We start from the raw sequence: 113,830 nt of genomic DNA, 5'->3' as shown, positions 1-113,830 counted from the left end.
GGATCGCCTTGGGGAGCGCGAGCGTCGCGGCGGACGCGCCCTGGATGTCGATCGTGAAAACCTGGTTGAGACCGCCGTGCCGGATCGCGGCGGCGAACTCACGGGCCGGCAGCGCGATGTGCTGCGGCTTCTCGCCGTGGCCGTAAAGCACGGCGGGCACCAAACCGGCCCGGCGCGTGCGGCGGGCACCACCCTTGCCGAACTCGGTGCGGGGCTCGGCGCTGATCTTTACCTCGGACACGGGGAAACTCCTGAAACTCTTCGAATCGGGCTGCGTCTAAGTCGGCGGGCTGCGGCAGTGCTGATCGGCCACCGGAAGGTGCTGGAGGCCGTCGTCGGCGCTGCCGGGCAAGGGGGCGCGCTGGGCACAGGCCCGGAGCACCGCGTCGATCACGGTGCCCCCGAAATGGCTGCGAACCTCAGCAGACCGCGGGGCACCCTCGCCGTGGCAACCGCACTATCTTACCCACAGCCTGAGCGCACTCCTCAGCGGGTCCGGTCCGCTGCGGCAGTCCGTGCGAACTTCACCCGAGAGAGGTTTCAGCTGAGGCCACCGAACAGCGTGGTCACGGAGCCGTCGTCGAAGACCTCACGGATCGCCCGGGCCAGCAGCGGAGCGATGGACAACACAGTGATCTTGTCGAGCCGCTTCTCCGGCGGCAGCGGCAGTGTGTTCGTCACCACCAGCTCGCTGATCCGGCTGTTCTTGAGCCGCTCGGTGGCCGGGTCGGACAGCAGCGCGTGGGTCGAGGCCACGATCACGTCGGCCGCGCCCTCGTCCCAGAGGATGTCGGCCGCCTTGGTGATCGTGCCGCCGGTGTCGATCATGTCGTCGACGATCAGGCAGACCCGGCCCTCGACCTCGCCGACCACCCGGTTGGCCACGACCTGGTTGGGCTTGAGCGGGTCGCGGGTCTTGTGGATGAAGGCCAGCGGGCAGCCGCCCAGCCGGTCGGTCCACCGCTCGGCCACCCGCACCCGGCCCGAGTCGGGCGCGACCACGGTCATCGGCCGGCCCGCGTACTTCTTCTGCACGTGCTCGGCCAGGATGTCCATCGCGAACAGGTGGTCGACCGGCCCGTCGAAGAAGCCCTGGATCTGCGCGGTGTGCAGGTCGACCGTCAGGATCCGGTTGGCGCCGGCCGTCTTGAGCAGGTCAGCGACCAGGCGGGCCGAGATCGGCTCGCGGCCGCGGTGCTTCTTGTCCTGCCGCGAGTACGGGTAGAACGGCAGAACCACGGTGATCCGCTTGGCCGAGCCGCGCTTCAGCGCGTCGATCATGATCAGGGTCTCCATGACCCAGCGGTTGACGCCCTCGGTCATCGACTGCACGACGAACGCGTCCGAGCCACGGACCGAGTCCTTGAACCGGACGAAGATCTCTCCGTTGGCGAACTCGTACGAATCGGCGGGGGTCGGCGCGACGCCGAGCACCTGGCCGATCTCGTCCGCCAGCTCCGGGAAACCACGTCCGGAGAAAAGCATCAGACTCTTACGGTTCTCCGCGACGATGCTGCCCATCGGCTCGCTACTCCCGTTGGATCGAGGGGGTGGGGATGATTCGAGTGAAGTATCCCCCGGGGCCACCGAAGCGCCACGTTACGCGGGCACCGGGTGGGATGCCTCACCCCCAGCAGATCACTCCTGGTCAGAACGGGTTCACCCGGCCGCCACCGCACCACCGAGCGCACCTGGATCATCACCGTTCGAGCGCGCCGGTGGGCCGTCCTGTCGGATTACCGCCACCGGCTGGTGTACCCCCAGCTTCCCGCAGTTACCGCGCGGCCGCATGGCGTTCGCTTTTTGCCCAGGAACCGTCCGGACTTTGCACAGCGACGGCCCGGGCGGATGCCGCCCGGGCCGTACATCACATCGCTGTCCTGGTTATTCGGCTTCGGAGATCTCGCCCTCCGGGGCCTTGGCCGCCTCGAAGCGCTCGGCCGCCTCGGCCGACACCGTGCCGGCCCGGCGGCGCGCCACCCAGCCCTCCACGTTGCGCTGAGGCGCCCGGGTCACGGCCAGCGCGCCCGCCGGCACCGTGCCCGAGATCGCGCTGCCGGCCGCCACGTACGCACCCGGCTCGATCGTGGCCGGAGCGATCAGCACCGTGTCGGAGCCGACGAACGCGGCCTCACCCACGGTCGTGTGGCTCTTGTTGACGCCGTCGTAGTTGGCGAAGATCGTGCCCGCGCCGATGTTGGACTTGGCCCCGATCGTGGCATCGCCCACATACGACAGGTGCGGCACCTTGGCGCCGTCGCCCAGCTCGGCGTTCTTGGTCTCGACGAAGCCGCCGACCTTGGCCTTGCGGCCGAGCTTGGTGCCCGGGCGCAGGAACGAGAACGGGCCGACAGTGGCCTCGTCGCCGATCCGGGCCCCGATCGAGTGGGTGCGCAGGACCACCGCGCCCGCGCCCACTGTCGTGTCGATCAGCGTCGTGTCCGGGCCCACGATGGCACCGGCGGCCACGCTGGTCGCACCCAGCAGCTGCGAGTTCTGGTCGATCTCGGCGTCCGGCTCCAGGGTCACCGTCACGTCGATCCAGGTCGTCGACGGGTCGAGGATCGACACCCCGCGGCGCATCCAGGCCTCGTTCACCCGGTCGCGCAGCAGCGCGCGCAGCCTGGCCAGCTCGGCCCGGTCGTTGCAGCCCAGCGTCTCCTGCGCGTCCGGCGCCACGAAGACGCCGACCGGGTCGCCGGCCGAGGCGAGCAGGCCGAAGACGTCGGTGAGGTACTCCTCGCCCTGGTCGTTGTCGGTGGACAGCTTGGAGAGCGCCTCGCGCAGCGACGCCACGTCGAACGCGTAGATGCCCGCGTTGATCTCGCGGATCGCCTTGACCTCGGCCGACGCGTCGCGCTCCTCGACGATGCGCTCGAGGTTGCCGGCGGCGTCACGCACGATGCGGCCCAGGCCGGCCGGGTCGGGCACCTCGGCCGCCAGCACTGTCGCGCCGCGGCCGCCGGCCTCGTGGGCCGCGATCAGGTCGTTCACGGTCTCGGGGCGCAGCAGCGGCACGTCGCCGTTGAGCACCACGACCGTGCCGGCCGCCTCGGGCACGGCCTCGAGCGCGATGCGCACCGCGTGACCGGTGCCGTTCTGCTCGGCCTGCAGCACCGGCACGGCGCTCGGGGCGATCTCGGTGAGGTGCGCCTTGACCTGGTCGGCCTTGTGGCCGACGACGACGATCACCTGCTCGGCGCCGGCCGGCTCGGCGGCGGCCAGCACGTGCCCGACCAGCGTGCGGCCGAGCATCGGGTGCAGCACCTTGGGCGTCGCGGACTTCATCCGCTTGCCTTCACCGGCGGCGAGAACGACGACGGTACGACGAGGGGACTGGCTCACGCGGTACTCCATTGCTCGCAGTAGAGAGATGTACGCAGAGAGGCGGCGCCGACACAGCCGCAGACGAACTGCTCCCGGAAGAGGATTCGAACCCCTATAAACGGCACCAAAAGCCGCGGTCCTACCATTAGACGATCCGGGACCATTCGGACTTTTCCCACAGGGGATCCATCCACCGGTCACATCTTAGCGGCATGCCCGCGATGCTCACCCGCCGCAATCCCGACACCCCATCCGACCACCCTTGACCGGACTGAAGGCTGCCCGTCCAACCACCCCGCCGCCACCCTTGACCGGACTAAAGGCTGGCAGGATGGCCGGGTGACGGATCCCATCGACGACGAGCGCCCTCGCACCCGCCGCCAGCGGCCACCCGCGGCCCCCCGGGTCCGCATGTCGGCCGCGCAGCGGCGGGAGCAGCTGATCGCGATCGGCCGCCAGCTGTTCGCCGAGCGCGGCTTCGACGCGACCAGCGTGGAAGAGGTCGCGGCCCGGGCCAAGGTCTCCAAGCCGGTGGTCTACGAGCACTTCGGCGGCAAGGAAGGGCTCTACGCGGTGGTCGTCGACCGCGAGGTCCGCGCGCTGCTCGACCGCATCGCGGCCGCGCTGACCGCCGGCCACCCGCGTGAGCTGCTCGAGCAGGCGGCGCTGGCCCTGCTGGACTACATCGAGGACGAGCCGCACGGCTTCCGGGTGCTGGTGCGCGAGTCGCCGGTGCTGGCGCCGGCCGGCACCTTCTCCAGTGTGATGAACGACGTGGCCCACCAGGTGGAGCACATCCTGGGCGACGAGTTCCGCAGCCGCGGCCTCGACCCGAAGTTCGCCGAGCTCTACTCGCAGGCGCTGGTGGGCATGGTGGCGCTGGTCGGCCAGTGGTGGCGCGAGGCCCGTAAGCCCAAGAAGGAGATGGTCGCGGCCCACCTGGTCAACCTGGCCTGGAACGGCCTGTCCAACCTCGAGCCGAAACCGAGCCTGATCACCCGCAAGGTGAAATGAGAAAGGCCCGCCGGATCCGGCGGGCCTTTCTGCGCTGCGCGATCAGGCGGTGCGGCCCTCGCGGACCTGGCGCGGGGCGCCGGCCTTGCCGGGCGCCGCGACCTTGCTGTAGAGGCCGGCCGTGATGAGGATGACGCCGACGAGGTACGTGACCACGACCGTGGACATCGTGAAGCCGAAGAAGTTGGCGTCGGTGCGGTTGGTGGCCAGCTCGTAGCTGCCGATCACCAGCAGCGTCCAGCCGACGTACTTGTCGGCCTCGACGTCGAGGTTACGGCCGATCACGCTGGTGGCCAGGATGATGGCGCCGAAGATCAGCGAGAGGATCGACCACAGCAGGTTGGTGCCCTGGCCGAGGGCCCGCTCGGCGTTGTCACCGGTGAAGCTCTCGCCCGAGGTCTGGATGAACCCGACGATCGCGAACACCACGAGGTACGCGCCGACCAGGAGGCCGAGCGCGCGGTACAGCGGCCGCAGCGGGTGGTTTACCGGGGTGTGCGCCATGGTGTCCGTCTCCAAGGTCAGGTGTTGTACACGCCGATTCTCGCGTATCCCGGTCAAGCGGCGCAGGCACACCCCCCGGATCAGTTACCGGGCACCTGCTCCGCGAGCTCCAGCCAGGCCTCCTCGACCGCGGCGCGTTCCTCTTGTACCGATTTGAGCTGCGCGTCCAACTCTACGATCTTGCCGTAGTCGCTGCCGTGCTGAGCCAGACTTTCGTTGATCTTGAGCACGCGCTCGTCGAGCTTGGCCAGCTGCCGTTCCAGCTTGGCCAGATCTTTGCGAGCCTGGCGCACCTCGGCCGCGGAGAGGCCACTCGCGCTTTCCGCGCTTTTCGGTGGTACGCCGGGTGAGGCGGCCGCCGAGGGGCCGAGCCTCGACGCGGCGCGCTCCAGGTATTCGTCGATGCCGCCGGGCAGGTGCACCAGACGGCCGTCGCCGAACATCCCGTACGCCGTGTCGGTGACCCGCTCGACCAGGTAGCGGTCGTGGCTGGCCACGATCATCGTGCCCGGCCAGGAGTCGAGCAGATCTTCCAGCGCGGCCAGGGTGTCGGTGTCGAGGTCGTTGGTGGGCTCGTCGAGCAGCAGCACGTTCGGCTCGGTGGCGAGCAGGCGCAGCAGCTGGAGCCGCCGCCGCTCACCGCCGGAGAGGTCGCTGACCGGCGTCCAGATGCGCTTGTCGGTGAAGCCGAACACCTCGGCCAGCTGACCGGCCGACAGCTCCCGGTCGCCCAGCTTGACCCGCTTGGCCACCTCTTCGACCGCCTCGAGCAGGCGCAGGTGCCCCGGCAGTTCCTTGAGCTCCTGCGACAGGAAGGCCGCCCGCACGGTCGAGCCGGTGACCAGGCGCCCGCCGTCCGGCTTGGTCACCCCGGCCAGCAGCCGCAGCAGCGTGGTCTTGCCGGCGCCGTTGGCGCCCAGGATCGCGAACCGATCGCCCGGCCCGACCTGCCAGGTGAGGCCCTTGAAGATCGGCTTGGGGCCGGCGTTGAGGGTCACGTCCTCGATGTCGTAGACCTGCTTGCCGAGCCGGCTGGTGGCCAGTTTCTGCAGGCTCACGGTGTCGCGCACCGGCGGCACGTCGGCGATCAGCGCGTTCGCGGCGTCGATGCGGAACTGCGGCTTGGACGTACGCGCCGGCGGGCCCCGCCGCAGCCAGGCGATCTCCTTGCGCAGCAGGTTCTGCCGCCTCGCCTCGATGACGGCGGCGACCCGCTGGCGCTCGGCCCGCGCGAGGGTCCAGGCCGCGTAGCCGCCCTCGTACGTGTGCACCTCTTCGTCGACGACCTCCCAGGTCGCCGTGCAGACGGCGTCGAGGAACCAGCGGTCGTGGGTGACCACGACGAGGGCGCCGCGGTGGCTCGTCAGGAGGTAGCGCGCGAGCCAGTCGACACCGGCCACGTCGAGGTGGTTGGTGGGCTCGTCGAGGATCAGCAGGTCGTTCTCGCGCACGAGCAGCGCGGCCAGCGCGACCCGGCGGCGCTCGCCACCGGACATCGGGCCGACCGGCGTGTCGAGCCCGAGATAGCCCATGCCGAGGCCGTCGAGGATGGCCCGCACCCCCGCGTCGCCGGCCCACTCGTGCTCGGCCCCCATGCCCTCGGACAGCCAGGCGGTGCCGAGCACGACGTCGCGCACGGTCGCCTCGGCGTCGAGGGCGAAGGTCTGCGGAAGGGTCGCGACCCGCAGGTCGCGCCGGTGGGTGACCCGGCCGGAGTCGGGCTCCTCGCTCTTGGCGAGCATGCGGAGAAGTGTCGACTTGCCGGCCCCGTTGAGGCCGACGATGCCGACGCGGGCGTCGTCGTCGAGGCCGAGAGAGACGTCGGTGAGCAGCTGACCGGCGGCGCCGTAGCCCTTGGAGACCCGGTCGAGGTTGATGATGTTTGCCACGATGCGGTCTAGGTTACCCGCGCGCCCGGCATCGGCCCCCGCGCGGTGACCGCCTCCCGGCACACCCCCGCCGCGTTGATCCCGGCCGCGACCTGAGCCGCGTGCCCCGCGTCGGTGGCCAGGAAGACGCAGGTCGGCCCCGACCCGGAGACCAGCCCGGCGACCGCGCCGGCCCGCTGCCCCGCCTCGAGCACCGCGGCCAGCTCGGGCCGCAGGGCCAGGGCGGCCGGCTGGAGGTCGTTGCCGAGCGCGGCCCCGAGCACGGCCGGATCACGCTGGCGCAGCGCGGTCATCAGCTCGTCCGGATCACCCAGCGCCTTCGGCGGGAAGGAGCTGTCACGCAGCTCGTCGAGCTTGCGGTAGACGGCCGGCGTGGAGAGCCCTCCGTCGGCGATGGCGACGACCCAGTGCCAGGTGGTGGGCCGGGCCAGGATCGGGCTGACGGCCTCGCCGTGCCCGGTGCCCAGGGCCGTGCCCCCGTGCAGCAGGAAAGGGATGTCGGAGCCGAGGGTGGCCCCCACATCGGCCAACTCGTCCCGGGACAGCCCGGTCCCCCACAGCAGATCACAGGCGATCAGCGTGGCCGCCGCGTCGGCGCTGCCCCCCGCGAGCCCACCGGCCAGCGGAATGCTCTTGCGCAGATGCAGCCGCGCGTACGCCGGCATCCGCGTCCGCGCTGCGAGAGCCTTGGCCGCCCGGATGATCAGGTTGCTCTCGTCGAGCTCCAGCGTGCCGGTCCCCTCGCCCTCCATAGTGAGGGTGAGAGTGTCACCGGCCCGTGCCGTCAGCTCATCGAACAGGCTGATCGCGTGATAGACGGTGTTCAGCTCGTGAAAGCCGTCCGCCCGCAGCGGACCGACCCCGAGATGAAGATTGATCTTCGCAGGAACCCGCACCCGCACCGGCCCGTGATGCCGGCGAGGCTCGTCATCGTCCGGTCCCCATGCCTCAGTCACGGAGTAATTTCCCGAATGGGCAGCTTGATCTCGAACGGCATGGTGAGCTCCAGCTCGGTGTCCGAATCAGCGGCCAACTCATACCGGCCGTCGACGAGGTCATAGGCGTACACGTGAACCGGATCCTGCTCGATGCGCCAGAAATGCGAGACGCCGGCAGCGGCGTATTCCGAAGGCTTTTCGAATCGATCCCGCCGCTTCGTGCCGGGCGAAACGACCTCGACCGCGATGGCGACCTGCTCGGGAAGGAAAAAATGGTTGATCGTCGGGACAGGTGGCCGGAGCAACAGGACGTCCGGTTCAAGACTGTCCCGCAGACCGACAGCGACGCCGACTGCTGTGCCCGGTATGAACATGTCGTCCGGAGCGTTCTGCCGGAACCACATCCACAGCAGGTTGCCGATGGTCTGGTGACCGAAGGTCGGGGAGGGGACCACGATCATGACTCCATCGCGAAGCTCGACGCGGGGGGCGTCGTCCGGCAGGGCAAGGACGTCCTCGAGGTAGTGATTGGCCAAACGCTGCCTGATGGGATCGGGCGACCACATGACGTGACCCGTCGGCTCCGCGCTCATGAGTCCACCTCCTTGGCCTGTGCGCCGGTCGGGCTGAGCTTACCGCCGGAGGGCGACTGTTTTGCCGCCCCGGCGATCGCGGCGAACTGCTCGACGGTCAGCGACTCGCCGCGGGCCTGCGGGCTGATTCCGGCCGCCACCAGCAGCTTCTCGGCCCGGTCGGCGCCGCCCGCCCAGCCCGACAGTGCGGCCCGCAAGGTCTTGCGCCGCTGGGCGAAAGCCGCGTCGACGACAGCGAAGACCGCCGATCGATCGATGTCACCCGCAGGTGTGCGCGCGCTGAAGGCGACCAGCCCGGAATCCACATTGGGCACCGGCCAGAACACCGCCGGCGGCACCTTGCCGGCCGACCGGGCCTCGGCGTACCAGGCCAGCTTGACGGACGGAACCCCGTACACCTTGGAACCCGGACCGGCGACGAGCCGATCGGCGACCTCCTTCTGCACCATGACCAGACCTCCGCGCAGTGTCGGCAGCTCGGCGAGCAGATGCAGCACCACGGGAACGGCCACGTTGTAGGGCAGATTGGCCACGAGCATCGTCGGCGCCGGCTCGAAACTCGCCGCCCGCACGTGCAGCGCGTCGGCGTTGTGCACGGTCAGGTGCGCGTCCGGGACGGTCTCCGGCAGCGCGGCGGCCAGCCGCGGATCGATCTCGACGGCGTGCACGTGCCGGACCGCGCCGACCAGGCCGAGGGTGAGCGAGCCCAGACCCGGGCCGACCTCGAGGGCCACGTCGTCGGGCCGCAGCCCGGCGGCGGCGACGATGCGCCGGATCGTGTTCGGGTCGTGCAGGAAGTTCTGGCCGAGCTTCTTGGTGGGCGCCACGCCGAGACGGGCGGCCAGTTCCCGGATCTCCGCCGGGCCGAGAAGTGCGTCAGCCATGGGTTCAGAGCGTACGGGGAAGGTCGCCACAGGGTACAAACGAGCCATGAGCGAGTTGCTGGCGTTACGCGGGGTGGTCGAGGCCACTCCTGAGGCGGTGGCCGCCGTGCTGCTCGACGTGCGACCGGGCGGCCGCTCCCCGATCGCCGTCACCGGCACGATCGAGGAGACGGACGTCGGCGACCAGTTCGAGGTGATCCAGGACGGCGCCAAGATCAGCGTGGCGATCGACCGGGCGGCCCGCTCGGTGACGATCGAGGGCGCCTGGTGGTACCGCGGCGTCACCTCGGTCGAGCCCGACGACCGGGGCAGCCTGGTCCGCTTCCGCATGTTCAACATCGCCGAGGGCACCGGCTGGGCGGTCCGCTTCGTCTCCCGGGGCCCGATCAACGCGGCCCCCCGCCAGTTCGCCGACACCATCGCCCGCCTGGGCGAGGAGCTCGGCGTCAAGTCCTGGGTCGACGGCTAGCTCCAGGGGCCGAAGACGCGGTCGCCGTTGGCGGAGATGGCGGCGCACAGCTCGTCCAGGTCGTCGCCCCGGGTCTCGGCCAGCGCCCGGACCGTCAACGGGATCAGGTACGACGCGTTCGGGCGGCCCCGGTGCGGCACCGGCGTCAGGTACGGCGCGTCCGTCTCCACCATGATCTGCGACGGCGGAGTCAGTACGGCCGCCTCGCGCAGGCTGCCCGCGCTGGCGAAGGTCACCGTGCCCGCGAAGCTCAGGTAGAAGCCCCGCCGCACGCACTCGGCGGCGAATTCGGCGTCGCCCGAGAAGCAGTGCATGACGACCGTGTCCGGCGCGCCCTCCGAGTCGAGGATCCGCAGCACGTCCTGGTGGGCGTCCCGGTCGTGGATGATCAGGGCCTTGCCGTGGCGCTTGGCGATCGCGATGTGCGCCCGGAAGCTCTTCTCCTGCGCTTCGCGACCTTCCGGGCCCGTACGAAAGGTGTCCATCCCGGTTTCGCCGATGCCCCGCACCCTCGGCGAGGCGGCCAGGCCCTCGATGACCCGCAGCGATTCGTCCAGGTCGGGCAGCAGCGGCGCGTCGTTGGGGTGCAGCGCGACCGCGGCCAGCACGGACGGATGGCGGGCGGCCAGTTCGGCGCCCCAGCGGGAGGACGGCTCGTCGACGCCGACCTGCACGATCCGGTCCACGCCCGCCTTGGCCGCGGCCGTGATCAGCGCTTCCACCGGGTCGGCGCCCGGGCCACCGGGCACTCCCGCCTCCTGGATCGTGATGTCCAGGTGGGTGTGGCTGTCGAAGACCGGGACGGCGAGCGGCTCGGGAGCGGCCGGGAACTCGCCCGCGCGCCGGGCGGCCTTCTGGCGACGGGATTCTGACGGTGACGTTGACATGTGAGACATTCTGCACTTGGACCCGCACGACACTGTTTGTTCACCTGGAGTCAACCGGTGTGACCTACGTTCACTGACCGTGACTGTGACCGGCGAGGACAGTGTGATCGGCTCTGATCCGCTCGAGCCGCCCCTGTCCGCACCGCTGCGCCGCGACCTCGGCTGGCAGCAGGTTCTGCGGATGGCCCAGTCCGCCGACCACCTCGACGATGCCCTGTTGCGCCAGATCCGGTCCACGGCCGCGATCCACCGCGGAACCCGGATGACCAAGGTGCTGTCGCCGGCCCAGGTCTCGGGTCATCTGGGCGGCTGGCTTCCGTACGGCTTCTGCTACCGCTCCTGCGACATCGCCCACCTGCACGACCCGCGCGATCTGGCGCTGCTGCGCACCGACGGCACGGCCGACGACGAGGTGGCGTTCGCCCTGCGCTGGCGGGCCACCGATCCGATCGATTACGAGGTGCCGGCCGGCCCGGCCCAGCCCGGGCTGTCGATGCTGCCCGCGCACTCGCGGGTCGGGGCGATGGTGCTCGGCACCGGCTTCACGCCCAGCAACGACGATCTGGTGCCGGAGTACATCACGGCCGGTTTCGCCGACCTGCCGATGCCGGCCAACGCGCAGATCATCGCGTACGTGCCGGGCGGCGAGGAGGTGCTGCTCTACACGTACCAGCCGGAGCAGCACGGCTGGCTGCGCCTGGCCGGCCCGCGCTGGCGCGGTCTGCTCGACAATCTGCCCGGGGTGAGCCCGGACCGCGAGTACGTGCCCTGCACGACGCCCGGCTCGGCCAAGCTGGTCGGGACGATCAAGGACAGGGAGTACGAGGCGGTCGCCGACCCGCCGAGCGAGTTCCGCGTCCGCGCCCTGACCCGCGCCGCCCGCTATCCGGTGTCGACACTGAGCCGCCGCGCGGAGCAGGCCCTGTGGCGGGGCGTGCCCTGCTGGGTGCTGCAACGCGACGACGCGTGGGCCCGCCTGCGCCTGGTCCGCCCGGACGCCGATGCACTGAGCCACACCGGCGCCCGCTGCTACGAACGGGGCGTCTACGAGGCCTGGGCCCCGGTCGGCGAGCTGATGGACCACCACATCGCCGACATCCCCTACGAGATCTAGCTCCCCAGACGCTCGAGCTCCTCCTCGATGACCGAGGGCTCCAGCTTTTTGAATACCGGCTTCGGGGCGGACATCGGGGTGCCCGCGACCAGCGGGACCGACTCCCAGCGGGCGCCGACCGTGTAGTCGCCCCGCAGGACCGGGTACGACGGGCCGCCGTCGAGGTCGTCCACCTCGTCGATGCGCGGCATCGGCGCGTGCACGCCCTCGCCGCCGAGCAGCTCGAAGACCTTCTGCGCGGAGTGCGGCAGGAACGGGGTCAGGATCGTGTTGGCGTCGCTGACCACCTGCAGCGCCACATGCAGGATGGTGGCCTGGCGGGGCTTGTCCTCCTCGGACTTCAGCTTCCAGGGCGCCTGCTCGGAGAGGTATTTGTTCGCCTCGGCGACCACCTTCATCGCCTCGCCGATGGCCGCTTTCTGCCTGTGCTTGGCGATCAGCTCACCGACCGTACCGAAACCGGCCTTGGCCACCGCCAGCAGCGCCTCGTCCTCGGCCGTCAGCTCACCGGCCTCCGGAATGGCCCCGAAGTTCTTGGCCGCCATCGAGATCGACCGGTTGACCAGGTTGCCCCAGCCGGCCACCAGCTCGTCGTTGTTGCGGCGGACGAACTCGGCCCAGGTGAAGTCGGTGTCGTTGGACTCCGGCCCGGCGGCCGCGATGAAGTAGCGCAGGGCGTCGGCGTCGTAGCGCTCCAGGAAGTCGCGCACGTAGATGACGACCCGGCGCGAGGACGAGAACTTCTTGCCCTCCATCGTCAGGTATTCGCTGCTGACCACCTCGGTCGGCAGGTTGAGCCGGCCCAGCTCGCCCGGCTCGCCGCCCTTGTCGCCCTCGCCGGAATAGCCGAGCAGCAGCGCCGGCCAGATCACCGAGTGGAAGACGATGTTGTCCTTGCCCATGAAGTAGTAGGCCAGGGAGTCCTTGCCGGCGCCGTCGGCCGACCACCACTTGCGCCACGCCTCGGGGTCGCCGGAGCGGCGGGCCCACTCGATGGAGGCCGACAGATAGCCGATGACGGCGTCGAACCAGACGTAGATGCGCTTGTCGTTGCGGTCGCGCCAGCCGTCGAGCGGGATCGGCACGCCCCACTCGAGGTCGCGGGTGATGGCACGGGGCTGGAGGTCGTCGAGCAGGTTGCGGGAGAACTTCAGGACGTTGGGCCGCCAGTTTTCCCGCTGGTCGAGCCAGTTGCCGATGGCCTCGGCGAACGCCGGCAGGTCGAGGAAGAAGTGCTCGGTCTCGACGAACTCCGGGGTCTCGCCATTGATCTTGGAGCGCGGGTTGATCAGCTGCTCGGGGTCGAGCTGGTTGCCGCAGTTGTCGCACTGGTCGCCGCGGGCGCTCTCGTAGCCGCAGATCGGGCAGGTGCCCTCGATGTAGCGGTCGGGCAGGGTGCGGCCCGTGGACGGCGATTTCGCGCCCAGCGTCGTCCGCGCCACGATGTAGCCGTTGCGGTGCAGCGCACCGAACAGCTCCTGCACCACGGCGTAGTGGTTGCGCGTGGTGGTGCGGGTGAACAGGTCGTACGAGAGACCGAGCCCGTGCAGGTCTTCGACGATCACCCGGTTGTAGCGGTCGGCGAGCTCGCGCGGGGTCACCCCGTCGGCGTCGGCCTGCACCTGGATCGGCGTGCCGTGCTCGTCGGTGCCCGAGACCATGAGCACGTCGTGACCGGCCATGCGCATGTACCGGCTGAAGACGTCGGAGGGCACCCCAAAGCCGGACACATGACCGATGTGGCGCGGGCCGTTGGCATAAGGCCAGGCAACCGCGGCGAGAACGTGACTCATGGGGTACAAGCGTAGTGAGCCGCACCCCGGCGCCGCGACGGGATTCGCTCCGCCCTCAGCGAGATCCGCATTTATTCCGACACGCCCGAATTTGAACCTGACCATCGGGACCCCGCGTAGTCCAATGGAAACGTGCTCGGAGACACGCCACAGCCTGGGGAAACGCCTCGCAGCGAGGGCGACCCGTGGTCGTTCGCCGATCCCGACGCGGCCTGGTGGCGCGGCGAGACCGACCGGCCTTCCCGTCCGCGTCACCCTCGCCGCCGCCCCCCGGCCACCAATCAGGATCAACAGCCTTCCGGTGGTACGGGGTTGATCGAGCCCCCAGCCGCGAAGACCTACACCGGCGAGGCAGCCGACGCCCACGCGCTGGCCGCCCAGGACGTGGCCGAGGCCCTGGACCCCGCCGCCCCACCGCGTCCCGCATCCCCGGCGGCCGACCTGACCCCACCGGAGACGGCCGCCGCGATCGCCCCACCGATCGGGGCCCCGGCCGCACCCCCGGCCCAGGGACCCATCGCGCCCGCGGAAGGGCCGGCTCAGGCCGCCGCCGCGCCCGTGGAAGGGCCGGCTCAGGCCGCCGCGCCGGTTGTCGCCTCGGCCGCGCCGCCGGCCGAAGCGGTCGCCCGTTTCGTCGCTGTTGAGCGCGACCACGACCGCCCGGACCCGAATCGCTACGACCCGCTGCGCCCACCCGCCGGATATACGGCCAGGACAGCGACGAACGCGGCAGCCGGCGCCATGCCGGCGATCGACGCAGCGACCGAGAAGCCAGGAACCGCCGTGACACAGCAGCCAAGCACCGCAGTGACACAGCAGCCGGGCAGCGCCGCGACTCCGCCGCCCGCTGTCGCCGCAGCCGGGCCGCCCACCGCGGCCACGGGACCGGCACCCGCAACCGAGACGCGGCCTTCCGCTCCGGGGACACCGCAACCCGCGACGCCCGCCGCCGAGACACGGCAGCCCGCCGTCGAGGCTGCGCAGCCCGCTGCGGCCGCCGGTGAGGTGACGCCGCCGGTGACGGCCGCGGGGCCGCCGCATCCCGGCACGGTGACGCCTCCGCCCGCGGATCAGGACGTCATGGTTCTGCCCGAGCCGAGCGCCCGCAACCGGCCCACCGTGCCGCTGGAGCCCGGCCCGGTCCCCGCCCGCCCGCCGGTCGTCCGGCGGCCCCGGCAGGGTGGCGCCCACGCCCGCCCCACCGAGCCGCTGCCGCCCCTGACCGGTTCGCCCACCACCGACGCGCGCCTGGAGCGGCTCGAGAACTCGCCCTTCTGGCACGACCGGGTCGACGACACCATCGAGGTTCAGCCCGAGGCTCCCCGCCGCTCGGCCGGCAAGCCCCGCCACAGCCGCCGCTCGGCCGGCCTGCCCCTCTCGGCCCAGGTCTCCCTGGTCGCTCTGGGCCTGGTCGCCGCCTTCTTCGCCTGGGTCAGCGCCGAGCCTTTCTGGCTCGCCGTCGGCCACGGCGACCTCGGCAACGCCACCACCACCGTCTGCACCGGCACCGGCGTCACCCAGCGCTGCGCCGGCCAGTTCACCGCCGACGACGGCAGCTACACCATCGCCCGCGTCACCCTGCTCGGCGTCGAGGGCACCGGCCGCCAGCCCGGCGCCGTCACTCCCGCCAAGATGGTCAGCCCGGACAGCCAGCAGGCCTATCTGGGCGGCACCGGGGCTCTGCTGCAACTGCGCTGGCTTCTCGGCTTCGCCTTGGTGCTTCTTTGCGGGTACGCCATCGCGGGTGTCACCCGGGCACGTCAGCTTCCGTCGGCCCGGGCGCGCCGGGGCGCCATCCTGCTGAGCCTGGCCGGCCCTCTGGCACTGCTCGCCGGCTTCCTGGCCGCCGCGTATTAAAAGCCTATTGATGCACCAGCGCGTACACCTCGCGCTTCTTCACGCCGTACTCGTCGGCCACGGCCTGGATCGCGTCCCGGCGCGACTGCCCGGCCGCCTCGCGGGCGGCCACCGCGGCGCGCAGGTCCTCGTCGGCCGGGCGTTCGGCCGGTCCGGCCGGCGCGCCGCCCACGACCAGGGTGATCTCGCCCCGGAACTCCTCCCGGGCGGCGTCGGCGGCCAACTCCTCCAGCGTGCTGCGGCGGATCTCCTCGTACGTCTTGGTCAGCTCGCGGCAGACCGCGGCCGGCCGGTCGGCGCCGAAGATCGCGGCCAGGTCGGCCAGGGTGCCCGCGATGCGGTGGGGCGCCTCGAACAGGACCAGCGTGCGCGGCTCCGCGGCGAGCTCGCGCAGCCGGGAGCGGCGGTGAGAACCCGTACGCGGAAGAAAGCCCTCGAAGACGAATCGGTCGCTGGGCAGGCCGGAGAGCGCCAGGGCGGTCGTGACCGCGCTCGGTCCCGGCGCCGCCGTCACCGGATATCCGGCGTCGAGGGCCGCGCGGACCAGCCGGAAGCCCGGGTCGGAGACGCTCGGCATGCCGCCGTCGGTGACCACGGCGACCACGGCGCCGCCGGCCAGGGCTTCGACCAGTTCGGGCGTACGTCTCTCGTCGTTGCCCTCGAAGTAGGAGACGACACGCCCGGAGACCGTGACGCCCAGGTCGCGGGTGAGGCGGGCCAGGCGGCGCGTGTCCTCGGCGGCGATCACGTCCGCCGTGGAGAGGACCTCGCGCAGTCGCGTGGAGGCGTCGCCGACGTTGCCCAGCGGCGCGCCGAGCAGCACGACCCGGCCGGAAGAGTTCTCTGCGGAAGACACGACGGAAAGTCCATCACATGACGCGCCGCGGCGACGGCGAGCGTCGGCTCTCAGCCGTACCTTCTACGATCGCGGGGTGACTACGGCGGCGACAGCGGAGAAAGAGATCACCCCGGAACCGCCCGTTGAGGCGCCGGAGTCCGGTGGCGTGCGCGCGATTCCCGAGGTCGTCCGGCGGCGGCTGACCGGCCTCGACAACTGGCTCAACCCCTATTCGTGGATCGTCACCGGCGTGATCGTGGTGATCGCCGCGATCCTGCGGCTCAACGGGGTCAGCAGCCCGAAGGGGTACATCTTCGACGAGGTGTACTACCCGACCGACGCCTGGGACATGCTCCAGCACGGCGTCGAGTGGGACGAGAAGACCAACGGCCCGGCGTACGTGGTGCATCCACCGCTGGGCAAATGGCTGATCTCCCTCGGCGAGCTGATCTTCGGCAACACCGAGCTCGGCTGGCGCCTGATGCCCGCGATCGCCGGCACGGTGATGATCCTGGTGCTGATCCGCGTCGCCTACCGGCTGTTCCACTCGGTGCTGCTGGCCGGTCTGGCCGGCCTGCTGATGACGCTCGACGGCTTCCAGCTGGTGCTCTCGCGCACCTCGCTGCTCGACATCTTCCTGGGCCTGTTCGTCCTGATGACCTTCGCCGCGATCGTGATCGATCGCGACCATTACCGGCGCGGCCTGCTGCGGGCGCTGGAGAACGGGTTCGATCCGGAGAAGACGCCGGCCGTGCCGCGGATCGTGCCGTGGTGGCTGCTGGTGGCCGGGGTGAGTTTCGGGATGGCCTGCGGCGTGAAGTGGAGCGCCCTGGCCTTCGCGCCGTTCTTCGCGGCGCTGGTGATCGTCTGGCGGGTGCAGGCCCGCCGCTCGGCCGGCATCCGCGGGCCGTTCCTGGCCGGCATCATCGGCGATCTGGGCTGGCTAATCCTGACCCTGGGCATCAGCTTCGTGGTCTACCTGGCCGCGTGGACGGGCTGGTTCGTCACCGACGACGGCTATTTCCGGCACTACCGGGAGGCGAACGGGCTCAGCGAGCCGCCGATCTTCGGCGCGTTGATGAACCTGTGGCACTACCACTCCGAGGCGTACAAGTTCCACAGTGGGCTGACCGAGCGGCACGTCTATCAGTCGTGGCCGTGGCAGTGGCTGCTGCTGGGCCGTCCGGTCGCCTTCTACTGGAACAACGGCGGCGACTGCGGGGCGCCGAGCTGCGCCCGCGAGGTGCTGCTGCTGGGCACGCCGATCCTGTGGTGGTCGTTCCTGCCCGCGCTGGCCGCCCTGGTCTGGTTCGGCCTGGCCCGCCGCGACTGGCGGGCGTGGGCGATCGGCACCGGCGCGGTCGCCGGCATCCTGCCGTGGTTCTACTACGCGATCAAGGACGGCCGGACGATGTTCTCGTTCTACGTCCTGCCCGCGCTGCCGTTCCTGATCCTGGCCGTCGTCTACGTGCTCGGCGCCATCATGACGCCGAAGGAGGGCATCACCTCCGGCCCGGGCCGCACGGACCGGCAGCTGATCGGCACGATCGTGGTCACGGCGTACGTGGTCGCGGTGGCGCTGTGCTTCGCCTACTTCTATCCGGTCTTCGTGGGGCAGCTGATCCCGTACGACAGCTGGTCGCAACGAATGTGGCTGGGCGGCCGCTGGATCTGAGCGGTCGTCCGGACCCTGACACCGCGCCGGTAGTGCTCGACACTGCCGGCGCGAGTCGTCTCGAGCGCAGGTCAGCGAGCTGAGGCAAAGCAAGAGCGCGCCCCGATCGCCTGCCACGGGGGAAGCGGGCGATAGGGGCGCGCACCACAAAGCTTAACGACCTCCGATGTCACGCACAACGGGTCGCGTGCCGAACTTTCAAATTTCGATCAAGCCGTTTGGACAAACCGGACAAAAACCAATAACCTAATTTTGTACGGCATATCGCCTCGTGAACAGGCTTCGGCTTTTAGCCTCTTTCACTGTCGGCAAAGCGACAGTTAACGGTTCTCCGAACTCGCGTAACCTCGATTCATTAACCATTGCACCGCAGCTCAGAGCGTTGCCTTTTTTCACGGCACACACCGGGCCCCATCTGGTCAAACGTAGACGCTCATCATTTCGGCTGATTCGAGTCGGCGATCATCCGTCACCCTCACGAGTGAGGGCCCTCAAGATCGCCATAAATATTTTTAAGCTCGCCGCGTGACTTCGCACGAGCCAAAAAACCCGCAATTCGCCGCGACCGAGATTCCCGATACTGAGGTGATCTCCGTTTCGCAGCCCGCCCCGGTGTTCGTGGACAGCACCGGGCGCCGCAGCAGGTTCCTCCGGCGGCTCGCCTACGCCTTCGGCGCGCTGGTCATGGTGTACGGCGGCCTGATCAGCGTGAGCCTGGCGGGCGGTCCGGTCCGCTCCAGCGCGGTGCTGCCGCTGCCCGGGCTGGAGCCCGAAGAGAAGGAGACCAAGGCGCCGGCTCCGGCCCCGCCGCCGCCCAGCCCGACGCCGGCCCCCAAGGCGACGGCCGTCTTCGTGGCCGAGGCCCGCCGGACCCCCGAGCGCCGCCTCGCGCCGCGCCTGGAGTCGGCCCGCGTGCCGACGTCGTCGTCCCGGCCGCCGTCGGCCACCCCGAAGGCCACCAAGTCGGTCAAGCCGGCGCCCAAGCCGAAGCCGACGACCTCCCGGCCGCTCGAGTCGGGTGTCGTGACGACCCCGCCGACCACACCGACGACGACCGGACCGGGCACCACCACCCCGCCGCCGTCCAGCAAGCCGCCGGTCGCGCCCGAGCCGCCCGCCCCGAACACCGGCGGCGGCACGGGCGGGGGCACCGGCACCGGGGGCGGAACAAGCGGCGGCGGTGGCGGCGGCAGCGCCGCCGGCGACCCGAGCCCGAGCCCGAACGGCTCGGGCTCGTCCAACTCCGGCTCCGGTTCCGGCACCACCTCGGGCGGCTCCGGCAGCGGCTCGGGCGGCTCCGGCGGCGGCTCCGGCGGCTCCGGGAGCGGCTCGGGCACGGCATCGGGCGGCTCCGGCGGGAGCGGGGGTGGGTCGGGCACGAGCGGTGGCGGATCCGGCACCACCTCGGGCGGCTCCGGCGGCGGCTCGGCCACGAGCGGCGGCTCCGGCAGCGGCGGCTCCGGCAGCGGCAGCGCTTCCGGGAGCAGCGGCTCCGGCAGCGGCTCCAGCGGCGGCGGGTCCGGCTCGGGTGGTTCCGGCTCCGCCGCTCCGCCGCCCGTCCCTGCCGCCGACGTTCTCACTTCCAAGGTGCCTTCGTGACCCCTCCCGCCATGCCCACCCGGCGAGCCCGCGGCCGCGCTCGCGGCCCCGTCCGCCGCCGGCTGCTGCCCGCGCCGCGCGTCCTGCTCGGCACGCTGCTGGTCGGCGTCTTCATCGCGGTGCTCATCGTGCAGGCGTACGTCAATGCCGAGTTCAAAGGCGACCACGCCGAGTCCGAGGTCGGCGACCAGGCCGGCGTGCCCCAGGCGATCCTCGGCGGCGGGCCGGTCATCAACACCACCGGCGGCCAGGAGAGCACCAGCCGGATGCCGGCCAAGACGATCGCGCTGACCTTCGACGACGGCCCCGACCCGACCTGGACCCCCAAGGTCCTCGACGTGCTCAAGCGGCACAACGCGCACGGCACCTTCTTCGTGGTCGGCTCCGAGGTCTCCCGCCACCCGGCGCTGGCCAAGCGGGTCACCGACGAGGGCAACGAGCTCGGCCTGCACACCTTCACCCACCCCAACCTTCAGCTGATCGCGCCGTGGCGGCGCAACCTGGAGCTGTCGCAGACGCAGGTCGCGATCGCCCGCGCCACCGGGGTGCACACCAACCTGGCCCGCTTCCCGTACTCGTCGAAGACGGCCGCGATCGACGAGACCAACTGGAAGATCATCAAGGACGCCGGCCGGCAGGGTTACCTGGTCGTCGTGAACGACCTGGACAGCGAGGACTGGCAGCTGCCGGGCGTGCCCCGGATCGTCGCGAACGCGACGCCCAGCGGCGGCGCCTCGGCGATCGTGCTCTTCCACGACGCCGGCGGCGACCGCTCGCAGACGGTCCGGGCGCTCGAGCGCTACATCCCGGCCATGCAGGCCAAGGGATATCGCTTCACGACGGTCACCGAGGGCCTCAACGGGACGATCGCCGAGAGCAACAAGGCCGCCGCGGCCAAGGCCGCGCCCGTGCCTCTGCTGGCCGAGAATCCCGAGGCGCCCGGCACCGACGTCTGGCGGGGCACGGCGGTCATCTGGACGGTCCGCCTCGCGGACGGGCTCGTCTGGGTCATCGCGGGGCTCTTCCTGCTGGTCGGGACGCTGACCATCGGGCGTACGGCATTGTTGCTGCTCCTCGCGACCCGGCACGCCCGGCAGCGCCGCAAGCCCGGCTGGAGCTGGGGCCGGCCGGTCGTCGAGCCGGTGTCGGTGATCGTGCCCGCGTACAACGAGAAGGAGGGCATCGAGGCCGCCGTGCGCTCGCTGGCCGGTGGCGACTATCCGGACATCGAGGTGGTGGTCGTCGACGACGGCTCGACCGACGGCACCGCCGCCCTGGTCGAGCAGATGCGGCTGCCCAACGTGCGGGTGGTCCGGGTGCCCAACGGCGGCAAGTCGAACGCCCTGAACACCGGGGTCGCGCTGGCCCGGCACGACCTGATCGTCACCGTCGACGGCGACACGATCTTCGAGCCGGACTCGATCCGCGAGCTGGTCCAGCCGTTCGCCGACCCGAAGGTGGGCGCGATCGCCGGCAACGTCAAGGTCGGCAACCGGGAGCGGATGGTCGCGGCCTGGCAGCACATCGAGTACGTGATCGGCTTCAACCTGGACCGGCGGCTGTACGAGGTGCTCGGCTGCATGCCGACCGTGCCCGGCGCGATCGGCGCGTTCCGTCGTGAGGCGCTGGCCCAGGTCGGCGGGGTCAGCGACGAGACGCTGGCCGAGGACACCGACGTCACGATCGCGCTGCTGCGGGCCGGCTGGAAGGTCGTCTACGCCGAGAAGGCGAAGGCGTGGACCGAGGCCCCGGCGACTCTGGAGCAGCTCTACCGCCAGCGGTACCGGTGGAGCTACGGAACCATGCAGGCGATGTGGAAGCACCGCCGGGCTCTGTGGGACTCCGGCCCGTCGGGCCGCTTCGGGCGGGTCGGCCTGCCGTTCCTGGCCCTGTTCGGGGTGGCGCTGCCGATGCTGGCCCCGGTCGTCGACATCATGCTGGTCTACGGCCTGGTCTTCTGGGAGCTCGAGGAGACGGTGGTGGCCTGGCTGGGCATGCTCGCCCTGCAGCTGTTCACCGCGGCGGTGGCGTTCCGGTTCGACAAGGAGTCGCTCAAGCCGCTGTGGCGCCTGCCACTTCAGCAGTTCGCCTATCGCCAGCTGATGTACCTGGTGCTGATGCAGTCGGCGACCACCGCGCTGACCGGCGGGCGGCTGCGCTGGCACAAGCTGCACCGGGCCGGGCTGGGCGCCCGGGCCGACGCGGTGGCGGCGCCGCTCGGCCGCGACGTCGCCCCGGTCGTGGACACCTGGCCCTCGACGCTCGGACAGGGCCGCGACGACCAGCACCCGGCGTCGGGCCGCGCCCTGGCCCGGCCGGTGGTACCGACGCAGCCGGATCGCACGGCCGTGCTCGACCCCCGTGATCTCCCGTCAGCCGGCTCGCCCCCGGGTGGCGGCTCGGGCCCGGTACGCACCGGGTGATCGTCGGCCCGTGCTCCGCTCGAACTGCAGCCGAGCGGAGCACGGGCCGATGTGCTGGTAAGACGGCGGAAACGGACGGGGGGTTCGCTGATCCACAAAATCGACCTATCGGATGTTTAGGGATATGTACGCCTCACTTCGCCCCCCGTACCGCACAAGTTCATCCAGAGTTCATCTTCAGGACCTGTTCCCGTCTCCCTGGACCAGGCAGCATCGCCAAGTCCCCCGCGCTCCTCGCAGGAACTGGTGTCATGCTGCAGCTCCATCGCTCACCGTCTCTGTCACGTCCCGGTGAGGAAGCGAGGTGACTCCACGGCTGAGCATCGTCGTCCCGTTTTACAACGTCGAGCGGTACATAGGCGACTGCCTGGACTCGTTGTCCCGGCAGACCCTCACCGACTTCGAGGTCATCCTCGTCGACGACGGCTCACCGGACGGTAGCGCCGAGATCGCCCGCGCCCACTGCGAGGCCGATCCCCGTTTCCGCATCGTCACCCAGGAGAACCAGGGCCTCGGCCCGGCCCGCAACACGGGCGTCAAGCACGCGCAGGGCGAATACCTGACCTTCGTCGACAGCGACGACCTGATCCCCCGGTACGCCTACGAGATCATGGTGCGCTCCCTCGACGAGACCGCCTCCTCGCTGGCCGGCGGCAACGCGCGCCGGTTCAACAACACCTACGGCGTCCGCCAGTCGTACGTGCACCGCGCCGGCTACGGCAAGCTGCGCAAGGCCACCCACATCTTCGAGCACCCCGGCCTGGCCATCGACCGCATGGTGTGGAACAAGGTCTACCGCCGCTCGTTCTGGGACCAGTTCAAATACCAGTTCCCGGCGATCCGCTACGAGGACTACCCGGTCACCCTGCGGGCCCACATCGACGCCGTGACCGTCGACTGCCTGGCCGTGCCGGTCTACTACTGGCGCGAGCGCGAGTCGGGCGAGTCGATCACCCAGCTCAAGTTCCAGTTCGCCAACATCGAGGACCGCGTCGTCTCGGCCGAGATGGTGCTCGACCTGGTCGACAAGCGCGCCCCCGAGCTGCGCGGCGAGGTGCACCGCCACCTGGCCACGGTCGACCTGACCACCATCGTCCAGTCGTTCGCGTCGGCCGCCGACCACGAGATGACCCCGCTGCTCGCCCTGGGCAAGCGGCTCAGCGGCCGGCTCGACCCGGCGGTGCTGGCCGAGTCGTCGACCTTCGCCCGCCTCGAGTACGAGGCCCTCCAGTCCGGCGACGCCGAGCTGCTGCAGAACCTGGCCCGTTTCCGGGCCGACGGCGGCCTGCGCGGCGGCGTCCGGGCCCGCCGTCACCCCGTGCTCCCCTGGCGCTACGAGGGGCAGTACCCGGGGCTGCGCGAAGGCGCCAAGGTCGCCTCCTCGCTCTACACCCTGCCGCGCACCGAGCTCGACGTCCGCACCGCGGTGCGCGACCTCTCCTGGACCGACGACGCGCTCGTGCTGCACGGCACGGCCGAGATCGCCCACCTGCCGACCACGGCCAAGTCGGAGATCCGGGTCGCCCTCGCCTGGGGCAAGGAGTCGCGGGAGCTGCCGGTCGAGCGGCTCGTCGAGCACGACGAGCACGGCGACAACCGGCCCGTCGGCTTCATCACGCGCATCCCCCGTACGCTGCTGGCCTCGCTCTCCGGCTCGGCCAAAAAGGCGCAGATCACCGTGGAGGTGCGCTCACACGGCCTCAAGCGCCGCGGTGTGCTGGCCGCCGGTGGTCTGCAGTACCCGGTCGGCGACTGGGTCGGCGACGTCTGGGTGCAGCCGCTCAACGGCGGCGACGGCCGGGTCTTCCTCGAGTTCCGGCGCAACACGGTCGAGCTGACCACGGCCGAGGTCGAGGGCGACGAGCTCGTGCTCAGCGGCCGGCTCGCCTCCCGCCTGGAGGAGCCCGAGCTGCGGCTGAGCCACTCGGTCGGCGCCATCCACGTGCCGGTCCAGCGGGTCCGGCACGACGCCATGGACGACTTCACGGCCCGGGTGCCGCTGGACGAGCTGATCGGCGTGACCGAGCCGGACGACCCGTTCCTGCTGCGTACGGTCCTGGTGCCCCGCATGCACGACGGCAAGAACCAGTTCATGATGTCGATCACCGGCCTCGACCGGGGCGTCCTGGCCGAGCGCCGCGGCCGCGTGGTGGCGGTGAGCCGCTCCCCCGGCATGTACCTGAACCTGATCGAGGCGCCGGCCCAGGTCTTCGCCGACGACGTCGTGGCGGTTCCGGACGCGACCTATCTGAGCGTCTCCGGCCCACGCTGGGCCGGCACCGACTACAGCCGGATCACCTGGCGCCGCTTCCTGCCGAACTCCGACGACGGCATCGACGCGCCGGTCCAGATCACCCTGGACGACGAGCGGTGGACGGCGTCGACGAGACTGGACGACCTGTCCGAGGGTGAGGATCTGAACTGGGCCCTGTTCGCCTCGCCGGAGGGCGGTACGCCGTACGCCGTACAGGCCGACAGCTTCCTGGTGAGCCGGCTCCCCCGCCGGCTGGGCAAGCTGGTCCTGCGGGCCCGCAGTGGCATCCTGCACCTGGAGATGGACTGATCGCATGCATCACCACAACCACTACTACGGGTTGACGCACATCCTGGCCCGGCACTGCGGCCTGGACGACGAGTTCCCGCCGCGCATCCCGGGCTACCTGCAGCACGGCTGGAACGTGGGCTGCGGCTGGAACCCGGTGCACGAGTTCTTCGACGGCGCCTGGCGGTTCGTCTGGAGCGACGCCCCCCGCCGGCGCGGCCACGCGCTGAGCCGCCGCAACTACGCGGTGACCGGCGCGCCCATGCTCTACCTGATGGACCTCGAGCCCGACCTGGGCAAGGTCAAGGAGTCCGAGCGCGAGGGCACGCTCTGGTTCCTCTTCCACGGCTGGGACGCCCCGGGCGGCCTCGGCGCCAAGATCGAGGGCGACCACGCCCGCCTGATCAGCGAGATCAAGGAGACCGAGACCGAGCCGGTCACGATCAGCCTCTACTACACCGAGTACGAGCGGGCCGACGTGCGCCGGGCGTACGAGGAGGCCGGCTTCGAGGTCATCTGCTTCGGCAAGCGCGGCTGGAACTACGAGGGCACCGACCGCAAGTTCCTCTACAAGCAGCTGGCCGCGTTCCGCCGGTTCAAGCGGGTGGCCTCCAACCGGCTCGCCACGGCGATCTTCTACGGTGTCGCGGCCGGCTGCGAGCCCGCCGTCTACGGTGACGCGATGGCGCTCGAGGGCGACAACCCGCTGTTCGGCGGTCAGTCCCGCATCGCCCGCCTCTGGCCCGACATGCTGGGCAAGGACATCGATCTCGCCACCGCCCGCGCGATCACCGACGACGAGCTCGGCAAGGACTGGATGATGTCGCCCGCCGAGATGCGGTCTCTCTTCGATTGGAACCACCATGACTGACATCGAGGTCGTCCGCGGCGAGATCCAGCCCTGGACCGACTACACCAGCTACCGCAAGCCCGCGGGCGGTGACGCGCTTCTGGCCTTCCTCACCGACGCACTGCCCGCCAAGGCGGCCCGCGCGCTGGTCGCCGGCCCGCACAGCCACGAGCTGATCAGGCTGGTGGCGGCCCGCAGCGAGCACGTCACCGTGCTGATCCGCTCGGTCAGCGACGCCACCGACCTGCGTGAGGCGTTCCCCGGATCCGAGGTCACCGTGATCGCCGGCGCGCTCGACGGCCTGGCCAACGGCCCGTACGACCTGGTGATCGCGGCCGACGGCCTCGACCGCGTCCTCGGCTACGACTCGCCGGCGCTCAACTGGCCGCAGCGGGCCGCCCTGGTCACCGGGCTGGCCGGGCCGGACGCGCTGGTGCTGATCGGCGTCGAGAACGAGTTCGGGCTGGCCGGGCTTTACGACCGGCGCCCGGTCGACGCCCGCCACGGCGACGACGAGTGGCGCCCGCTGCACGACGACCCCGAGCGCCCCACCTCGCCCGACCAGGTGCTGGCCGCCCTTCCGGTTGCCCGGCTGTACGCGTCGTTCGACGCCGCCGGCGAGACACACACGCTGCTCGACGCGGCCGCCGCCGCGGCCACCCGCCCCGGCCGGCCCGGCGCCCGCCTGGCCCTGGAGGGCCTGGCCGCCACCGCCGCGCACACCCCGCTGGTCGCCCCGATCAACACCGGCGCCGACGCCGCCGCCCGGGCCGGGCTGCTCGGCGCAGTGGCGCCCGGCTGGCTGGCCGTGCTCGGCCCGGCCGGCGCCACCCACACGGCGTACACGGCCACCCACAGCCTCGACCTCGGCGACGCCGGCTGGACGGTCGGCGACCGGGTCGTGCCCGACACGGTCTCGGCCGAGACGGAGCTGTTCCGGCTGGCCGCGGCCGAGGACGTGCCCGGCTTCCGGGCGTTTGCGGCCCGTGTCGACGACTTCCCGCTGGACGACCTCTACCCGGCGGCCGACGGCTTCGCCCGCGGCATCACCGAGGCGCCGGAGGGTGCGAGCCGCGAGGAGCTCGTGGCCGCCTCGTGGTTCCGGTTCCGCGACCGTCTCATCGCCGCCCACCGCCGCCACCCGTGGCCGCCGTGGATGGTCGACAGCGACGACCTGGTGACCACCTGGCTCGGCATGTCCGGCGTCGAGGCCACGCCCGAGCTGCTGGCCCGCGGCCGGGAGCTGGCTGAGGCGTTCGCGCCGGCCGAGGCCGAGGTGCCCGACGTGGCCACCGCGCTCGCCGACACCGACGAGGACAAGAAGCGGATCAAGGAGCTGACCGGCAAGGTCTTCGGCCTCGAGCGGACGCTGCGCTTCCGCGACCAGAGCCTGAAGACCCGCGAGGCGCAGCTCCGCAAGTTCCGGGACGAGCTGCGGCAGTACCGCAACTCGCCGGTGCTCAAGCTGCACGACACGGCCAAGAAGGTGGCGAAGATCCGCCACCCGAAGCAGTTCGCCCGCGCGGTGAAGAAGAAGCTGAAGGGCTGACCCCTACGCCGCGATCAGATCCTCGATCATGTCGGTCGGGGTGAGATCGGCGAACGGGAACACCACGTGCAGGGACGTGCCGTCGCCGGGCCGGTCCGACAGCGCCACGGTGGCGTGGTGCGCGTCCAGGATCTTCTTGGCGACGGCGAGCCCCCGGTCGGGCCCGGGCACCGTCGACGGGTTGGCGATCGCGCCGTAGTACAGGTGCGGGAACAGGTCGGGGCGCATGCCGTCGGGCATGTCCATGTCGTCCAGGCGCACCGTCGGCCCCGACTCGATCTCGGTGCCGACGCGCACCCGGCCGCCCGACGGCGTGTACTTCACGGCCGCGAACAGCAGGTGCGTGAGCACCTGCTCCAGCCGCACCGGGTCGGCGAGGATCGGCATGGCCGGTCCGCCGGCCTGGTTGAGGATCCAGATCTGCTTGGTGGCGGCGATCGGGCGTACCGCCTCGACCGCGCGCTGCGTGATCCGGGTCAGGTCGATCTGCCGCATGTGCAGGCTCTCGCTGCCGAAGCCGGCGTCGGCCATCGTCGTCAGATGGTGCAGCAGGTCGATGAAGCCGCGGATGTGCCCGGACACCGCCTTGCTCACCAGGTCGCCCATCTCGGCGTCGTGATAGCCGGTCTTGCCCAGCTTGCCGAGATATTGCGACATCAGCCGCAGCGGCGCCCGCAGGTCCCCGCCGACCAGGCCGGCCAGGTCGTCCTTGCGCCGCTCGAGCTCCTGGAGCCGGGCCGTGGTGTTGGCCAGCGCGATCGCGTGCCGGCGCAGCTCCATCTGCGAGGTGACCTGCCGGGCCAGTGCGCGCAGGGCCTGGAGCTGCTCGACGTCGAGTTTGCGCGGCTCGTTGTCGATCACGCAGAGCGTGCCCAGCGCGAAGCCGTCGGTGGTGACCAGCGGCGCCCCGGCGTAGAACCGGACGCCGTCGTCGCAGGTCACCGTCGGGTTGTCGGCGAAGCGCGGATCCTTTGTCGCGTCCGGCACCACGAGCAGGTCACGGCCGAGGATCGCGTGGGAGCAGAACGAGAGCTCCCGGTCGGTCTCGGTCGCCTCGGTGCCGATCTTCGCCTTGAACCACTGCCGGTCGGTGTCGACCAGGGTCACGAGCGACATCGGCGTGCCGCACACGTTCGAGGCGAGCGCGACGATGTCGTCGAAATCCTGCTCGGGCGCGCTGTCGAGGATGTCGAGCGCGTAGAGCGCGGTGAGCCGGTCGATCTCATTGTCGGGCAGGGGAGCTTTCATGCCGTCACCTCCGAAGACTTGCTTCAGAGGTACCACCCGAAAGTAGCTATCCCACCGTTTCGGACTTTTTCCACGGCCGCAGCGGCCGGGTCGCGGCCGGCCAGCCGAGATGCGTGCGCAGCTCCTCGGGCGTGGCCAGGATGTCGGCGCCGAGCTCGATCCGGGCGATCTCGCGGGCGGCCACCGGGTCGGGGTCGTAGCCGTAGACCTCGGGCCACTGGCGCCGCAGCCGCGGCTCGCCGCCGAAGGTCGGGTCGGCGCCCTCGAGCACCATCGGATCGCCGTAGACCGCGCCCTGGGCGCCGGCCAGCAGGCCGTACCAGATCGCGCTGCACAGGCGGTTGGAGATGACGCGCTTGTGGCGGCGCAGCTCGGCCAGCTGGCGCACCAGGAAGTCACGGTCGTGGTCACGCCACCAGAAGCCGCGGTAGCCGTGGCAGATGACCCGGAAGCCGGCGTCCTCGTACAGCTTGCGGATCTTGCGGACCTTGTGCTCGTTGAAGTACAGGCAGGCGGTGATCGGGCCGGTCTCGTGCGCCTTGAGCTCGTCGATCAGGCGCTGGTGATCGCCCATCACCTGCTGCCCCTCCCAGCCGTGGAAGGGGTAGAAGATGGTGCCCTCGCGCTTCGACTCGTCGACCGGCGTCTCGTTCATCTCGAGGAGATAGGCGAACGGGGAGCCGATGGCGACCACGTCGCGGCGGCCCTGTGACCACGCCCGGCGCCGGACCTGCTCGGACCACACCCACAGCCGGCTGCCCTCGACGAACGGCACACCCGGGGCCAGGCCGTCGCCGATGTTCCACCCGTGCTGCAGGTAGCCCTGCATGCGCGGCGGGTGCATCCACTCGTCGAGCTGGGCGTAACGGGCAAGCACGTGGGCGTGGCCGTAGTAGTAATTGGCGTGGTGCATGTCCACCCTGTGAATTCGAGCGACGACCGATCTAATACGGTCGGTCCTGCGGCGTCGGGGCTGAAGCCTAGCACCGCCAAAAGCGACGAAGGGCATCCGATGAAGGACCACGCGGGACCGGTCGTACCGGTCCGGGCGCGCGGCGCATATCAGCAATCGGCGCTGGTGCTGGGCACGGCTCAGCTCGGCGGGGCGTACGGCATCGCCAACCGCACCGGTGTGCCGGACGACGACGCCACGGCCCGCATGCTGGCCACGGCCCGCGACCTCGGCGTCACCCACCTCGACACCGCCCGCGCCTACGGCGACAGCGAGCAGCGGATCGGCGCGGCGCTGGGCGATCTGGATCTCGCGGTCATCACCAAGATCGCGCCGGGCGGAGCGGTCCGGGAAAGCGTCGAGGCGAGCCGGGCCGCCCTGCGTGTCGCCGGTCCACTCACAATCCTGCTGCACCGCGCGGCCGACGCCCCGGCCGGCTGGGACGATCTGCGCCGCTGCCTGGAGTCGGGCGACGCCGACCGGGTCGGCGTGTCGGTGCAGTCGCCCGACGAGCTGCGCCGGGTGCTCGACCTGCCCGATCTCGGGTACGTGCAGCTGCCCTGCAACCTGCTCGACCGGCGCTGGCTGGCCGGCGACCTCGACGCGGCCCTGGCCGAGCGGCCCGACCTCGTGGTGACCGTGCGCAGTGCGTACCTCCAAGGTCTGCTCGTCGCCGGCAGCGGCGTGCGCTGGCCGAATTACCCGGATGACCAGCGCGATCGGGCCGTGTCCATCCTGGACGGACTGGTGACCGAGCTCGGGCGCGAGGACCGCGCCGACCTGTGCCTGGCCTATCTGCTGTCGCTGCCGTGGGTGACCTCGCTGGTGGTCGGCGCCGAGACCGAGGAGCAGCTGCGGAGCAACGCCGCCCTGGTCAGCCGCAAGCCGCTGACCGAGGCCGAGCGCGACCAGGTGCTGCGCGAGGTGCCGGAGATGCCGGTGGAGCTGCTCGACCCGAGCCGGTGGTCCGCATGATCACTCCGAACGACCTCTTCGGACTGAGCGGCAAGGTGGCCGTGGTGACCGGCGCGACCGGCCGGCTCGGCCAGGTGATGGCGTCGGCGCTGGCCGGCGCCGGCGCGACGACCTGGCTGGTCGGCCGCGACCAGGGCCGGCTCGACAAGCTGGCCGCGGAACTGGGCGGCGACTGCGTGCCGGCCCGATGCGACGTCACCTCCGACGACGACGTGGCCGCGCTCGGCGACCGGCTGCGCGAGGCCGGCGGCCGGGTCGACGTGCTGGTGCACAACGCGCACGTGGGCCGGGCCGGCTCGCTGCGCACCGCCCGCCCCGGCGACTACATGGAGGCCGCCGACCTGGCCTTCTCCGCCTTCCAGCGCTTGCTCGGGGCGACTCGCGAGCTGCTCGAGACCGCGGCCGCCGACGGCTCGCCGTCGGTGATCACGGTGGCCTCGATGTACGGCCTGGTCAGCCCGAAACCGCATCTCTACGATTCGCCCGACGCCGGCAACCCGCCGTACTACGGCGCCGTGAAGGCGGGCATCGTCCAGCTCACCCGCTATGCGGCGGTCGAGCTCGGCCCGGCCGGCATCCGGGTCAACTGCGTGACACCCGGCCCGTTCCCCGGCGAGGGCGGTGACCCGGCGCTGCTGAAGCGGCTGGCCGAGCAGACGCCGTTGGGCCGCGTGGGCGATCCGGCCGAGATCGCGACCACGGTGCTCTACCTGGCCTCCCCCCGCTCCAGCTTCACCACCGGCGCCAACGTGGTGGTCGACGGCGGTTGGACAATCTGGTAACACACCTTTTGTCCGATATGCCCGTTGATTGGGCATGCACACTCTCCTGGCCGTCCTGCTGGCGGTGACCCCTTCCTTCGGAGACGGCTTCGAGAAGCCGTACGTCGACGGCGCCTACTTTCGGTACGCGGTGGGCACGCAACTCGGCCCGTGGACGGTCACCAAAGGCGACGTCGACCTGGCGAGCGACGCGCTGTGGCAGGTCACCGAGGGCCGGCAGAACCTCGACCTCGACGGCGGACAGCAGGGCGCGGTCGCCGCGACCTTCGCCACCGAGCCGCTGCTGACCTACCGCATCACCTATGACCTGGCCGGCAACTACGCTGGTCCGCCCGCGGTCAAGACGGGCGAGCTGCGGGTCAACGGCAAGCTCATCCAGGCGCTGTCCTTCGACACGACGGGCCGGACTGCCACAAACATGGGCTTCGCCCGGCGTACGGCGTACGTCCTGGCCAAGAGCAGCACCTTCCGCCTGGAGTTCGCCAGCACCACGACGCCGGCCGGCTACGGCCCGGTGATCGACGATGTCCGTGTGGACGCCTGTCTGCTGATCATCTGCCCGAAAGGCGTCTCCCCAGCGGCCTGACCGGCAGGCGAGACTGATCGCATGGGGTACGTGCTCGACACCGGGGAACTACCGGTCACCGATCGGGTCGAGGCCGTGCACACCGCCATGATGTACGCGTCGGCGCCGTGCCACGTGCTGCACGAGGACCCGCACGGCCCCGTACACGCCCGGCTCGAGGTGTGGGACCTCGGCGGCGCCAACATCTTCACCCACCGCTCCACCGGCATCCGCCTGCTCCGCACGGCCAAACTGGCCCGGCAGGACGCGATGCCGGTGATCGCCCTCTCGGTCCAGCAGCGGGCCGACGGCCGCATCGACCAGCACGGCCACCGGCGCGTCGTCCGGCCCGGCGACCTGCTGGCCGTGGATCTGTCCGCCCCGTACGACTTCTCCTGGTCCGGCGAGGGCGCCGCCGGCTGCCTGCAGATCCCCTTCGACCAGCTCGGCCTGCCCCTGGACGTCGTACGCCGGGCCACCGCCGACATCGCCGCCAGCCCGCTCTACCACCTGGTCACCGAACACATCAGCCAGCTGGCCCGCGACCCCGCCGCCATCACCGGCGACGTCTCCGCCACAGCGGTCGCCGCGGCCAGCATCGACCTGGCCCGCGCCCTGCTCGTCTCGGCCGCCCGATCCACGAAGCACACCGGCCAGATCAGAGCCGACACCCTGCTGACCCGCATCCGCGCCTACACCAGGCAGCACCTGGGCGACCCGTCCCTGACACCGGCGCTGATCGCCGCCGCCCACAACATCTCGGTACGCCACCTGTACAAGCTCTGCGCCGACGCGAACCTCAGCCTCGAACAGTGGATCATCGACCAGCGCCTGGACCGCATCCGCCACGACCTGACCCTGCCCGACCACTCCCACCTCCCGATAGCCACCATCGCCACCCGCTGGGGCTTCCGGGACCCCACCCATTTCGCCCGCCGCTTCAAGTCCCGCTACGGCCTGACCCCCAGCCACTGGCGCCGCTCCTGCACCGAAGCCACCCGAACCTGACCCGGCTGAGCCGCGCAGCCGTGCGCTCATCGAGTGCACCTCGCAGAATTTCGCCCACCAGGCGCAGGTCGTCCAATGTCGTGTCGCGTCCCTCGGGGACGGCTCGGAGAACGCGTAACGACCGGGGAGCGCCGAAGCGCGTCCTCGCGCAGCTGGCGTCGCGGTTGGACAGCTGAGCGAGCACCGCCGGTCGGGTCCGCTGTCGAGGCAGAGGCGAATGATGCCGAGAAGGTCGGTGCCCTCTTTCGCCCGGCCTCTGTTCGGGCGGCCACGGCCGGGGGCGTGGGCCAGATCGAGCGCGACGAACAGAGGTCGCACCAGTGGCCGGTCCCGTGCCCCCATGGGAGCCGGCGCGTGCACACGAGCGCGAGCGGAGCCACGCGGACCGTCGCGGCGCGGCACAGCCTGGTCGGGGACGGCGCCTCGGCATCGACGAAGAGTCCTTCGCCCACGAGATGCAGATGACCGCGGAGATCGAGCCAACCCCACGCCAGTTCCTCGGCGCCCTCCACGGATCCGCGCATGTCCCAAGCGGACGGTGTTCGGTAATTACCGAACACCGAACAGTATGTTCATGCGCGGCAAGGGGTGGAGGCGGTAGCTCTCCGCTTCGCCGGCGGGGTGGATCAGGTCGTGGTCGATCAGTTCGGCGATGACGTCGTTGGCCTCGGATTCCGGCAGGCCGGTCACGGTGGCGGCGATGCCGGGAGTGAAGTCCGGGAGTTTGGCGATGGCCTGGCAGAGGGCTCGGGCCGGTGCGGACAGCGCGGCGAACGCCTGGGCCAGGGTGGCTTCCACGGAGAGGTCGCCGGCGGTCAGGGTGGCCAGGCGGCGGGGCTCGTCGGCGAGGCGGGCGGCCAGGTGGGTCATGGTCCAGCCGGGGCGGCCGGCTATGCGGTTGCCGGCTATGCGCAGGGCCAGCGGCACGTGGCCGCAATAGGCGGCCACCTCGGTGGCGGCCGGGTCGGGGGTGCCGGTGATCGCCGTCAGCAGGGCGGCCGACTCCGGTGGGGGCAGGGGTTTCAGGTGCAGGTGGGTGGCGCCGTCCACGGGCAGGCGGCGCCGGCTGGTGATCCAGACCGCGGTGGCGGGTGGTAGTGGGACCGGTGCGGCCGTGGCGTTGTCGAGGATCACCAGGGCGGCGGCGGGGATCTTCTGGAGGCGGGCCCGCAGGTCGCCGGCCCGGCAGTCGAGGAAGTGGGCCTGGGGAACGGCTGCAGCGGCGTGTACCGCGAGGGCCGTCTTGCCTACGCCGGGCTGGCCGTGGATGACCACCCGGCGGGAGGTGGACAGCAGGGCCAGTTCGGCGGCGCGGCCGGTGAAGTCGGGGACGTCCCGGGGCGGCGCGTAGGCCGTACGCGAAAGACCTGATTTTGCGGCGGCCGCCGCTTCGGTCAAGGCCGCGCGGTCGAAAGGGCTCAAGGTCAGCGCCGCGGCCAGGGCGTCCAATGTGCGCTGCTGGGGTGCCGTGCTGTGGCCTCGCTCCATGTCGCTGATCGCGCGGGCGCTCACCCCGGAGGCGTCGGCCAGGTCCCGCAGGGTCATGCGGGCGGCGCGCCGGTGGGAGCGGAGCAGCGATGCAAAGGTCACGTTCCGCAGTCTGGCATCGGGTGCCGGTGTGGCCGCTCAGTCGAACGACTGCGATCGCTACTGCTGGCAGAATGCGGTCGTGCTGGTGGGGCGGGATGCCGAGGTGAGGATGCTGCGTGACCTCCTCGACCGGGCGAAGAAGGGCCGGGGTGGCGCGCTCGTCATCCGGGGTGAGGCGGGCATCGGCAAGACGGCCCTCCTTCAGGCGGTCGAGGCGGAAGCCGGCGGGATGCGCGTCCTGCGGGCCACCGGCGTCGAGAGCGAGTCGCGGCTTCCGTACGCGGCGCTCCATCAGCTTTTGTTCCCCCTGACGGCACAGATCAACTTCGAGAGTGACCTGTACGCCGTGGCCCGGGCCGTGCTGGAGCTGATCGCCGACGCGGCGCCGGTGGTGCTCGTGCTCGACGATCTGCACTGGTTCGACAAGGAGAGCGGCGACGTGCTCGCCTTCGTGGCCCGGCGGATCGGCAGCGAGGCCGTGCTGGCCGTCGGGGCGACGCGGCTGCTGTCGCGGGAGTCGGGGCTGCCCGACCTGGAGATCGGGCGCCTGCCCGGTGATGTCGCGGCCGCCCTGCTCGACGCGCACGCCCCGGATCTGCCGGCGGTGGCCCGGCGGCGGCTGCTGACCGAGGCCGCCGGCAACCCGCTGGCCCTGGTCGAGCTGCCCAAGACGGCGGCCGGCCGCCTCCTGGACGAGACGTTGCCCCTGAACAGCCGCCTGGAGCGGGCTTTCGCCGCGCGGGCCGAGGACACCGGCACGGCCGGGCTGCTGCTGGTGCTGGCGGCCGACACCAACTGCGACCTCAAGCGGCTGCTCGCGGCGGCCGGCGCCGGGCTCGACGACGTGCAGCGGGCCATCGACGCCGAGCTGATCGTGCTCGACGGGGCCAGTCTGCGGTTCCGGCATCCGCTGATGCGCTCGGCCGTCTATCAGCGGGCGCCGCTGGCGGCCCGGCTGGCCGCGCACCGGGCGCTGGCCGAGCAGCTCGCCGACTTTCCCGACCGGCGGTTGTGGCATCTCGCCTCGGCCGCGGTCGGCACCGACGAGGGTCTCGCCGCCGAGCTGGAGCTTTACGCCGAGCGGGCCCGGGCCCGGGGCGCCACGATGGCGGCCGTGGCGGCGTTGCGCCGGGCCGGCGAGCTGACCGACCGGCCGGGGCGGCTCACCCTACGGGCGGCCGAGCTGGCCAGCGAGGTGGGCGCGCGGCACGAGGTCGAGCAGATGCTGGCCGGCAACGATCTCGGCGGCGCGGGGCCGGTCGAGCGGGCCCGGCTGGCCAACGTGCTCGAGGTGGTGCGCTATCCGCGCTACACCGATCCGCTGCGGCGAGTGCGGGAGCTGACCGACATCGCCGAGGCCGCCATCGAGGCGGGCAGCCCGGAGGTGGGACGGCAGGTGCTGTGGCGGGCCGCGTCGCGCTGCTTCTTCCAGACCACCGGTCCGGAGACGGCCGGGGCCCGCGCCCGCATCGCGTCGCTGGTGCAGGATGATCCGCTGTCGCTGGCGATCCTCGCGTACACGGTTCCGGAGGAGCGCGGCCGCGAGGTGCTTCAGAAGATCAGCGACTACGACGATCCCGAGGCGGCCCGGTGGCTGGGCAGCGCGGCGCTGGTGCTGGGCGACTTCGAGCGCAGCTCCAGCATGATCGGCGAGGCGGTCGACAGTGCCCGGTCGCAGGGCCGGCTCGGCGTGCTGGCCCGGCTGCTCGGCGGCAGCAACTGGGGACGGCTGTGGCTGGGTCAGTGGGACCGCGCGCACGCCGAGCTGACCGAGGCGCGCGGGCTGGCGCAGGAGACCGGCGAGGCCTTCTACGCGATGGCGGCGCAGACCAGCATCGCCGCGATCACCGCGATGCGCGGCGACCTCGACCGGGCGACCGAGCTGCTCGAGGAGGTCGAGGCCAGCCCGCTCACCGCCGGCATGCGATACATCCAGGTGGCGCTGGCTCAGGCGCGCGGTCTGGTCCATCTTTTCCGGGGTGAGGCTGGTCTGGCGTACGCAGTATTGGCCCGGACCTTCGATCCCGCCGAACCGACCTATCACCGTTACATGCGCTGGTGGCTGGTGCCCGACCTGCTCGACGCGGCGATCGGGGCCGGCCGGCTGGACGAGGCGCGCGAGGTGATCGCCGAGCTGCCCGAGCTGGCCGAGCGGGTGGGTGCGCCGATCCTCGTGGTCGCGGCGGAGTACGCCTCCGTCCTGACACATCCCGACACCGGCGAGATCACGACGCGGTGGCCTCTCTACCGCGCGAGGCTCCAGCTGCATCGCGGCCGGAAAGGCCGGCGGAACAAGGATCTTCTGCGCTCCGCCCGCGACACGTTCGACATGCTCGGCGCCACCCCGTGGGCCGACATGGCCCGAGCCGAGCTGCATGCCGCGGGCGAGCACAGTGGACAGCGGCGGGAAGCCGTACGGGAAAAGCTGTCTCCGCAGGAGTTGCAGATCGCCGCCATGGCGGCGGAGGGACTGACCAACCGGGAGATCGCCGAGCGGCTGTTCCTGTCCCACCGCACCATCGGCTCACACCTCTACCGGATCTACCCGAAGCTCGGCATCAGCCGCCGCGCCCAGCTCTCCGGCGTGCTAGGCGTGACGTAGGCCCCACTCGAGCGCCCGGTCGGCGATCTTCTCCCAGCCCGGCTCGGCGCAGGTCCAGTGCGAGCGGCCCGGCACCTCGACGTACTCGGTGATCGTGCCCTCGCCCTTGTAGTGGTGGGCGTTCGAGCGGTTCACCGACGGCGGCATGATGTGGTCCTCGCCGCCCGCGATGAACAGCAGCGGGGCCCGGTCTGGATTGTGGTAGTTCACCCACGTCTCCTGCTTGCCGGGCTTGAAATTCGCGATCAGTCCGTACGCCCAGACCCAGCTACCGGGAGCCGCGATGGCGTACCGGTCGTATGCCGCCCGCGCCTCCTCTTCCGACACGGTGTTCGTGAAGGAGTACCGCCACTGCTCGAAGGTGAAGCCGGCGGCCTGGTGCCGCTTCGCCGGGTTGTTCAGGATGGGGAACAGCGACTTGATCTGCGACGGCGGCGTGACCCGGATGCCCTCCGTCGGCGCCGAGTCGATCACCACGCCGGCCGCGCCGTGCCCACGGTCGAGCAGCAGCTGGGTCAGCGTGCCGCCGAACGAGTGCCCGATCAGGATCGGCTTCTCCGGCAGCGCCGTGATGACCTTCTCGAGGTGGGCGATGGTCTCGGGCACGGTCAGCGAGGCGATCGGCGACGGGTCCTCGCGCAGCGCCTCCACCTCCACCTCGAAGCCGGGGTAGGCGGGTGCGACGACGGTGTGGCCCTTGGCCTCGTAGTACGAGACCCAGTGCTCCCAGCTGCGCGGCGTCACCCACAGGCCGTGGATCAGGACGATCGTGCTCATGCGTCGTACTCCTTCAGGAAGGTCAGGAGGTCGTTCCCGAGCTGCTCCTTGTGGGTGTCGGTGATGCCATGGGGCGCGCCGGCGTACACGATCAGCTCGGCCTCTTTGATCAGCGCGGCCGAGGACTTGCCGCCGACGTCGAACGGCACGACCTGATCGGCGTCGCCGTGGATGACCAGCGTCGGCACGTCGAACTTGGCCAGGTCGGCCCGGAAGTCGGTCGCGGAGAAGGCGGCGATCGACTCGTACGCGTTGCGGTGCCCCGCCGCCATCGACTGGAGCCAGAACGCGTCCCGGATGCCCGGCGAGGCGAGCCCGCCGAAGAACGGCCCGTCGGCGAGATCGCGGTAGAGCTGCGACCGGTCCGCCGTCGATCCGGCCCGCAGATCGTCGAAGACCTTCGACGGCACGCCGTCGGGATTATCGGCCGTACGCAGCATGAACGGCGGCACGGCGGAGACGAGCACCGCCTGGGCCACCCGCGACGTGCCGTGCCGGCCGATGTACCGGGTGATCTCGCCGCCGCCGGTGGAGAAGCCGACCAGCGTCACGTCCCACAGGTCGAGGTGCTCGAGAAGAGCCGACAGATCATCGGCGTACGTGTCCATCTCGTTGCCGGTCCACGTCTGCGTCGACCGGCCGTGACCGCGGCGGTCGTGCGCGATCACCCGATAGCCGTGGGAGGCGAGGAAGAGCTGCTGCGCCTCCCAGCTGTCGGAGTTGAGCGGCCAGCCGTGGGCCAGGACGACCGGCCGGCCCGTACCCCAGTCCTTGTAGAAGATCTCCGTGCCGTCGGGCGTGGCCACGTAGCTCATCGGGCGGCCCTCTCGATCAGAGCGGTGGTGGCGCCGGGCTGGGAGATCATCGCGACGTGGGAGGCGTTCACCTCGGCCGTGCGCGCGCCGGCCCGCTTGGCCATGAAGCGCTGCACGGCGGCCGGGATGAGGTTGTCGTTGCGGGCGACCAGGTAGTACGACGGGATCGTCTTCCAGGCCGGCGCCCCCGACGTCTCCTGCAGGGTGCTCACGTCACCCGGGCGCTGACCGGCCCACATCACATCGGCCGTCGACCGCGACAGGTCACCGGCGAAGATCTCCTGGAAGACCTCCCGCCGGACGTAGCCGTCGCCGCTCTGCCCGTAGGGCCGGATCTCGAGCTGGGGCAGGCCCAGCTTGGTGCCGGGGAACTTGTTCTGCAGCGCGTAGACGCTGTCGCCGGCGTCGGGCGCGAAGGCGGCCACGTAGACCAGCGCCTTGACGTTCGGGTTGCCGATGGCGGCGTTCGTGATCACCATGCCGCCGTACGAGTGTCCGACCAGGACGATCGGGCCCTCGATGGTGGCGAGGATGCTCGCGATGTAGGCGGCGTCGGAGGCGACGCCGCGCAGCGGGTTGGCCGGCGCGAGCACGGGATAGCCGGACCGGATGAGCCGGCTCAGCACCCCGTTCCAGCCGGAGGCGTCGGCGAAGGCGCCGTGCACCAGAACGATGGTGGGCTTGGGCTTTTTCCTACCCGAGGCGGCGGCCGGCGTTGCCAGCACCCCGGTGGCGGCAATCGCCGCGGAGCCGGCCAGGACAGCGCGGCGGCTGAGCGTTGGCATGAGGTTCCTCTCGATCGGTGATCTCATGCAAACAGCGGGCCGTCGCCCGGACCATGCGGAACGTTATGCAGAACTTCCGCCTGCGCCGACCACTCCGTCGTCACCTGGCTGCGCCGGAACTGCCCGACCGCCTCGGCGAACGCCGCCCGCGCGGCGGCGTGATCACCGCGGGCCCGATGCGCCAGCCCCAGGGCCAGGTGGGTCCGGCCCAGCAGATGCGGCTCGCCGAACTTCTCGGCCAGCGGCAACGCTTCTCGTCCGGCGTCGACGGTCTCGTTCCACCGCTCCATCCGCGCGTATTCGTGCGTGAGGAACACCGAGGCGGCCACCCGGGCCGCGAACTCCGGTGCCGGTGCCAGCGGACGCCGAGCCGCCTCTTGCAGCGCGTGCCGATATTGCTCGGCCGCCTCCTCGGCCCGGCCCATCCCGCTCAGGGTGGCGCCGATGCCGATCAGCGTCTGCACATAGCCGTCGTGGTCGCCGACGGTGTCGGCCAGCTCCAGCGACCGCCGCATCAGCTCGAGCGCTTTGCCGCGCTCCCCCATCTGCGCGTACGCGTCGGCGGCGTAGATCAGGGCCGCCGCCTGCTCCTTGCGATCATCGAGTTCGACCGCCATCGCGTACGCGGCCATGGCCTGCTCCACCGTCTCCGGGTACCGGCCGTCGCAGAACGACATGGCCCACGCCTGGTAGTTGCGGTGCACGACCTCCTGCCGCCGGTCCGCGAGCCGCTCGGCCGACTCGCGCGACAGCGTGAAGACCGCCGACCACGGATCCACACTGTAGGTCCGGTCCGAATACCAGTGCAGCGACTCGGCCACGTCGACGACCCGCTGATGCTCACCGGCCGCCGCCGCCCGCCGCATCGCCCCGAACCAGCCGTCCACTTCGGCCTGAAGCCACGCCTGCGCCGGATCCCACTGCTCGGGCGCGCTCCCGTACGCCGGCTCGAACACCCGCCCCGAGGCGATCGCGGTGTCCAGATACCAGTCGATCAGCCGCTTCTCACCGCGCCGCCGCACCGCCGCCGGCTCCTCGGCCCGCAGCCGCGCCCGCGCGAACAGCCGGATCAGGTCGTGGAAGCGGTAACGGTCGTGCCCTTCCGGCTGCAACAGCCCCCGATCGAGCAGCTTCTCCAGCACATCCTCGGCGTCGTACCGGTCGAGCTCGGCGACAACCGCCGCCGCCGCGGCCGAGAAGGACAAGGTGGGCACATGGGCCAGCCGGCGGAAGACGGTCCGGGCCGTCTCCGGCAATTGGGCGTACGACGCGGCGAATGCCGCCTCGACCGGCGTCAACATCTCCAACCGCCGGTCCGCGTCGGACAACCGATCGGGGTCGTGCAGGTTGGCGGCGATCCGCAGAGCGAGCGGCAGATATCCACAGAGCCGCGCGATTTCGCCGTCGTTCCCGCCGCCCCCGCCCAGCAACTCGACCGCCGCTGGCGCCGGCAGCGGCGCCAACGCGATCCGCCGTACGGCTTCCAGCCCACCCAGCACCCGCCGGCTGGTCACCACAACCGCGCTGCCGGCCCCCGGAAGCAGCCCGCGCACCTGCCCCTCACCACCGGCGTTGTCCAGAATCAGCAGGCAGCGCCGCTGCCCCAGAATCGCCCGCAGCTGCCCGCCGCGCTCCTCGTCCCCCCGCGCGATCTGCCGGGAGCTGACCCCGAGAGCCCGCAGAAGCACGGTCTGCGCCTCACCGGCGCTCGCCCCGCCCCCAGGCTCGGTGCCGCGCAGATCGAGATAGAAGCACCCGTCCGGGAACAGCTCCCGATGCAACTCGGCGGCCCGAATGGCCAGCCCGGTCTTACCAACCCCGGGTTGCCCGTGCACCACCGTGACCGACGCCGCTTCCTCGAATGCTTTGCCGATGGCGGCCAGCTCATCGTCGCGCCCCACGAAGTGCCCACTGCGCCGGGGCAGATCACACATCCGCGGCCGCCCGGTGGTGACGGTCTCCCGCCCCGCCTTGGCCAGTTCCCCCAGCACGGTGTCCCCACCCAGCGCCGCGGAGAGCGCCGCCACGGTCCGCGGCTGCGGCGTCCGGCTGCGCCCACGCTCCATGTCGCTGATGGCCCGGGCACTGACCCCCGACGCCTCAGCCAGCCCTTCAATGGTCAGCCCCGCGAGCACGCGCAGCTCCCGAAGCCGCCGCCCGAACTCCAGCCCAGTCTGTTCCGTGAGTGTCATAGCCAACACGACGCTATAGACACGCTGACCAGCCCAATCGGCCCTCAGCGCACCGTTCTGGACCCTCCGTGCACGGCTTCCCAGCACCCCCACGCCACAGTCCCCGGCGTCGCCAGAACGTCGGGCGACGAGCCGCAGGAGTCCTATCGCCACCGGACGCCACGCCCGGTGTACGTGATGATCGGGGACGAACTCGCCGCCGAGATCGCCAACGCCCCCGTCGACTCCCCGATTGCCACCGAGAAGGACATCCAGCAACGCTGGGACATGGCTCGCGCGCACGGCCATCGCTCCCACGGACGACAGGGCCGGCGTTCGAGAGCCGCCACCCACCCCGGCCCGACACCGCACCCACCGCACCCACCGCACCCACCGCACCGTGGGGCTTCCGGGGCTCGGCCCCGGAGCAGATATGACAAGACGCCCCCGGTCCGCGCTTTTCAGCGGACAGAGAGCGTCCAAGTCTTGTGGAGCTGTGGGGATTTGAACCCCAGACCCCCTCGATGCGAACGAGGTGCGCTACCAGACTGCGCCACAGCCCCTTACCGATCCCCCGGAACTCGTCCGTGGAACCGCAGCAAGGCTAACAGGTTGCGCAGCCTCACCGCGAACCGACCCCCATAACGGGCCTCAGGCCGTGTGGTGGCGGCCGCCCGCCTCGTAGGCCCGGCCCCGCAGGCCGCCCGTTCGGCGGTACGACACCGAGGCCGTCGCGGCCGGTGGGAGGTCCTGGTCCAGGCCCATCGCCGCCCGCCTGACCGCCTCCTTCTGGGCCGCCAGGCGGCGCTGGGCCTCCCGGCGGGCCGCCTGGCGGCGGGCCTGCTCGCGGCGGACCTCGGCCTGGCGGGCCGCCAGCCATGCCGCCTCGCGGGCCTCCTCGCGGCGGCGCCGGCGGTCCGCTATCGCGCGGTTGCGCAGGTGGATCAGGTCGATCACCAGCAGTGTGAACGTCACGGCGAAGCCGATCCAGAAACCGGGGCCGACCGCCAGCACGCCGATCAGCTCGATCAGGTTGAGCAGGAGCAGCGCCGCGAAGACGCGCCGGCGCCGCACCACCGCCGAGGTGTGCCGGCGCGTGGGCACCCGCCGCGCCGGCCTGCGGCCCGGCTTGACCAGCCGGAGGCGGGGTTTGGCCGGGGACACCGGCGAAGACGCCGGCGAGACCGTAACCGAGACCAGCCGGCCGGGGTTGATCGGTCGGCGTCCGGGCACGGTTCGGCGACGGCGGTGGCGCAGCAGCACCCTCGCCGTCGACGACGCCCGCTCCGCGGCCAGCCGCTCGGTGGCGTCGTACCGGCGCACGAGCGCGGGCGCGAGGGCGAGCAGACCGGCCGCGGTGAGGACGGCGAGGAGCACCGAGGTCGGCACCCTCACCCCTCCCGTCAGCTACGGGCGGTCCGCTTTTACAACTCCCGGCCGCGGACCGCAAGACCCAATCTCCCCGAGGCTACGGGCGCGAGCTGCGGAAATGGTCACGGCGCGCCGGGCGTGTCAAGGGCCTCCTCAGGCGCGCACGCGGCGCCAGCGGGCCAGCAGTCCGCCTTCGGCGGCCACTTCCTCGCTGGTCAGGGCATATCCGAGATGGTCTCGCCAGCTGCCGTCGATGTGCATGTAGCGCTGGTGGTAGGCCTCTTCGCGGAAGCCGAGCTTTTCGACGACGCGGCGGGACGGCTTGTTCTCGGGGCGGATGTTGACCTCGATGCGGTGCAGCCCGCCGGGGCCGAAGGCGTGGTCGACGGCCAGGGCCAGCGCGGTCGGGATGACGCCTCGGCCGGCCACCCGGGCGTCGACCCAATATCCCGCGTAGGCCGAGCTGAACGCCCGCCGGACGATGTTGCCGAGGTTGAGGTGGCCGACCAGGCTTTCCCGGCCGTTCTCCTGGAGGCAGACCGCGAACGGCATGCTCTCGCCGCGCCGGGCCGAGCGTTTCATGTCCTGGTAGACGTAGCCGAAGGCGCGGGCCGAGTTCATCTCGGACCACGGGCCGGGCGGGGCCGACTCCCAGGGTGCGAGCCATTTCTGGTTCGCCACGCGCACCTCGGACCAGGCTCGGGCGTCGCTGCGCTTGTAGGGGCGCAGCACGACGGGTCCGTCCGCCAGGACGGCAGGCCATCCGGGCGTGGACCCCAGCATCATCGCCTCCGGTCGAGGAGCAACACGTCCACGGTCGAGCCGGCGGCCGCCGTGGTGACGCGCTCACCGAGGACCAGCAGGCCGTTGGCCTCGGCAAGGCCGGAGAGAGTGTACGGCCCACCGGCCAGCGGCTGCACCGTGTGCCCCCCGCCGCGCCGTTCGGTGACGAACGCGGGGCGGAACTCGCGCAGGCCGCCGGGCGAGGAGATGGTCTCCAGCAGGTGGGCTTTGACGCTGGGGCGGAACACCGGCTCGGCCCCCGCGAGCAGCTGGATCACCGGGTGGGCCAGCACCTCGAAGCCGATCAGGGCGGCGCCGGGCTCGCCGGGCAGGCAGATCACCGGCACTTCCTCGCCGCCGACCGTGCCGAAGCCGAGCGTGCTGCCGGGGCAGAGCGCCACGTCGGTGAACTCGACGACGCCGCGGCCGGGGTCGCGGCGGGAGAGGACCCGGCGCAGCATGTCGCCCGGGCCGGTGCCGGTGCCGCCGGTCGTGATGATCAGGTCGGCCCGCAGAGTCTGGTCTTCCAGCAGGCCGCGCAGGCCTTCCGGGTCGTCGTCACAGATGCCTATTCGGTACGCCAGCGCGCCGGCTTCGACGGCGGCCGCGGTCAGCGCGTGGGAGTTGGCGTCGACGACCTGCCCGGGCTGGCTGGGCCGGCCCACGTCGACCAGCTCGTCGCCGGTGGCCACGACGACCACGCGCGGGCTGGGCCGGACGACGACGTGCCCGATGCCGGAGGCGGCGAAGGTCGCCACCATGGCCGGGGTGACGTACGCGCCCTTGGGGGCGAGCACCTGACCGACCCCGACCTCTTCGCCGGCCCGGCGGACACCCGAACCTCGTTTCGGCGCGTGCAGGATCTCCACCGCGGCCATGCCCTGGTCGGTCCAGTGCACGGGCACGACCACGTCGGCGCCGATCGGCAGCGGCGCTCCGGCGGCCACCGAGAAGCAGGTGCCCGGTGAGAGCCGGACCGGCCGCCAGCTGGAGGCGCCGAGGTCGCCGACGACGTTGAGCCGGACCGGGCGCGGGCCGCCCTCGACCCGGCCGAACGAGGGGTGCGAACCGACCCGGCCCGCACCGCCGAGGTCCTCCCAGCGGGCGGCGTAGCCGTCGATCGCCGCCTGGTCGAACGCCGGGTACGGATGCGGCGCGAGGACGTCGGTGGCCAGGGTGTTGCCGTGCGCCTGGGTGAGGTCGAGGTCGAGCGGAGGCAGCGGCCGGAGCCTGCGCAGCACGCTGCCCAGGTATTCGGCGAGAGGCTTCAGCTCGTTGGCGGCCGCCTCGGCATCGGCCGTGGCCGTCATCCCCTCGCACCGCCGGCGACGAACTCGGCCAGCCAGCTCCGGAACTCCTCGCCCAGGTCGTCGCGCTTGGCCGCCAGCATGACGACCGTCTGCAGATATCCGAGCGGCATGCCGGTGTCGTACCGGTGGCCGCGGTAGACGATGGCGTGCACCGGGGTGCCGTCGGCCAGCAGCTGGGCCATGGCGTCGGTCAGCTGGATCTCGCCGCCGCTGCCGGGCTTGGTGTCGGCGATCGCCTCGAAGATCGAGGCGGGCAGGACGTAGCGGCCGAGGACGGCCAGGTTGCTGGGCGCCTCGTCGGGCGCGGGTTTCTCGACCAGCCCGGTCACCTCGACCACATCCTGACCGAAGTCGGAAGAAGCGACCGAGGCGATGCCGTAGCGCGAAGTCTCCGACGGCTTGACCTCGCCCAGCGCCAGCACGATGCCGCCGGTGCGGGCCTGCAGGTCGAGCATGTCGGGCAGGAGCGGCTTGTCCTGTTCGACGAACTCGTCGCCGAGCAGCACCGCGAACGCGTTGTCGCCGACGTGCGAGGCGGCGGTGCCGACCGCGTGGCCGAGGCCGAGGGGCTCGCCCTGGCGGACGGTGTAGATGTCCGCGAGGTCACTCGTACGGCGTACGGCCGCAAGCCTTTGACTGTCGCCTTTCTCTTCGAGCCGGGCCTCGATGTCGGGCCGGCGGTCGAAGTGGTCGACCATCGCGGTCTTGCCGCGGCCGGTGACCAGCAGGACGTCGGTGATGCCGGCGGAGGCCGCCTCCTCCACGATGTACTGAAGGACGGGCCGGTCGACGACGGGCAGCAACTCCTTGGGCACGGCCTTGGTGGCCGGCAGGAAACGCGTAGCCAGTCCGGCCGCGGGGATGACAGCTTTCACCGCCCGGCGGCCTGACGCTTGCGCGTTCGAGGTCATCGAGGTCACCGCACCTTCAGTCGATCGAGCCCGTGACATGCAGCGAGACTATCGGCCACGCGCCTGCCCGGGCGGTCGTGGCCCGGTCGGCACGGCCGTCTTGGGATCCAAGTTTCCTTCATGAACTGCCGGGGAAACTTGCGAATTTGTCACATCCGCGGCCTCGGCCAGGCGATATGTGTCCCGGCCGGCCCTCTTGGCGGCGTACAGGGCGGTGTCGGCCGCGGCCAGGACCTGCTGCGCGCCGGCACCGTGCTCGGGGTAGACGGCCACCCCGATCGACACGGTGACCGGGATGAGCAGGTCGTCGGGCCGCAGCGGATCGATCGGCACGGGCCGGTCGCGCACGGCGGCGCCGAGCCGCTCGGCGACGATCGCCCCGCCGTACGCGTCGGTCTCCGGCAGCAGCACCACGAACTCCTCCCCGCCCTGCCGGAACGCCACGTCGACCTCGCGCAGCCCGACCCGGATGCGCCGGGCGAACTCGCCCAGCACGGCGTCGCCGGCCGCGTGCCCGTACGTGTCGTTCACGTCTTTGAAGTGGTCGAGGTCGAGCACGAGCACCGCGAGCATCCGCCCGAACCGGCTCGCCCTCTCCACCTCCCGGCGCAACGACTCACGCAGGTAACGGTAATTCCAGAGGCCGGTGAGCGGGTCGGTCAGCGAGAGCCGCTGCGCCTCCTCGTGCATCCGCACGTTGTGCACGGCCACGCCGGCCTGCCCGGCGAAGGTCCGCAGCGTGCTCAGGTCGGCGTCGTCGAAGGAGTCACCGCCGACCCGGTCGTAGAGGGCGAGGACGCCGAGGGTCTCGGGTTCGTCCCCGTCCTCGATCGGCGCGCAGATGGGCACGGCGACATAGCTCAGGCAGGGCGGCTCGGCGGTGGCCAGCTCGCCCTGTCCGCGGCGCGGCTCGCCGCTGGCCGCGACCCCGCCCAGCACGCCCTCGCCGACCGGGAGGCGCTGCTGGGGCAGGTCGGCGTCGGGCAGGTCCCAGGTGCCGGCCAGGCCGACGCCGCATTGGGCGACCAGCTGCCCGCTCACCGGGTCGATGAGCAGCACGAGACCGGCCCGGGCGCCGGTCGCGGCGAGCGCGGTCCGCAGGATGACCTGCAATATCCGCTGGAGGTCGTGGGTGCTGGAGAGGGTCTCGCCGAGGATGGCCAGGTGCCCGCGGAGCTGGTCCCGGCTGGCGGTGAGCGCCTGCACGTAGGCCTGGAGCTCCCGAGTCATGCGGTTGAAGGTGGCGGCCAGCCGGCCGAGCTCGTCCGGGCGCAGGATCGGCACGCGGGTGTCGAGGTCGCCGTCGGCCACGCGGCCGGCGGCCCAGGCCAGTTCGCCGAGCGGCCGGGTGGTGGTGCGGGCGAGCCAGCGCGCGACCAGCACGGCGGCGAGGGCTGCGGCTAATACGACGGCCGGGAGTACGGCGTACAGCAGAGTCGGCCTGTTCGTCGGCACAGTGATCGTGAGCGGCAGGGGCTGGCCCGGCTCGGGGGCGAGGCGCAGAGTCTGCCCGGTCTCGTCTCCGCTGGTCAGCGTCACTCGGGTGCGACTGGCCACGCTGAGCCGGGCGAGGAACGCGCCGTCGACGGCCTGCGAAGCCGCGATGGTCGTGCCGCCGACGACCGACGCGGCGGTCAACGGGCCATCGCCCGGGTTCGAGCAGCTCTCCCGCTGCGTGGCGCCGATCTCGATGCCGGTGGCCAGGCCGCGCGCGATCAGCTGGCCCGCCACCGCGGCTCGGTCATTTTCGGGCACCACCGCCACGGCGTCGGCCACCGCCTGAAGTTGGCGGCAGGCGGCGGAGACGCTCGTACGGACGGCGGTCGCGGCACGGTCCAGCCGCTCGGCCGTCCGGTCCCGGCTCACCGTGGTGACGGTCAGGGCGACGAAGATGGACCCGAGCAGGACCGGACCGAGCACGACCACCAGAAAAGCGGTGGTGAGCCGGCCACGTAGCGTCACGCATCCTCCCGGGAGTGGCCCTCTTTGGAGCGATGCTGACATAGTGTGCACCGTTTGCCGCTTTTCAAAAGGGGGTGTTGCATGCCCGATTTAACCGGTGACGCGGAAAGATCTCGCACCGCCAAGATCGCACTCCGCAGTCGCCTGCTCACCGCCCGGCGTCAGGCGCCCGCCTCGGATGCCGCCCTTCAAGATCAAGTGCTTGCTTTGGTACGGACTGAGCACCCGTCCACCATCGCCGCATACGTTCCGGTCGGCACCGAACCCGGCGGACCGGACCTGGTCCCGTCGCTGGCCGCTCACGCGCGCGTCCTGCTCCCGGTGCTCCTGCCCTCCGGCGACCTGGACTGGGCTGAGTATTCGGGCTCACTCGAACGTGGGCCGCGCGGCCTCTTCTCTCCGAGTGGCCCGCGGCTGGGCGTGGAAGGCATCCTTCTCGCCGACCTGGTGCTGGTGCCCGCGCTCGCGGTGGATCGCCGAGGTCTGCGCCTGGGACGCGGCGGGGGATCGTACGACCGAGCCCTGGCCCGCCTCTCGGAAGGGCAGCTGGTGGTGGCCCTGCTGCACGACGGTGAGCTGCTGGAGGAGGTGCCGGCCGAGCCGCACGACCGGCCGGTGCACGGGGTCATCACCCCGCACGGCGGTCTATTCCTGACCCGGAAGTGACGTCCGCCCAACGCTCAACCCGCCGTTCGAGTGGACGAAATGACCTCCGATGGCGCAACATTGGCACTCGGAGTTGGCGAGTGCCAACAGCCGAAAGATCCGGAGGAGCCGTGCCTACCTACCAGTACGCCTGCACCGAATGCGGCCACCAGCTCGAGGCCGTGCAGTCGTTCTCCGACCCGGCTTTGACCGAGTGCCCGAACTGTGACGGCAAGCTCCGCAAGGTCTTCAACTCGGTCGGCATCGTCTTCAAGGGTTCGGGCTTCTACCGCAACGACTCCCGCTCCGGCAACGTGAGCGCCGAGAAGTCCGCGTCGACAAACGGCGACGCCACCAAGAAGTCCGACTCGTCGACCTCGAGCTCGTCGAGCGACTCGTCCTCCAGCTCCTCCTCGACGTCGTCGACCTCCGCGTCGTCTTCGTCGTCCTCTTCGTCGAGCAGCGGCGCGTCCTCGTCGACCACAAAGGCCCCCGCCGCCTCCTAGAAGCAACGCCCAAGATCGCGCCGGTCCCCCTGGCGCGATCTTCGCGCACCCTCAACCGCGCCGCACAGCCTCGCCAGCGCCTTCTGGCGCCCTCGCGCCGACGCCTTCGCGCGGCCCACCCAACGCCTTTCTGGCAGCCTTCCCCTTCCTTCGGGGAGCGCCCTTCCTTGAGGCAGCGCCGCTCTCTGAGCCAGCGCCACTCCCTGAGCCAGCGCCACTCCCTGAGCCACCGCCGCTTCCTGAGCCACCGCCGCTTCCTGAGCCAGCGCCACTCCCTGAGCCACCGCCGCTTCCTGAGCCAGCGCCACTCCTCCAGGCCGCGCCCTTCCTTCAGGCAGTGCCCTTCCTTCAGGCGGCAACTTTCTCTCCGCGCCGCCGCTCTGCCGCGCCTTTCCTTGCGCGCCGAGGCCTACCAAAGTCACCTGTGACCGGGCCGGTTATCCACAATCCCGCGTTGTCCACAGGCTCGGAGCGGGCGATCTTCCTTTCCGCCTAACGTCCGTGCCGGCGCCGAGACCACGACGCCAGGGCGAGCGGGAGGGGACAGGACGATGGCCGGACCGAGCAAGTCCCGGCTCGGGCGGGCCATTCCCCAGCCGCACGGGAACGCAAGCCGCGACAGCGGCGAAGGGCGCCTCGATCCCGTGCGACGGCGCCGGCCGGCCCGCGGCACGCTGCTACGCCTCGCGGCAGTCGCGGCCCTGCTGACCCTCGCCGCCCTGGTGTCGTGGTCACCCCCACCGGGATGCGACCCACCCACCGGCACAGTGCTCACGCTGCCGTCCGGTCACAACACCCACTCACCCGGCGCCCCATCGGACTCAGGCGCCGCCCCGCCGAGCTCCTCGACCGCCGCTCCACGTGGAGACCCAGCCGCGCCACCAGGAGACCCAGCCGCCGCGCCAGGAGACTCAGCCGCCGCGCCGTCAGGAGACTCAGCCGCGGCGCTGCCTGCATCAGGTCCCGGCGGGGCCGGCCGTGCCGCCGTGCCCTCGGGGACAGTCGGCGTTCCCATCCGGCTGGCCGACCCCACGGCGCTGTCGCTGGTCAAGCCCGGCAACCGGGTGGACCTTCTGCGCCTCGACGACAAGGGCGCGACCACTCCCGTAGCCGCCGCCGCGCTGGTCCTGACGGTCACCGGCGCGTCGGACCCCACCACGGGCGGCCTGCTGCTGGCCCTGCCACCGGCCGAGGCCGAACGAGCCGTGGTCACGTCCGACCACGGCTTCGCCATCCTCATCCGCCCCGGCTGACCGGCCTCGTGCGCGCGGTCACCAGTGGGGCGGGCGGTCCTCGAGCAGGCGCTCATCGTTGTCGGAGGAGCGTTCGCCCCAGCCGCGCTCGGTGTCGTCGCGGGTCTGATCGGGGAGGACGGGTGCCTCCTCGGACTCGAAGTCGACCTCGCGTTCGCCGTCCAAGTCGCGCTCGGGCTCATCCAGGATGTCCACGTCTAAGAGGGTAGGCCCGCGCCGTTGCGGAAGTCTTCCCCCTTCGGCTGTACCGTCGGTGAACGTGAGCAGCCCCACCGGCGTCCCGGACGACTCTTACTGGCAGCGACCGGATCCTGACTCTCCCGTGCCCGGCCCGGGCCCTGAACCCTCCGGGCCTGCCCCGAAGCCGGAGGCGGCCTATCCGGGCCCACCGCGACCCACCCCGCCGTCGCCGCACTGGCGGCCGCCCACGATCTCCCAGCCGCCGCCTCCGCGCAGCATGCCGGGGCAGGACATGGACGCCCTCGACGAGTCCGAGGGCTCGGCCCGCACGGTGACCTACGGCGTCGGCCTGGTCGCGGGCGCCATCGCTCTCATCCTCATGTGCCTGCTCTGCGCCCGAGCCATCTTCTGACCCCGGCCCGCCGGCTGTTCGGGGCCGGAAGTAGGCAACGCCACCCCCGGCTGTGCGGGGCCGGCTGCGAACAGCAAACGCCGGCGTGGTGGCTCCGAGCCGCCGCGCCGGCGCTGCTGGTCGCTGTGAGGGCTAGTAGGTGCCCCACACGGCGGTGGCGCCCGAGTCGCCCGTTTTGTAGACGTAGTAGCCGGATAGCACGGCCAGAACAACCACCACGATCGCGCCTGCGACCTCGCCGATCAGGGGGAGACGGCCGGTGCGGCGCCAGGTGAGAGCGACCAGCACGAGGCTGGCGACGCCCAAAGCCAGCGCGAACCAGAACGTACGCGTTCCGTAGCTCATGTGGTCGTCAAGGATCACCTTGCCGGTGCCCTTCAGGCCCTGCCCGACCAGACGGTTGTAGAGCTCCTCCCCCGACTCCTTCGCCACGAACGTCGACACCGGCGCGGCCACGGCCAGCAACGCCACCGCCCAGCCCAGCTTGGGACGCCACCGTGGCACCAGCGCGTAAACGATGGCCGCGAGGGCCAGCAGCGGAACGAACACCACCGCGGCATGCAGCACCAGCGCATGCACCGGCAGGCCGTTGATCTGGTCGAACACGAAGCCTCCTCATCGAACCGGTCGGCCGTCAGCTTAGAAGTACCTGACGCCGCAAATGTTCTCGTGTCCGCTTACGCCCATCGTCGGTTCCCGGTTCACCTCGGCGCAGGTATTCCCGCGCACAATGGTTGGGGATTCAACCGATCCGTGCTGTCATTGACCGATGCCGAACGGTGAAGACCTGCTACGTGACCACGGGTTGCGTGTCACCAAGCCACGCCTCGCCGTGCTGGACATCCTCACCGGCGGCGGCCATCTCGAGGTCGAGGAGATCGCCAAACGGGCCCGGGTACGCCTCGACTCCGTGTCGACCCAGGCGATCTACGACGTGCTCGGCGCCCTCTCCCGGGCCGGCCTGGCCCGGCGGCTGGAACCGGCCGGCAGCCCGGCCCGCTATGAGGCCCGGGTCGGCGACAACCACCACCACATCGTCTGCCGGGGCTGCGGCGAGATCGCCGACGTCGACTGCGTGGTCGACGAGCGGCCCTGCCTCACGCCCGCCACCAGTCACGGCTTCCAGCTCGACGAGGCCGAGGTGACGTTCTGGGGGCTCTGCCCGGCCTGTCAGAAGCGCCGCGACGCCGAGGCGTGAATTCCGGTATCTGAACGGGTTCAACTTCTGGCGGTCTGCGTGGCACCCTGGATGGCATGAGCGACGTCGGGCTGTTCGGACCGGATTCGGTCACCTGGAAGCTGCACCGCGAACCGATTCTGATGCTCGGCGGACTCCGCTCTCTCTATCTGCAGGCCCTGCATCCGCGGGCCGTGGCCGGTGTCGCCCAGAACTCGGGCTACCGCGCCGACCCGTGGGGCCGCCTGACCCGCACCTCGGCCTACGTCGCCACCGTGATCTACGGCAGCACCGACGAGGTCGAGCGGGCCTCCAGCCGCCTGCGCCGCCTGCACTCCAAGATGACGGCCGTCGACCCGCGCACCGGCGAGACGTTCCGCGTCGACGAGCCCGACCTGCTCCGCTGGGTGCACGTCACCGAGGTCGAGTCGTTCCTGACCACCGCCACCCGGGCCGGCCTGCGGCTGACGCCCGACGAGATCGACCGCTACTACACCGAGCAGCTCCAGGCGGCCGAGCTGGTCGGCCTCGACCCGGCCACCGTGCCGTCGACCGCCGCCGAGGTGGCCGCGTACTACGAAGAGATCCGCCCCGAGCTGGGCATGACCCGCGACACCGCCGAGACCGCGCTCTTCCTGACCGTCCCGCCGGTCCCGCAGACCTGGGGCCCCCGCGCTTTCCGCCTGGGCCTCACCCTGGGCCCCACCCGCTGGGCCTACCTGGGCATAGCCGGCACCGCCGTGGCCCTGCTCCCGCCGTGGGCCCGCCGCCTTTACGGCGGCCTGGGCTGGCCCACCACCGACGTGACGGCCGACCTCTCGATCCGCGGCCTGCGCCTGCTCCTGGCCACGATCCTGTCCACCCTGCCCCGCCGCTACCGCGACAGCTCCATGCGCCAAGCCGCCCTGGCCCGAGCCCGACCAGCCACCGCCTGACCGACAACCACATCCCCGGCCCCACCCCGCGCCCCAGGTCCTCGACGCGCGCAGGAGTGAGGAAGGGGATGGGAAGGGACCCGCTCAAGGGAGCGGAAGAGAAAGAGAAGCGGCGGGCAAGCAAGGGAAAGCCGGGAAGAAGCGCGGCAGCAGCGCACGGCAAGGGCAAGAGGGCCCCGGCAGACGCGGGGTCGGCTCAGGGGGTCAGGTGGGACACCGCCGCCCACGGTTCCTTGGCCGGGGTCTCCGCGCCGGCCGGGCAGACCTTGCGGAAGTCGCACCAGCCGCACAGGGGGCCCGGGTTGGTGGGGAACTCGGCGTCGGGGTCGGCGCCGTCGGCCACTGCCTTCTCGGCGGCCATGATGTCGCGGGCCGTGTCTTCGGCCCGGCGGACCTGGCGGGACAGGGACTCCTCGGTGTGCTCATGGGCGGCCACCGTGCCCGTCGGCAGGTGGTGGAGCTCCACCCGGTAGCTCGGGCGGCGGAAGACCCGCTGGGCGGCGAACGCATACAGGGCGAGGGCCATCGAGCCGCGCGCGTCGTCGGCGTCCGTGCCCGTCCGGCCGGTCTTGTAGTCGACGATCACGGCCTCGGGACCACTCGGGCCGGGGCGCGAGTCGATGCGGTCGGCCCGGCCGTTCAGGGCCAGCACCGCCGTTTTCGCGGCCACCGTCCGCTCGACGCCGAGCGGCTCGTCGTCCGGGTCGAGGCCGGACACGTACGTCTCCAGCCAGCCCAGCGCCGCGCGGTAGGCGGCTCTCTCCTGATCGACGTCGCGGTAGCCCTCGCGTACCCACGTGCTCTTGAGAAGCGTGGGCAGAACGCCCGGGTCTCGCCGACCGACCGGCAGGCCGTACCAGTTCTTCAGCGCCGTGTGGACGCTGGCGCCGAGCGAGTTGTGCGCCCACGGTGGACCCTTGGGCGGGGCGGGACGCTCGACATACGCGTATTTGTACCGCCGGGGACAGTCGGTGAAGGCGCCCAGCTTGCTCGGCGTGCACACGAAGAGCCGCTCGGGCATGCCGTCGAAACCGAGCTGCTCGGGGACGCCGGCGCGGGATCTGGTGGGAGGCACCGTGCAATCCTGCCAGGCGGGTACGACAGAAACGCGGTCAGAAGGCCGCCGCGTACATCTCCACGAAGGCCGCGACCGCGTCGGCGATCAACTGCACCGCGATGGCGGCCAGCAGCAGGCCGGCGATGCGGGTCAGCACCTCGATGCCGGCCGGGCGCAGCAGCTTGACGATCACGCCGGAGAAGCGCAGCACGACCCAGACCGTGATCATGACGAGCAGGATGCCGATCGCGATCACCAGGTATTCGTCGAAACCCTCCGCACGCTGCACGAACAGCATGGTCGCGACGATCGCGCCCGGGCCGGCCAGCAGCGGGGTGCCGAGCGGCACGAGCGCCACGTTGCTGGTGCCGCCCTGTTCGGCCGGCTCGTCGGTCTTGCCCGTGAGCAGCTGCAACGCGACCAGCACGAGCAGCAGACCGCCGGCGCCCTGCAGCGCGGGCAGCTGCACGTGGAGATAGTCGAGCAGGGTCTGCCCGGCCACCGCGAACCCGACGATCACGCCGAGCGCGAGCAGCACGGCCTGCGTCCCGGCCCGCACCCTGTCCTTGGCCGCCATCGTTCCGGTCAGCGCGAGGAAGACCGGCACCATGCCGGGAGGGTCGACGATCACCAAGAGGGTCACGAAGACCTCGCCGAGGAACTTGAGATTCACCCGATCAAGGTAGGGGCCGAGGGCGCCGGCCCGCAGTTTGATGCGGCCAGCGTCACCCCAGCACAGGCACACCCGTGGCGGCGGACACGATTTTCTCGTACGCCGAAGAAGCCGTCAGGAACGCACCCAGCCGCACCGTCTTGTGGGTCCCGTGGAAGTCCGACGATCCGGTCACCACCAGGCCGAGACTCTCGGCGAGGGCCCGCACGTGCGCCCTCTCCTCCGGCGAGTGGTCCTCATGATCGGCTTCCAGCCCGAACAGACCGGCCTCGGCCAGCTCGACGATCAAGCGGTCCGGCACGACACGCCCGCGCACCGTCGCCCGCGGATGAGCAAAAACGGTCACCCCACCAGCGGCCCGCACGGCTCGCACTGCCTCGAAAACATCAAGATCCGATTTGGGTACGAAGTAACGCGCGCCCAGCCACTGCGAATGGAACGCCTCGGTCGTCGTCCGGACGAGCCCGGCCCGGATCAGCGCCTGCGCGATGTGCGGCCGGCCGACCGAGCCGCCCGCCGCGTAGCCGTGCACCTCTTCCCAGGTGATCGGCACGCCGTCGGCCGCGAGCTTGTTCACGATCTTCTCGGCCCGCTGTTCCCGGTCGGTGCGCAGCCGGGCCAGGTCGCCCGCGAGCCGCGGCTCGGCCGGGTCGAACAGATAGGCCAACATGTGCAGCGCGATCGGCGGCTCGGCGCCGTGCCAGCGGCAGGACAGCTCGGCCCCGCGCACCAGCTGAAGCCCCTCGGGCCGGGCCGCGGCGGCCGCCTCCCACCCACCCGTGGTGTCGTGGTCGGTGATCGCCATGACGTCGAGACCGGCCTCCGCGCCCGCCTTGACCAGCTCAGCGGGGGTCAGAGTGCCGTCGCTGGCGGTCGAATGGCAGTGCAGGTCGATTCGGGTCACCTGAGAACGCTACCGGCCGCGTGTCGCGGGCTGCCTGTCGACAGCCCGATCCGTACGTCACATCGTTTAATGCGATCTTGCATGGGTTTTCCGCCGCGGGAAGGCACAGTTACGCGTCGTCGCCTTCGCTGTCCTTGCCGAGTCGCGCCTCGACGGCCTGCGGCTCGTACATCTCCTCGACCACCCGCAGGTAGAGCTCGTTCGGGTTGGGCAGGTACTTGACCTCGCGCAGCGCCTGGTCCTGGCCGGCCGACTCGAGGACGAAGGTGCCGTAGCTGAGCATGCGGCCGAGGGCCGACTGCTCGTACTTCATGTCGGTGACCCGCAGCAGGGGCATCATGGCCACCCGGCGGGTGACGATGCCGTTGACGACCATGACCCGCTTGTTGGTCAGGATGAACCGGTCGAAGTACCAGTCGAAGACCTTCCAGGCGACCCAGCTGATCACGCCGAGCCAGATCAGGACGGCCACGGTCACCAGGCCGGTGACGTTCTGCCGGGTCAGGAAGCCGGCCAGGTAGCCCAGGGCGAGGGTCGCGCCGGCGCCGATGCCGAGCGGGCCGGTGAGGCTGATCCAATGTCTCTTCCACTCGCCGCGGTAGCGCTCGGTCGGGAAGAGGTAGCGAGCGACCAGTGTGGTCGGTTCGTCCTCGAGCGGCAGCACCCTACGTGGACCGCCGCCGCCCTCGGGGCCGAGGCCCGCGAGCTCGTCCTCGGTGATGATCGGCGGCTCGTACTCGTCGCCGGGGTCGCCGTCGGAGGCATAGCCGGCACTGGGCGAGTAACCGGCGTCGGGTGAGTAGCCAGGACCGTCGGAGGCCCGGCCGCGCCGCGCGTACGCGGACACGTCGTCGAACGCCTCGTCGTTGTACCCGTAGTTGTCGTCGTCCTCCGGAGGGCGGCCTGCACCCTCGCGTCGAGGCTCGTGCGGCTCAGCAGGACCACCCATGTGGTGATGCTAAGCGACGAGGTTCGTGAAGAACGTGCCGAAGCCCCGGGCAATATCGGCGATCGTGCCTCCGAGTGACTCGAAGACCGACGCCGCCGAGTTCGGGTTGAAGGCGATGAAAAAGATCAAGAACGCGATACCAAGCCAGGTCAGAACCTTCTTGATCATGGCGGGCCTTCTCCTGTGGGTGCGGGTGACGGTCAGCGCCGCGGCAGTACTGACGGTATCAGTTTCGTCGCTCGGTGTGAACAATGTGGCCGAAAAGCCGATACCGTCTCCGCAGGTCAACGCCCAACTTTCAAGCTTTTCCCTGCAGGCACGGTGACGGCGCTCCGTACACGAGCTCGGACGGCACCCCCTCGGAGAGATCGTGCAGGACGACGTGCTCCGCGAGGAAGTAGCCCGCGCTTGCGGGCCACGCTACCGCATAGAGCCACATTCCTTTCGCCTCACTCACGTACGCACTTCGATCCTCCGGGGACTTGACGCACCACAGTGGAGTGGGGTGTCCAGCCGCCTTGATCTTGGCGTGAGGTCCAGGATGGCCACTCGGATCGGCGAGCGCCTCGGCGATGAGATAGCCGGGGTCGAAGCCCGGAATGCCGGCGAACCTGGTGCCCAGTCCGACACCCGGCTGCTCGGCGATCAGCATGACGTCGGCTGGCCCTCCGGCGAGCGGCTCGGGGCCGCTGCAGGCGATCGCGGTGGCGCGCACGCCCCGGCGATCGTCACCCGCCCAGCCGGCCCCGGTGACCATCCACCCGGCCGGCAACGGCCACGGGCACCAGAACGGCACCTTCTCGGGCGACGAGGCCTGGCGGCGCAGCATGCTGTCGACGATGTCCGCGTTGATGTGCTCCGCGACATGGAACGGGGGCACATCGCCGCAGTTGTCACAGCGCCAGTCGCTGTGCATCAGGTCCGGCTTCCGAACCTGTGCACCACACCTGGGGCAACTCACCGTGACACCCACATCCACTACCGTGCGGCCCGCGACGGCCCTCGTCAAGCGGATCCGCAGAACCCGGACGTATCAGCGAGATTCACCCGGGCGGGGGTCCCGCGTGCGCGCGAATCCAGGCGTGCATCGCGATGCCACTGGCGACCCCCGCGTTGATGGAGCGCGTGGAGCCGTACTGGGCGATCGAGAAGAGCTCCGAGCAGGCGCCTCGCGCCGCCTCGGACAGACCCGGGCCTTCCTGGCCGAACAGCAGGACGCAGCGTTGCGGGAGGGTGGTCGTCTCCATCGGCCGCGAGCCGGGCAGGTTGTCGATGCCGATCACCGGCAGGTCCCGCTCGGCGGCCCAGCCGGTGAACTCCTCGATCGTCGGGTGATGGCGCACGTGCTGGTAACGATCGGTGACCATGGCGCCACGGCGGTTCCACCGGCGTAACCCCACGATGTGCACCTCGGCCGCGAGGAACGCGTTCGCGTTGCGCACCACGGTGCCGATGTTGAAGTCGTGCTGCCAGTTCTCGATCGCCACGTGGAAGCCGTGCCGGCGGGTGTCCAGATCCTCGACCACAGCTTCGCGGCGCCAGTAGCGGTAACGGTCCACGACGTTGCGGCGATCGCCGTTGGCCAGCAGCTCCGGGTCGTACCGCTCATCAGTGGGCCACTCGCCGGACCAGGGGCCGACGCCCACTTCGGCGGACTCGTCCTCACCGATCATCATGGGCGGTCACGCTACCCAGTCACCGGAAGACACAGTCGGCAGGAGACGCAATGAGCGGCGGGGCCCTCCCCGGCACCCGCCGCCCACGCTTTGTTGGGGCAAGTGTGCCTTACCGTCCGTATCTATGTGAAGAATACTCAGGTGTGACCCAGGTCACATTTAAGTTTGTTGCCTATTACCGTGGGCGAGATGGATCTCGCGTAGATGTGACAAAAGGGACGCCACGAGTTGCTTCGTTAACCGCAGCGTGTCGCTCACCTATCGTTACGATGGGTGGCCTACGGCCCACCCCGTGTCTTGAATTCGTGCTGTAGACCACGTGTCATCCGCCGCCGAGGCGGGAATGGCGAGTGGGACGGATGGGTTTCACCGCACGAAAGCCAATTTCCCGTGGACGGAGACATCATGGCGACGGTTGCGCTGACCGCTGAGAACTTCGACGAGGTGACCGGCAAGGACGGAATCGTCCTGGTCGACTTCTGGGCTAGCTGGTGCGGGCCGTGCGTCCGCTTCGCTCCGACCTACGAGCGCTCCTCGGAGAAGCACGAGAACATCACCTTCGGCAAGGTCGACACCGAGGCCGAGCAGGCGCTCGCCGCGAAGTTCGACATCCGCTCGATCCCGACGATCATGGCCGTCCGCGACGGCGTCATCGTCTTCTCGCAGCCCGGGGCGCTCCCCGAGTCGGCTCTCGAGAACCTGATCGAGCAGGTCGAGAAGCTGGACATGGACGAGGTGCGCCAGCAGCTCGCCGCGCACAGCCACTGATCTCGTAGATACCTCGAAGACCCGCCGCCTGACAGGGCCGGCGGGTTTTTCGTTGGTACGCGTGTTCGACTGGACAGAGTGATCGAACGCGTGTTCGAATATCGGCCATGCGATGGTCCAACCTGTCGATCTCGACGGACGGCTCGCTCCTCGACAGGGCAGCGCCGGCGGCTCCACCCCTGCCGCTGGCGCTGCCCGGCGCCACCGTCCGCACGTTCGACACTCCCGGCTTCGCCGGCATGACGTTCTACGAGATCCAGGCCAAGAGCCTGATCAACCGGGTGCCGGGCGCCTCACGGGTGCCGTTCGAGTGGACCGTCAACCCCTATCGCGGGTGCTCGCACGCCTGTGCCTACTGCCTGTCCGGCGACACGCCCATCCTGATGGCCGACGGCACCAGCCGGCCGCTGTCCGAGCTGCGCCGGGGCGACGCCATCATGGGCACGATGGGCGCCGGCGCCTGCCGTCGCTATGTGCCGACCACCGTCCTCGACCACTGGTCGACCACGAAACCGGCCTTCCGGGTCACCCTGGCCGACGGCACCCGGCTGGTCGCCAGCGGCGACCACCGCTTCCTCACCGCCCGCGGCTGGCGGCATGTCAGCCCGGCCGAGGCCCACCAGCCCGCGCTCGCCGTCGGCGACCTGATGTTCGGTGTCGGCCACTTCGCCGAGCCGCCCAAGGAGACGCCCGACTACCAGGCCGGTTTCCTCTGCGGCCTGGTCCGGGGCGACACCGCCGGCCTCGACCGGGCGCGGGAGCGCGCCGAGCGCTACCTCGAAGACGTTCCCCTGCACGAGGCGCTGCGCTGGCCCGAGATGCCGACCGACGGCTGGCGCCGGGGCTTCCTGGCCGGCGCGTTCGGCTCGGTGGGCCGCGCCGACCGGCTGGCCATCTCGTTCACCAGCGCCGACCGCCAGTTCCTCAGCCGGGTGACCGAGGCGCTGACCCAGCTCGGCCTGCCCAGCCGGGGCCCGCGGCGCGGCAACGGCGTCGTCGAGCTCGACCGTGACCTCTGGACCGCGCTCCGCTTCCGCCACCTCACCGGCGTCGACGGCCCGCCGCTCGACGCGTCCGGCGCCGGCGTGCGGGCCGGCCGGCAGCTCGCCGTCGTCGACATCGAAGACCTCGAGCTCACCCTGCCGATGTTCGACATCTCCACCGGCACCAGCGACTTCATCGCCGACGGGGTGGTCAGCCACAACTGCTTCGCGCGGCACACACACAGCTATCTCGACCTCGACACCGGGCACGACTTCGATTCCAAGATCGTGGTGAAGGTGAACGCGGGCGATCTGATCCGCCGCGAGCTGGCCGCGCCCCGCTGGTCCGGCGCCCCGATCGCGATGGGCACCAACGTCGACGTCTACCAGCGGGCCGAGGGGCGCTACCGGCTGATGCCCCAGATCCTGGCCGCGCTGCGCGACCACGCGAACCCGTTCTCCATCCTGACCAAGGGCACGCTCATCCTGCGCGACCTCGATCTGCTGAAGCAGGCGGCCGAGGTCACCCGGGTCGGCCTGTCCTTCTCGGTCGGCTTCGTCGACGAGCGGGCCTGGCGCGCGGTCGAGTCGGGCACGCCGAGCCCACGGCGGCGGCTCGACGCGGTCCGCCGGCTCACCGACGCCGGATTCTCGATCGGCGTGCTGATGGCGCCCATCCTGCCCGGCCTCACCGACACCGACGAGGCGATCGACGAGACCGTCGCCGCCATCGCGGCCGCCGGCGCCACCAGCGTCACGCCTCTCCCGCTGCACCTGCGGCCCGGCGCCCGCGAGTGGTATGCGTCGTGGCTGACCCGCACCCATCCGGAGCTGGCGCCGCGCTACCGCGAGCTGTACGGCAACGGCTCGTACTCGCCGCAGTCCTACCAGCAGGAGGTGGTGGCCCGGGTGCGCATGGCGGCCCGCCGGCACGGCCTTCACCGGGCCAGTCCGGGCGAGGCCCGGGCGGTCACCGGGGAGGACCGGGTCATCGACGAGCAGGATAGGGCCATCGCCGAGCAGGACAGGCCGGAGCAGTTGACGCTGCTGTGATCGAACTACAGTCGGAGGTATGAGGAGCGCACAAGACATCCTGGCCGCGGCCAACGTGATCGCGGTGGTCGGCGCCTCGCGCGATCCGTGGAAGCCCTCCCACTCCGTACCACTGCAAATGCAGCGTCACGGCTGGCGGATCATCCCGGTCAACCCGTACGCCGATGAGATCTTCGGGGTCAAGGCGTTCCGCACCCTGGCCGACATCGACGAGCCGGTCGACCTGGTCGACATCTTCCGCCCCTCGTACGACGCGGTCGACATGGTCCGCCAGGCGGTCGCGATCAAGGCGCCGGCGGTGTGGCTGCAGAGCGGCATCGCCTCGGCCGAGGCCCGGCGCATCGCCGAGGAGGCGGGCATCGACTACGTGGAGGACCGCTGTCTCGCCGTCGAGCGGGCGGTCGGGCAGCTCACCAAGCTCAAATAGGTCACCTACCGTGTTCTCCCCTGTACCCCGGCTAGTACCGTGCCGGGGAACGAGGAGGACCTGATGACCTATCCCCCCGGTGGCACACCGGATCCATATCAGCCGCAGCAGCCCTACGGGCAGCAGCCATACGACCCGACCAGCGGGCAGCCGTACGGCTCGCAGCCGTCCAGCGGGCAGCCGTACGGTTCCCAGCCGTCGAGCGGCCAGCCGTACAGCGGTCAGCCCGGCTACGGCCAGCCGTACGGTGCCCAGCCCGGCTACGGCGCGCCGTACCAGCCGGTGACCAGCACGAACACGATGGCGATCCTGGCCCTGGTGTTCGCGTTCGTCTTCTCGCCGGCCGCGATCGTGCTGGGGCACATCGCCAAGAAGCAGATCCGCCAGACCGGTGAGCAGGGCGACGGCCTCGCCACCGCCGGCCTGTGGCTGGGCTACATCTTCACGGCCCTGGGCCTGCTGGTCTGCATCGGCTACGTGATCATCGTGGTGATCGCCGTGGGCAGCTCGGCCACGACATCGCCGTGATCCGCCACGCCGGTCTTTGTGCGCGAGCTGTCCCGCGCACAAAGACCGCGCGAGCGCTCAGCGGAACTCGGCCTCGCGCACGCTGTTGCCGCCGTCCACCACGAGCATCTGCCCGGTGATGTAGGACGCCGCCGGCGAGCACAGGAAGGCGATCGCCGCCGCCACCTCGTCCGGTGTGCCCGGCCGCCCGATCGGCGTACCCAGACCCTGCTTGATCTCGGTGACCGTCGACGCCGCCGTGTAGATCGTCCCCGGCGCCACGCAGTTGACGTTCACCCCGTCGGCCACCAGCTCCATCGCCAGCGCCCTGGTCAGGCCGACCACGCCGGCCTTGGCCGCCGCGTACGCCGCCTCGGTCGGCAGCGCGTTGACCGGCCCGGCGGTCGCCGCCAGGTTCACGATCCGCCCCCAGCCGCGCTCGGCCATGCCGCCCTGGAAGGCGCGGCTGCACAGGAACGCCGTGCTGAGATTCCGGTCGATCTCGGACTTCCACTCGTCGTAGGTCAGCTGCGCCACCGGCCGCAGCACCTCCGGGCTGGCCCGGCTCGCGAGCCCGGCGTTGTTCACCAGAACCTCGACGTCACCGAGCTGGTCGCTGATCGCGTCGGCGAGCGCGCCCACCTCGGCCTCATCGGTCAGATCGGCCACGAACCCGGTCACTCCGAGTTCCGCCGCACGCTCATGAATACGCCGCGTGGTCGACACGATCGCCACCCGGGCCCCGAGGTCCCGGAGCCGCCGCGCCGTCGCATAGCCGATCCCGTCCGGACTGCCGGCCCCCGTGACCAGGGCAACCTTGCCGTCCAGCCGCAGCGTGACCGGCGCCTCTTCCGGTTCCGTCGCTTCCACGTCGATCCCCATCTCACCAGAAATCCGAAACCGGCACTCTCCGCGCGGCCCCCAGTGACGGTCCCGCCGCCACGCTCCGCACCGGGTGACCCTGCGGCGATCCTGCCCCGTAGCTTCACCGAGAGCAAACATCGCCCCCGTCGTGGCGTACCCCGAGTCCGCCACCCCAGTCTCGGCCCACGCTCCTCGATCTCCGCGCCTCACTCACGCTCGTTCTTCGGTACGGAGTGAACACCCACCCACCAAGCCCACCTCGACGCCGCCCACTCTCCCTAACCCACCGAGCGGCCCCGCCAACCAAGCGGCTCACCTTTCCACCGCCCGGCCTCGCCCCCACGCGGCCTTCCCCACAACCGCCCGGCGTCGGCGCGACCTTCCCACCACGCGGTCGTCAACACCACGCGGTCGTCAACACCAAGCGGTCGTCAACACCAAGCGGCATCGCCCCCGCACGGCCCTCCGCACCGCGGCCTCGCACCGCACGGTCCTTCGCACCGCGGCCTCCGTACCGCACGGCCTCCGCACCGCACCACCTTCCCACCGCACGGTCGTCTCTCCGCCGCGCGAAAGCCTCCCCCACGCGGCCTTCCCTCTCCTCCGGCCTTGATGGCCGAGATCCGCTCCTGCTTGCACCACGCGGCCCACGGGGAGAAGTTCAGCCGAGGCGGGAGGCAGGGTGCGTTCCGCGGGGACAAATCCGGCTGCGCGTCGACCGCAGCCCACGCCGCGTTGAAGCCGGTCGCGCACAGGACGGCAGCCCACGCCGCGAGGAAGCCGGTCGCGCACGGGACGGCAGCCCACGCCGCGAGACGAATCCGGCTGGAACTCGAAACAGAGCCAACCCCACGAGACCAAGCCGGACCGCGCACGAAGAGGGAGCTGACCGCGAGACCAAGCTGGTGGGCGCACGGCGCGGGCGAGGGCCCGCGAGGAACGCGGTGGGCCTTGCGAGGGGGACCTGATTGCTGCGCGGGTCAGTTCGTGTGTGGGGTTGCGGTGGGGTTCGGCAAGGGGTGGATCGGGCCCTCCTCCATGAACAGGAGTGGAGCCCGGGCGCCGTAGCGGGCGGGAAGCTCCAAGCGGGCCCGGTCGAGGTCGCGGGTGCCTATCTCGATGCCGGTGCCGTCGTGGCGGGCGCCGATCGAGACCAGGCGGATGCCTCGGTGGGTCCAGAACTGGATGTCGGCGAGGACCCGGTCGTGCCAGAACGCCAGGTCGGTCGCGGAATGGTCGGCGTCGCGCACGACGATGCAGGCGTTCTCGGCGGCGCGGCGGATGAACTGGTCGAAGGCCGCTGACGGCACGCGGTAGACGATCGCCCGTACCCGCTCCTGGTCGACCTCGATCCCGGCGTAGCTGTCGGCGAACTCGGTGCGCCCGCCGCGGTCGACGCGGTCCATCGCGGCGCTCAGCTCGGCCGGTGTGGCCGGCATGAGCAGGCCGGCCACCGGCATGTGCTCGGCCCGGCGGCCGAACTCGCATCCGGCCGTGCTCCAGCCGCCGGTCAGTCCCGGCCCGGCGGCGGGCTGCTCCTCCGGCTGGTCGCCGCATCCGGCGGTCACGAGGATCGCCCCGAGAGCCGCTGCCAGTCCGACCAGGAATCGAGCGCGGTGCATCGCATTCCCCCTCTCTACCCCGGCCCGGCACTGCCCGCCAGGCGAGACCCGCAGGGCTCAACGAACGAAAGCCACTAACCGCGCAATCGGGGAATCTCAGTCGGTCAGCACGGGATCGACCACGGGGCGGTTGGCCCGGGCGGCGCCGAGAATGACCACGGCCACGCCGAGCAGGAGCAGGGCGAGACCCGGCAGGGCGGCCGCGCGCGGTGTCTGCCCGAGCCAGAGCCAGGCGAGCAGGGCGGCGCCCGGCACCTCGAGCAGGATCAGGACGCTGACCGTGGTGGCCGACGTGCGCTGCAGGGCGTAGTTGAACATCGAATGGCCCAGCAGCTGGGCCCCGATGACCAGGGCGAGGATCGCGGCCCACGTCTGCGCGTCGTAGCCGCCGAGCTGAACCCCGGAGACCAGGCACACGATCAGGAGCAGGACGGCGCAGACGCCGTAACAGATCCAGGTGTACGTGGTCGTGCTCAACGTCGTCCGGGCCTGCTCGCCGAGGGCGGTGTAGGCGGCGGCGAAGATCGCGCCGAACAGCGCCAGGACGTCGGCCAGGACCGCCTGCCCGGAAACGCCGATGTCGGCGCCCGTGGCCCAGGCCGCGCCGGCCACGGCCAGCACGATGCCCGCCCATCCGGCCGCCGACGGGCGGCGGCCCTGCACCAGCGCGATCAAGCCCTGCCACACGGGCTGCGTGGCCACCAGCGCCGTCGCGGTGGCCACCGAGCCCAGCTGGACGCTCGGCATCCACGTGGCGAAGTGTGCGGCCAGAGCCACCCCGGCGAGCACGCCGAAGAGCACCGACCGGCGGGAGGCGCCCCTGATCTCGGATCGCCTGGGCCCGTACGTGATGGGGGTAAGCGCGACCGTCGCCAGGAAGTTCCGCCAGAAGGCGATGGCCAGGGCCGGAGCGGCCGCGAAGGCGATCAGCGGCGCCGATGAGGAGACCGCGAGGACGGCCACGGTCAGCGCGACAACCGACCCGTTCACGCGCGATGAGGGCTTATTCATCCCCGGCCGTCGCTTCTTGCGGACTTGTACACCACAGTTCATCGATGCCTATTGAACTGAGAGTGACGATGTCGTTACAGTCACCGAGGTTTCGCATGACCCCTTTGAACCCCTGTGAACCCCTGATGCCCGGGAGGCTGATTTACCATGCCCGCATACCGTGCGGTCGTGTTCGACTTTTTCGGCACACTCACCCGCTCGGTCCAGCGCGGACCCCAGCACGCCGAGATCGCCCGGGCTCTCGGCGCCGATCCGGAAGCGGTCCGCGGTGTGCTGGACCGGACGTTCCGGGCTCGCGCCCGGGGCCGGTACGGCTCCGCGGAGGCCACCCTACGGTGGGTCATCGAGCAGGCCGGTGGCCGCCCCCTGACCGACCAGGTGCGGGCCGGAGTGCCGGCCCGGGTCAAAGCGCTGCAGGCCGACACCACGCTCCGCGAGGACGCGGTCAGCGCCCTCACCGCAATCAAGCGCCGTGGCCTGTCCACGGCATTGATCAGCGACTGCACACACGAGCTGCCCGCGTTCCTGCCCAGCCTCCCGGTGGCGCCCCTGCTGGACGCGACGATCTTTTCCGTACGGCTGGGAGCCTGCAAGCCCGACCCGCAGATCTACCTGGCCGCGTGCGACGAGCTCGGCGTCCAGCCCGGCGAATGCCTGTACGTGGGCGACGGCGGCAGCCACGAACTGACCGGCGCCGCGGCGGTGGGCATGACCCCCGTACGTCTAACCGCTCCTGATCTCGCCAATCACCTCACCTTCGACGCCGACACGAACTTCGCCGGCCGCACCGTCCGCTCGCTGACCGAGATCGTCGGGCTGGTCGATCAGGCCCGGGTCGGTGAGCCGGCACTACGATGACGCGGTGACTTCACCGTTGCTGGACGAGGCACTCAAGAAGGCGGCACTGGCCTGGATCTCCGTCGGGGACGGGCCGGCGCTGGCGCTGTGGTGCCTGCCGCTGGAGGGCACGCTGATCGTGGTCAGCGGCCCCGGCGAGCAGTTCGCCCCCGGCCTGGCCGAGGCGGCCCGGGCCACCGTCCGGCTGCGCGGCGACAACGGCGGCCTGATCCTGGTCACCGAGGCGACGGTGACCAGGCTGGCGCCGGGCAGCGAGGAATGGGAGACGGTGGCGCCGCAGCTGGCCGTCAAACGCCTCAACGCCTCGGGCACCGCCGAGCAGGTGGTGACCCGATGGGCCGAGACGGGCTGCGCGGTCGTACGGCTGACGCCCGCGCCCGATCAGACCCCGATCAGCCGCCCCGACCTGCCCAAGGACTCGGGCGCGGCCCCGCCCCGGGAGACACCGGCCCGGGTCGAGGTCACTCGCCCGTTCCGCCTGCACAAGGTCCGCAAACGCTGAGCCCGCCCTCCCAAGGGGGCCCCCGTCCTAGAGAGCATTCTCGCAAAAGCGGCCGCCGCGAGGCGCGGGGCTGTGGACAACCTCGCGAGTGTGGACAACAGCCGGTCGCCCGAGAATGGTGGTAACGGCGGTGACGCGGCAGCGGAGAGGCGCCCGGACCCAGATGGGCGCGGCCGCAGTGGGCGGCGCCGGGTAAGAAGGCGTTGAGCGGCGCCGGCAAGCAGGCGTTGAGTGGCGGACTAGCCGACGAACGGTGGTACCGCGATCTGGCCCGTGGCGACCGGCCAGACATGGCCGGCGACCGTGGCCGACACCGCCTCCCCGGCGACGGCGGTGACTGTGCACTCCAGGCGGGACGGGCGCTTCATCTCGATGCCCTGGTGGATGCGGTACGACGAGGTGCCGTCGGCCGGGAGCAGGCCCGCGTCGACCAGCCAGATGCCCAGGGCGAGCGCCGCCGAGCCCGTCGCCGGGTCCTCGGGGACGGCGCTGCCAGGGATGAAGACGCGGGCGTGCGCCTCCGACGACTCCGGGTTCCAGGCGACCACGCTGAGGTCGGTGACGCCGTGCTCCTGGGCCGCGCGGGCGTTGATCGTGATTTTGGCGAGCGCTTCCCGCCGTACGGGAAAAATCACCCAGTCCAAGCCTCCCCCGGCGTGACGTGGGGCACCGCCGGCATGGTCCTCGGCCGCCAGGCCGGTGATCTCGAGGAGCGGCTCGACCGCCAGGGCCGGGCCCAAGCGGGGCGTCCCGCCGGTGACCGTGGCCGAGCCGTGCGACGTCACCGTGATCGGCAGCAGGCCCGCCCCGCACTCCTGGATGACGTCGCCGGGCGGGAAGAGGCCCCGGCGCATCGAGGTCACCGCGGCGCCCACGCTCGGGTGACCCGCGAACGGGATCTCCAGCTCCGGAGTGAAGATCCGCACACGATAGGTGGCGGCGGGGTCTGTGGGGGAAAGGACGAATACCGTCTCGGAGAGGTTGAACTCGCGGGCCAGGGTGTGCATCTGGTCTGCGGCTAAATCGTCGGCGCCGTAGACGACGGCGAGCGGATTGCCCGCGAACGGGCGGTCGGTGAACACGTCGACGATCTCGTACGCCACTCCTGACATGTCCGGACCCTAACCTAGGCTGAAGGCGTGACCATGGGGACGAGGGTTTATGTGGCCCGCCTCGCCGGTCTGCCCGTGTTCGACCCCAACGGGGACCGGGTCGGGCGGGTACGCGACGGCGTGGTCCGCCTGCGCACCACGACCCGGCCGCCCCAGGTCGTCGGGCTGGTGGCGGAGATGGCGCTGCGCCGGCGGATCTTCCTGCCGATCGGGCGGATCACGTCGATGGACGCCGAGAACGTGGTGCTCAGCAGCGGCAGTCTCAACCTGCGCCGGTTCGAGAAACGGCCCAACGAGCTGCTCGTCATCGAGGACCTGCTCGACCGCCGGGTCGAAGTGGTGCCCGAGCACGGCGAGGGTGCGGCCACGCCGGGCGTGGTCGTCGACATCGGGATGGATCTCAACCGCAACAACGAGTGGCTCGTCACCCGGGTCGCCGTGCGGGAGCACACCGGGCGGCTGACCCGGCGCGGGCATGTCTTCCAGGCCGAGTACGAGCGGGTGCGCGGGCTGGTCGGCCCGACCGACACGCAGGGCACCTCCAACCTGCTGGCCCTGCTCGAGCAGATGCGCCCGGCCGACATGGCGAACGCGCTGCAGGATCTGCCGGACGCCCGGCGCAACGAGGTCGCGGCCGCGCTCAGCGACCGGACGCTGGCCGACGTGCTCGAGGAACTGCCCGAGCACGATCAGGTGGAGATCCTGGTCCGGCTCGACCGTGAGCGCGCCGCCGACGTACTGGAGCGCATGGACCCGGACGACGCCGCCGACCTGCTGGCCGAGCTGCCCAAGGCGGAGCAGACCGTGCTGCTCGACCTGATGGAGCCGGAGGAGGCCGACCCGGTCCGGCAGCTGATGAACTATCGCCCGGGCACGGCCGGCAGCGTGATGACCTCGGAGCCGGTGATCCTCACCCCGGACACGACGGTGGCCGAGGCGCTGGCCCGCATCCGGGAGCCGGAGCTGTCGCCGGTGGTCGCCGCGCAGGTTTTCGTCGCGCGGGCGCCGTCGGCCACGCCGAGTGGGAAATATCTCGGCATGGTGCATTTCCAGCGGCTGCTGCGTGAGGCCCCGTCGTCGATCCTGGGCGGGATCGTCGACAACGACATCGAGCCCCTGCGCCCCGACGCACCCCTCGCCGAGATCATCAAGCGGATGGCGACGTACGACCTGGTGGCGATGCCGGTGATCGACTCGACGCGCCGGCTGGTCGGGGCGGTGACCGTCGACGACGTGCTCGACCATTCGCTGCCGCGTGACTGGCGCGAGCGGGACAACCTGGGCGCCGACGAGACGGACGAGGTCACGCTGTGACGGAGCCCCGGCGGGACCGCCTGGACCAGCCCGTCGAGCCGGGACGGGTGCGGCTGCCCCGGTTCAACCCGGAGGCGTTCGGCCGCTGGTCGGAGAGCATCGCCCGATATATGGGCACGGCACAGTTCATCGTGTGGATGACGCTGGTCATCGCCGGCTGGTTCCTCTGGAACACGCTGGCGCCGAAAGGCCTGCGCTTCGACCCGTACACCTTCACGTTCCTGACCTTGATCTTGTCTTTGCAGGCGTCGTACGCGGCGCCGCTGATCCTGCTCGCGCAGAACCGGCAGACCGACCGGGACCGCCTGGCGATGGAGGAGGACCGGCGGCGGGCCGCGATGCAGAAGGCCGACACCGAATATCTGGCCCGCGAGATCGCCTCGCTGCGGATCGCGCTGGGTGAGGTGGCGACCCGCGACTTCCTGCGCTCGGAGCTGGCGAGACTCGCCGACGAGCTGGACGAGGCGGCCCATCGGCGGGACAAGCGGGCGCGCCAGGAGTGGGAGGACGACCGCAAGGAGTGGGAGGCGGAGCACTAGTAAGGAGCGACGTAGCATGGCATCCATGTCCGCTCCCGCCTCCACCATCGAGGACGCGATTCAGGCCGCTCTGGCCACGGTCGACGACCCCGAGATCCGCCGCCCGATCACCGAACTCGGCATGGTCAAGGGCTTCACTGTCGCCGACGGCTCGGTCCGGGTCGAGTTGCTGCTCACCGTGGCCGGCTGCCCGCTGCGCGACAAGCTGAACAACGACATCACCGCCGCCCTGACCAAGATTCCCGGCATCTCCTCGGTGAGCATCGATTTCGGTGTGATGACCGAGGAGCAGCGCAAGGCGCTGCAGACCACGCTGCGCGGTGGTTCCGCTTCGGCGGAACCGGTCATTCCGTTCGCCCAGCCCGGCTCTCGCACGAGGGTGTACGCCGTAGCCAGCGGCAAGGGCGGCGTCGGCAAGTCGAGCGTGACCGTCAACCTGGCCGCGGCCCTCGCCAAGCGGGGCCTGTCGGTGGGCGTGATCGACGCCGACATCTACGGCCACTCGGTGCCGCGCATGCTGGGCGTCGAGGCCCGGCCGACCCGGGTCGAAGAGATGATCATGCCGCCGCAGTCGCACGGCGTGAAGGTGATCTCGATCGGCATGTTCACCGCGGGCAACGCGGCCGTGGTGTGGCGGGGCCCGATGCTGCACCGGGCGCTCCAGCAGTTCCTGGCCGACGTCTACTGGGGCGACCTCGACGTGCTGCTGCTCGACCTGCCGCCGGGCACCGGCGACGTGGCGATCTCGCTGGCCCAGCTCCTGCCCAACGCGGAGATCGTGGTCGTCACCACCCCGCAGATGGCCGCGGCCGAGGTGGCCGAGCGAGCCGGGGCGATCGCCCTGCAGACCCACCAGCGGGTCATCGGCGTCGTGGAGAACATGTCCTGGCTGGAGCTTCCGGACGGCTCGCGCATGGAGGTCTTCGGCGCGGGCGGCGGGCAGACCGTGGCCGACTCGCTGACCACCGCGATCGGCGCCTCGGTGCCGCTGCTGGGTCAGGTGCCGCTGGACACCCGGGTCCGCGAGGCGGGCGACGCCGGCGACCCGATCGTGCTGGCCGCTCCGGACGCGCCGGCGGCCAAGGCCCTCGACGCCGTCGCCGCCAAGCTGGCCGTCCGCCGCGACTCCCTCGTCGGCAAGCCGCTCGGCCTGATGGTCAACGCCAAGAAGGCTTAAGTAGCGTCCAGGTCCAAGGTTCGCGCCTTCGGCTCCGATTTAGCGATCGAAGTCGAGGGCGCTTTCTTGATGTCCGCGGCCTCGGCGACGTCGGTCAGGCCGGTCTTCACGCCGTTCAGGTCGGACTTGACGTCCTCGAGGAGGCCCTGGAGCGGCTTGCGGATCGCCGCTTCCTCGTCCTCGCTGATCAGGTGCTTGCGGATGAACGCCTTGGGGTGAAGATCCTGCAGCTGCAGGTCGGTGCCGAGCTCGCGGTTGAGGTCGCTCGTCGCGTTCTGCGCCATGGCGCGCAGGCCACGCAGCATGCGCATGCCGTCGCCGATCACCTTCGGCAGCCGCTCGCCGAAGATCAACAAAGCGAGCAGCAGCAGCGCGCCGATCTCCCACCAGTTCAGGTTCTCGAACATGAGGGCGGCCTCCCTTGTCTCCGCGGCCCAGCCTACGCACGGAACCTGTCAGTTGGCAGTCCGCAGATGGTTCAGTTGGAGTCCGCGACCAATGTCACGGACGCCGTCTGGGTCTTGGTGCCGCGACGGTACTCCACGGAGACGGTCGAGTCCGGAGCGTACTTGCGCACCAGGGCGATCAGATCGGTGCCGTCCTCGACCGCGTGCCCGTCGAGCTTGGTGACCACGTCACCGGCCTTGAGGCCCGCGGTGGCGGCCGGCCCGGAGGGCTCGACCGAGCGCAGCCGGGCCCCGGTCGCGCTGGTGCCGCCGGTGGCCACCTCGGCGCCGATCACCGTGCGCCGGGCCTTGCCGGTGTCGATGATGTCGCCGGCCACCCGGCGGGCCTGGTTGATCGGGATGGCGAAGGCCAGGCCGATGTTGCCGGCCTCGGTCTCGGTGCCGCCGACCGAGCGGATCACCGAGTTGACCCCGACCACCTGGCCGGCCGCGTTGACCAGCGGGCCGCCCGAGTTGCCCTGGTTGACCGCGGCGTCGGTCTGGATGGCCGCGTAGTAGCGGGTCGTGCCGCCCGACTCGCCGCCCGCCTCGATGGTGCGGTCGAGCGCGCTGACTATGCCGGCGGTGACCGTGTTGACCAGGGCCAGCGGCGAGCCGAAGGCGAGCACCGGGTCGCCCACCGCGATCGAGTCGGAGTTGCCGATGGCGACCGGGGTGAGGTTGGACTTGGCGACCTTGATCACGGCGATGTCGGACTCGGGGTCGCGGCCGACCACCTTGGCGCTCGCCGTGGAGCCGTCACTGAACGCGACCGACATGGTGTCGTCGTCGGCGCCCTCGACCACGTGGTCGTTGGTGATCACGTAGCCGTCCTTGGACACCACGAAGCCGGAGCCGATCGCGCCGGTCACCCGAACCGTCACCACGCTGGGCAGGACCTTTTTGGCCACACCGGCCAGCGAGTCGGGGGCCCGGTTGGCCGCGGCCGGAGCGTCCTCGGCCGGCGCGCCCAGGCTGGACGCGGCACCGCCGCCGACCCCGCCGCGCACGGCGAAGACATAGCCCAGGGTGCCGCCCAGTCCGCCCGCGAGCAGCGCGGTGACCAGGCAGATCAAGAGAATTGGGGTGTACGAACGACGCGGCGCGTCCGGGTCGGTGACCGGCTCCGGCGGCGGGCCGGGGGTGGCCGGGACGCCCTGCACCACGACGGCGGCCGGGGCGTACGGGTCACGCCACGGGTCGGCCATCGACCCGGACCACAGCGCGTCGGACCCCCAGGGCGAGGGTGGTTGACCATTGGCAGGCGGCGGAGTGGGACGCGCGTTCCAACCGTCGGTCACGTCGGTGCCTCCACTCATGTTCCGCCCGGCTCCCCCTCCAGGATGACACGGATCCCCCGCACTGCCTCTCCCCGGCCCTTTTATCCCATCGACGGCCAGGTGCGTGCTAAGGGAGCCTCGCTTTACTCTTTATGGGCATCCTCAGCCGCTCCGGAGGTTCGTCATCGTCCCGTCAGCCCGCTCGATCGGTCCCCAGCCGGCCACCAACGGCTCCCAGTTCGCCGAGGCGTACGCGGACGAGGACATCGTCCTGCAGACCGCGCGCAGCCTCGCCCACGAGCTCGGCCTGTTCAGCGTCACCCCGGCCGCCGGGTCCGTGCTGCGCCTTCTGGCTGCCGCGGGCAGCGCCAAGGCGGTGGTGGAGATCGGCACGGGTACGGGGGTGAGCGGTGTCTGGCTGCTGCGGGGCATGCGCGCCGACGGGGTGCTCACCACCATCGACGTCGAGAACGAGCACCAGCGGATCGCCCGGCGGATCTTCGCCGAGGCCGGGTTCGCCCCGTCGCGCACCCGGATCATCACCGGGCGGGCGCTCGACGTGCTGCCCCGGCTCGCCGACGGGGCGTACGACCTGGTCTTCGTCGACGCCGACCCGACCGAGTTCGGCGCCTGCGCCGACGAGGCGCTGCGGCTGCTGCGCCCGGGCGGCGCGCTCGTGATCAACGGCGTGCTGGCCGGCGGCCGGATCGCCGACCCGTCGGCCCGCGACGTCGAGACGCTGACCATCCGCGAGACGGTCCGCTCGGTGCGCGAGTCCGAGGAGTGGATCCCCGCGGTGATCTCGTCGGGCGGCGGGTTACTGACCGCCGTCAAGCGCTGAGAGATAGCGCAGCAGGGTCCGGGCGCCCCAGCCGGTGGCGCCGCGCGTGGTCTCCAGCTCCAGGGTGTCGCTCCAGGCGGGAGCGGCCATGTCGATGTGCGCCCAGCGGTCCGCGTACGGCCCCAGGAAGTCGCGCAGGAACAGGGCGGCCACCACGGCGCCGGGCGAGCCCATGGGTGAGCTGTGCCGGTCGGCCACGTCGCTGCGGAGCAGGTCGCGGTAATCGGCCGGCAGTGGCATACGCCACATCTTCTCGCCGGCCCGCTCGCCGGCCGCCCGCAGGGCGGTGGCCAGGTCGTCGTTGTCGGTGAAGAGGGCGGAGATCTCCGGGCCCAGCGCGACCTTCTGCGAGCCGGTCAGCGTGGCCAGGTCGACGATCACGTCGGGCTCGAGGCCCTCGACCGCGTAGCCCAGCGCGTCGGCCAGCACCAGGCGGCCCTCGGCGTCGGAGTTGGTGGTCTCGGTGGTGCTGCCGTCGTACTGGGTGATCACGTCGCCGGGGCGGAAGGCGGAGCCGCTCATGGCGTTCTCGGCCAGCGGCATCAGCGCGGTGATCCGCACCCGCAGGCCGAGGTCGGCCGCGCCGAGGGTGGCCGCGGCCACCGCGGCCGCGCCGGCCATGTCGTTCTTCATCCGCTTCATGCCCTCGCGGGTCTTCACCGAGAGGCCGCCGCTGTCGAACGTGATGCCCTTGCCGACCAGCACCACGTGGGTGGTCGCGCCCGGCGGCTGCCAGGTCATCTCGACCATGCACGGGCGCCATTTGGAGCCACCGCCGACGGCGCGCAGGCCACCGAAGCGGTCCAGGCCGGCGCCCGCGTGGACGCGGACCGCGATGCCGGGCCGCCGCGCGGACGCGCCGGCCATCTCCTCGGCGAACCAGTCCGGGATCTTCAAGTTCGGTGGTGTGTTGGTGAGGTCGCGCGCGAGCCAGGTGGCGCGGGCCGCGATCTGCGCCTGGGCCAGGCTCCGGGCGTACACCTCAGGCCTGGTGTTGACCAGATCGACCGGAGCCGTGCGCGGCTCCTGGCGGGCGTCGCGATAGCGGTAGCCGCCGAGCCAGAGGCCCTCGGCCAGGTCGCGGACGTCGGCGCCGTCATCGACGAGGATCTGCAGAGGCTCGTCGCTCTCGCGGGCGATGGCCGCGCCGGCGGAACGCCAGCCGGCGCTCACGTCGACCAGCAGGACTTTCGCCGGGCGCTGGAGCGGCCGGCGAAGAACGATCACAGGATCGGGACGGTCACCCAGAGCGGCGATCTCGTCACCGAGGGCGCCGTCGACGTGCGACAGTGGACCCGGCGCGCCGATCGGCACCACGCGGGTCAGGCCGTCGTCGAGGTGGTCGGTCAGCCGGATCGGAAACACGAGAGCATGACCTTTCTCGAAGACGTGGAAAGCCCGCCGGTACGGGCGGTACCGTACCGGCGGGCTCGCGTGAAACGTCAGCCGGCGATCGACTTCAACGCGTCACCCAGCGCGCTGGCCTCGTCCGGAGTCATCTCAACGACGAGACGGCCACCACCTTCCAGCGGGACACGCATGACGATGCCCCGACCCTCCTTGGTGACCTCCAGCGGACCATCGCCCGTCCGCGGCTTCATCGCCGCCATCTTGTCTCCCCTCAGACCCACATCAGGGTGTCGGTGGGTTGCCCCACAGCCACTTGTCAACGGTCACGTGCTCAGCCCCACGTGACGTGGTACCTCGTATCCGACCGGCGGCCGAGGGGCCTTTGCGCGTCATCACGCAGAGCGGCCCACCGTGCCGATCAAACATTTTCCCTGATGAACACCGGCGAACCCAAACCCAGCCCGGGCGGATGTGACAGCGTCTAGCATATCGCCTTTCGGGCTGTCACAATGTGCGGTCATGCAGGCGCGGTCCGCACTCTTCGACCTGTACGGCGACTACCTCCGCCCGCGAGGCGGGCGCGCACCGGTTGCGGCCCTGGTCAAGCTGCTCGCGCCACTCGGCATCGCTCCTCCCGCTGTGCGCACCGCGGTGTCCCGCATGGTGCGCCAAGGCTGGTTGCACCCTATGCGATTGGTCTCCGGACCGGGATATCTGCTGACCCCGAAAGCCGCCCGCCGTCTCGACGAGGCGGCGGCGCGAATCTACCGGACCGGGCGGGTGAGCTGGGACGGCAAGTTCGACCTGATCCTGCTGCACGGCCCGCTGGCCAAGCGGGACGCGGCCCGGCTGACCTTCCTCGGCTACGGGTCGCTGGGCGAGCACGCGTGGGTCGCGCCCCGGGCCACCGAGGAGGTGGACACGGTGCTGACCGACGCCGGGGTGCCGTACGAACGGTTCAGCGCCGCCCACGCGGCCGGCTCACCGGGCGCGGCCGAGGTGGTCGGCAAGGCCTGGGACCTGACCGGGCTGGCCCGCTCCTACGAGGAGTTCGTGTCCGACCTGAGGCCGGTCGTGACCACGGTGAACGCGCGCAGCAGCGACGAGGAGGCGTACGCGGCCCGCTTCCGCCTGGTCCACTCGTGGCGATCGTTCCTGTTCCGTGACCCGCAGCTGCCCACCTCGCTGCTGCCGCCGCGCTGGCCGGGCACGAGCGCGGCCGGTTTCTTCGACCGGCACGCGACCCGGCTGCGCCCGGCGGCCGACCGGTATGTGGAGCGCTGCCTGCAATCCGTGACTCGCAGCCGTGTGGGATTCTCAGACTCATGACGGATTCCCTGCTGGTCGACCGCACTGACGCTGTCGTCACCCTCACGCTCAACCGGCCGTCGGCGATGAACGCCCTCGACGTCGACCTCAAGGAGGCGCTGCGCGACACGCTGGCCTCCCTGGAGTCCGACAAGTCGTGCCGGGCGATCGTGCTGGCCGGGGCCGGCAACGCCTTCTGCGTGGGCCAGGACCTGCGGGAGCACGCCGAGCAGCTCGAGTCGGGGCGCACCGACCTGGACACGGTGCGGGTGCACTACAACCCGATCGCCCAGCGGCTGGCCAGCATGCCCAAGCCGGTGGTGGCGGCGGTGCGGGGCATGGCGGCCGGCGCGGGCGCCTCGCTGGCGCTGCTGGCCGACTTCCGCATCGGCGGGCCCAAGACGGGCTTCCTGATGGCCTTCGCCAACGTGGGCCTGGCCGGCGACAGCGGGGTCTCGTGGTCGCTGCCGCGGATCGTCGGGCACGCGCGGGCGCTGGAGCTGCTGCTGCTCGCCGAGCCGGTGCGGGCCGAGGCCGCGTACGGGATGGGCCTGCTCTCGCGGTTGACCGAGGACGACGAGCAGGTGCTGCCGGTCGCGCAGGAGCTCGCGGCCCGGCTCGCGGCGGGCCCGACGGTGGCCTACGGGGCGATCAAGCGGGAGCTGTCCATCGGCGACGCCGGCACGCTGTCCGACGCCTTGGCGGCCGAGGCGCAGGCCCAGGCCATCTGCGGGGCGACGGCCGACCACAAGAACGCGGTCGACGCCTTCGTGGCCAAGCAGAAGCCGGTCTTCGAAGGCCGCTGATATTACCCTTTTGGGATCGTCACATTTATAAAGGTCGATGCATAGGCTCCTCCCGACGCGTCCTACCGGGCGCGCGTACCCCGTGGGAGGGCCGAATGGTCAAGTGGCGGATCTTCTTCGGCGCGGCGATGGCCGCGCTGACCATGGCGGCGGGCGGCGCGATCGCGTCCCCGGCCGCCGCGGCGTCGGTCGACCCGACGCCGTCCGTCGTCGGCGGCACGCGCGCCGCACAGGGCGAATTCCCGTTCATGGTGCGGCTGTCGATGGGCTGCGGCGGCGCCCTCTACAGCCCGACCCTGGTCCTCACCGCGGCCCACTGCGTGAGCCGCACCGGCACGAACACGTCGATCACGGCCACCGCCGGTGTGGTCGACCTCAACTCCACCAGCAAGATCACGCGGAAGTCGAACTACGTGTACCGCGCGCCGGGATACAACGGCGCGGGCAAGGACTGGGCGCTGATCCGCCTGGCCAGCCCCATCACCGGCCTGGCCACCCTGCCGATCGCGACCACGACGGCGTACGACTCGGGCACGTTCACGATCTCCGGGTGGGGCGCGGCCAGCGAAGGTGGGTCACAGCAGCGGTACCTGCTCAAGGCCACGGTCCCGTTCGTGAGTGACGCGACCTGCAACTCGTCGGCCATGTACGGCGGCGAGATCATCGCCACCGACGAGATCTGCGCCGGCTACACCTCCGGCGGCGTCGACACCTGCCAGGGCGACTCGGGCGGCCCGATGTTCCGCCGCGACGCCGCCAACGCCTGGATCCAGGTCGGCATCGTCAGCTGGGGCGACGGGTGCGCCCGCCCGAACAAGCCGGGCGTCTACACCCAGGTCAGCTACTTCGCGTCGGCGATCCGCTCGGCGGCCACGTCGCTGGGCGGCTAGCTCACCGACTGATGCCGCGGCGCCGTGCCACCAACCGGCGCCGCGGCACCACCGCCGGATCCCGGCGGACGTAAGACCTCGGCGATGACGTCGTTGATCAGGTCCGGCGTGATCGGACGGTGCGCGACGAAGCGCCGGTAGAAGAACGGCGCCGCGAGCAGATCGACGGTGAGGTCCAGGTCGAGGCGGACGGACAGTTGGCCGCGATCTCGGCCTCGGGCCAGGGCGACGAGCAGCGGCTCGCGGCGGCGGCGGGTCAAGTCGGCGTGGAGGGTTCGGAGCGCGGGATCGCGCTCCGCGGCGTCGATGAACGCGGCGAGCAGGCGCGGGAACGGCGTACGTTCCAGCAGGTCGGCGAACGCGGCGAGTAGTTCCGCGACGTCGGTCGCGACGTGTCCGGTGTCCGGGACCGGGAACGGCTGGAAGGTCGCGTCCATGGCGTCGATCAGCAACGCGCCGGAGGTGGGCCAGTGCCGGTAAAGCGTCGCCTTGCTGGCGCCTGCGCTCCGGGCCACCGCCTCCATGGTGAAGCCGGCCAGCCCGTGCTCGTCGAGCACCTGAAGCGCGGCTCGCAGTACTCGCCGCCGGGCGCCGATTCCGCGTGGAATGGGCGTTCCCGCTTCTGCCGGCACGGGTGGCTCTTCCACTGCCCCCACCTCCATCGAAACGGTAGCGTACCGATAAGAGTACGGGTCCGTTTCGTTAGGAGGATCCGATGCGACCTTGCCGTGGCTATTGGCCGGTGACCGCGATCGTGGGCGGCGAATGCGCGGTCGGCGGCGCGCTGGATCTGCTCAGGGCGCCGCCGTTCTACCCGGTGATGCTGGAGCTCGGCTATCCCGGTTACCTTGCCTCGATCATGGGAACCGCGAAGGTCATCGCGGCCGTGGTCCTCGTGGCGCCCCGGCTGCCGCGACTGAAGGAGTGGGCGTACGCCGGCGTCGCGATCAATATGATCGGTGCCGCCGCCTCACACGCCGCGATGCGTCAGGCCGTGACGACGCTGGTCGCACCGGCCACGTTCACGGTCCTCATGCTTCTGTCCTGGGCGTGGCGCCCTCCGAGCCGCCGGCTCTGACATCGGACAGAGCGGGGCTAGTCTTCGTCGTCTTCCTCTTCGGGATCCTGGTTGGCCTCGACGCCCAGCACGAACGCCTGCATCGCCAGCTCGTCGCCCGACGGCCACACGTATGTCGGAAGCTCGGCCGGGCCCAGCTCGAGGACGTGGGACCAGAACTGGCGTACCGCCTCGGCGGGGGTCGTCGCCTCGATCGGGAGGGCCACGCTGACCAGCCACGTCGGGCGGTTCGGGCCCTTCGGCTCGGCGCCCAGGGCCGTCGCGAAGCGCCGGAACGTCTCGGCGTCGACCGGGACGGCCTCGCCCTCGGTCAGGCCGGGGGCCGGGACCGGGTCGTCGAAGGAACGCCGCAGATATGTCAGCACCAGCACGTCGCCGTCGGTCTTGGCGGCCCGGGCGAGCGCCACCACGTGGCCGTCGGCCACCAGCAACACCTCGTCGTCCGGCGCCACCGAAGACGCGCCCGCCGACACCGTGACGGTGTCGTGGTGGAACAACCTCTCGTCGGCCCACCTGTCCGCCGGAATGATCACCGCCCACTGACCCATGGGCTCCATCCCATCATGCGCGGGGGTGCGCACCGAGGGGTGGGACCCAACAACCCGCCACATGGTCGTCGACCATGCCGGTGGCCTGCATCAACGCATAGGCCGTGGTGGGGCCGACGAAGCGGAAGCCGCGCTTTTTCAGATCTTTGGCCATGGCCGTGGACGCCGGGGTGATGGCCGGGACGTCGGCCCGGGTCTTGGGGCGGGCCGGGCGCGGGTCGGGCGCGAACGACCAGAGCAGCTCGGTGAGACCGCCCGGCAGGTCGGCGGCGGCGCGGGCGTTGGCGATCGCGGCCTCGATCTTCATCCGGTTGCGGACGATGCCGGTGTCGGTCATCAGCCGGGCCGCGTCGGCGCCGGAGAACGCGGCCACCTTGTCGATCGAGAAGCCGGCGAAGGCGGCCCGGAAGGCCGGCCGCTTGCGCAGGATGGTGATCCAGGAGAGGCCGGACTGGAACGCCTCCAGGCACAGCCGCTCGTAGAGCGCGTCGTCGCCGCGGACCGGCTTGCCCCACTCGTCGTCGTGGTAGGCCGCGTAGTCGGGGCTGGAGCCGCCCCAGAAGCAGCGGGCGCGCCCGTCGAGGCCGATCACGAGCCCGGCGTCATCTGTCATGGCGACCACCGTAGAGCCGCCGTACGACAAAAGCCCTAGGGGAGCCGGCCCTGCTCGACCAGGCGGCCGAACTTCTTCAGGGCGCCGGTGAAGCTCAGCTTGGAGCCGGGCCAGAGCACCGGCCACGCGATCTTGCCGACGGGGCCGGCGGGCAGGTGGAACCACTCGTGCAGGACCACCTGGGTGCGGTCGCCGGACATCGCCGTGCACCGCATCGACCCGGGGCCGCGCAGGAAGCGGCCGCAGTGCACGACCCGTACCTCATAAGGCGCATTGACCTTGACCACGCGCAGCTCGTCGCGGAGCGCGGCCGGGCCGATGGCGGTGATGGCCTCGACCAGGCTGCCCTCGCCGCCGTCGCCCTCGACCACGCGCACCTTGGTGAACGGGATCCACTCGGACTGTTTCTCCCAGCTCAGGAACGCGGCGAAGACCCGCGGGGCGGGAGCGTTGACGATGACCGTGGCGGTGACCTCACCGGTGCCGGGTGTCGCGGCGTCGCCGAGGCCCGGGTCGGTTGCGCTCACTGCTTGGCCGCCGGCTCGTCGGCGGGCACGGTGGTGATCTCGATGACCGGCGCGGGACCGGGCTCGGCGGCGGGCTCGGCCTTGGGCTCGGAAGCGGGCACGGGGGCGGGGGTCACCGGTGCTATCGCCGCCTCGCGGGCGCGGCGCAGCACGTCGGCGTCGGCCACGCGGCCCTCGCGCAGCGCGGTGACCTCGGCCTCGAGCACGCCGATGAGCTCGCCCTTGTAGCCGATGTCGTACGCCGCGCGCTGGAGCGCCTGGTCGACCTGGGCCATCCGATAGCCGCGCCAGGCGGTGTCGAACTTGGTGTGGGTCACGTCCTCCTCGCCGAGGGGCCGGTCGCTGGGCAGCGGCACGGCCCGGCCGTCCGGCTCGACCGGCGTCAGCGCGCTGTCGTTGCCACCGATCATCACGGTCACACCGAACACGATCGCAGCCACGACCAACGCCACGACGATGAAGAGGAAAAGCTGGCCCATGCGCAAGATGTTGGCACGCCGCGCTGTGCGTGGCGAGCCCGCCACCCCGACCGGTACGCGGGCGTGATCTCAGGTCCAGGTGAGGATCTTTTTGCGCCAGGCGTAGAGGATGCCCAGGGCCAGCACCGCCACGAACACGCCCATCTCGGTCACGGTGGTCAGGCCGAAGCCCGGCCGGTCGAACACGACCGCCCAGGGGAAGAGAAAAACGGCCTCCACGGCGAAAAGCACATAGAGGTACGCGTACACGTAGTACCGGATCTGGGCCTGCGCCCAGTCGCCGCCGACCGGGTCGATGCCGCTCTCGTACGAGACGTATTTGCCGGGCGGCTGGGCCGGGTCGGCCGGGCGCAGCAGCTTGTTGGCCGTGAACGCTCCCACGAAGACCAGCACGCCGACGGCGGCCACCAGCCCGAGCGTGGCGTACGACCCGAGATACCCGTCCACAACCTCGGAGCCTAGTCGAACCCCGTAAGTGGCACTCGGCCGCCGGATAGTGGACTCTTCTGGTTCATGCAAGCCTCACCTGGCTACTGTGGTCAACGGCTCACGGCCGGTGAGTAAGGAGCGCCGACGTAGTCTGGAAGTGACGAGTTCTGCGGGCCGGCTCATAGATGACCATCCCCGGCCGGCCGGCAACCTTTGGAGGTTGGGAACGTGTCCGCTGGAGCGAAACGGGTCGAACAGTTGGACCGGGTGGTCATCCGGTTCGCGGGCGACTCGGGCGACGGCATGCAGCTGACCGGTGACCGATTCACATCCGAGACGGCCCAGCTGGGCAACGACATATCGACGCTGCCCAATTTCCCGGCCGAGATCCGCGCCCCCGCAGGCACCTTGCCGGGCGTGTCGAGCTTTCAGGTGCACTTCGCCGACTACGACATCCTCACGCCCGGCGACGCGCCGAACGTGCTGGTCGCCATGAACCCGGCCGCCCTCAAGGCCAACCTGGCCGACCTGCCCGCCGGCGCCGACATCATCGTCAACACCGACGAGTTCACCAAGCGCAGCCTGGCCAAGGTCGGGTGGGCGACCAGCCCGCTCGAGGACGGCTCCCTCGGTGAGTTCGCGGTTCATCCGGTCGCCCTGACCTCGATGACGGTGGGCGCGCTGGCCGACCACGGCATCTCGAAGAAGGACGCCGAGCGGGCCAAGAACATGTTCGCGCTCGGCCTGCTCAGCTGGATGTACTCGCGCCCCTTCGAGTCGACGATCCGGTTCCTGGAGCGCAAGTTCGCCAAGCGCCCCGAGCTGGTCGCGGCCAACAAGGCGGCCTTCCAGGCCGGCTGGAACTTCGGCGAGACCACCGAGGACTTCGCGGTGCGCTACGAGGTCAAGCCGGCCAAGATGCGCCCGGGGACGTACCGCAACATCACCGGTAACCAGGCGCTGGCGCTCGGCCTGGTGGCCGCGGCCGTCCGGTCCAAGCTGCCGCTGTTCCTGGGTGCCTACCCGATCACCCCGGCCTCGGACATCCTGCACGAGCTGTCGAAACACAAGAAGTTCGGCATCACGACCATGCAGGCCGAGGACGAGATCGCGGCGATCGGGGCGGCGCTGGGTGCCTCGTACGGCGGCGCCCTGGGTGTGACGACCACGAGCGGGCCCGGTGTGGCCCTCAAGGGCGAGACGATCTCGCTGGCCATCGCGCTGGAGCTGCCGCTGGTCGTCGTCGACGTGCAGCGGGCCGGCCCGTCGACCGGCATGCCGACCAAGACCGAGCAGGCCGACCTCAACATGGCCCTGTTCGGCCGGCACGGCGAGGCGCCGCTCGCGGTGATCGCGCCGAAATCACCGTCGGACTGCTTCCACGCGGCGATCGAGGCGGCCCGCATCGCGCTGACCTACCGCACGCCGGTCATCCTGCTCTCCGACAACTACGTGGCGAACGGCTCCGAGCCGTGGCTGCTGCCGTCCTCGAGCGAGCTGCCCGACCTGTCGGTGGAGTTCGCGACGGCCCCGAACGGCGAGGACGGGCGCTTCCTGCCGTACCTGCGCGATCCGGAGACGCTGGCCCGCCCGTGGGCCATCCCGGGAACGCCGGGCCTGGAGCACCGCATCGGCGGCCTGGAAAAGGCCGACAAGACCGGCGACATCTCGTACGACCCGGCCAACCACGAGTTCATGGTGCGCACCCGGGCCGCGCGGATCGAGGCCATCGACGTGCCCGACGTCGAGGTCGAGGACGCCGACGAGGCGGCGCGTGTGCTGGTGCTGGGCTGGGGTTCGACGTACGGCCCGATCGGCGCCGCCTGCCGTGCCCTGCGCCAGCGGGGGCTGCCGATCGCCCAGGCGCACCTGCGGCATCTGTCCCCGCTGCCGGCCAACCTCGGTGAGGTGCTGAGGGCGTACGACAAGGTCGTGGTCCCGGAGATGAACCTCGGGCAGCTGGCCCAGGTGATCCGAGCGCGTTATCTGGTCGATGTTCTGCCCTTCAACCAGGTCAGCGGCCTGCCGTTCACGGCCGCGACGCTGGAGAACATGCTGGAGGACGTGGTCAAGAATGGTTGATCTGAAGCTCACGGCCAAGGACTTCAAGTCCGATCAGGAGGTCCGCTGGTGCCCGGGCTGCGGTGACTACGCGATCCTGGCCGCGGTGCAGGGCTTCATGCCCGAGCTCGGCATCCCGCGGGAGAACATCGTCTTCGTCTCCGGCATCGGCTGCTCGTCGCGCTTCCCGTACTACATGAACACGTACGGCATGCACTCGATCCACGGCCGGGCGCCGGCGATCGCCACCGGCCTGTCGGCGTCGCGGCCCGACCTGTCGGTCTGGGTGGTCACCGGCGACGGCGACGCGCTCTCGATCGGCGGCAACCACCTGATCCACGCGCTGCGCCGGAACGTGAACCTGAAGATCCTGCTGTTCAACAACCGGATCTACGGGCTGACCAAGGGCCAGTACTCACCGACGTCCGAGCTCGGCAAGATCACCAAGTCGACGCCGGCCGGGTCGGCCGACTCGCCGTTCAACCCGCTGTCGCTGGCCCTGGGCGCCGAGGCGACGTTCGTGGCCCGCACGATCGACTCCGACCGCAAGCACCTCCAGTCGGTGCTGCGGGCGGCGGCCGACCACCAGGGCTCGGCGTTCGTCGAGATCTACCAGAACTGCAACATCTTCAACGACGGCGCGTTCGAGCTGATCAAGGACGCGAGCAGCCGGGACGACCACCTGATCCGGCTTGAGCACGGGCAGCCGGTCACGTTCGGGGCCGACAACCAGTTCTCGGTGGTCCATCCGGCCGGCGGCTTCGGGCTCAAGGTGCAGGAGGGCGGCGAGGCCATCGTCCACGACACCTCGGTGGACGACCCGGCGTACGCCTTCGCCCTGTCCCGCCTCTCCGGATCCGACCTGGGCACGACGCCGATCGGCGTGTTCCGCGACGTGCAGCGGCCCACATACGACGAGTTGATCGCGAAGCAGCTGAACGACGCCCGGGCCGACGGTTCCCCCGATCAGATGCTCGACGACCTGCTCAACGCGGCCGACACCTGGACCATCCTCTAGACCGCCATCTGTTAGACCGCTACATCGACACTGGCTTCGTCGTCCCTTATGTAGACGAGCATGTCGCCGGTGTCGATGCTCAGCGCCTGCTCACCACCGAGCGGCAGCACCTTGCCGCGGCGGATCAGGGCGACCACCAGCGTGCGCAGCTCGCGCGGGTTGCGGCCGACCTCGGCCCGCTCGGCGCTGCGCATGGCCAGCGCCATGCCCTGACCGGGGGTGAGCAGGTCTTCGACCACGTCGATCAGCGGCGGCGCGGTGGTGGTCAGGCCGAGCAGGCGGCCGGCGGTGGCCGACGAGACGATCACGTGGTGGGCGCCGCTCTGCTTGAGCAGCGCCGAGTTCTCCTGCTCCCGGACGGCGGCGATGATCCGCACCTGTCCGGCGGTCAGCTGCCGTACGGTCAAAGTGATGAGAACCGAGGCCTCGTCGCTGTCGGTGGCGATGATGACGGCCTTGCAGTTCTTGACGTCGGCCTCGAGCAGGACGGCCGAGCGGGTGGCGTTGCCCTCGATGGTGGCGAGCCCGTTCGCGGCGGCCTGGCGCACACCGTCGGGCCGGTTCTCGACCACGACGATGCGCGACTTGTCGTAGCCGGTCTCCAGGAGCGCGGCGACGGCGGCCCGGCCCTTGGTGCCGTACCCGCAGATGACGATGTGGTCCTTCAACTTCCGCCTCCACCGGCTGACCCGCAGGCTGTTGCGATATTGATCGGTCAGCACCTCGAGGGTGGTGCCGACCAGGATGATCAGGAAGAGCACGCGGGCCGGGGTGATGACCAGGATGTTGACCAGCCGGGCGTGCGGGGTGACCGGCGTGATGTCGCCGTATCCGGTCGTCGAGAGCGACACGACCGCGTAGTAGAAGCAGTCGAGAAGGGTCAGTCCGTCCTCGTTGACGTCCCGATAGCCGCTGCGACCGGCGTAGATGACCACGACGGTGGAGACGACGAGCGCGACCGCCAGCGCGAGCCGGACGCCGAGCGCGCGAAGGGGCCCTTGACGGACCCGAGGTAAATGGATCATGTGACTCCCCGCACGCCACACACCTTAGCGATCGTCACGCGGCCACGTTCGATTCGGCGGGATCCGAAAATGCGCGGGCGCGTCGTTGTATTCACGCTCGCCGATCGAAAAGTCTGAGTCATGACGCGACGCATAGTGGTAGTTCTCGCCCTCGTGGTGGCGGTGCTGATCCCCTCGCTGCCCGCCTCGGCCACCGTCGACCGCCTCTCCGTCCTCGACTCCTGGACCCAGCCGACAGCGGCCAGCACGGCCGCCTGGAACAGCGCCCGGCTCGACAAGGAGAAGTGGGCGGCGTACGGCTTCGACTGGACCACCGACTACTGCTCGGCCAGCCCGGAGCGCCCGCTCGGGTTCGACTTCACCAACGCCTGCGTGCACCACGACTTCGGCTATCGCAACTACAAGGACGAAGGTCTGTTCGACCAGAACAAGGCCCGGATCGACGACACGTTCCACGCCGACATGAGGCGGGTCTGCGCCGAGTACCGATCGGTGGCCCGGTCGGCCTGCTACAGCGTGGCGTGGATCTACTACCAGGCCGTGCACGTCTTCGGCTCGGTGGCCAAGGTTCGCGGCGCCGACCTCGACCGAGCGTCCCGCATCATGCGCTGACCTGGGCGAACCGCGTCGCGCCGTCCTCCAGGTCCGGGTGTTCGACGGCCAAGGCCATCGCCACGATGCGGTCGAAACCCAGACCGACCCCTTCGGCGTACGCGGCGTCGAAGGCCGCATCCCCCAGGGCCGACCGCAGGGACAACTGCTGGGCCGACCAGAACCGCCCGAACATCTCGGTGCGGCGGGCCCCCTTGGCCGCCTCGGCCCCGCCGAACAGCACGGCGGCCGACGCGGGATCACCGCCGAGCGAACAGCGCACGGCGATGGCGGCGACGGCGTCGGCCGCGGCGCCCCGGAACCCGTGCCGCAGCCGGGAGCGCAGCGCGACCACCAGGTGATCGTGGGCGGCGACCAGGTCACCGCGGCGCAGGGCGACCATGCCGAGCAGCCAGTCGACGGTGCGCCGGCCCCGGTCCTCGGGCCGGCCGGCCTCCCACTGGCGGGCCTTGCCGAGCAGCTCGGACGCCTCGCCGAGCGCGTCGCGGCGCCACAGCAGCTCGGCCAGGGCGATCACGGCGGGCATGGCGGCCTCGGCCACGCCCCGCCGCTCCGCGGTCGCGATCACGTCGCGGCAGAGCAGCTCGGCGTCGTCGTACCGCCCGGCGTCGAGCAGGGTGGCCCGGTGGCCGGCCATCGTCCGTACGAGAAGAGCCGGATCGTCCCCGGCCAGAGCCTGAGCTCGTTCGAGGAACCGGGTCCGCTCGGCCTTGTCGGCGGCCAGGCCGGCGTGCACGAGATAGGCGTCGGCGACGACATCGCGCTCGACGTCGGCCCCGTCGAGCCGCCGGTAGAGCCGGAAGAGCAGGTCACGCCCCTCGCCGGCGCCGCCGTGCTCGCGCCACCACGGGTCGAGCGCGATGGCCAGCCGCAGCCCGGCCCGCACACTGCCGTGAGTGGCGGCCCAGCGCAGGGCGGCCTGCCATTCGGCCACATAGGGTGCGAAGGCCGTCAGGCTGACGGTCCGGGGCTGCCCGTCGGTGTCCACGGCGACACTGTCCAGCATGTGCAGCGACCAGGCGGTGTGCCGGTCACGCGCCTCCCGCTCGTCGCCGCCGGCCACAAGCCGGCGCGAGGCGAAAGAGCGGACCTGCCCGGAGAGCCGGTAGCGGGGGCCGGGAACGACGTCGACGAGAGAGTTGTCGGTGAGCTCGCCGAGCGCGCCAAGAGCCTCGACGCCGCACCACTCCACGATCGGAAGATCAACGGAGTCGGCGAAGACGGCCAGGCGCCGGAGCAGCCCCTGGGCCTGGGCGGTGAGCCGCCGATAGGACCAGTCCAGGTTGGCCTCAAGGCTGTCATGCCGCTCGTCGGCCCCGGTCACGGTCGCCGGGTCGCCGTCGTGCCGCTCCTCGGCCCCGGTCACGGTCACCGGGTCGCCGTCGTGCCGCTCCTCGGCCCCGGCCACGGTCACCGGGTCGCCGTCGTGCCGCTCCTCGGCCCCGGCCACGGTCACCGGGTCGAGCGCGGCCAGCGGATCATCCAGCCGCGAGGCGAGCTGCGAGGCGGAGAGAAGCCGCAACCGAGCCGCCGCCAACTCGATCATCAGCGGCGACCCCTCCATCCGGGCCGCCACCTGAGCGAGATCGACACCGTCCTCCCCGAAGCCGGCATGCCCACCCCGGGCGGCGGCGGTCCGCTCGCTGAGCAGCGCGAACACGTCGGCGGGCGACATCGGCGGAATCCGCCACACGACTTCGCCGGGCACACCGACCGGTGCCCGCCCGGTGACGAGCACGCTGACGCCCGGGCAGCGGGCGAGCAGCCGCCGGATCAGGGGTGCGCTCTTCGCGGCCTCAGCGGTCTGCACCACGAGAAGCATCCGCCGCTCGGCGCAATGCTCGAGCAGCGAGTCGAGAATCGGCCGGCCGGGCTCGCGGCGCACGCCGAGAACGCCGGCGAGACCTTCTGCGGCGCCGACGGCATCGACGGTCCAGACCCCTTGGGGGTACGCCTTGAGCACCTCCCCGGCCACGGCAAGCGACAGCCGGGTCTTGCCGGCCCCACCGCCGCCCGTGATGGTGACGATGCGGTGGCGCTTCACGAGATCGGCCACCTCGGCCACCTCGGCGCGCCGCCCGACGAAAGGGCTGAGCTCGGCGGGGAGATTGTGGGCGGGAGCTTTCTGAGTACGCGGCGGCGGGAAGTCACTGTCCAGACCGGGCGCGAGGACCTGGAGGAGCCGCTCCGAGTCATCGAACCCGCGAAGGCGGTGCTCCCCCAGATCAAGCAACCCCACCGCGCGCAGATCCTCACCGAGCCGCCGGACGCCGGGGTCCTCCCCAAGTCCGTCTTCCCCTCGGCCGTCCCGGTCCTTGTGTCGGCCTTCCCCTCGGTCCCCTCCTCGGCTTTCCGCTCGGCCGTCTCCCCGGTCCTGTCCTTGGCCGTCCCCCCGGCCCTCTCCTCGACCTTCCCCCCGGCCTTCCCCTCGGTCCTCCCCCCGGCCTTCCCCTCGACCTTCTCCGGGGAAGATGCCCACATCCGGAGCCTTGGAGGCAGCGACCAGTGCTCGCGCGTTATTGACGGCCGTTACCGATATTTCGGATGTGAGCCTCACGGCGCGGGCGGTGGCGCCGGAGCAGAGGATCTGGCCGCCGTGGGCCGCGGCGGAGACGCGGGCGGCACGGTGCACCTCGATGCTGGCGTACTCGCCGCCGCGCTCGCCGCAGGTGGGCCGGGCCCAGCCCGTGTGCATGCCCATCCGCACCCGTGGTGCGACCTCCGGGCTGAGCCAGTCGTGTGCGGACAGTCGCCGCTGCGCCTCCACGCAAGCCGCCACCGCCGCGGCCGCGTCTTGGAAAGCGATGAAAAAGGAGTCACCCTCAGTGAAAAGCTCAACACCATCGAAGTCACGCAGAGCAGCGCGCATCACTGTGCGGTGATCATTGAGAACCGCGCCGTAGTCGTCGCCGAGCATCCGGGCCAATCGCGTCGAGCCTTCGATATCGGTGAACACAAAGGTCACCAGCCCACTCGGCAGCTCGGTTCGTCCCGACACGGTGGAACCTCCGCCCCCTTCGGCAAGTCGCGATCTCATGCTGCCGTATCACAGCGTCACCGGCCATCGTAGAAACGGACGGTAACCATCCGCCCGCTGCGGCCGACCCCGGACGGAGGACACCCACAGGGGTCATCGACGTTTCCACACGGCACTACGCGTGACGTAACGAAATGGATCGAGCCAAGACACGCCGCTCTCGGCCAGTTCCACCCGCCCGTTCGGCCACCCCCGTGAGAGTCACTTTGTGCGACACCCCCGACACACCCACGAGGACGCCCCGTCGCCACGTTTTCCCAGCTAACAGCCCCGAAGGCATCCAGTCACGCCATTTCCCGGCCCCGCCACTCCCACGGAGGCCGAAGTCGTGGAATTGCCCACAATCAAGCGTCCGACCAGGCCAGACACCGATAGCCAGCCGGCCGAACGAACTCGCTCCAAGGTCCATGCCGGATTAATCATCTCAATACGCCAGGTCACCGTAAGCGGACGACCTTCAGGGCTCACCACCAACGATCGGCACGCCGATTGCGCCGTTTCAGGAGCGACCGCGCTCCGTCTGTAGTTCGTCGCGGGGCCGGGATCGGATGTGTCCAGTTCGCTGGAGCCGGTCAGTCGAGGATCAGTGAGCGACCATCCATCGACAGGAGCAAGACGGCAGCCAGTCATCGCGCAACCAGCGCCGCCACGGATTCAACCCGCGCAGGATCAACGCGGCCACGGCCTCACCCCGCGTGGAGTCAAACGTGTGCCGGCCCCGGCGGACGGCAACCCTGTGCAAGCCGGCCGGCATCAGACAACCGGCACGGGGTGCCAGCCCGGCGGACAGCGAGCCGGCAAGGCGGTGGGCCGGTCGGCGCAGGGGCCAGCGCAAGGTGGCAGCCCGGCGGACGACGAGCCGGCTGGGTAGCGGACCGGTCGGCGGGACGATGCAAGGGCCGGCGCGAGGTGACAGCCCGGCGGACGACAAGCCGGCAAGGCGGTGGGCCGGTCGGCGGGTCGACCCAAGGGCCAGCGCGAGGTGACAGCCCAGCGGACGACAAGCCGGCTGGGTGGTCGGCGGCCCGCAGGGTGCCGGCCCGGCGGGCCGCCTGCGCGAGGACAACCAGCAAGGGCTGGTCGGCGCGACGATGTCGGCGCGTGGACGTGAAAGCGAGACGGCCGGTGCGGAATGGTCGGCGCGAGGACCGGTTGGGGAGTCAGCAGCCGCAAGCGCCTCCGCAGCAGCCGCCGCCGGATGACGGGCCTGGGGTGGGAGTGCTGATGGTGCGGCCGGTGACGGCGACCGTTGACAAGAGCTTGACCGTGTCGGCGTGGCCCTGGGGGCAGTCTGTGGGCTCGGAGGCCTCGCGCATGGGGCGGTTGACTTCGAAGGTGTCGCCACAGGCGCGGCAGCGGAATTCGTAACGCGGCATAGGAGAAGCGTAGGGCTTCCCACCGACAGGAATTCACCCTGTGGACAGCCGGATCTGAGTTATCCACAGGCTTCGAATCGGGCTCTCGCGGCCATGCTCGGGTTGGGTAGTGTCGTCCGCGTGGTGAAGCGGCAGAAGGACCAGGTGACCAAGCCCGAGCTGCGCGCCTCGGCGCCGCACCAGGGCGGGCCGCTGGCCAGTTCCGGCGCGGCCCCCGACGCGTCGACGGCGATAAGCGCCGCCGCCCCGCGAAGCGAGCCGACCGACACCGCCGCCGCCCCGCAAGGCAAGCCGAACGATGTCGTCACCCCACCGGACGGGCCTAACGACGCCGCCACCCCACCGGGCAGCCCGAACGACGCCGCTAGCCCGGTGGACGGGCCGAAGGACGCCGCCGCCACGCTGGATGGGCCGAAGGATGCCGTCAGTCCGGCGAGCGGAGCGGACAACAAGGGCGCGCCTGCGGGCGAGACCGGAACTGCGAGCTCGGGGGCCAGCACCTCGGTTGAGAAAGCACAGTCGGGCGGCGCGGCTCCGTCGATCGGAGCGGGACCGTCGATCGGAGCAGGTCCCTCGATCACCACGACGGGGACAGCGGCGACTGACGGCACCGCCGGAGAGACAAAAGGCATCAATACGACGTCGAGCGGCGACCGCCCCTCGGCCGCAGGTGAACACACGGGCGTGAGTTCCGCCCCTTCGGCCGGCACCGATGCGGAATTGGCCGGGGCCGCTTCCTCGAGTGCCGCGTCGAGCTCGGGCGGCTCAGGAACGAAGGCCGACCAGGCCGAGGCGACCGTGAGCAAGGATGAGATCGCCACCAAGACCGGCGCAACCAGCAGCGCAAGCAAGAACGGCAGCCCGACCAAGGTCGAAGGCGCGGACAAGACCGACGGCACGAAGAAGGACAGCGGCACGGACAAAGCCGACAGCGCCGAGAAGAGCAGCGGCTCAGGCAAGACCGACGGCGCCGAGAAGAGCAGCGGCACGGGCACGACCGACGGCGCCGAGAAGAGTGGCGGGTCGGGGGCGGGTGACGGGGCTGCGGCTTCTGGGGCTGGGGTCAAGGGCGGCGAAGCGAAGCACGCCAAGCAGCGGAGCGGCGGCCTTCGGCAAGCGGCTCCCGTGCGGCTTGCGGGGCGGGTCGGGCGTGGGACCGCGGCCTGGGCCAAGCGGCCCAGCGGGCGGCTTGTCGTGCCGGCGGTTGTGGCGGTTCTGCTTCTCGGGGCGGCCGGCACCGCGGGGGCCTATCTGGTGCCTGAGGCCTTGAAGGCGGCACCCAACCCCAGCGCGACGCCCGCCTTCCCGCTGGAGGCCGGTGGTGGGGCTGTGCCGTCGGCTGCCGTTCCGGGTGGGCTGCCCGTGGGGAGTGCGCCGGTGGGCAGCGCCCCCGTGGGGGTGCCCAGTGGCGTGCCGGGAACAGGGTCAACTGGGCTGCCCACCGGGCCGGGCACCACCACGGGCGCGGCGACCATTGCTCCCACCGCGCCTGCCCAGAGTGGGGGGCGGCCGGCCGATGCCCTGGCCGGGTGGGCGGGGCAGGTGGGCACCAAGGTCGGCATTCCGGTTGTGGCGGTGCAGGCCTATGCGTACACCGAGCTGGTTCTGGCCAAGACCATGCCGAACTGTCATCTCAGCTGGACCACCATCGCCGCCATTGCCAAGGTCGAGTCTGATCACGGCAGTGCCAACGGGTCCGTGCTGGGGGCCGACGGTGTGGTCCAGCCGGGGATCTTCGGGTTGCCGCTCGACGGGAAGGGTGGGCGGCAGCTCATTCCGGATTCCGACCGTGGGGCGCTCGACAACGACACCACCTATGACCGGGCCGTCGGGCCTCTCCAGTTCATTCCGGCGACCTGGAACCAGTACAAGGTGGACGCCGACAACAACGGGACGGCCGACCCCAACGACATCGACGATGCGTCACTGACCGCGGGCACCTACCTGTGCCAGGGTGGGCGTGACCTGGCACGGGCCGATGCCTGGTGGGATGCGATTTTCTCGTACAACGCCGTTCGGCCGTACGCGCAGAAGGTCTTCGAGGCGGCCAACGATTATGGGCGGCGCAGCCGCGGTTGAGGGTCAAACTTGCACGCACAGTGACGATACCTACACATTTACGGGCCCAGACCTTCCCATAGGGCACCGTTACCGGCAAGCTGTACGGGTGAGGGTGCGTGAGTGGGATCCCCGGACCGCCTCGGCGGCGGAGATCCGGTCGCTCGTGGAGACGGTGAACGCGGTGCTGGCCACCGACCTCCCCGACGACCCGCCGTGGCAGGACGTTCAGGTCCGTGACTACCTCGCCGAGACGATGCCCGGCGAGCGGCGGATCAGCTGGGTCGCCGAGGACGACCGGTTACCCGAGGGCGAGAGCGAGATCTTCGCGCACGTCAGCATGCTGCTGCTCGGCGACATCGGCGTGCTCGAGATCATGGTGCATCCGCGGCTGCGGCGCCGCGGGCTCGGGCGGCAACTCGTCGCCGTCGCCGCCCGGCGGGCCTACCTCGAAGGCTTCTCCACCATCGGGGTCGAAGCCATCGGCGGCACCCCGGCCATCGCCTTCTACGAGTCGCTCGGATTCGAGCGCGAATACGTCGAAACCCGCAGTGTGCTCACCCTGTCCGGGGTGGACTGGCCCGCCCTCGACGCCATGGCCACCGCCATCGGCGCCGGCTACCGGGTCGAGTACCACCCGGGCGGACCCCCGGATCACCTTCTCGAGGCGTACGCGCAAGCCAAGCTCGAAGCGCAGGACGACGACGAAGATCTCGACCTCGCTCCCCGCTCCTCCGACCCGCAACGGCTCCGCGACTCGCTCGAAACGCTGCACAAGCGCGGCCTCAAGCCGTACATCGTCCTCGCCATCCACGAGTCCACCGGAGTCGTCGCCGGCCTCACCGAGGTCGTCGTCCCCGCCCAGCACCCGGAGCGGGCCGACCAGTACGACACGATCGTCGTCCGCGACCACCGCGGCTACGGCATCGACCGGGCGATCAAGGCGCGCATGCTGTTCGAGCTGCGCCGGGCCGAACCCGACCTGCGCGAAGTGCAGACCTGGAACGCGCAGCACAGCGAATCCATGCTCAAGGTGAACGCCGAGCTGGGCTATCTGCCCGATCGCGACTGGTTTGAGTACGGGGCCGACGTGTCACAACTCGTCCAAAGCCTCGAACCCATCGACTAGGTTCGACCTCTGCTCTACTGTCGGGCGTATGGTCCGTCGTGGAGGGACTCACCTGCTGGGCGCGCTCTTCACGGCGCCGATCCTCGCCCTCGGCGTGCTCCTGCCCGGGGTGGCGCACGCGGCCGACCCACCACTGACGGTCGGCGCGGTGCAAGGCGTCAACGCCAGATCGCCGTACGCCCCGGCCAGCGGCAACGGATCCAGCAGCGCCAAACATCAGGTGCGCGGCGTCGTCGCCCAGCTCGCGCTCTCCCACACCGACGCCGGCGTCGAGCAGTACGGCTTCTTCCTGCAAAGCCGCAAAACCGACACCGACGGCGACCCGGCCAGCTCCGACGGCGTCTTCGTCTACATGGGCTCGTTCACCACCCTCATCGGCGGTTACGCCCCCAAGGTCGGCGACGAGATCGTCGTCAACGCCCGGGTCGCCGAATACTTCAACCTCACCGAGCTGACCAGCGCCGAATGGGTCACCACCCTCGCCACCGGCCTCGACGTCAGCACCGAGATCCAGATCGACGACGCGGTTCCGCCGCTCGACTGGGAGCGCCACGAGGGCGCCCAGCTCCGCGTGCGGAAAGGCTCCGCCGCCGTCTCCAACACCAAGACGTACGCGTCCACGGATGACGCCGAGACGTGGCTCATCGACCGCGACGACCCGCTGCTGGACCGCGAAGATCCGTACAGCCGAAGGGTCTTCCGGGACGCGCACCCCCTCGATGACCTGCCGGGCGCGGTGGACAACGGCAACCCGAACCGGATCATGCTGGGCCCGATGGGTGTGAAGGCCGCCGCCGGTGACAGCAGCGTCGTGCTGCCCGCCGCCCGCACCTTCGACCGGGTGCGGGAGGACGCGGTCGGCGGCGTCTACTACGCATTCGGCAAATACGGCATTCAGGTCGGCGGCATCGCGTACGACCGTGGGCCCGACCCGGCGCGCAACAACCCGCCCGGTCGCGGCGGCCACGACCTGGCGATCTCCACCTTCAACCTGGAAAACCTGTACGACTTCCGCGACGACCCCACCGACGGCTGCGACTTCGCCGGCAACACCGGCTGCCCGGGCGTCCGGCCACCGTTCGACTACGTGCCGGTCAGCCAGGTCGCGTACGACGAGCGGCTGGCCCGCATCGCCGAACAGATCAGCAACGACCTGCACCGCCCCGACCTGCTGCTCGTGCAAGAGGCCGAGGACCAGGACATCTGCCGGGTCGCCGGCGGCAGGCTGGCCTGCGACGCCGCCGACGGCAAGCCGGACGCGTTGCAGGAACTGGCCCTGAAGATCGGCCGGGGGTACGACGCGGCCTTCGACCGCAGCGGCGCCGACGCGCGTGGCATCGTCTCCGGTTTCCTTTTCCGTACGGATCGTCTGCGGCTCGCGCCGGCCCGCCCGACCGACCCCGTCCTCGGCCTCATGCCGCAGGTGACCTACCGGGGCGCTCCCCTGCCCAGCAACGCCGAGGTGTCGAACCCGAAGACGCTCAACGCCGTGCTCCCGGCCGACGTCGACGTGTCGACCGGCGTCGACGGCGCCAACGTCTACACCCGCGCCCCGCAGGTGGCCCTCTTCGAGGTCACCGCGGCCCCGGGCGGGACGCTGTGGGCGATCAGCAACCACTTCTCGTCCGGTCCCGACACCCGTGTGGGTCAGAGGCGGGAGCAGGCGGCGTACGGGGCGGCGATCGTCGACGCCATCGAAGCGGCCGACCCGCACGCACGGGTCGTCCTCGGCGGCGACCTGAATGTCTTCCCGCGCCCCGACGATCCGGTCCCGGCCAACCCGGGCGACCAGCTCGGCCCGCTCTACGGCACCGGCCTGCACAACCTGTGGGACGACCTGGTCGCCGACGCGCCCGCGGCCGCCTACTCGTACGTCTTCGAGGGCCAGGCCCAGACGCTCGACCACCTCTTCGTCAACGACGGGTTCTACCGCGACCTGATCGACATGCGGTCGGCCCACATCAACGCCGACTTCTCCGACGGCACCAGCGACCACGATCCGCAGGTGGCCCGCTTCCACGCCCGCGCCGGCGTCTCGGTCGGCGATGCGCGGGTGGTGGAGGGCAACTCAGGCAAGGTGGCGCTGGTCTTCCCGGTGACGCTGACCCGGCCGCTGAGCCGGGCGATCACCGTCTGCGCCACGACCGTGCCGGGCACGACGACGCTGCCCCTGGCCGACTTCGATCCGTACCTGGGCTGCCGGATCATCCCGGCCGGCGCGGTCACCGTCGACTTCCCGGTGCAGGTGCGCGGTGATCGGCTGCGCGAGTCGGATGAGACGCTCACGCTGGAGATCGTCGCCCTCGACGCCGTCCGCCTGATCGACGGAAGCGGCGCCGGGACGATCGTCAACGACGACTAGTAGCGGAGCTTCTGGGCGACCTCGGTCGCCCAGTAGGTGAGGGTGATCTGCGCGCCGGCCCGCTTGATCGAGGTCAGCGACTCCAGGATGACCCGGTCACGGTCGATCCAGCCGTTGCGGGCGGCCGCCTCGACCATCGCGTACTCGCCGGAGACCTGGTAGGCCGCGACCGGGACGGTGACGCGCTCGCGGATCGCCGCGATCACGTCGAGGTAGGGCAGGCCCGGCTTGACCATGACGATGTCGGCGCCCTCGGCGATGTCGAGGTCTACCTCGCGCAGCGCCTCGCGCAGGTTCGGCGGGTCCTGCTGGTACTGCCGGCGGTCGCCCTGCAGGGTCGACTCGACGGCCTCACGGAACGGGCCGTAGAAGGCGCCCGCATACTTCGCCGAGTAGGCCAGGATCGAGACGTCCTGGTAGTTCGCCTCGTCGAGGGCCTTGCGGACGACGCCGATCTGGCCGTCCATCATCCCGGACGGGCCGACCATGTGGACGCCGGCGTCGGCCTGCGCCACGGCCATCTGGGCGTAGAGCGGCAGCGTGGCGTCGTTGTCGACCGACCCGTCGGCGGCCAGCACACCGCAGTGCCCGTGCGAGGTGAACTCGTCCAGGCACAGGTCGCCCATCACGACCGTGGAGTCGCCGACCTCGGCGATCAGGTCGCGGATGCCGACGTTGAGGATGCCGTCGGGGTCGAGGCCGGCCGACCCGGTCTCGTCCTTGTGCTCGTTGGTCGGCACGCCGAACAGCATCAGGCCGCCGACGCCGGCCGACACCGCCTCGTGCGCGGCCTTGCGCAGCGACTCGCGCGAGTGCTGCATGACGCCGGGCAGCGAGCTGATCTCGCGCGGCTCGGTCAGCCCCTCTTTCAGGAAGAGGGGCAGGACCAGCTCGGCCGGCGAGAGCCGGACCTCTTCCACGAGCCGCCGCATGGCCGGCGAGCGGCGCAGGCGGCGGGGACGGATCTCGGGGTACGACATCGGGGCGCTCCTAGCGGAAGCGAAGGGCTGTGGGTCCCTGGACCTTCGAGCCGCGGCGCTGCTTGGCCGGCATCGCGGCCAGCTTCTCGCGCAGCTCCACCGCGTACGACGCCAGCGCCTCGACCAGGTCCGGCACGGAGGCGTGCTGGGGCTGGACGTCGACGCGCAGGCCGAACTCGGTGGCCGTCTCGGCGGTCTTCGGGCCGATCACCGCGACGACCGTGCGGGCGTGCGGCTTGCCGGCGATGCCGACCAGGTTGCGGACGGTGGAGGACGAGGTGAACAGCACCGCGTCGAAGCCACCCGACTTGATCGCGTCGCGGATCTCGGCCGGCGGCGGCGCGGCCCGGACCGTCCGGTAGGCGGTCACGTCGTCCACCTCCCAGCCCCGCTCGATCAGGCCGGCGGCCAGCGTCTCGGTGGCGATGTCGGCCCGCGGCAGCAGCACCCGGCCGACCGGGTCGAGGATCTCGTCGTGCGGCGAGAACTCGGCCAGCAGGCCCTCGCTGGACTGGTCGCCCGCGGGCACCAGCTCGGGCTGGATGCCGAAGGCGCGCACGGCCTCGGCCGTGGCCTCACCGATGCAGGCGATCTTGACGCCGCCGAAGTGGCGGGCGTCGAGACCGTGCTCGTCGAATTTCTCCCAGACCGCGCGGACCGCGTTGACCGAGGTGAAGACGACCCAGGCGTACCGGCCGTCGACCAGGCCCTTGACCGCACGCTCCATCTGGGCCGGGGTGCGGGGCGGCTCGACCGCGATGGTCGGCACCTCGCACGGGATGGCACCGTAGGCGCGCAGCCGGGCGCTCATCGCGCCGGCCTGCTCCTTGGTGCGCGGCACCAGGACCTTCCAGCCGTAGAGCGGGCGGTTCTCCCACCAGCTCATCGCGTCGCGCTCGGCGACGTCGCCGCCGACCGTGAGCACGACCCGGCCGGTGAAGCCGAGCGCCGCGGCGACGAAGCTGTCGACCGTGGACGTCGTCGTGTACTGGGTCTCGCCGGTGCCGTCGCCGGTCACCGCGACCGTGGTGCCCGGCTCGACGCCCGAGGCGAGCAGGCCGTCGCGGACGGCGGCCAGGTCGCCGGCGTCGACCGCCACGGCGAACGAGCCCTTGAGGGCGGCCGCGGCCAGCGCGTCGAAGTCGAGGGTGGTGACGTCGCCGACGTCGGCGGTGACGCGGACGCCGGGCAGCGGGACACCGGCGTACGTGGCTACGCCCTCGGCCTGGCCCAGGCCCGGGACGACCTCGAAGTGCACAGCGGTGCGGGCGACCGCCTGCACCTCCTTGACCACGGACTCGTGGCCGAACGGGTCACCGGCCACGAGGTGCACGGCCGACAGGCCGGATTTCGCGGCCGAGAGCAGCACCTTGGCGACGTCGCCGGGCGCGCCCTCGGCGGGGCTGAACTGGGTGTCCGGCTTGGCCTCGGCCCGGATCGCGGTCAGCAGGGACTCGGGAACGCCCCGGTCGTAGACCACCTGGTCGGCATCGGTGAGCGCGGCGTGGGCACGGCGGGTCAGCAGCTCGGGGTCGCCGGGTCCGGCGCCGACGAACGCGATGCGTCCGGCTGGCTTGCGGGCGGTGCGGGTGGTCATTCTGTGCTCCCCATCAGGGTATCGGCGCCGGCGTCGAGGAGATCGGCGGCAAGCGCCTTGCCGATCTCCGCCGCGTCGGCGGGCGTTCCGGTGCGCGACAGCCGGATGGCTCGAACCCCATCCGGGCTGATCACCGCACCGCGCAGGTAAATCTCGTCGCCGCTCTCGCCCTCGGCGAGCTCGGCATGTGCCGCGACCGGTGCGGAGCACCCGGCCTCGAGCGTGGCCAGCATCGCCCGCTCCGCCGTGACGGCGGCGCGGGACGGTGCGTGGTCGAGCGCGGCCAGCAGCTCGACGAGGTCGGCGTCGCCGGCCCGGCACTCCACCGCCAGCGCGCCCTGGGCGGGGGCGGGCAGCATGAGCATCGGGTCGAGCGTCTCGCTGATCTCGGCCGTGCGGCCGAGGCGCGCCACGCCGGCCCGGGCGAGGACTACGGCGTCCAGGTCCGCCTCGGGTCCGTGGACCCGGGCGATCCGGCTGTCGACATTCCCGCGGATCGGCGTGACCTGCAACTCTAGGCCCAAAGCATGCAGTTGCGCGATTCGGCGCACCGCGCCGGTTCCGACGAGCGAGCCCGGCGGGAGCTCGGCGAGGGTACGGTTGCCCTTGGTGATCAACACATCGCGCGGGTCCTGGCGCGGGGGCACGGCCGCGATGTGCAGGCCCGCGTGCGGCCCGGTGGGCAGGTCCTTGTAGGAGTGCACGGCGAAATCGATCTCGCCGGCGATCAGCGCGTCCCGCAGCGCGGAGACGAAGACGCCCACGCCGAGCTGGGCGACGGGGGCCGACGAGCGGTCACCCGAAGTGACGATGCGCACAAGCTCGACCGGACGGCCGGTGGCCGCGGTCAGCGCGTCCGCGGTCTGCTGCGACTGAGCGAGCGCCAGCGCGCTGCCTCGCGTGCCGAGGCGCAGCGGGGTACTCACGCTTTTCCTCCGATCTCAGGCACCGCGTTGGCCGGCGTGGCGTGCGGCACGTCCAGGTCGAACAGCTCGCGGAGCAGGGCCGCGTACTGGTCACCGCCGGGCTCGGCGGCCAGCTGGCGCACCCGCACGGTCGGTGAGTGCAGCAGCTGCTGAACAACCCGGTGCAGCGTACGGGAAATGTCGCCCCGTTGCTCCTCGCTGAAATCGGGGCGGCGTCCCCAGAGCTTGCGCAGCTCGGCGCTGACCACGTCCTCCGCGCGCGTACGCAGGGCGGCCACCGTCGGGGCGATCTCCGCCCCGCGCAGCCAGCCGAGAAAGTGATCAACCTCGCTCGCGACGATCTGCTCGACCGCGGCGGTCTCGGCGGCCGCGGGAGCGGAGCGGCGGGACGCGGCCAGGCTGTCGATGTCGATGATCGTGACGCCGGGCACGCCGTACGCGTCCGGCGCGACGTCGCGGGGCACGGCCAGGTCGAGCACGACGAGCGGCGCCGCCGCCTCGAGCCGGGCCCGGGTGAGCACCGGGTCGGTGGCGGCGGTGGCCGTGATCACCAGCTCGGCCTCGCGCAGCGCCTCGTCCAGATCCTCGTAGGCCACGGCCGTGGCGCCGTACGCCTCGGCGAGCCGGTCGGCGCGCTCGGCGCTGCGGTTGGTGATGCGCAGCGGGCCGACACCGGCCCGGGTCAGCGTGGCGACCGAGAGCGCGCCCATCGCGCCCGCCCCGACGACCAGCGCCTTCTTGCCCTCGAGCGAGCCGAGGTGGCTTTCCGCGACCTCGAGGGCGGCGGTGACGACGCTCTGGCCGGCCCGGTCGATGCCGGTCTCGGCGTGCGCCCGCTTGCCGACCCGCAGCGCCTGCTGCATCAGCTCGTGCAGCAGCCGGCCGGCCGAGTCGGACTCGGTGGCCACGTGGTACGCGTCGCGCAGCTGCCCGAGGATCTGCGACTCGCCCACGACCATCGAGTCGAGACCGGCCGAGACCTGGAACGAGTGCTGGACCGCGGCCTCGTCGTAGTGCACGTAGAGATGCCCGGCGAGCTCGGTCGCCGGGATGCCGGAGACCTCGGAGAGCACGTTGCAGATGTCGCCGAGACCACCGTGGAAGGTGGTGACCGCCGCGTAGATCTCCACCCGGTTGCAGGTGGAGAGGACGACCGCCTCACCGACGTACGGCTGGGCGACGAGCTTGGCGAGCAGGTCGGGCACCGATGAGTCGGGGATGGCGAGGCGTTCCAGCGTGGCGACGTCGGCGGTGCGATAGGACGCACCGACGCTGAGGAGATTCACGACCCGACCGCCTCCTGATTGCCCGCCGTCGCGGCGGACCGGCCGCCCGGCAACGCGGTCAGCGATGCCTTGCGGTGTTCGTGGAATGAGAGAATCTGCAGTTCGATGGCGAGGTCGACCTTGCGGACGTCGACGTTCGACGGCACCGAGAGCACGCACGGTGCGAAGTTGAGGATGCTGGTGACGCCCGCGTCGACCAGCACATCGGCCACGGCCTGGGCGGCGCCGGGCGGGGTGGCGATCACGCCGATGGCGATCTTCTCCTCGACGGCGACCCGGCCGAGGTCGGCGATGTGGCGCACGGCGAGGCCGTGTATGTGCTCGCCGACCTTGGACTCGTCGGCGTCGAAGAGCGCGACGATCTTGAAGCCGCGGCTGGCGAAGCCGTCGTAGCCGGCCAGCGCGTGACCGAGGTTACCGAGGCCGACGAGGCAGACCGCGCGGCGCTGGTCGAGGCCGAGCACGTACTCGATCTGCTCGATGAGCAGTGTGACGTCGTACCCGACGCCACGCGTGCCGTACGAGCCGAGGTGGGAGAGGTCCTTGCGGAGCTTGGCGGAGTTGACCCCCGCCGCCGCCGCGAGGCCCTCGCTGGAGACGGTGTCCGCGCCGGCCTCACCCAGGTTGTGCAGGGCCCGGAGATATTCGGGAAGGCGCGCGATGGTCGCCTCCGGCAGATCCGGGAAGGCCTGGACGGCATCGTCGCCACGGACATGGCCGGGCGTGCTTCCGTGACGCTGCTGACTCATCTGACTCCGTGCCGACGAGGTTGCGAACCTGCGGGGAACCCACGAACGCCTGGTTGAACCGGCTGTGCTAGCGGGGCTCTTCGAAGTCAAAGAGTAGGCGCTTGTGAAGGCGTGCACAAATCGCGATCTTGATCGGATGGCTGGACAAAGATCCATCTGGGTGCTAATCGGATTATGCCAGCGTCCGGGCGATCTCGACAGCCTCGACCAAAGTGTCCGCCACCGGGCGACCGGACGCCCGCAAACGGACGGGGTCGGTGAATCCCCCCGTATAGAGCACCGAAACCCCGCCGACCGACTCGGCCGCCGCCGCGTCGTCCAGCGAGTCGCCGATGAGCACCACGTCCGATCCGGCCAGCCCCAGCTCGGCCAGGTGCTCGGCCAGATGGCCGGCCTTCAGGTGCCCGCCGATCTCGGTGCGCAGACCGTCCACCCGGGTGAAGACGCCGGTCAGGCCGTACGTCTCGATGGCCGGCACCAGCTCCTTGTGGAACCACATGGACAGCAGGGACTGGGTCCCCGGCCACGACTTGAGCGCCTCCGCGGCGTCGGCGGCGAGGGTCATGTTCGTCAGGCCCAGCCGGTACGCGTCGTGGAAGATCCGGTCGAGCTCCTCGAACTCCTCCTGGTCGACCGCGCGCTCGAGGATCTCGGCGTAGAACTCGGCCACCGGCCGGCGGAACCGGGCGCGGTGCTCGTCGGCGCCGACCGCGCGGCCGCCGATCGCGGCGAACGCCTCGTTGGTCGACGAGACCACCAGAGAGAGGTCGTCGAGCAGGGTGCCGTTCCAGTCCCAGACCAGGTGCTTGCGCGTCACGGCGAACAAACTACAGGCGCGGCTCCCCCGGCGGCCTGGACAAATCCCGCAGCAGCCGGTCCTCCTCGACCTTCCAGTAGCCGTGCTCGGCACCGTCGAGCAGCACCACCGGCACCCGGTCGCCGTAGTCGCGCTCCAGCTCGATCGACGAATCGATGTTCACCCGGCTCCACTGACCAGGGATGATCCGGTCGAGCGCGGCCTCGGCGACCTCGCACAGGTGGCAGCCGTCCCGGCTGATCAGGGTCACACGGCTCACGATGACAGCTCCCTCTTGCGAACCTTGCCGGTGGCCGAGTGGGGAAGCTCACGCACCAACTCGATCGACGGCACCTTGAACCGGGCGAGCTGCCCGGCACAGAAGACCTGCAGCTCGGCCGGGGTCGGGGGCGGGTCGAGCGCGGTCACCACGAACGCGTGCGGCCGCTCGCCCGTCTCGGGGTCGGGCACGCCGACCACGGCCGCCTCGGCCACACCGGGATGGGTGCCGAGCACCCGCTCGATCTCGGCCGGGTAGACGTTGAAGCCCTGCACCAGGATCAGCTCGTCGACCCGGTCGACCAGGTGGAGGTCGCCGTCGGCGTCCGCGTAGGCCACGTCGCCGGTCGCCCACCAGCCGTCGGCGCCCGGGCCGCCCCGTCCGTCCGGCCAATATCCGGAGAAGAGGTTGGCCCCGCGCACCACGATCTCGCCCGGGTCGGTGCCGGCCGAGTCCTCCACCGACAGGTCGAGCTCGGCCAGGTCCTCGCCGGGTGACGGCGTGCCGTCGCGCCAGAGCACCTGGCCGGCCGCCGAGCGCAGCAGCAGCGAGACGCCGGGCAGCGGCCGCCCGATCGAGCCGGGTTTGCCGCGGTCGCTGACGGCCGTGGTGGTGAGCACCGGGGCGGTCTCGGTCAGCCCGTAGCCGATCAGAACGCTCTTGCCGGTGGCGGCGGCGAACCGGGCCGCGTCGTCCGGGGGCAGCGGGGCGGCGCCGCAGACGGCCGTGCGCACGGAGCGCATCGCGATGCCGGCCCCGGGCTGCTGCGACCACGCCGCGTACATGCCGGGCACGCCGACCACCACGGTCACCGCCCGCGAGGCGATGACCTCGAGCGACGCACCGGGGTCGAACCGGTCGACCAGCACGCCGGTCGCGGCGTGGTGCGCGACCGAGCCCAGGCCGGTGTTCAGGCCGTACGCGTGGAACAGCGGCACCGCGAGCAGCACCACGTCGTCCGGGCCGACGACGGCCGGCTCGATCGCGTCCAGCTGATCGTGGTTGGCGGCCAGCGCGGCGTGGGTCAGCATCGCGCCCTTCGGCCGGCCGCTCGTCCCCGAGGTGTAGAGGAGGACGGCGAGATCGGGCGGCGTTTCCGTCCGTACGGGCTCGCGTGGGCCCCCGGCACTCCCGATCACCAGGGCGGCCCCGGAATCCCGGATCGCGTAGTCCCTCTCGGCGGCCGTGTAGGCCGGGTTGAGCGGCACCGCCACCCGCCCCGACCGCAGCACGCCGTAATAGGCCACCACGAACTCGATCGAGTTGCCGAGCACGATCGCGACGCGGTCGCCCGGCTCGGTATCCGCGGCGATCGACCGCGCGGCCTCGTTCACCCGCTCGTGGACGTCGGACCAGGTCAGCGCGGCGTCATCGGTGATCAGGGCGAGGCCGTCGGGCCTGCGCGCGGCGGCCCGGGCGACCGGGTCGCGGGCTGCTTCGTCCACGAGGCACGAGTCTGGCACAAAGCGCCACGGAAGTGGGTGCCGGACAGCCTGTCCGTCGCGCGCCGAGCCGTGTCGGCCATGGTGGCAGACGTTCCTTGTGTCTTGTCTGCGCCACTTCGTACTATTTCTGCGCAGTCGCACACAGCGCACACGGTGTGCGACTCCGTGTGTCCGGTGTCCGTGATACTTCGCGTCTGTGTAACGGACTCCACAGCCCTGGGTGAGGTCGGTCTGACGTTTTAGGCCACCCCACCCCTTTTGCTATGAGTGATCACCCCTCATCCCGAGGAGGCCGCTGTGCCACAAAATGCACGCCCATGCTGCGCATCCACGTCTGGCGGGACGGATCAGCAGCAGTCGAAGCAGCAGCCCCGCCGGGTGAAGGAGGCGCAGTGAGCCATGTCTACGCCGGGGACCCGTACCACCGCGACGTGTTCGCGGCCCGCCTCGCATTGGCCGACGGTTTGACCGTCCTCCGCCGCTCGGTCGGCGCGTTCGACGACCTGATCGTCAACACGATCCGCGGCGACGGCCCCAAGCGGACCCGCAACCGCCCGCACGTCAACGAGTCGCCCGGGCACCGGATCCCGCCCACCGGCAACGCGAACCCCCTGGCCGGCGGCGGCCGGGTGGCCGTGCCCGGCCGGCCCGGCATGCCCCCGCCGCAGCCCACCGCCGGTCAGCGCAGTCAGCTGCCCGAGGCGCCCGGCGAGCAGACGGTCGTCGTGCCCGCGCAGAGCACCACCAGCCCGCCGACCGAGCCGGCTCAGCAGCCGAAATATCCGGCCCGCCCCGACCCGGGCGACGCCGCGGCCGAGGTCTGGGCGCTGGTGGAGCGCGCGCAGGCCGGCGAGGCCGAGGCGTTCGGCCTGATCTACGACCGGTACGTCGACACCGTCTTCCGGTTCGTCTACTTCCGGGTCGGCAACCGCCAGCTCGCCGAGGACCTCACCTCGGACACGTTCCTGCGCGCGCTCAAGCGCATCGGCAGCTTCACCTGGCAGGGCCGCGACCTCGGGGCCTGGCTCGTCACCATCGCCCGCAACCTGGTCGCCGACCACTTCAAGTCGGGCCGCTACCGGCTCGAGGTCACCACCGGCGACGTGCTCGACGCCGACCGCGAGGATCGGGGCCCCGAGGGCAGCCCGGAGTCGGCCGTGGTCGACCACATCACCAACGTCGCCCTGCTGACCGCGGTCAAGCAGCTCAACCCGGAGCAGCAGGAGTGCATCGTGCTCCGCTTCCTCCAGGGCTTCTCGGTGGCCGAGACCGCGCAGACCATGGGCAAGAACGAGGGCGCCATCAAGGCCCTGCAATACCGCGCGGTGAGAGCGCTCGCCCGGCTTCTGCCGGAAGGGTTTCAGGCGTGACGGGGGCCACCTCCATTACCCGATGCCGGGCGCTCGCCCCCGTAACCGGGGACGCGTGTCGCGCGTTTGTCCGAGTGCGACCCCGGGCGGCCCTCGAGTCCCCCGATTTCGTCGCGACCGTCGGCGACGCCGCCGACGAGACACTCACGAGCGAGGGGAGGTGCCCGCGGTGAATTTCGACTTTCTGGACCGGCGGAGCGCCGAGCGCTTCGCGGAGCTTCTCGACGAGAACACCGGCGGCCGCCGGCACCACAGCCGCGGCCAGGCCGACGAGCAGCTCGCCGAGCTGGTCGCCATCGGCAACAGCCTCTCCGGCGCGCGGCCCGGGGTCCGGGTGGACTCCGAGTTCCGCACCGGACTGCGGTCCATGCTGGTGGCCACCGCCGAGCGGGACGGCATCGGCCGTACCGCCACCGCAGTCGAGAAGGAGCCCGCCGCCAGGCAGGCATCGACCGCCCGGACCGGCCTGCGCGCCGGCCTGCTGGGGCACGGCGGCCGTATCCGGGCCCGCGGCGCGATCGTGATCGGCGTTGCCGCCGGCGCGATGGCCGTCTCCGGAATCTCCGCGGCAAGCGAGAACGCATCACCGGGCGACGCCCTGTACGGGGTCAAGCGCTCGACCGAACGAGCCCAGCTGGCCATGGCCGGCTCGGACGTCAGCCGGGGTCAGCTGTCCCTGGACTTCGCCCGCAACCGGCTCGCCGAGGCGGCCGCGATGAAGGGCGGCGACAGCGGGTTCGCCGGCGTGCTGGACGACATGGACGCCGACACCCGCAAGGGCGTCAAGCAGCTCACCACGGCGGCCGTCGCCAACCGCGACGCCAAGCCGCTGACCACCATCGACGGCTTCGTCGACCGGCAGCGCGGCATGCTGATGCCGAAGCTCGACCAGCTCAGCACCGGCAACCGGGAGCGGGCCGGCGGCTCGCTCCAGCTGCTCGAGTCGGTCAGCAAGCGCTCGGCCGACCTGCGGGCGGGCCTGAAGTGCTCGCCGGTGGCCTCGAACGGCGCGGACACCCTCGGCCCCAAGCTGAAGGACTGCGCCGACGACACGGACGGCCCGTCGTCGACCTCGTCGCGCCCGTCCTCCGGGCAGAGCAGCAAGACGACGACCAAGCCGAGCAAGGACGCCAAGGTCAGCCCGCAGGACGCCGATCCGACCGCCGAACCGGGCGCCACGGCCGGCTCGAACAAGGTCAAGAGCAACGGCGGAGTGACCGGTCAGGCCACGCCGTCGACCTCGCCGGAGCTGCCGCTGGGCGGCACCCCGGTGCCGTCGGAGACGCCGCTGCTCGACCCGGGCACCGGCACCGGCGACACCACCGGCGACTCGACCGAGAAGGGCCCGCTGGGCGGCCTGCTGGACGGGATCTTCGGAGACTGACCGGACGGAAGACATGGCGAGGGGCGGTTGCCGGGAATTACCGGACCGCCCCTCAACGTCATTGTAGGCCGAAAACGCCCACCGGGGACCTCAGCGGGCAAACGGATCGGGGCGCTTCTCCAGCAGCTCGAGCAGCGTCGCCTGGATCGTCTCGCGCACCTGGTCGGCCAGGTTGTAGACGACCATCGGGTCGTCGGCCAGCTCGGTGAGGTGCGCGGTCGGTATCGGCGGGCAGACCTGGATCATCCACTTGCTCGGCAGCGGAACCAGGCCGAGCGGGCCCAGCCACGGGAAGGTCGGCGTGACCGGGAAGTAGGGCACGCCGAGCAGCCGGGCCAGCGGCTTGATGTCGGCCAGGATCGGGTAGATCTCCTCGGCCCCGACGATCGCCACCGGCACGATCGGGGTGCCGGTGCGCAGCGCCGCCGAGACGAAACCGCCCCGGCCGAACCGCTGGAGCTTGTACCGGTCGGCGAAGCGCTTGCCGATGCCCTTGAAGCCCTCGGGGAAGACGCCGACCAGCTCACCCGTGCTCATCAGACGCTCGGCGTCCGGGTTGCAGGCCACGGTCACGCCCGACTTGCGGGCCAGCTCGCTCACCACCGGCATGCGGAAGACCAGGTCGGCGCCGAGCAGCCGCAGGTGACGCTCGCGGGGGTGTTTGTCGCGGATCGCCACCGACAGCATCAGCGCGTCGAGCGCGAGCGTGCCCGAATGGTTGCCGACGACCAGCCCGCCCCCGGTGGCGGGGATGTTCTCGATGCCGAAGACCTCGGTGCGGAACCAGTCGTGGTAGAGCACCCGAAGCAGCGGATGGAAGACCGCGTCGGTGAGCTCGGGGTCGAAGCCGAACTCGTCCACCTCGTACGTCCCGGCGAGCCGGCGCCGCAGGAAAGCGAGCCCGTTGGCCACCCGCTGGTCCCAGACGTCCAGTGCCGCCGCGGGCTCGGCCGGAGGCCGCGACTCCTCGGGGATGGGCCGGCGGCCGTTCACCCGCACCGGCTCGGCGGGCCGGGGCAGGACGAAATCGGCGTTGCCGGGCAGCATGTCGCGGAACTCGTCCTGGCTCATGAATCGCTCCCGCCGGTCACCGAGGCGGGCTCGGCGGCACCGCGAACCCGCCGGATGCCGTCGAGGATGGCCTGCTCGGCGGCGGCCAGCCGGTCGTCGGTGAGCGAACCGCCGGCGTGGCCCTTGATGAAGTCGTCGAACGCCTCGGACGTGGTGCGCGGGGTGAAGCCGAACTCGCGGACCAGCCGCGTGGTGTCGACGACCCGGCCGTGCACGAAGAGGTCGATCTGATCGAAGCCGATCTGGCCGATCCCGACGTTGCGGGCCAGCCCGGTGAGGGTGGAGAGCGTGCCCTCGGGCAGCGGCACCGAGATGCGCCCGGCCCGGCGGACGGCCTGTGACAGCGCCAGCACGCCGGCGCCGGCCACGTTGAACGTGCCCGGGTGGTCCTCGATGACCGAGCGGTGCAGGATCTCCAGCGCGTCGTCGACGTGCACGAACTGGAGCCGGGCGTCGCGCCCGAACACGGTCGGCACCACCGGCTGCGAGAAGTAGCGGGTGAGCGTCGTGTCGGCGGTCGAGCTGATGAACGGCGCGAAGCGCAGCACGGTGGCCGCCACCTCGGGACGACGGCGGCGGAAACCGCGGACATAGCCCTCGATGTCGAGGATGTCGCGCGCGAACGAGCCCCGCGGCACGGCCCGGGGCTCGGTGTCCTCGGTGAAGACCGCGGGGTCGCGGAACGACGCGCCGTAGGCGGCGGTCGACGAGCGCACCACGAGCTTGCGCAGCCTGGACGCGCCCTGCGCGGCGGCGAGCAGCTGCATCGTGCCGATGACGTTCTGCTCTTTCATCGCGGCCCGGCCGCCGTGTTGCGAGTCGGGCGCGCTGGCCACCGCCAGGTGCACGAGAGCCTCGGCACCCAGCTCGGCGATGGCGCCCGAGGCCGCACGGGCATCGGCCCGGATCAGCTCGACGTCACCCATCAGGTCGCGCAGGGCGGCCGGCGGGTCGAGCGGATCCAGGCCGACGACACGGTCGACCCGGGGATCTGCGGCGAGGCGAGCGGCCACCCGGGCGCCGAGATATCGGCTGACTCCGGTGACCACGACGACGCTGGGCGGAGAGGTCACGTCGGGCGCACCTTCCGATGCGTACGGGTGCGATACGTGCGGCAAGGGATGGAAAGGTCGGCAGACTGAGTTAGCCCGCGGCGGAAAACCGATGCCAACCCGTTGTTAACCGACCCACCATCACTTGCCCAGACGGCGACGCTGGACGCGGGTCTTGCGCAGCAGCTTGCGGTGCTTCTTCTTCGCCATACGCTTGCGGCGCTTCTTGACCACGGAGCCCATACGACATGCCTCTCGAAACTGGTGGATCGGACCGGCGCGTGCGCGGTGGCACGTCCCGTATCCGAGCTGAACGGGGTCCCGGGCGCGCGGAGCAATCGGGAGCCAACCGCACCAGCGTACAAGCCCGGCGAGCGCCGGGCCAAAACGGCCTAGGCCGTCTGGGAGAAAGCGCCGCGCAAGTACTCGTGCACGGCGTGCTCGGGCACCCGGAAGGACCGGCCGACCCGGACGGCGGTGAGGTCACCGCCGTGCACCAACCGATAGACCGTCATCTTGGAGACCCTCATCAGAGAGGCCACCTCGGCGACGGTCAGGAACCGCACCTCCGAGAGCCGTTCCTCGGTCTGGGCTGGACCCGTCATCTCGTACGCACCGATCCTTTCGCAGGCACGGGCCGCGGCGGAGAGATAAGCGTTTGCGACGCGGCGGAGAACGTGCGTGTCATCAGAACGGTATCGATACGGCTGTGACCAACGCGATGCGTTCCGTGAAAAAGGCCGGAAAAAGTCAAGGCCAACACGCCGGTTGTGCACCGTTTCTGCCCCAATTGTTGCTTTCGGGGACGGACAAGGTGTCTACCGTCGGTCGGCGAGACGGCGCACGACGTAGCCGTACCAGTGGGTGCCGTACGGCAGATAGACCCGCACGACGTTGCCACCGGCGGCCAGCCGGGCCTGCTCCTGCGGGCGCACCCCGTGGAGGAGCTGGAACTCGTACTCCTCCGGCAGGCGGTCGAACCAGCGCGCCCGGTCCTCGGCGATCGCGATCAGCCGCGGGTCGTGCGTCGCGACCATCGGATAACCGTCGCCCGACATCAAGATGTTCAGGCACCGCACGAACGACTTGTCGATGTCGAGGGCGGACTGGAACGCCACCGACTCCGGCTCCGCGTAGGCGCCCTTGCAGAGCCGCACCCGCGACCCGGCCGTGGCCAGCTCGCGGCAGTCGCCCTCGGTGCGCCTCAGACAGGCCTGGAGCACCGCCCCCGTGCCCGGGTGGTCCTTGCGCAGCTCGGCCAGGATCTCGAGGACCGCGTCGGTGGTGGTGTGGTCCTCGGCGTCCAGCGTCACCGTCGTGCCGGTCTCGGCCGCGGCCGCGCAGACCGCCTGGGCGTGCTCGTAGGCCAGCCGCTCGTCGAGCCGCAGGCCCAGCGCCGACAGCTTCAGACTGACCTCGGCGGCCGGGGTCAGGCCGGCGTCTTTCGCCCGGGCCAGCAGGGCGCGGTATTCGTCGCGGACGGCGACCGCCTGCTCCGCGCTGCGCGTCTCCTCAGCCAGGTGGTCGAAGGTCACGTACAGCCCGTCGTCGGCCAGGGCGCGGCCGGTGCGCACCGCCTCGCCGACCCCGTCACCGGCGACGAAACGGGCGGCGACCTTTCGGCTGACCGGGAGGGCGGCCGCGAGGCGCCCGAGGCGGTCCGATCCGGCGGCGGACAGGAACAGGGAGCGGAGCATGTCCCGAGCGTATCGTCCGGTCCACCTCCGATCGTGGGAGTGGCACGCGGGCCATGTTCGTCGGCGGCCGGTGCGGCTACCTTTGTCGGGTGGACTTCGATGCGTACGCCCGAACCGCTGTTGACCTCGTCAACGCGGAGGTGAGTGATCTCGCCGCTCTCCGGGCCCTGTTCACCGACGAGCAGGGCTGGATGCGCGAGGAGGTCGCGGAAAAGGACGTCGCCGTCTTCCGCCGCGCTCAGCGGCGCCTGCGCGACGTCTTCGAGTACGGCACGAGCGGCCGCGACGCCGAGGCCGTGACCGAGCTGAACTCGCTGCTCGAGGTGTACCCCGTGCAGCCGCGCATCTCCGGGCACGACGCCGCCGACTGGCACATGCACGTGACCAGCCGCGGCTCGTCGGTCAGCTCCGAATACCTGGCCGGCGCCGCGTGGGGCCTCTCGGTCTGGCTCTGCGAGTACGGCAGCGCCCGCTTCGGCATCTGCGCCGACGAGCGCTGCGGCAACGTCTACCTCGACACGTCATCCAACAACTGCCGCCGCTTCTGCTCGGAGCGCTGCGCCACGCGTTCCCACGTGGCCGCGCACCGAGCCCGCAAGCGCGCTGAGCTGGCTGGCTCCGCTTCGCTCCGCGAGGCAATCGCCTTGTAACCGCTGAGATGGCAGGCGATTGCCGTGGTGGTCAGCCCCGCGTGATGGCAGGCGTGGGTGACTCGGCCGGCTTCAAATGGCGGCGGGCGAACTCCAAGGACTCGCGCAGGTCGGCCTCGCGGGCCGCGCGGCTGGGTGCCTTGCGCGTGGAGACCTCCAGCGCGACCGAGCCGGTGAAGCCGCGCGCCGACAGCGAGCGCAGCAGCTCGGCGCAGGGCTGGTTGCCGCGGCCGGGCACCAGGTGCTCGTCGCGGCCCTCACCGGTGCCGTCGCCGAGGTGCACGTGCTTGAGGCCGGCGCCCATCTTGTCGGCCATGGCCAGCGAGTTGATGCGCGACGCGGCGCAGTGGGACAGGTCGAGCGTGTAGGCGTCGAAGCCGGTCGCGGTCGGGTCCCAGCCCGGCGTGTAGGGCACGAACCAGCGGCCGGCCATCTTCACCGGGAACATGTTTTCGATCGCGAAGTCGAGGTCGGGATGCCGGGCCTGGATCTTGGCCAGGCCGGCCGAGAAGTTCTTGGCGTAGTCGCGCTGCCAGCTGAACGGCGGGTGCACCACCACCGTGGGGGCGCCGAGCGTCTCGGCCAGCTGGGCCGCGCGGCTCAGCCTCTCCCAGGGATCGGTGCTCCACACCCGCTGGGTCACCAGCAGGCAGGGCGCGTGGACCGACAGCACCGGAACGTTGTAGTGATCGGCCAGACCCTTCAGCGCGCCGGCGTCCTGGCTGACGCGGTCGGTCCAGACCATGACCTCGAGGCCGTCGTAGCCGGTCGTGGCGGCCAGCTCGAACGCGGCCGCGGTCGGCTCGGGGAAGACCGACGAGCTGGACAGAAGCACGGGAACGCGGGAACTCACGCTCTCAAGCGTAGACCCGTTTGTCGCGTACGCCGTCTCCTCTACCGGGTATATGCGGCCATACCGGGCGGCGACACGGCGGGGGTCACCTGCGGGCGTACGCTGACCCGGGTGAGCCGCCGTCAACAGATCCGCATCGTCCTCGACGCTGCGGCAGCCGCCCGTGCCGCCGAGGTCGATCTCGATTTCCCTCGTGAGTGGATCGAGTTCCTCGACCCCGATGACGACAAGCACCTGGTCCGAGCCGATCTGACCTGGTTGCTGTCGCGATGGACGTGCGTCTTCGGCTCGGCCTGCCACGGCATCGTGGCCGGGCGCGCGCAGGACGGCTGCTGCTCACACGGCGCGTTCTTCACCGACGCCGACGACGAGAACAGGGTGAAGGCGGCGGCGGCCAAACTCACTCCGGAGAACTGGCAGCACCACCGCCGGGGCTTCAAGAACTACACGGAACTGGACACGATCGACGGGTCCAAGCCGGCCCGGCGCACGGCGACCCAGTCCGCTGACGGCCCGTGCGTCTTCCTCAACGACGCCGACTTCGCCGGTGGTGGCGGGTGCGCCCTGCACGCGCAGGCGCTGCGTGACGGCGTACACCCGCTGACCTACAAGCCCGACGTCTGCTGGCAGCTTCCGGTGCGCCGGGAGCAGGACTGGATCAAGCGCCCGGACGGTACGAAGGTGCTGCAGTCGACGCTGACCGAGTTCGATCGGCGCGGCTGGGGCCCGGGCGGCCACGATCTCGACTGGTGGTGCACGTCGTCGCCGGACGCGCATGTCGGCACCGAGCCGATGTACGTCTCGTACGCGCCGGAGCTGATCGCCCTGGTCGGCCAGTCGGCCTACGACAAGCTGGCCGAGCTCTGCGCCGACCGGCTGGCAAAGGGTCTGACCGCGGTGCACCCGGCCACGGTCAAGGCCGGGGCACCGAAGAAGCGCGGCGGACGTGAGCCGGCCGCGCCCCCAGACAGCCTTTAGGCCGTTCAAGGGCGGCGGCGGGGTGGTTGGACGGGGGTCAGGGCTCGAATTTGTAGCCGAGGCCTCGCACCGTGACGATGTAGCGCGGGGCCGACGGCTCGGGCTCCACCTTGGAGCGCAGGCGCTTCACGTGGACGTCGAGGGTCTTGGTGTCACCGACGTAGTCGGCGCCCCAGACCCGGTCGATCAGCTGGCCGCGGGTCAGCACCCGGCCGGCGTTGCGCAGCAGCAGCTCGAGCAGCTCGAACTCCTTCAGCGGCAGCTGGACACCGCTGCCGTCGACGGTCACCACGTGCCGCTCGACGTCCATCCGGACCGGGCCGGCGGCCAGCGTCGGGGTGGAGACCTCGGCCGCCTCGGTGCCCTGGCGGCGCAGCACGGCGCGGATCCGGGCGACCAGCTCACGCGGCGAGTACGGCTTGGTCACGTAGTCGTCGGCGCCGATCTCCAGGCCCACGACCTTGTCGATCTCGCTGTCCCGGGCGGTGACCATGATGATCGGGACGGCCGAGCGCTGACGCAGCTGACGGCAGACCTCGGTGCCGGACATCTCCGGAAGCATGAGGTCGAGCAGCACGATGTCGGCACCGGTCCGGTCGAACTGCGTCAGGGCGGAGGTTCCGGTCGGGGCGACCGAGACCTCGAAGCCCTCCTTGCGCAGCATGTACGACAGGGCGTCGGAGAACGACTCCTCATCCTCGACCACGAGCACGCGGGCCAATGTGGTTCCTTCCATCTTCCGGCTCACAGGCTCAACGCCCGCCAGCACCGGACTCGATCTCAATTGCCGTCGGTAACGGCAAGGGGGCTTCCGGGGGACGCGCCGGTAGGCGCAGAGTGAACGTCGAGCCGTCGCCGAGGCTGCTGGTCACGTCGACCCGGCCGCCGTGGTTGGTGGCGATGTGCTTGACGATGGCCAGGCCGAGACCGGTGCCGCCGGTCGAGCGCGACCGGGCCTGATCGGCGCGGTAGAACCGCTCGAAGATC

Annotated in this window: 106 protein-coding genes, 2 tRNA genes and 5 pseudogenes (2 of these 113 cut by a window edge); 45 read left to right on the top strand and 68 right to left on the bottom strand. The window is 71.0% G+C overall.

All coding sequences use genetic code 11. The annotated features are described in order from the left end of the window. The 4 genes from CRP55_RS02760 to CRP55_RS02745 all read right to left on the bottom strand — a co-directional run. On the bottom strand, positions 1 to 241 hold the 5' end (the start) of the coding sequence (locus tag CRP55_RS02760; RefSeq protein ID WP_097317833.1) for a 50S ribosomal protein L25/general stress protein Ctc. It extends 386 nt beyond the left edge of the window; 241 of the gene's 627 nt are visible here — the first part of the coding sequence; the start codon lies at positions 239 to 241; its stop codon lies beyond the left edge, outside the window. Between the two features lie 299 nt (positions 242 to 540). Beyond that, on the bottom strand, positions 541 to 1,521 hold the full coding sequence (locus tag CRP55_RS02755; RefSeq protein WP_097317832.1) for a ribose-phosphate diphosphokinase: 981 nt from the start codon (positions 1,519 to 1,521) through the stop codon (positions 541 to 543). 363 nt (positions 1,522 to 1,884) lie between these two features. Further along, entirely contained in the window at positions 1,885 to 3,345 is a 1,461-nt protein-coding gene (gene glmU, locus CRP55_RS02750; protein ID WP_097317831.1) for a bifunctional UDP-N-acetylglucosamine diphosphorylase/glucosamine-1-phosphate N-acetyltransferase GlmU, read from the bottom strand. A gap of 71 nt (positions 3,346 to 3,416) precedes the next feature. Continuing rightward, a tRNA-Gln gene (locus CRP55_RS02745) sits at positions 3,417 to 3,487 on the bottom strand. 251 nt (positions 3,488 to 3,738) lie between these two features. On the opposite strand from CRP55_RS02745, the gene CRP55_RS02740 reads away from it, so the two are divergent. Then, positions 3,739 to 4,341, top strand: a complete 603-nt coding sequence (locus CRP55_RS02740) for a TetR/AcrR family transcriptional regulator (protein ID WP_097318700.1) — start codon at positions 3,739 to 3,741, stop codon at positions 4,339 to 4,341. Between the two features lie 42 nt (positions 4,342 to 4,383). Here CRP55_RS02740 and CRP55_RS02735 read toward each other — a convergent pair whose 3' ends face one another. The 5 genes from CRP55_RS02735 to rsmA all read right to left on the bottom strand — a co-directional run bounded on the left by CRP55_RS02735 (position 4,384) and on the right by rsmA (position 9,149). Then, positions 4,384 to 4,860, bottom strand: a complete 477-nt coding sequence (locus CRP55_RS02735) for a DUF4383 domain-containing protein (RefSeq protein ID WP_342751508.1) — start codon at positions 4,858 to 4,860, stop codon at positions 4,384 to 4,386. 65 nt (positions 4,861 to 4,925) lie between these two features. After that, entirely contained in the window at positions 4,926 to 6,734 is a 1,809-nt protein-coding gene (locus CRP55_RS02730) for an ABC-F family ATP-binding cassette domain-containing protein (RefSeq protein ID WP_097317830.1), read from the bottom strand. Positions 6,735 to 6,742: 8 nt separating this feature from the next. Next, on the bottom strand, positions 6,743 to 7,690 hold the full coding sequence (locus CRP55_RS02725) for a 4-(cytidine 5'-diphospho)-2-C-methyl-D-erythritol kinase (protein ID WP_097317829.1): 948 nt from the start codon (positions 7,688 to 7,690) through the stop codon (positions 6,743 to 6,745). Beyond that, on the bottom strand, positions 7,687 to 8,265 hold the full coding sequence (locus CRP55_RS02720; RefSeq protein ID WP_179854989.1) for a Uma2 family endonuclease: 579 nt from the start codon (positions 8,263 to 8,265) through the stop codon (positions 7,687 to 7,689). Before CRP55_RS02720 ends, CRP55_RS02725 begins: the two co-directional genes overlap by 4 nt. Beyond that, a complete protein-coding gene (gene rsmA / locus CRP55_RS02715; RefSeq protein WP_097317828.1) occupies positions 8,262 to 9,149 on the bottom strand; it encodes a 16S rRNA (adenine(1518)-N(6)/adenine(1519)-N(6))-dimethyltransferase RsmA in 888 nt (295 codons plus the stop codon). Before rsmA ends, CRP55_RS02720 begins: the two co-directional genes overlap by 4 nt. A 46-nt stretch (positions 9,150 to 9,195) precedes the next feature. Here rsmA and CRP55_RS02710 point away from each other — a divergent pair, with 46 nt between their 5' ends. Further along, positions 9,196 to 9,618 carry a hypothetical protein gene (locus tag CRP55_RS02710; protein ID WP_097317827.1) on the top strand — a complete coding sequence of 141 codons (423 nt, stop codon included), beginning with the start codon at positions 9,196 to 9,198 and terminating at the stop codon, positions 9,616 to 9,618. On the opposite strand, the gene CRP55_RS02705 is transcribed toward CRP55_RS02710, so the two are convergent. Then, entirely contained in the window at positions 9,615 to 10,514 is a 900-nt protein-coding gene (locus CRP55_RS02705; RefSeq protein ID WP_097317826.1) for a TatD family hydrolase, read from the bottom strand. The two genes, CRP55_RS02710 and CRP55_RS02705, sit on opposite strands and share 4 nt — an antisense overlap. A gap of 70 nt (positions 10,515 to 10,584) precedes the next feature. On the opposite strand from CRP55_RS02705, the gene CRP55_RS02700 reads away from it, so the two are divergent. Further along, positions 10,585 to 11,619, top strand: coding sequence for a hypothetical protein (locus CRP55_RS02700; protein WP_097317825.1), 1,035 nt, complete (start codon positions 10,585 to 10,587; stop codon positions 11,617 to 11,619). Here CRP55_RS02700 and metG read toward each other — a convergent pair. Continuing rightward, entirely contained in the window at positions 11,616 to 13,412 is a 1,797-nt protein-coding gene (gene metG, locus CRP55_RS02695) for a methionine--tRNA ligase (protein ID WP_097318697.1), read from the bottom strand. The two genes, CRP55_RS02700 and metG, sit on opposite strands and share 4 nt — an antisense overlap. Before the next feature lie 312 nt (positions 13,413 to 13,724). Here metG and CRP55_RS02690 point away from each other — a divergent pair, with 312 nt between their 5' ends. Next, the gene (locus CRP55_RS02690) at positions 13,725 to 15,269 is read left to right on the top strand and encodes a hypothetical protein (RefSeq protein ID WP_097317824.1); all 1,545 of its coding nucleotides are present in this window, start codon (positions 13,725 to 13,727) and stop codon (positions 15,267 to 15,269) included. A gap of 4 nt (positions 15,270 to 15,273) precedes the next feature. Here the strand turns inward: CRP55_RS02690 and rsmI are convergent, their stop codons facing one another. Further along, the gene (gene rsmI / locus CRP55_RS02685) at positions 15,274 to 16,125 is read right to left on the bottom strand and encodes a 16S rRNA (cytidine(1402)-2'-O)-methyltransferase (protein ID WP_097317823.1); all 852 of its coding nucleotides are present in this window, start codon (positions 16,123 to 16,125) and stop codon (positions 15,274 to 15,276) included. A gap of 76 nt (positions 16,126 to 16,201) precedes the next feature. Here rsmI and CRP55_RS02680 point away from each other — a divergent pair, with 76 nt between their 5' ends. The 6 genes from CRP55_RS02680 to CRP55_RS02655 all read left to right on the top strand — a co-directional run bounded on the left by CRP55_RS02680 (position 16,202) and on the right by CRP55_RS02655 (position 26,745). Continuing rightward, a complete protein-coding gene (locus CRP55_RS02680; RefSeq protein WP_097317822.1) occupies positions 16,202 to 17,782 on the top strand; it encodes a dolichyl-phosphate-mannose--protein mannosyltransferase in 1,581 nt (526 codons plus the stop codon). 525 nt (positions 17,783 to 18,307) lie between these two features. Next, positions 18,308 to 19,381 (top strand): hypothetical protein, encoded by a 1,074-nt coding sequence (locus CRP55_RS02675; protein WP_143234371.1) that lies wholly within the window; start codon positions 18,308 to 18,310, stop codon positions 19,379 to 19,381. An 11-nt stretch (positions 19,382 to 19,392) separates the two neighbouring features. Beyond that, a complete protein-coding gene (locus CRP55_RS02670) occupies positions 19,393 to 21,804 on the top strand; it encodes a bifunctional polysaccharide deacetylase/glycosyltransferase family 2 protein (RefSeq protein ID WP_097317820.1) in 2,412 nt (803 codons plus the stop codon). 304 nt (positions 21,805 to 22,108) lie between these two features. Further along, positions 22,109 to 24,367 (top strand): glycosyltransferase family 2 protein, encoded by a 2,259-nt coding sequence (locus tag CRP55_RS02665; protein WP_097317819.1) that lies wholly within the window; start codon positions 22,109 to 22,111, stop codon positions 24,365 to 24,367. 4 nt (positions 24,368 to 24,371) lie between these two features. Further along, complete coding sequence (locus CRP55_RS02660; protein WP_097317818.1) at positions 24,372 to 25,217, top strand: hypothetical protein; 846 nt, start codon at positions 24,372 to 24,374, stop codon at positions 25,215 to 25,217. Further along, positions 25,210 to 26,745, top strand: coding sequence for a hypothetical protein (locus tag CRP55_RS02655; protein WP_097317817.1), 1,536 nt, complete (start codon positions 25,210 to 25,212; stop codon positions 26,743 to 26,745). Before CRP55_RS02660 ends, CRP55_RS02655 begins: the two co-directional genes overlap by 8 nt. A 3-nt stretch (positions 26,746 to 26,748) precedes the next feature. Here CRP55_RS02655 and CRP55_RS02650 read toward each other — a convergent pair whose 3' ends face one another. Together CRP55_RS02650 and CRP55_RS02645 are read right to left on the bottom strand one after the other, a co-directional pair. Next, positions 26,749 to 27,993 (bottom strand): GAF domain-containing sensor histidine kinase, encoded by a 1,245-nt coding sequence (locus CRP55_RS02650; RefSeq protein WP_097318696.1) that lies wholly within the window; start codon positions 27,991 to 27,993, stop codon positions 26,749 to 26,751. Between the two features lie 46 nt (positions 27,994 to 28,039). Continuing rightward, positions 28,040 to 28,906 carry a hypothetical protein gene (locus tag CRP55_RS02645; protein ID WP_097317816.1) on the bottom strand — a complete coding sequence of 289 codons (867 nt, stop codon included), beginning with the start codon at positions 28,904 to 28,906 and terminating at the stop codon, positions 28,040 to 28,042. A 99-nt stretch (positions 28,907 to 29,005) separates the two neighbouring features. On the opposite strand from CRP55_RS02645, the gene CRP55_RS02640 reads away from it, so the two are divergent. From CRP55_RS02640 to CRP55_RS55535, 4 genes are read left to right on the top strand one after another with little or no spacing between them, the layout of a single operon-like run. Then, positions 29,006 to 29,920: an aldo/keto reductase gene (locus tag CRP55_RS02640; protein WP_097317815.1), complete on the top strand. Its 915-nt coding sequence runs from the start codon at positions 29,006 to 29,008 to the stop codon at positions 29,918 to 29,920. Beyond that, positions 29,917 to 30,702, top strand: coding sequence for an SDR family NAD(P)-dependent oxidoreductase (locus CRP55_RS02635; protein WP_143234369.1), 786 nt, complete (start codon positions 29,917 to 29,919; stop codon positions 30,700 to 30,702). The genes CRP55_RS02640 and CRP55_RS02635 overlap by 4 nt, the downstream gene beginning before the upstream one ends. Before the next feature lie 34 nt (positions 30,703 to 30,736). Further along, positions 30,737 to 31,288 carry a DUF642 domain-containing protein gene (locus tag CRP55_RS02630; RefSeq protein ID WP_097317813.1) on the top strand — a complete coding sequence of 184 codons (552 nt, stop codon included), beginning with the start codon at positions 30,737 to 30,739 and terminating at the stop codon, positions 31,286 to 31,288. Between the two features lie 21 nt (positions 31,289 to 31,309). Continuing rightward, a complete protein-coding gene (locus CRP55_RS55535; protein WP_097317812.1) occupies positions 31,310 to 32,275 on the top strand; it encodes a helix-turn-helix domain-containing protein in 966 nt (321 codons plus the stop codon). Between the two features lie 549 nt (positions 32,276 to 32,824). Here CRP55_RS55535 and CRP55_RS02620 read toward each other — a convergent pair. Continuing rightward, positions 32,825 to 33,865 carry a helix-turn-helix domain-containing protein gene (locus CRP55_RS02620; protein WP_179854988.1) on the bottom strand — a complete coding sequence of 347 codons (1,041 nt, stop codon included), beginning with the start codon at positions 33,863 to 33,865 and terminating at the stop codon, positions 32,825 to 32,827. A gap of 28 nt (positions 33,866 to 33,893) precedes the next feature. Here CRP55_RS02620 and CRP55_RS02615 point away from each other — a divergent pair, with 28 nt between their 5' ends. Further along, positions 33,894 to 36,467 carry an AAA family ATPase gene (locus CRP55_RS02615; protein WP_179854987.1) on the top strand — a complete coding sequence of 858 codons (2,574 nt, stop codon included), beginning with the start codon at positions 33,894 to 33,896 and terminating at the stop codon, positions 36,465 to 36,467. On the opposite strand, the gene CRP55_RS02610 is transcribed toward CRP55_RS02615, so the two are convergent. The 10 genes and pseudogenes from CRP55_RS02610 to CRP55_RS02565 form a co-directional block, all read right to left on the bottom strand. Next, positions 36,453 to 37,244: an alpha/beta hydrolase gene (locus CRP55_RS02610; RefSeq protein ID WP_097317809.1), complete on the bottom strand. Its 792-nt coding sequence runs from the start codon at positions 37,242 to 37,244 to the stop codon at positions 36,453 to 36,455. The genes CRP55_RS02615 and CRP55_RS02610 overlap by 15 nt on opposite strands. After that, complete coding sequence (locus CRP55_RS02605) at positions 37,241 to 38,236, bottom strand: alpha/beta fold hydrolase (RefSeq protein ID WP_438865759.1); 996 nt, start codon at positions 38,234 to 38,236, stop codon at positions 37,241 to 37,243. Before CRP55_RS02605 ends, CRP55_RS02610 begins: the two co-directional genes overlap by 4 nt. Beyond that, positions 38,146 to 38,844: pseudogene (locus tag CRP55_RS02600) on the bottom strand (alpha/beta hydrolase); the annotation flags it as partial. The pseudogene CRP55_RS02600 and the gene CRP55_RS02605, both read right to left, overlap by 91 nt. Before the next feature lie 23 nt (positions 38,845 to 38,867). After that, on the bottom strand, positions 38,868 to 41,036 hold the full coding sequence (locus tag CRP55_RS02595) for a tetratricopeptide repeat protein (RefSeq protein WP_179854986.1): 2,169 nt from the start codon (positions 41,034 to 41,036) through the stop codon (positions 38,868 to 38,870). A gap of 468 nt (positions 41,037 to 41,504) precedes the next feature. Continuing rightward, a tRNA-Ala gene (locus tag CRP55_RS02590) sits at positions 41,505 to 41,578 on the bottom strand. A gap of 88 nt (positions 41,579 to 41,666) precedes the next feature. Further along, positions 41,667 to 42,404, bottom strand: a complete 738-nt coding sequence (sepX, locus tag CRP55_RS02585; RefSeq protein WP_097317805.1) for a divisome protein SepX/GlpR — start codon at positions 42,402 to 42,404, stop codon at positions 41,667 to 41,669. Positions 42,405 to 42,539: 135 nt separating this feature from the next. Beyond that, the gene (locus CRP55_RS02580; RefSeq protein ID WP_097317804.1) at positions 42,540 to 43,172 is read right to left on the bottom strand and encodes a GNAT family N-acetyltransferase; all 633 of its coding nucleotides are present in this window, start codon (positions 43,170 to 43,172) and stop codon (positions 42,540 to 42,542) included. Continuing rightward, a complete protein-coding gene (locus CRP55_RS02575; protein WP_097317803.1) occupies positions 43,169 to 44,479 on the bottom strand; it encodes a molybdopterin molybdotransferase MoeA in 1,311 nt (436 codons plus the stop codon). The genes CRP55_RS02580 and CRP55_RS02575 overlap by 4 nt, the downstream gene beginning before the upstream one ends. After that, entirely contained in the window at positions 44,476 to 45,390 is a 915-nt protein-coding gene (locus CRP55_RS02570; protein WP_097318695.1) for a UTP--glucose-1-phosphate uridylyltransferase, read from the bottom strand. The genes CRP55_RS02575 and CRP55_RS02570 overlap by 4 nt, the downstream gene beginning before the upstream one ends. A gap of 48 nt (positions 45,391 to 45,438) precedes the next feature. Further along, complete coding sequence (locus CRP55_RS02565; RefSeq protein WP_179854985.1) at positions 45,439 to 47,352, bottom strand: sensor domain-containing diguanylate cyclase; 1,914 nt, start codon at positions 47,350 to 47,352, stop codon at positions 45,439 to 45,441. A gap of 81 nt (positions 47,353 to 47,433) precedes the next feature. On the opposite strand from CRP55_RS02565, the gene CRP55_RS02560 reads away from it, so the two are divergent. The 3 genes from CRP55_RS02560 (at position 47,434) to CRP55_RS02545 (ending at position 49,756) form a co-directional block, all read left to right on the top strand. Continuing rightward, positions 47,434 to 48,018, top strand: a complete 585-nt coding sequence (locus CRP55_RS02560) for a 5-formyltetrahydrofolate cyclo-ligase (RefSeq protein WP_097317801.1) — start codon at positions 47,434 to 47,436, stop codon at positions 48,016 to 48,018. Between the two features lie 110 nt (positions 48,019 to 48,128). Further along, positions 48,129 to 48,503, top strand: a complete 375-nt coding sequence (locus CRP55_RS02555) for an FmdB family zinc ribbon protein (RefSeq protein ID WP_097317800.1) — start codon at positions 48,129 to 48,131, stop codon at positions 48,501 to 48,503. Between the two features lie 986 nt (positions 48,504 to 49,489). Then, the gene (locus CRP55_RS02545) at positions 49,490 to 49,756 is read left to right on the top strand and encodes a hypothetical protein (protein WP_097317799.1); all 267 of its coding nucleotides are present in this window, start codon (positions 49,490 to 49,492) and stop codon (positions 49,754 to 49,756) included. 18 nt (positions 49,757 to 49,774) lie between these two features. On the opposite strand, the gene CRP55_RS52735 is transcribed toward CRP55_RS02545, so the two are convergent. Continuing rightward, a complete protein-coding gene (locus CRP55_RS52735) occupies positions 49,775 to 49,951 on the bottom strand; it encodes a hypothetical protein (RefSeq protein ID WP_179854984.1) in 177 nt (58 codons plus the stop codon). Positions 49,952 to 50,015: 64 nt separating this feature from the next. Here CRP55_RS52735 and CRP55_RS02540 point away from each other — a divergent pair, with 64 nt between their 5' ends. Further along, positions 50,016 to 50,348, top strand: a complete 333-nt coding sequence (locus CRP55_RS02540; protein WP_245922751.1) for a translation initiation factor 2 — start codon at positions 50,016 to 50,018, stop codon at positions 50,346 to 50,348. A 132-nt stretch (positions 50,349 to 50,480) separates the two neighbouring features. Here the strand turns inward: CRP55_RS02540 and CRP55_RS02535 are convergent, their stop codons facing one another. Continuing rightward, positions 50,481 to 50,954 (bottom strand): DUF2231 domain-containing protein, encoded by a 474-nt coding sequence (locus tag CRP55_RS02535; protein ID WP_097317797.1) that lies wholly within the window; start codon positions 50,952 to 50,954, stop codon positions 50,481 to 50,483. Between the two features lie 163 nt (positions 50,955 to 51,117). Between CRP55_RS02535 and CRP55_RS02530 the strand changes: the two genes are divergently transcribed. Next, a complete protein-coding gene (locus CRP55_RS02530; protein ID WP_097317796.1) occupies positions 51,118 to 51,546 on the top strand; it encodes a Fur family transcriptional regulator in 429 nt (142 codons plus the stop codon). A 56-nt stretch (positions 51,547 to 51,602) separates the two neighbouring features. After that, positions 51,603 to 52,460 carry an oxygenase MpaB family protein gene (locus CRP55_RS02525; RefSeq protein WP_097317795.1) on the top strand — a complete coding sequence of 286 codons (858 nt, stop codon included), beginning with the start codon at positions 51,603 to 51,605 and terminating at the stop codon, positions 52,458 to 52,460. Between the two features lie 196 nt (positions 52,461 to 52,656). Here CRP55_RS02525 and CRP55_RS02520 read toward each other — a convergent pair whose 3' ends face one another. The 7 genes from CRP55_RS02520 to CRP55_RS02495 form a co-directional block, all read right to left on the bottom strand. Then, entirely contained in the window at positions 52,657 to 53,481 is an 825-nt protein-coding gene (locus CRP55_RS02520) for a RecB family exonuclease (protein WP_097318694.1), read from the bottom strand. Positions 53,482 to 53,572: 91 nt separating this feature from the next. After that, complete coding sequence (locus CRP55_RS02515; protein ID WP_097318693.1) at positions 53,573 to 54,190, bottom strand: MarC family protein; 618 nt, start codon at positions 54,188 to 54,190, stop codon at positions 53,573 to 53,575. Between the two features lie 52 nt (positions 54,191 to 54,242). Further along, positions 54,243 to 55,094, bottom strand: a complete 852-nt coding sequence (locus CRP55_RS02510) for a PHP domain-containing protein (RefSeq protein WP_097317794.1) — start codon at positions 55,092 to 55,094, stop codon at positions 54,243 to 54,245. Positions 55,095 to 55,203: 109 nt separating this feature from the next. Next, a complete protein-coding gene (locus CRP55_RS02505; RefSeq protein WP_097317793.1) occupies positions 55,204 to 56,043 on the bottom strand; it encodes a PH domain-containing protein in 840 nt (279 codons plus the stop codon). A gap of 9 nt (positions 56,044 to 56,052) precedes the next feature. Next, positions 56,053 to 56,331: a hypothetical protein gene (locus tag CRP55_RS51925; protein ID WP_143234367.1), complete on the bottom strand. Its 279-nt coding sequence runs from the start codon at positions 56,329 to 56,331 to the stop codon at positions 56,053 to 56,055. Positions 56,332 to 56,341: 10 nt separating this feature from the next. After that, the gene (locus CRP55_RS02500; protein ID WP_342751507.1) at positions 56,342 to 57,004 is read right to left on the bottom strand and encodes a DUF6758 family protein; all 663 of its coding nucleotides are present in this window, start codon (positions 57,002 to 57,004) and stop codon (positions 56,342 to 56,344) included. An 82-nt stretch (positions 57,005 to 57,086) separates the two neighbouring features. After that, complete coding sequence (locus tag CRP55_RS02495) at positions 57,087 to 57,719, bottom strand: TrmH family RNA methyltransferase (RefSeq protein ID WP_097317791.1); 633 nt, start codon at positions 57,717 to 57,719, stop codon at positions 57,087 to 57,089. 405 nt (positions 57,720 to 58,124) lie between these two features. Between CRP55_RS02495 and trxA the strand changes: the two genes are divergently transcribed. From trxA to CRP55_RS02470, 4 genes are all read left to right on the top strand, one after another. Then, entirely contained in the window at positions 58,125 to 58,487 is a 363-nt protein-coding gene (trxA, locus tag CRP55_RS02490) for a thioredoxin (RefSeq protein WP_097318692.1), read from the top strand. Positions 58,488 to 58,594: 107 nt separating this feature from the next. After that, on the top strand, positions 58,595 to 60,523 hold the full coding sequence (locus CRP55_RS52730) for an intein-containing Rv2578c family radical SAM protein (RefSeq protein ID WP_179854983.1): 1,929 nt from the start codon (positions 58,595 to 58,597) through the stop codon (positions 60,521 to 60,523). 19 nt (positions 60,524 to 60,542) lie between these two features. Continuing rightward, positions 60,543 to 60,950: a CoA-binding protein gene (locus tag CRP55_RS02475; protein WP_097317790.1), complete on the top strand. Its 408-nt coding sequence runs from the start codon at positions 60,543 to 60,545 to the stop codon at positions 60,948 to 60,950. A gap of 63 nt (positions 60,951 to 61,013) precedes the next feature. After that, positions 61,014 to 61,478: a DUF4190 domain-containing protein gene (locus CRP55_RS02470; protein WP_097317789.1), complete on the top strand. Its 465-nt coding sequence runs from the start codon at positions 61,014 to 61,016 to the stop codon at positions 61,476 to 61,478. Positions 61,479 to 61,535: 57 nt separating this feature from the next. Here the strand turns inward: CRP55_RS02470 and CRP55_RS02465 are convergent, their stop codons facing one another. From CRP55_RS02465 to CRP55_RS02455, 3 genes are all read right to left on the bottom strand, one after another. Beyond that, positions 61,536 to 62,339 (bottom strand): SDR family NAD(P)-dependent oxidoreductase, encoded by an 804-nt coding sequence (locus tag CRP55_RS02465; RefSeq protein ID WP_438865746.1) that lies wholly within the window; start codon positions 62,337 to 62,339, stop codon positions 61,536 to 61,538. A 962-nt stretch (positions 62,340 to 63,301) separates the two neighbouring features. Next, positions 63,302 to 63,943 carry a hypothetical protein gene (locus tag CRP55_RS02460; protein WP_097317788.1) on the bottom strand — a complete coding sequence of 214 codons (642 nt, stop codon included), beginning with the start codon at positions 63,941 to 63,943 and terminating at the stop codon, positions 63,302 to 63,304. A 96-nt stretch (positions 63,944 to 64,039) separates the two neighbouring features. Further along, positions 64,040 to 64,954, bottom strand: coding sequence for a DMT family transporter (locus CRP55_RS02455; RefSeq protein ID WP_097317787.1), 915 nt, complete (start codon positions 64,952 to 64,954; stop codon positions 64,040 to 64,042). A 147-nt stretch (positions 64,955 to 65,101) separates the two neighbouring features. On the opposite strand from CRP55_RS02455, the gene CRP55_RS02450 reads away from it, so the two are divergent. Continuing rightward, a complete protein-coding gene (locus tag CRP55_RS02450; RefSeq protein WP_097317786.1) occupies positions 65,102 to 65,812 on the top strand; it encodes an HAD family hydrolase in 711 nt (236 codons plus the stop codon). A gap of 4 nt (positions 65,813 to 65,816) precedes the next feature. After that, on the top strand, positions 65,817 to 66,314 hold the full coding sequence (locus tag CRP55_RS02445) for a hypothetical protein (protein ID WP_245922750.1): 498 nt from the start codon (positions 65,817 to 65,819) through the stop codon (positions 66,312 to 66,314). A 239-nt stretch (positions 66,315 to 66,553) separates the two neighbouring features. On the opposite strand, the gene CRP55_RS02440 is transcribed toward CRP55_RS02445, so the two are convergent. Beyond that, the gene (locus CRP55_RS02440) at positions 66,554 to 67,426 is read right to left on the bottom strand and encodes a PhzF family phenazine biosynthesis protein (RefSeq protein WP_097317784.1); all 873 of its coding nucleotides are present in this window, start codon (positions 67,424 to 67,426) and stop codon (positions 66,554 to 66,556) included. A 27-nt stretch (positions 67,427 to 67,453) separates the two neighbouring features. Between CRP55_RS02440 and CRP55_RS02435 the strand changes: the two genes are divergently transcribed. The 3 genes from CRP55_RS02435 to CRP55_RS02425 are packed head-to-tail and all read left to right on the top strand — an operon-like array spanning position 67,454 to position 70,456. Further along, positions 67,454 to 68,740: a magnesium transporter MgtE N-terminal domain-containing protein gene (locus CRP55_RS02435; RefSeq protein ID WP_097317783.1), complete on the top strand. Its 1,287-nt coding sequence runs from the start codon at positions 67,454 to 67,456 to the stop codon at positions 68,738 to 68,740. Then, positions 68,737 to 69,279, top strand: a complete 543-nt coding sequence (locus CRP55_RS02430) for a DUF1003 domain-containing protein (RefSeq protein WP_097317782.1) — start codon at positions 68,737 to 68,739, stop codon at positions 69,277 to 69,279. Before CRP55_RS02435 ends, CRP55_RS02430 begins: the two co-directional genes overlap by 4 nt. A 25-nt stretch (positions 69,280 to 69,304) precedes the next feature. Then, a complete protein-coding gene (locus tag CRP55_RS02425) occupies positions 69,305 to 70,456 on the top strand; it encodes an Mrp/NBP35 family ATP-binding protein (protein ID WP_097317781.1) in 1,152 nt (383 codons plus the stop codon). Here CRP55_RS02425 and CRP55_RS02420 read toward each other — a convergent pair. Next, positions 70,453 to 70,863: a twin-arginine translocase TatA/TatE family subunit gene (locus CRP55_RS02420; protein WP_097317780.1), complete on the bottom strand. Its 411-nt coding sequence runs from the start codon at positions 70,861 to 70,863 to the stop codon at positions 70,453 to 70,455. The two genes, CRP55_RS02425 and CRP55_RS02420, sit on opposite strands and share 4 nt — an antisense overlap. 71 nt (positions 70,864 to 70,934) lie before the next feature. Continuing rightward, the gene (locus CRP55_RS02415) at positions 70,935 to 72,203 is read right to left on the bottom strand and encodes a S1C family serine protease (RefSeq protein WP_097317779.1); all 1,269 of its coding nucleotides are present in this window, start codon (positions 72,201 to 72,203) and stop codon (positions 70,935 to 70,937) included. A 184-nt stretch (positions 72,204 to 72,387) separates the two neighbouring features. Between CRP55_RS02415 and CRP55_RS02410 the strand changes: the two genes are divergently transcribed. After that, positions 72,388 to 73,023, top strand: coding sequence for an O-methyltransferase (locus CRP55_RS02410; RefSeq protein ID WP_097318690.1), 636 nt, complete (start codon positions 72,388 to 72,390; stop codon positions 73,021 to 73,023). Here CRP55_RS02410 and CRP55_RS02405 read toward each other — a convergent pair. Both CRP55_RS02405 and CRP55_RS02400 read right to left on the bottom strand, forming a co-directional pair. Then, positions 73,000 to 74,388 (bottom strand): leucyl aminopeptidase family protein, encoded by a 1,389-nt coding sequence (locus CRP55_RS02405; protein ID WP_097317778.1) that lies wholly within the window; start codon positions 74,386 to 74,388, stop codon positions 73,000 to 73,002. The two genes, CRP55_RS02410 and CRP55_RS02405, sit on opposite strands and share 24 nt — an antisense overlap. Positions 74,389 to 74,465: 77 nt before the next feature. After that, entirely contained in the window at positions 74,466 to 74,633 is a 168-nt protein-coding gene (locus CRP55_RS02400) for a DUF3117 domain-containing protein (RefSeq protein WP_014694782.1), read from the bottom strand. Between the two features lie 259 nt (positions 74,634 to 74,892). Between CRP55_RS02400 and CRP55_RS02395 the strand changes: the two genes are divergently transcribed. From CRP55_RS02395 to CRP55_RS02385, 3 genes are all read left to right on the top strand, one after another. Next, positions 74,893 to 75,702: a PaaX family transcriptional regulator gene (locus CRP55_RS02395; RefSeq protein ID WP_097317777.1), complete on the top strand. Its 810-nt coding sequence runs from the start codon at positions 74,893 to 74,895 to the stop codon at positions 75,700 to 75,702. After that, positions 75,699 to 76,487 carry an enoyl-CoA hydratase-related protein gene (locus tag CRP55_RS02390; RefSeq protein ID WP_097317776.1) on the top strand — a complete coding sequence of 263 codons (789 nt, stop codon included), beginning with the start codon at positions 75,699 to 75,701 and terminating at the stop codon, positions 76,485 to 76,487. The genes CRP55_RS02395 and CRP55_RS02390 overlap by 4 nt, the downstream gene beginning before the upstream one ends. Before the next feature lie 95 nt (positions 76,488 to 76,582). Next, on the top strand, positions 76,583 to 77,377 hold the full coding sequence (locus CRP55_RS02385; protein ID WP_097317775.1) for a S1 family peptidase: 795 nt from the start codon (positions 76,583 to 76,585) through the stop codon (positions 77,375 to 77,377). Here the strand turns inward: CRP55_RS02385 and CRP55_RS02380 are convergent. Then, positions 77,374 to 78,024 (bottom strand): TetR/AcrR family transcriptional regulator, encoded by a 651-nt coding sequence (locus tag CRP55_RS02380; RefSeq protein WP_179854981.1) that lies wholly within the window; start codon positions 78,022 to 78,024, stop codon positions 77,374 to 77,376. The genes CRP55_RS02385 and CRP55_RS02380 overlap by 4 nt on opposite strands. A 68-nt stretch (positions 78,025 to 78,092) precedes the next feature. Here CRP55_RS02380 and CRP55_RS02375 point away from each other — a divergent pair, with 68 nt between their 5' ends. Further along, a complete protein-coding gene (locus tag CRP55_RS02375) occupies positions 78,093 to 78,455 on the top strand; it encodes a DoxX family protein (protein ID WP_097317773.1) in 363 nt (120 codons plus the stop codon). Positions 78,456 to 78,472: 17 nt separating this feature from the next. Here the strand turns inward: CRP55_RS02375 and CRP55_RS02370 are convergent, their stop codons facing one another. The 5 genes from CRP55_RS02370 to ndhC form a co-directional block, all read right to left on the bottom strand. Further along, a complete protein-coding gene (locus tag CRP55_RS02370) occupies positions 78,473 to 79,003 on the bottom strand; it encodes a hypothetical protein (RefSeq protein WP_097317772.1) in 531 nt (176 codons plus the stop codon). Between the two features lie 13 nt (positions 79,004 to 79,016). Then, positions 79,017 to 79,616 (bottom strand): DNA-3-methyladenine glycosylase I, encoded by a 600-nt coding sequence (locus CRP55_RS02365; RefSeq protein WP_097318689.1) that lies wholly within the window; start codon positions 79,614 to 79,616, stop codon positions 79,017 to 79,019. 35 nt (positions 79,617 to 79,651) lie between these two features. Next, a complete protein-coding gene (locus tag CRP55_RS02360) occupies positions 79,652 to 80,143 on the bottom strand; it encodes an SRPBCC family protein (protein ID WP_097317771.1) in 492 nt (163 codons plus the stop codon). Next, positions 80,140 to 80,622: a DivIVA domain-containing protein gene (locus tag CRP55_RS02355; protein WP_097317770.1), complete on the bottom strand. Its 483-nt coding sequence runs from the start codon at positions 80,620 to 80,622 to the stop codon at positions 80,140 to 80,142. The genes CRP55_RS02360 and CRP55_RS02355 overlap by 4 nt, the downstream gene beginning before the upstream one ends. 69 nt (positions 80,623 to 80,691) lie before the next feature. Further along, positions 80,692 to 81,069, bottom strand: coding sequence for an NADH-quinone oxidoreductase subunit A (ndhC, locus tag CRP55_RS02350; protein WP_097317769.1), 378 nt, complete (start codon positions 81,067 to 81,069; stop codon positions 80,692 to 80,694). Positions 81,070 to 81,279: 210 nt separating this feature from the next. On the opposite strand from ndhC, the gene CRP55_RS02345 reads away from it, so the two are divergent. Both CRP55_RS02345 and CRP55_RS02340 read left to right on the top strand, forming a co-directional pair. Next, positions 81,280 to 83,133 (top strand): 2-oxoacid:acceptor oxidoreductase subunit alpha, encoded by a 1,854-nt coding sequence (locus tag CRP55_RS02345; RefSeq protein WP_097317768.1) that lies wholly within the window; start codon positions 81,280 to 81,282, stop codon positions 83,131 to 83,133. After that, entirely contained in the window at positions 83,126 to 84,130 is a 1,005-nt protein-coding gene (locus CRP55_RS02340; protein WP_097317767.1) for a 2-oxoacid:ferredoxin oxidoreductase subunit beta, read from the top strand. The genes CRP55_RS02345 and CRP55_RS02340 overlap by 8 nt, the downstream gene beginning before the upstream one ends. A gap of 11 nt (positions 84,131 to 84,141) precedes the next feature. Here the strand turns inward: CRP55_RS02340 and CRP55_RS02335 are convergent, their stop codons facing one another. Beyond that, positions 84,142 to 85,155, bottom strand: coding sequence for a potassium channel family protein (locus CRP55_RS02335; protein ID WP_097317766.1), 1,014 nt, complete (start codon positions 85,153 to 85,155; stop codon positions 84,142 to 84,144). Between the two features lie 120 nt (positions 85,156 to 85,275). On the opposite strand from CRP55_RS02335, the gene CRP55_RS02330 reads away from it, so the two are divergent. After that, positions 85,276 to 85,767, top strand: coding sequence for a phospholipase (locus tag CRP55_RS02330; RefSeq protein WP_097317765.1), 492 nt, complete (start codon positions 85,276 to 85,278; stop codon positions 85,765 to 85,767). On the opposite strand, the pseudogene CRP55_RS02325 reads toward CRP55_RS02330, so the two are convergent. The 3 genes and pseudogenes from CRP55_RS02325 to CRP55_RS02315 form a co-directional block, all read right to left on the bottom strand. Then, positions 85,757 to 88,090: pseudogene (locus tag CRP55_RS02325) on the bottom strand (ATP-binding protein); the annotation flags it as partial. The gene CRP55_RS02330 and the pseudogene CRP55_RS02325 overlap by 11 nt on opposite strands. Positions 88,091 to 88,333: 243 nt before the next feature. After that, positions 88,334 to 88,765: pseudogene (locus CRP55_RS02320) on the bottom strand (adenylate/guanylate cyclase domain-containing protein); the annotation flags it as partial. A 1,199-nt stretch (positions 88,766 to 89,964) separates the two neighbouring features. Further along, a complete protein-coding gene (locus CRP55_RS02315) occupies positions 89,965 to 90,180 on the bottom strand; it encodes an FmdB family zinc ribbon protein (RefSeq protein WP_097317764.1) in 216 nt (71 codons plus the stop codon). Between the two features lie 120 nt (positions 90,181 to 90,300). Between CRP55_RS02315 and CRP55_RS51920 the strand changes: the two genes are divergently transcribed. The 3 genes and pseudogenes from CRP55_RS51920 to CRP55_RS02295 all read left to right on the top strand — a co-directional run. Beyond that, entirely contained in the window at positions 90,301 to 92,259 is a 1,959-nt protein-coding gene (locus tag CRP55_RS51920) for a hypothetical protein (protein ID WP_143234365.1), read from the top strand. A gap of 88 nt (positions 92,260 to 92,347) precedes the next feature. Then, positions 92,348 to 93,367 (top strand): GNAT family N-acetyltransferase, encoded by a 1,020-nt coding sequence (locus tag CRP55_RS02300; protein ID WP_245922749.1) that lies wholly within the window; start codon positions 92,348 to 92,350, stop codon positions 93,365 to 93,367. Between the two features lie 133 nt (positions 93,368 to 93,500). Next, positions 93,501 to 95,729: pseudogene (locus tag CRP55_RS02295) on the top strand (lamin tail domain-containing protein); the annotation flags it as partial. Here CRP55_RS02295 and hemB read toward each other — a convergent pair. The 8 genes from hemB to CRP55_RS02255 form a co-directional block, all read right to left on the bottom strand. Further along, positions 95,726 to 96,709 carry a porphobilinogen synthase gene (hemB, locus tag CRP55_RS02290; RefSeq protein WP_097317759.1) on the bottom strand — a complete coding sequence of 328 codons (984 nt, stop codon included), beginning with the start codon at positions 96,707 to 96,709 and terminating at the stop codon, positions 95,726 to 95,728. The pseudogene CRP55_RS02295 and the gene hemB sit on opposite strands and share 4 nt — an antisense overlap. A gap of 10 nt (positions 96,710 to 96,719) precedes the next feature. Beyond that, positions 96,720 to 98,306, bottom strand: a complete 1,587-nt coding sequence (locus CRP55_RS02285) for a bifunctional uroporphyrinogen-III C-methyltransferase/uroporphyrinogen-III synthase (RefSeq protein ID WP_097317758.1) — start codon at positions 98,304 to 98,306, stop codon at positions 96,720 to 96,722. Beyond that, positions 98,303 to 99,232, bottom strand: a complete 930-nt coding sequence (gene hemC / locus CRP55_RS02280; protein WP_097317757.1) for a hydroxymethylbilane synthase — start codon at positions 99,230 to 99,232, stop codon at positions 98,303 to 98,305. The genes CRP55_RS02285 and hemC overlap by 4 nt, the downstream gene beginning before the upstream one ends. After that, positions 99,229 to 100,518, bottom strand: coding sequence for a glutamyl-tRNA reductase (locus CRP55_RS02275; RefSeq protein WP_097317756.1), 1,290 nt, complete (start codon positions 100,516 to 100,518; stop codon positions 99,229 to 99,231). The genes hemC and CRP55_RS02275 overlap by 4 nt, the downstream gene beginning before the upstream one ends. After that, the gene (locus CRP55_RS02270) at positions 100,515 to 101,267 is read right to left on the bottom strand and encodes a redox-sensing transcriptional repressor Rex (RefSeq protein WP_097317755.1); all 753 of its coding nucleotides are present in this window, start codon (positions 101,265 to 101,267) and stop codon (positions 100,515 to 100,517) included. The genes CRP55_RS02275 and CRP55_RS02270 overlap by 4 nt, the downstream gene beginning before the upstream one ends. A 172-nt stretch (positions 101,268 to 101,439) precedes the next feature. Then, entirely contained in the window at positions 101,440 to 102,084 is a 645-nt protein-coding gene (locus CRP55_RS02265; RefSeq protein ID WP_097318688.1) for an HAD family hydrolase, read from the bottom strand. A 10-nt stretch (positions 102,085 to 102,094) separates the two neighbouring features. Then, positions 102,095 to 102,343: a glutaredoxin family protein gene (locus CRP55_RS02260; protein WP_097317754.1), complete on the bottom strand. Its 249-nt coding sequence runs from the start codon at positions 102,341 to 102,343 to the stop codon at positions 102,095 to 102,097. Next, entirely contained in the window at positions 102,340 to 103,788 is a 1,449-nt protein-coding gene (locus tag CRP55_RS02255) for an AMP-binding protein (protein ID WP_245922748.1), read from the bottom strand. Before CRP55_RS02255 ends, CRP55_RS02260 begins: the two co-directional genes overlap by 4 nt. Before the next feature lie 392 nt (positions 103,789 to 104,180). Between CRP55_RS02255 and CRP55_RS02250 the strand changes: the two genes are divergently transcribed. Then, positions 104,181 to 105,158 (top strand): ECF subfamily RNA polymerase sigma factor, BldN family, encoded by a 978-nt coding sequence (locus CRP55_RS02250; protein WP_097317752.1) that lies wholly within the window; start codon positions 104,181 to 104,183, stop codon positions 105,156 to 105,158. Between the two features lie 169 nt (positions 105,159 to 105,327). After that, positions 105,328 to 106,212 (top strand): annotated as a pseudogene (locus tag CRP55_RS02245) (DUF5667 domain-containing protein); the annotation flags it as partial. Between the two features lie 420 nt (positions 106,213 to 106,632). Here CRP55_RS02245 and CRP55_RS02240 read toward each other — a convergent pair. The 5 genes from CRP55_RS02240 to CRP55_RS02220 form a co-directional block, all read right to left on the bottom strand. Then, on the bottom strand, positions 106,633 to 107,613 hold the full coding sequence (locus CRP55_RS02240) for a lysophospholipid acyltransferase family protein (protein ID WP_097317751.1): 981 nt from the start codon (positions 107,611 to 107,613) through the stop codon (positions 106,633 to 106,635). Continuing rightward, complete coding sequence (locus CRP55_RS02235; RefSeq protein WP_097317750.1) at positions 107,610 to 108,686, bottom strand: NAD-dependent epimerase/dehydratase family protein; 1,077 nt, start codon at positions 108,684 to 108,686, stop codon at positions 107,610 to 107,612. Before CRP55_RS02235 ends, CRP55_RS02240 begins: the two co-directional genes overlap by 4 nt. Before the next feature lie 120 nt (positions 108,687 to 108,806). After that, on the bottom strand, positions 108,807 to 108,908 hold the full coding sequence (locus CRP55_RS02230) for a 30S ribosomal protein bS22 (protein ID WP_007465623.1): 102 nt from the start codon (positions 108,906 to 108,908) through the stop codon (positions 108,807 to 108,809). A gap of 149 nt (positions 108,909 to 109,057) precedes the next feature. Then, positions 109,058 to 109,270 (bottom strand): helix-turn-helix domain-containing protein, encoded by a 213-nt coding sequence (locus CRP55_RS02225; RefSeq protein WP_097317749.1) that lies wholly within the window; start codon positions 109,268 to 109,270, stop codon positions 109,058 to 109,060. Positions 109,271 to 109,483: 213 nt separating this feature from the next. Then, positions 109,484 to 110,362: a proline dehydrogenase family protein gene (locus CRP55_RS02220; protein WP_097317748.1), complete on the bottom strand. Its 879-nt coding sequence runs from the start codon at positions 110,360 to 110,362 to the stop codon at positions 109,484 to 109,486. A gap of 89 nt (positions 110,363 to 110,451) precedes the next feature. Here CRP55_RS02220 and CRP55_RS02215 point away from each other — a divergent pair, with 89 nt between their 5' ends. Continuing rightward, positions 110,452 to 111,012, top strand: a complete 561-nt coding sequence (locus CRP55_RS02215) for a CGNR zinc finger domain-containing protein (RefSeq protein WP_097318687.1) — start codon at positions 110,452 to 110,454, stop codon at positions 111,010 to 111,012. Between the two features lie 31 nt (positions 111,013 to 111,043). Here the strand turns inward: CRP55_RS02215 and CRP55_RS02210 are convergent, their stop codons facing one another. Continuing rightward, on the bottom strand, positions 111,044 to 111,865 hold the full coding sequence (locus CRP55_RS02210) for a sugar phosphate isomerase/epimerase family protein (RefSeq protein WP_097317747.1): 822 nt from the start codon (positions 111,863 to 111,865) through the stop codon (positions 111,044 to 111,046). A gap of 135 nt (positions 111,866 to 112,000) precedes the next feature. Between CRP55_RS02210 and CRP55_RS02205 the strand changes: the two genes are divergently transcribed. Next, positions 112,001 to 112,843 carry a DUF3109 family protein gene (locus CRP55_RS02205; protein ID WP_438865758.1) on the top strand — a complete coding sequence of 281 codons (843 nt, stop codon included), beginning with the start codon at positions 112,001 to 112,003 and terminating at the stop codon, positions 112,841 to 112,843. Between the two features lie 37 nt (positions 112,844 to 112,880). Here the strand turns inward: CRP55_RS02205 and CRP55_RS02200 are convergent, their stop codons facing one another. Together CRP55_RS02200 and CRP55_RS02195 are read right to left on the bottom strand one after the other, a co-directional pair. Continuing rightward, entirely contained in the window at positions 112,881 to 113,564 is a 684-nt protein-coding gene (locus CRP55_RS02200; RefSeq protein WP_097317745.1) for a response regulator, read from the bottom strand. 31 nt (positions 113,565 to 113,595) lie between these two features. Then, on the bottom strand, positions 113,596 to 113,830 hold the 3' portion of the coding sequence (locus CRP55_RS02195; protein ID WP_245922746.1) for a sensor histidine kinase. Its footprint extends 1,058 nt past the window's final position; the window shows 235 of its 1,293 coding nt (coding positions 1,059-1,293); the start codon falls outside the window, past its right edge; it ends in the stop codon at positions 113,596 to 113,598.

The sequence above is a fragment of the Paractinoplanes atraurantiacus genome (genome assembly GCF_900215205.1).
Classification (GTDB): Bacteria; Actinomycetota; Actinomycetes; order Mycobacteriales; family Micromonosporaceae; genus Actinoplanes; species Actinoplanes atraurantiacus.
The sequence above is the reverse complement of the archived record's forward strand: the minus strand, read 5'-3'. Positions and strand labels throughout refer to the sequence as shown.

Bases quoted from the DNA above. Each gene is read 5' to 3' on its own strand.
- CRP55_RS02755 (WP_097317832.1), bottom strand. From the start codon at position 1,521: ATGGGCAGCATCGTCGCGGAGAACCGTAAGAGTCTGATGCTTTTCTCC.
- CRP55_RS02740 (WP_097318700.1), top strand. From the start codon at position 3,739: ATGTCGGCCGCGCAGCGGCGGGAGCAGCTGATCGCGATCGGCCGCCAG.
- CRP55_RS02720 (WP_179854989.1), bottom strand. From the start codon at position 8,265: ATGAGCGCGGAGCCGACGGGTCACGTCATGTGGTCGCCCGATCCCATC.
- rsmA (WP_097317828.1), bottom strand. From the start codon at position 9,149: ATGGCTGACGCACTTCTCGGCCCGGCGGAGATCCGGGAACTGGCCGCC.
- CRP55_RS02710 (WP_097317827.1), top strand. From the start codon at position 9,196: ATGAGCGAGTTGCTGGCGTTACGCGGGGTGGTCGAGGCCACTCCTGAG.
- CRP55_RS02705 (WP_097317826.1), bottom strand. From the start codon at position 10,514: ATGTCTCACATGTCAACGTCACCGTCAGAATCCCGTCGCCAGAAGGCC.
- metG (WP_097318697.1), bottom strand. From the start codon at position 13,412: ATGAGTCACGTTCTCGCCGCGGTTGCCTGGCCTTATGCCAACGGCCCG.
- CRP55_RS02670 (WP_097317820.1), top strand. From the start codon at position 19,393: ATGCCCACCCGGCGAGCCCGCGGCCGCGCTCGCGGCCCCGTCCGCCGC.
- CRP55_RS02660 (WP_097317818.1), top strand. From the start codon at position 24,372: ATGCATCACCACAACCACTACTACGGGTTGACGCACATCCTGGCCCGG.
- CRP55_RS02655 (WP_097317817.1), top strand. From the start codon at position 25,210: ATGACTGACATCGAGGTCGTCCGCGGCGAGATCCAGCCCTGGACCGAC.
- CRP55_RS02650 (WP_097318696.1), bottom strand. From the start codon at position 27,993: ATGAAAGCTCCCCTGCCCGACAATGAGATCGACCGGCTCACCGCGCTC.
- CRP55_RS02645 (WP_097317816.1), bottom strand. From the start codon at position 28,906: ATGCACCACGCCAATTACTACTACGGCCACGCCCACGTGCTTGCCCGT.
- CRP55_RS02640 (WP_097317815.1), top strand. From the start codon at position 29,006: ATGAAGGACCACGCGGGACCGGTCGTACCGGTCCGGGCGCGCGGCGCA.
- CRP55_RS02635 (WP_143234369.1), top strand. From the start codon at position 29,917: ATGATCACTCCGAACGACCTCTTCGGACTGAGCGGCAAGGTGGCCGTG.
- CRP55_RS02630 (WP_097317813.1), top strand. From the start codon at position 30,737: ATGCACACTCTCCTGGCCGTCCTGCTGGCGGTGACCCCTTCCTTCGGA.
- CRP55_RS55535 (WP_097317812.1), top strand. From the start codon at position 31,310: ATGGGGTACGTGCTCGACACCGGGGAACTACCGGTCACCGATCGGGTC.
- CRP55_RS02610 (WP_097317809.1), bottom strand. From the start codon at position 37,244: ATGAGCACGATCGTCCTGATCCACGGCCTGTGGGTGACGCCGCGCAGC.
- CRP55_RS02595 (WP_179854986.1), bottom strand. From the start codon at position 41,036: ATGACACTCACGGAACAGACTGGGCTGGAGTTCGGGCGGCGGCTTCGG.
- CRP55_RS02580 (WP_097317804.1), bottom strand. From the start codon at position 43,172: ATGATGCTGGGGTCCACGCCCGGATGGCCTGCCGTCCTGGCGGACGGA.
- CRP55_RS02575 (WP_097317803.1), bottom strand. From the start codon at position 44,479: ATGACGGCCACGGCCGATGCCGAGGCGGCCGCCAACGAGCTGAAGCCT.
- CRP55_RS02570 (WP_097318695.1), bottom strand. From the start codon at position 45,390: ATGACCTCGAACGCGCAAGCGTCAGGCCGCCGGGCGGTGAAAGCTGTC.
- CRP55_RS02560 (WP_097317801.1), top strand. From the start codon at position 47,434: ATGCCCGATTTAACCGGTGACGCGGAAAGATCTCGCACCGCCAAGATC.
- CRP55_RS02530 (WP_097317796.1), top strand. From the start codon at position 51,118: ATGCCGAACGGTGAAGACCTGCTACGTGACCACGGGTTGCGTGTCACC.
- CRP55_RS02525 (WP_097317795.1), top strand. From the start codon at position 51,603: ATGAGCGACGTCGGGCTGTTCGGACCGGATTCGGTCACCTGGAAGCTG.
- CRP55_RS02520 (WP_097318694.1), bottom strand. From the start codon at position 53,481: ATGCCCGAGCGGCTCTTCGTGTGCACGCCGAGCAAGCTGGGCGCCTTC.
- CRP55_RS02505 (WP_097317793.1), bottom strand. From the start codon at position 56,043: ATGGGTGGTCCTGCTGAGCCGCACGAGCCTCGACGCGAGGGTGCAGGC.
- CRP55_RS02495 (WP_097317791.1), bottom strand. From the start codon at position 57,719: ATGATGATCGGTGAGGACGAGTCCGCCGAAGTGGGCGTCGGCCCCTGG.
- trxA (WP_097318692.1), top strand. From the start codon at position 58,125: ATGGCGACGGTTGCGCTGACCGCTGAGAACTTCGACGAGGTGACCGGC.
- CRP55_RS52730 (WP_179854983.1), top strand. From the start codon at position 58,595: ATGCGATGGTCCAACCTGTCGATCTCGACGGACGGCTCGCTCCTCGAC.
- CRP55_RS02475 (WP_097317790.1), top strand. From the start codon at position 60,543: ATGAGGAGCGCACAAGACATCCTGGCCGCGGCCAACGTGATCGCGGTG.
- CRP55_RS02470 (WP_097317789.1), top strand. From the start codon at position 61,014: ATGACCTATCCCCCCGGTGGCACACCGGATCCATATCAGCCGCAGCAG.
- CRP55_RS02465 (WP_438865746.1), bottom strand. From the start codon at position 62,339: ATGGGGATCGACGTGGAAGCGACGGAACCGGAAGAGGCGCCGGTCACG.
- CRP55_RS02460 (WP_097317788.1), bottom strand. From the start codon at position 63,943: ATGCACCGCGCTCGATTCCTGGTCGGACTGGCAGCGGCTCTCGGGGCG.
- CRP55_RS02455 (WP_097317787.1), bottom strand. From the start codon at position 64,954: ATGAATAAGCCCTCATCGCGCGTGAACGGGTCGGTTGTCGCGCTGACC.
- CRP55_RS02450 (WP_097317786.1), top strand. From the start codon at position 65,102: ATGCCCGCATACCGTGCGGTCGTGTTCGACTTTTTCGGCACACTCACC.
- CRP55_RS02440 (WP_097317784.1), bottom strand. From the start codon at position 67,426: ATGTCAGGAGTGGCGTACGAGATCGTCGACGTGTTCACCGACCGCCCG.
- CRP55_RS02425 (WP_097317781.1), top strand. From the start codon at position 69,305: ATGTCCGCTCCCGCCTCCACCATCGAGGACGCGATTCAGGCCGCTCTG.
- CRP55_RS02420 (WP_097317780.1), bottom strand. From the start codon at position 70,863: ATGTTCGAGAACCTGAACTGGTGGGAGATCGGCGCGCTGCTGCTGCTC.
- CRP55_RS02400 (WP_014694782.1), bottom strand. From the start codon at position 74,633: ATGGCGGCGATGAAGCCGCGGACGGGCGATGGTCCGCTGGAGGTCACC.
- CRP55_RS02395 (WP_097317777.1), top strand. From the start codon at position 74,893: ATGCAGGCGCGGTCCGCACTCTTCGACCTGTACGGCGACTACCTCCGC.
- CRP55_RS02390 (WP_097317776.1), top strand. From the start codon at position 75,699: ATGACGGATTCCCTGCTGGTCGACCGCACTGACGCTGTCGTCACCCTC.
- CRP55_RS02385 (WP_097317775.1), top strand. From the start codon at position 76,583: ATGGTCAAGTGGCGGATCTTCTTCGGCGCGGCGATGGCCGCGCTGACC.
- CRP55_RS02375 (WP_097317773.1), top strand. From the start codon at position 78,093: ATGCGACCTTGCCGTGGCTATTGGCCGGTGACCGCGATCGTGGGCGGC.
- CRP55_RS02370 (WP_097317772.1), bottom strand. From the start codon at position 79,003: ATGGGTCAGTGGGCGGTGATCATTCCGGCGGACAGGTGGGCCGACGAG.
- CRP55_RS02365 (WP_097318689.1), bottom strand. From the start codon at position 79,616: ATGACAGATGACGCCGGGCTCGTGATCGGCCTCGACGGGCGCGCCCGC.
- CRP55_RS02355 (WP_097317770.1), bottom strand. From the start codon at position 80,622: ATGGGCCAGCTTTTCCTCTTCATCGTCGTGGCGTTGGTCGTGGCTGCG.
- CRP55_RS02340 (WP_097317767.1), top strand. From the start codon at position 83,126: ATGGTTGATCTGAAGCTCACGGCCAAGGACTTCAAGTCCGATCAGGAG.
- CRP55_RS02335 (WP_097317766.1), bottom strand. From the start codon at position 85,155: ATGATCCATTTACCTCGGGTCCGTCAAGGGCCCCTTCGCGCGCTCGGC.
- CRP55_RS02330 (WP_097317765.1), top strand. From the start codon at position 85,276: ATGACGCGACGCATAGTGGTAGTTCTCGCCCTCGTGGTGGCGGTGCTG.
- CRP55_RS02315 (WP_097317764.1), bottom strand. From the start codon at position 90,180: ATGCCGCGTTACGAATTCCGCTGCCGCGCCTGTGGCGACACCTTCGAA.
- hemB (WP_097317759.1), bottom strand. From the start codon at position 96,709: ATGTCGTACCCCGAGATCCGTCCCCGCCGCCTGCGCCGCTCGCCGGCC.
- CRP55_RS02285 (WP_097317758.1), bottom strand. From the start codon at position 98,306: ATGACCACCCGCACCGCCCGCAAGCCAGCCGGACGCATCGCGTTCGTC.
- CRP55_RS02270 (WP_097317755.1), bottom strand. From the start codon at position 101,267: ATGAGTCAGCAGCGTCACGGAAGCACGCCCGGCCATGTCCGTGGCGAC.
- CRP55_RS02240 (WP_097317751.1), bottom strand. From the start codon at position 107,613: ATGAGCCAGGACGAGTTCCGCGACATGCTGCCCGGCAACGCCGATTTC.
- CRP55_RS02230 (WP_007465623.1), bottom strand. From the start codon at position 108,908: ATGGGCTCCGTGGTCAAGAAGCGCCGCAAGCGTATGGCGAAGAAGAAG.
- CRP55_RS02225 (WP_097317749.1), bottom strand. From the start codon at position 109,270: ATGACGGGTCCAGCCCAGACCGAGGAACGGCTCTCGGAGGTGCGGTTC.
- CRP55_RS02220 (WP_097317748.1), bottom strand. From the start codon at position 110,362: ATGCTCCGCTCCCTGTTCCTGTCCGCCGCCGGATCGGACCGCCTCGGG.